The sequence below is a fragment of the Pseudomonas sp. BJP69 genome (genome assembly GCF_007633355.1).
GTDB classification, from domain to species: domain Bacteria; phylum Pseudomonadota; class Gammaproteobacteria; order Pseudomonadales; family Pseudomonadaceae; genus Aquipseudomonas; species Aquipseudomonas juntendi.
This window is the reverse complement of sequence record NZ_CP041933.1, coordinates 4,954,915-5,070,257: the sequence shown is the minus strand read 5'-3', so window position 1 is coordinate 5,070,257 and position 115,343 is coordinate 4,954,915. Positions and strand designations below refer to the sequence as shown.

General features: G+C 64.1%; 94 protein-coding genes and 2 riboswitches (2 of these 96 only partly in view). Of the genes, 60 read left to right on the top strand and 34 right to left on the bottom strand.

Annotation, left to right across the window (positions count from 1 at the left end; genetic code table 11):
• The 3 genes from FPB55_RS23685 to FPB55_RS23675 form a co-directional block, all read left to right on the top strand.
• Positions 1 to 2,179, top strand: partial view of an Hpt domain-containing protein gene (locus FPB55_RS23685; protein WP_144189447.1) — the 3' end only. Its footprint begins 2,771 nt before the window's first position; the window shows 2,179 of its 4,950 coding nt (coding positions 2,772-4,950); its start codon lies beyond the left edge, outside the window; it ends in the stop codon at positions 2,177 to 2,179.
• Positions 2,172 to 2,633 carry a chemotaxis protein CheW gene (locus tag FPB55_RS23680; RefSeq protein WP_009682823.1) on the top strand — a complete coding sequence of 154 codons (462 nt, stop codon included), beginning with the start codon at positions 2,172 to 2,174 and terminating at the stop codon, positions 2,631 to 2,633. Before FPB55_RS23685 ends, FPB55_RS23680 begins: the two co-directional genes overlap by 8 nt.
• Before the next feature lie 116 nt (positions 2,634 to 2,749).
• On the top strand, positions 2,750 to 3,367 hold the full coding sequence (locus FPB55_RS23675; RefSeq protein WP_054904973.1) for a hemolysin III family protein: 618 nt from the start codon (positions 2,750 to 2,752) through the stop codon (positions 3,365 to 3,367).
• On the opposite strand, the gene FPB55_RS23670 is transcribed toward FPB55_RS23675, so the two are convergent.
• Positions 3,368 to 4,087, bottom strand: coding sequence for a 16S rRNA (uracil(1498)-N(3))-methyltransferase (locus FPB55_RS23670; protein ID WP_144189445.1), 720 nt, complete (start codon positions 4,085 to 4,087; stop codon positions 3,368 to 3,370).
• 70 nt (positions 4,088 to 4,157) lie between these two features.
• Positions 4,158 to 5,564, bottom strand: coding sequence for an adenosylmethionine--8-amino-7-oxononanoate transaminase (locus FPB55_RS23665; protein WP_029887358.1), 1,407 nt, complete (start codon positions 5,562 to 5,564; stop codon positions 4,158 to 4,160).
• Positions 5,565 to 5,789: 225 nt separating this feature from the next.
• On the opposite strand from FPB55_RS23665, the gene FPB55_RS23660 reads away from it, so the two are divergent.
• The 3 genes from FPB55_RS23660 to FPB55_RS23650 all read left to right on the top strand — a co-directional run bounded on the left by FPB55_RS23660 (position 5,790) and on the right by FPB55_RS23650 (position 9,078).
• Complete coding sequence (locus FPB55_RS23660) at positions 5,790 to 7,661, top strand: flavin monoamine oxidase family protein (RefSeq protein WP_047149592.1); 1,872 nt, start codon at positions 5,790 to 5,792, stop codon at positions 7,659 to 7,661.
• A 254-nt stretch (positions 7,662 to 7,915) separates the two neighbouring features.
• Positions 7,916 to 8,467, top strand: a complete 552-nt coding sequence (locus FPB55_RS23655) for a cytochrome b (protein ID WP_009682830.1) — start codon at positions 7,916 to 7,918, stop codon at positions 8,465 to 8,467.
• Between the two features lie 32 nt (positions 8,468 to 8,499).
• Positions 8,500 to 9,078 (top strand): YceI family protein, encoded by a 579-nt coding sequence (locus FPB55_RS23650; protein WP_009682831.1) that lies wholly within the window; start codon positions 8,500 to 8,502, stop codon positions 9,076 to 9,078.
• Between the two features lie 237 nt (positions 9,079 to 9,315).
• On the opposite strand, the gene FPB55_RS23645 is transcribed toward FPB55_RS23650, so the two are convergent.
• From FPB55_RS23645 to ahcY, 5 genes are all read right to left on the bottom strand, one after another.
• Positions 9,316 to 11,208 (bottom strand): DEAD/DEAH box helicase, encoded by a 1,893-nt coding sequence (locus FPB55_RS23645; RefSeq protein ID WP_009682832.1) that lies wholly within the window; start codon positions 11,206 to 11,208, stop codon positions 9,316 to 9,318.
• A 219-nt stretch (positions 11,209 to 11,427) separates the two neighbouring features.
• On the bottom strand, positions 11,428 to 12,216 hold the full coding sequence (locus tag FPB55_RS23640; RefSeq protein ID WP_009682833.1) for a transporter substrate-binding domain-containing protein: 789 nt from the start codon (positions 12,214 to 12,216) through the stop codon (positions 11,428 to 11,430).
• Positions 12,217 to 12,272: 56 nt separating this feature from the next.
• Positions 12,273 to 13,349 carry a hypothetical protein gene (locus FPB55_RS23635; protein WP_009682834.1) on the bottom strand — a complete coding sequence of 359 codons (1,077 nt, stop codon included), beginning with the start codon at positions 13,347 to 13,349 and terminating at the stop codon, positions 12,273 to 12,275.
• A 93-nt stretch (positions 13,350 to 13,442) separates the two neighbouring features.
• Entirely contained in the window at positions 13,443 to 14,288 is an 846-nt protein-coding gene (metF, locus tag FPB55_RS23630) for a methylenetetrahydrofolate reductase [NAD(P)H] (RefSeq protein WP_009682835.1), read from the bottom strand.
• Positions 14,289 to 14,488: 200 nt separating this feature from the next.
• Entirely contained in the window at positions 14,489 to 15,898 is a 1,410-nt protein-coding gene (gene ahcY, locus FPB55_RS23625; RefSeq protein WP_029887594.1) for an adenosylhomocysteinase, read from the bottom strand.
• A 20-nt stretch (positions 15,899 to 15,918) separates the two neighbouring features.
• Positions 15,919 to 16,015: riboswitch (S-adenosyl-L-homocysteine riboswitch) on the bottom strand.
• Between the two features lie 178 nt (positions 16,016 to 16,193).
• Between ahcY and FPB55_RS23620 the strand changes: the two genes are divergently transcribed.
• A complete protein-coding gene (locus tag FPB55_RS23620; protein ID WP_009682837.1) occupies positions 16,194 to 16,595 on the top strand; it encodes a hotdog domain-containing protein in 402 nt (133 codons plus the stop codon).
• Between the two features lie 509 nt (positions 16,596 to 17,104).
• Here the strand turns inward: FPB55_RS23620 and FPB55_RS23615 are convergent.
• Entirely contained in the window at positions 17,105 to 18,340 is a 1,236-nt protein-coding gene (locus tag FPB55_RS23615; protein ID WP_029886258.1) for a sodium:proton antiporter, read from the bottom strand.
• Positions 18,341 to 18,539: 199 nt separating this feature from the next.
• On the opposite strand from FPB55_RS23615, the gene FPB55_RS23610 reads away from it, so the two are divergent.
• Together FPB55_RS23610 and FPB55_RS23605 are read left to right on the top strand one after the other, a co-directional pair.
• Complete coding sequence (locus tag FPB55_RS23610; RefSeq protein ID WP_144189444.1) at positions 18,540 to 19,373, top strand: EamA family transporter; 834 nt, start codon at positions 18,540 to 18,542, stop codon at positions 19,371 to 19,373.
• Between the two features lie 28 nt (positions 19,374 to 19,401).
• Positions 19,402 to 19,788 (top strand): MAPEG family protein, encoded by a 387-nt coding sequence (locus tag FPB55_RS23605; protein ID WP_009681388.1) that lies wholly within the window; start codon positions 19,402 to 19,404, stop codon positions 19,786 to 19,788.
• A 57-nt stretch (positions 19,789 to 19,845) separates the two neighbouring features.
• On the opposite strand, the gene FPB55_RS23600 is transcribed toward FPB55_RS23605, so the two are convergent.
• Complete coding sequence (locus FPB55_RS23600) at positions 19,846 to 20,997, bottom strand: MltA domain-containing protein (protein ID WP_047149952.1); 1,152 nt, start codon at positions 20,995 to 20,997, stop codon at positions 19,846 to 19,848.
• Positions 20,998 to 21,116: 119 nt separating this feature from the next.
• On the opposite strand from FPB55_RS23600, the gene FPB55_RS23595 reads away from it, so the two are divergent.
• Positions 21,117 to 21,575, top strand: coding sequence for a cytochrome c (locus FPB55_RS23595; RefSeq protein WP_029886256.1), 459 nt, complete (start codon positions 21,117 to 21,119; stop codon positions 21,573 to 21,575).
• A gap of 62 nt (positions 21,576 to 21,637) precedes the next feature.
• Here FPB55_RS23595 and FPB55_RS23590 read toward each other — a convergent pair whose 3' ends face one another.
• The 4 genes from FPB55_RS23590 to FPB55_RS23575 form a co-directional block, all read right to left on the bottom strand.
• A complete protein-coding gene (locus tag FPB55_RS23590; RefSeq protein ID WP_144189442.1) occupies positions 21,638 to 22,030 on the bottom strand; it encodes a DUF1090 domain-containing protein in 393 nt (130 codons plus the stop codon).
• Between the two features lie 134 nt (positions 22,031 to 22,164).
• Positions 22,165 to 23,853 (bottom strand): NAD-dependent DNA ligase LigB, encoded by a 1,689-nt coding sequence (gene ligB / locus FPB55_RS23585; protein WP_144189440.1) that lies wholly within the window; start codon positions 23,851 to 23,853, stop codon positions 22,165 to 22,167.
• A gap of 144 nt (positions 23,854 to 23,997) precedes the next feature.
• Positions 23,998 to 25,188 (bottom strand): methionine adenosyltransferase, encoded by a 1,191-nt coding sequence (gene metK, locus FPB55_RS23580; protein ID WP_009681381.1) that lies wholly within the window; start codon positions 25,186 to 25,188, stop codon positions 23,998 to 24,000.
• 18 nt (positions 25,189 to 25,206) lie between these two features.
• Positions 25,207 to 26,199: a metalloregulator ArsR/SmtB family transcription factor gene (locus tag FPB55_RS23575; protein ID WP_009681380.1), complete on the bottom strand. Its 993-nt coding sequence runs from the start codon at positions 26,197 to 26,199 to the stop codon at positions 25,207 to 25,209.
• Positions 26,200 to 26,449: 250 nt separating this feature from the next.
• Here FPB55_RS23575 and tkt point away from each other — a divergent pair, with 250 nt between their 5' ends.
• From tkt to FPB55_RS23525, 10 genes are all read left to right on the top strand, one after another.
• Positions 26,450 to 28,447 (top strand): transketolase, encoded by a 1,998-nt coding sequence (tkt, locus tag FPB55_RS23570; RefSeq protein ID WP_029886254.1) that lies wholly within the window; start codon positions 26,450 to 26,452, stop codon positions 28,445 to 28,447.
• 179 nt (positions 28,448 to 28,626) lie between these two features.
• Entirely contained in the window at positions 28,627 to 29,688 is a 1,062-nt protein-coding gene (gene epd, locus FPB55_RS23565; RefSeq protein WP_144189438.1) for an erythrose-4-phosphate dehydrogenase, read from the top strand.
• 12 nt (positions 29,689 to 29,700) lie between these two features.
• Positions 29,701 to 30,864, top strand: a complete 1,164-nt coding sequence (locus tag FPB55_RS23560) for a phosphoglycerate kinase (protein WP_009681377.1) — start codon at positions 29,701 to 29,703, stop codon at positions 30,862 to 30,864.
• Complete coding sequence (locus tag FPB55_RS23555) at positions 30,864 to 31,115, top strand: hypothetical protein (protein WP_047149951.1); 252 nt, start codon at positions 30,864 to 30,866, stop codon at positions 31,113 to 31,115. Before FPB55_RS23560 ends, FPB55_RS23555 begins: the two co-directional genes overlap by 1 nt.
• A gap of 114 nt (positions 31,116 to 31,229) precedes the next feature.
• Positions 31,230 to 31,559: an MliC family protein gene (locus FPB55_RS23550; protein ID WP_009681374.1), complete on the top strand. Its 330-nt coding sequence runs from the start codon at positions 31,230 to 31,232 to the stop codon at positions 31,557 to 31,559.
• 100 nt (positions 31,560 to 31,659) lie between these two features.
• Positions 31,660 to 32,724, top strand: a complete 1,065-nt coding sequence (fba, locus tag FPB55_RS23545; protein ID WP_009681373.1) for a class II fructose-bisphosphate aldolase — start codon at positions 31,660 to 31,662, stop codon at positions 32,722 to 32,724.
• Between the two features lie 248 nt (positions 32,725 to 32,972).
• Positions 32,973 to 35,093: an EAL domain-containing protein gene (locus FPB55_RS23540; protein ID WP_009681372.1), complete on the top strand. Its 2,121-nt coding sequence runs from the start codon at positions 32,973 to 32,975 to the stop codon at positions 35,091 to 35,093.
• 39 nt (positions 35,094 to 35,132) lie between these two features.
• Positions 35,133 to 35,633, top strand: a complete 501-nt coding sequence (locus FPB55_RS23535; RefSeq protein WP_009681371.1) for a M48 family metallopeptidase — start codon at positions 35,133 to 35,135, stop codon at positions 35,631 to 35,633.
• Between the two features lie 12 nt (positions 35,634 to 35,645).
• Positions 35,646 to 35,942 carry a winged helix-turn-helix domain-containing protein gene (locus tag FPB55_RS23530; protein WP_009681370.1) on the top strand — a complete coding sequence of 99 codons (297 nt, stop codon included), beginning with the start codon at positions 35,646 to 35,648 and terminating at the stop codon, positions 35,940 to 35,942.
• A gap of 104 nt (positions 35,943 to 36,046) precedes the next feature.
• Positions 36,047 to 36,784, top strand: a complete 738-nt coding sequence (locus tag FPB55_RS23525) for a transporter substrate-binding domain-containing protein (RefSeq protein ID WP_054904961.1) — start codon at positions 36,047 to 36,049, stop codon at positions 36,782 to 36,784.
• Positions 36,785 to 36,833: 49 nt separating this feature from the next.
• On the opposite strand, the gene yccS is transcribed toward FPB55_RS23525, so the two are convergent.
• From yccS to putA, 8 genes are all read right to left on the bottom strand, one after another.
• Positions 36,834 to 39,017: a YccS family putative transporter gene (yccS, locus tag FPB55_RS23520; RefSeq protein ID WP_029886249.1), complete on the bottom strand. Its 2,184-nt coding sequence runs from the start codon at positions 39,015 to 39,017 to the stop codon at positions 36,834 to 36,836.
• A gap of 211 nt (positions 39,018 to 39,228) precedes the next feature.
• Entirely contained in the window at positions 39,229 to 40,410 is a 1,182-nt protein-coding gene (locus tag FPB55_RS23515; RefSeq protein ID WP_144189436.1) for an NAD(P)/FAD-dependent oxidoreductase, read from the bottom strand.
• Positions 40,411 to 40,625: 215 nt separating this feature from the next.
• Positions 40,626 to 41,963, bottom strand: coding sequence for an ATP-dependent RNA helicase DbpA (dbpA, locus tag FPB55_RS23510; protein WP_232108669.1), 1,338 nt, complete (start codon positions 41,961 to 41,963; stop codon positions 40,626 to 40,628).
• Between the two features lie 112 nt (positions 41,964 to 42,075).
• The gene (gene mdtD, locus FPB55_RS23505; RefSeq protein ID WP_029887785.1) at positions 42,076 to 43,503 is read right to left on the bottom strand and encodes a multidrug transporter subunit MdtD; all 1,428 of its coding nucleotides are present in this window, start codon (positions 43,501 to 43,503) and stop codon (positions 42,076 to 42,078) included.
• Positions 43,504 to 43,612: 109 nt separating this feature from the next.
• On the bottom strand, positions 43,613 to 44,932 hold the full coding sequence (locus FPB55_RS23500) for a TldD/PmbA family protein (protein ID WP_009681362.1): 1,320 nt from the start codon (positions 44,930 to 44,932) through the stop codon (positions 43,613 to 43,615).
• Positions 44,929 to 46,374, bottom strand: coding sequence for a TldD/PmbA family protein (locus FPB55_RS23495; RefSeq protein WP_144189434.1), 1,446 nt, complete (start codon positions 46,372 to 46,374; stop codon positions 44,929 to 44,931). Before FPB55_RS23495 ends, FPB55_RS23500 begins: the two co-directional genes overlap by 4 nt.
• A gap of 31 nt (positions 46,375 to 46,405) precedes the next feature.
• Positions 46,406 to 48,208 carry an acyl-CoA dehydrogenase gene (locus FPB55_RS23490; protein WP_144189432.1) on the bottom strand — a complete coding sequence of 601 codons (1,803 nt, stop codon included), beginning with the start codon at positions 48,206 to 48,208 and terminating at the stop codon, positions 46,406 to 46,408.
• Between the two features lie 1,083 nt (positions 48,209 to 49,291).
• Entirely contained in the window at positions 49,292 to 53,245 is a 3,954-nt protein-coding gene (putA, locus tag FPB55_RS23485; RefSeq protein ID WP_115294906.1) for a trifunctional transcriptional regulator/proline dehydrogenase/L-glutamate gamma-semialdehyde dehydrogenase, read from the bottom strand.
• Between the two features lie 357 nt (positions 53,246 to 53,602).
• Here putA and putP point away from each other — a divergent pair, with 357 nt between their 5' ends.
• From putP to FPB55_RS23445, 8 genes are all read left to right on the top strand, one after another.
• Entirely contained in the window at positions 53,603 to 55,081 is a 1,479-nt protein-coding gene (gene putP, locus FPB55_RS23480) for a sodium/proline symporter PutP (RefSeq protein WP_009681355.1), read from the top strand.
• A gap of 168 nt (positions 55,082 to 55,249) precedes the next feature.
• The gene (gene rlmJ, locus FPB55_RS23475; RefSeq protein WP_054914014.1) at positions 55,250 to 56,086 is read left to right on the top strand and encodes a 23S rRNA (adenine(2030)-N(6))-methyltransferase RlmJ; all 837 of its coding nucleotides are present in this window, start codon (positions 55,250 to 55,252) and stop codon (positions 56,084 to 56,086) included.
• 237 nt (positions 56,087 to 56,323) lie between these two features.
• On the top strand, positions 56,324 to 58,081 hold the full coding sequence (locus tag FPB55_RS23470) for a carbamoyltransferase (RefSeq protein ID WP_144189430.1): 1,758 nt from the start codon (positions 56,324 to 56,326) through the stop codon (positions 58,079 to 58,081).
• The gene (locus tag FPB55_RS23465) at positions 58,065 to 59,195 is read left to right on the top strand and encodes a glycosyltransferase (protein WP_144189428.1); all 1,131 of its coding nucleotides are present in this window, start codon (positions 58,065 to 58,067) and stop codon (positions 59,193 to 59,195) included. Before FPB55_RS23470 ends, FPB55_RS23465 begins: the two co-directional genes overlap by 17 nt.
• Positions 59,195 to 60,091, top strand: a complete 897-nt coding sequence (locus FPB55_RS23460) for an antimicrobial resistance protein Mig-14 (protein ID WP_009681351.1) — start codon at positions 59,195 to 59,197, stop codon at positions 60,089 to 60,091. The genes FPB55_RS23465 and FPB55_RS23460 overlap by 1 nt, the downstream gene beginning before the upstream one ends.
• On the top strand, positions 60,088 to 61,491 hold the full coding sequence (locus FPB55_RS23455) for a PIG-L family deacetylase (protein WP_144189427.1): 1,404 nt from the start codon (positions 60,088 to 60,090) through the stop codon (positions 61,489 to 61,491). Before FPB55_RS23460 ends, FPB55_RS23455 begins: the two co-directional genes overlap by 4 nt.
• 37 nt (positions 61,492 to 61,528) lie before the next feature.
• Positions 61,529 to 62,485: a glycosyltransferase gene (locus FPB55_RS23450; RefSeq protein ID WP_029887216.1), complete on the top strand. Its 957-nt coding sequence runs from the start codon at positions 61,529 to 61,531 to the stop codon at positions 62,483 to 62,485.
• A gap of 65 nt (positions 62,486 to 62,550) precedes the next feature.
• Positions 62,551 to 63,324: a hypothetical protein gene (locus tag FPB55_RS23445; RefSeq protein ID WP_054881222.1), complete on the top strand. Its 774-nt coding sequence runs from the start codon at positions 62,551 to 62,553 to the stop codon at positions 63,322 to 63,324.
• Between the two features lie 85 nt (positions 63,325 to 63,409).
• On the opposite strand, the gene FPB55_RS23440 is transcribed toward FPB55_RS23445, so the two are convergent.
• Positions 63,410 to 64,015, bottom strand: a complete 606-nt coding sequence (locus FPB55_RS23440; RefSeq protein ID WP_144189426.1) for a toluene tolerance protein — start codon at positions 64,013 to 64,015, stop codon at positions 63,410 to 63,412.
• A gap of 214 nt (positions 64,016 to 64,229) precedes the next feature.
• Between FPB55_RS23440 and msbA the strand changes: the two genes are divergently transcribed.
• On the top strand, positions 64,230 to 66,038 hold the full coding sequence (gene msbA / locus FPB55_RS23435) for a lipid A export permease/ATP-binding protein MsbA (RefSeq protein ID WP_009681345.1): 1,809 nt from the start codon (positions 64,230 to 64,232) through the stop codon (positions 66,036 to 66,038).
• Between the two features lie 130 nt (positions 66,039 to 66,168).
• On the top strand, positions 66,169 to 67,590 hold the full coding sequence (gene hldE, locus FPB55_RS23430) for a bifunctional D-glycero-beta-D-manno-heptose-7-phosphate kinase/D-glycero-beta-D-manno-heptose 1-phosphate adenylyltransferase HldE (protein ID WP_009681344.1): 1,422 nt from the start codon (positions 66,169 to 66,171) through the stop codon (positions 67,588 to 67,590).
• Positions 67,591 to 67,755: 165 nt separating this feature from the next.
• Here hldE and FPB55_RS23425 read toward each other — a convergent pair whose 3' ends face one another.
• The 4 genes from FPB55_RS23425 to FPB55_RS23410 form a co-directional block, all read right to left on the bottom strand.
• Positions 67,756 to 68,724, bottom strand: coding sequence for a hypothetical protein (locus tag FPB55_RS23425; RefSeq protein WP_009681343.1), 969 nt, complete (start codon positions 68,722 to 68,724; stop codon positions 67,756 to 67,758).
• A 53-nt stretch (positions 68,725 to 68,777) separates the two neighbouring features.
• Positions 68,778 to 69,590, bottom strand: a complete 813-nt coding sequence (locus FPB55_RS23420) for an aldo/keto reductase (RefSeq protein ID WP_009681342.1) — start codon at positions 69,588 to 69,590, stop codon at positions 68,778 to 68,780.
• Positions 69,587 to 70,762 (bottom strand): FAD-dependent oxidoreductase, encoded by a 1,176-nt coding sequence (locus FPB55_RS23415; protein WP_009681341.1) that lies wholly within the window; start codon positions 70,760 to 70,762, stop codon positions 69,587 to 69,589. Before FPB55_RS23415 ends, FPB55_RS23420 begins: the two co-directional genes overlap by 4 nt.
• A gap of 121 nt (positions 70,763 to 70,883) precedes the next feature.
• On the bottom strand, positions 70,884 to 71,216 hold the full coding sequence (locus FPB55_RS23410) for a multidrug efflux SMR transporter (RefSeq protein ID WP_009681340.1): 333 nt from the start codon (positions 71,214 to 71,216) through the stop codon (positions 70,884 to 70,886).
• Between the two features lie 85 nt (positions 71,217 to 71,301).
• Between FPB55_RS23410 and FPB55_RS23405 the strand changes: the two genes are divergently transcribed.
• Both FPB55_RS23405 and waaA read left to right on the top strand, forming a co-directional pair.
• A complete protein-coding gene (locus FPB55_RS23405; RefSeq protein ID WP_009681339.1) occupies positions 71,302 to 72,192 on the top strand; it encodes a LysR family transcriptional regulator in 891 nt (296 codons plus the stop codon).
• Positions 72,193 to 72,203: 11 nt separating this feature from the next.
• Complete coding sequence (gene waaA / locus FPB55_RS23400) at positions 72,204 to 73,475, top strand: lipid IV(A) 3-deoxy-D-manno-octulosonic acid transferase (RefSeq protein WP_144189424.1); 1,272 nt, start codon at positions 72,204 to 72,206, stop codon at positions 73,473 to 73,475.
• A gap of 158 nt (positions 73,476 to 73,633) precedes the next feature.
• Here the strand turns inward: waaA and FPB55_RS23395 are convergent, their stop codons facing one another.
• Positions 73,634 to 75,070, bottom strand: a complete 1,437-nt coding sequence (locus tag FPB55_RS23395) for a TolC family outer membrane protein (RefSeq protein ID WP_054904851.1) — start codon at positions 75,068 to 75,070, stop codon at positions 73,634 to 73,636.
• A 161-nt stretch (positions 75,071 to 75,231) separates the two neighbouring features.
• Positions 75,232 to 75,338: riboswitch (TPP riboswitch) on the top strand.
• Between the two features lie 156 nt (positions 75,339 to 75,494).
• Here FPB55_RS23395 and thiC point away from each other — a divergent pair.
• Positions 75,495 to 77,375 carry a phosphomethylpyrimidine synthase ThiC gene (gene thiC / locus FPB55_RS23390; protein ID WP_115294896.1) on the top strand — a complete coding sequence of 627 codons (1,881 nt, stop codon included), beginning with the start codon at positions 75,495 to 75,497 and terminating at the stop codon, positions 77,373 to 77,375.
• 137 nt (positions 77,376 to 77,512) lie between these two features.
• The gene (gene cytX, locus FPB55_RS23385; protein ID WP_047150057.1) at positions 77,513 to 78,796 is read left to right on the top strand and encodes a putative hydroxymethylpyrimidine transporter CytX; all 1,284 of its coding nucleotides are present in this window, start codon (positions 77,513 to 77,515) and stop codon (positions 78,794 to 78,796) included.
• Here the strand turns inward: cytX and FPB55_RS23380 are convergent.
• Complete coding sequence (locus FPB55_RS23380) at positions 78,765 to 79,511, bottom strand: RsiV family protein (protein WP_009681333.1); 747 nt, start codon at positions 79,509 to 79,511, stop codon at positions 78,765 to 78,767. The two genes, cytX and FPB55_RS23380, sit on opposite strands and share 32 nt — an antisense overlap.
• Before the next feature lie 186 nt (positions 79,512 to 79,697).
• Here FPB55_RS23380 and FPB55_RS23375 point away from each other — a divergent pair, with 186 nt between their 5' ends.
• From FPB55_RS23375 to FPB55_RS23335, 9 genes are all read left to right on the top strand, one after another.
• A complete protein-coding gene (locus FPB55_RS23375; RefSeq protein ID WP_009681332.1) occupies positions 79,698 to 80,315 on the top strand; it encodes an NUDIX domain-containing protein in 618 nt (205 codons plus the stop codon).
• Positions 80,306 to 80,758, top strand: coding sequence for a DUF1249 domain-containing protein (locus FPB55_RS23370; protein ID WP_009681331.1), 453 nt, complete (start codon positions 80,306 to 80,308; stop codon positions 80,756 to 80,758). Before FPB55_RS23375 ends, FPB55_RS23370 begins: the two co-directional genes overlap by 10 nt.
• Before the next feature lies 1 nt (position 80,759).
• Positions 80,760 to 81,557 carry a 3',5'-cyclic-AMP phosphodiesterase gene (gene cpdA, locus FPB55_RS23365; RefSeq protein WP_009681330.1) on the top strand — a complete coding sequence of 266 codons (798 nt, stop codon included), beginning with the start codon at positions 80,760 to 80,762 and terminating at the stop codon, positions 81,555 to 81,557.
• A 277-nt stretch (positions 81,558 to 81,834) separates the two neighbouring features.
• Positions 81,835 to 82,443, top strand: coding sequence for a YqiA/YcfP family alpha/beta fold hydrolase (locus FPB55_RS23360; RefSeq protein ID WP_009681329.1), 609 nt, complete (start codon positions 81,835 to 81,837; stop codon positions 82,441 to 82,443).
• Between the two features lie 35 nt (positions 82,444 to 82,478).
• Complete coding sequence (gene parE, locus FPB55_RS23355) at positions 82,479 to 84,383, top strand: DNA topoisomerase IV subunit B (protein WP_009681328.1); 1,905 nt, start codon at positions 82,479 to 82,481, stop codon at positions 84,381 to 84,383.
• Complete coding sequence (locus tag FPB55_RS23350) at positions 84,380 to 85,366, top strand: esterase-like activity of phytase family protein (RefSeq protein ID WP_115294892.1); 987 nt, start codon at positions 84,380 to 84,382, stop codon at positions 85,364 to 85,366. The genes parE and FPB55_RS23350 overlap by 4 nt, the downstream gene beginning before the upstream one ends.
• The gene (locus tag FPB55_RS23345) at positions 85,363 to 85,881 is read left to right on the top strand and encodes a TIGR02281 family clan AA aspartic protease (RefSeq protein WP_009681325.1); all 519 of its coding nucleotides are present in this window, start codon (positions 85,363 to 85,365) and stop codon (positions 85,879 to 85,881) included. The genes FPB55_RS23350 and FPB55_RS23345 overlap by 4 nt, the downstream gene beginning before the upstream one ends.
• A 10-nt stretch (positions 85,882 to 85,891) precedes the next feature.
• Positions 85,892 to 88,150: a DNA topoisomerase IV subunit A gene (gene parC / locus FPB55_RS23340; RefSeq protein ID WP_047150055.1), complete on the top strand. Its 2,259-nt coding sequence runs from the start codon at positions 85,892 to 85,894 to the stop codon at positions 88,148 to 88,150.
• Between the two features lie 172 nt (positions 88,151 to 88,322).
• Positions 88,323 to 89,033, top strand: a complete 711-nt coding sequence (locus FPB55_RS23335) for a PqiC family protein (protein WP_009681322.1) — start codon at positions 88,323 to 88,325, stop codon at positions 89,031 to 89,033.
• A gap of 147 nt (positions 89,034 to 89,180) precedes the next feature.
• On the opposite strand, the gene FPB55_RS23330 is transcribed toward FPB55_RS23335, so the two are convergent.
• Positions 89,181 to 90,647 carry an AhpA/YtjB family protein gene (locus tag FPB55_RS23330; protein ID WP_009681321.1) on the bottom strand — a complete coding sequence of 489 codons (1,467 nt, stop codon included), beginning with the start codon at positions 90,645 to 90,647 and terminating at the stop codon, positions 89,181 to 89,183.
• 134 nt (positions 90,648 to 90,781) lie between these two features.
• On the opposite strand from FPB55_RS23330, the gene serB reads away from it, so the two are divergent.
• Positions 90,782 to 91,996, top strand: a complete 1,215-nt coding sequence (serB, locus tag FPB55_RS23325; RefSeq protein ID WP_178097532.1) for a phosphoserine phosphatase SerB — start codon at positions 90,782 to 90,784, stop codon at positions 91,994 to 91,996.
• Positions 91,997 to 92,127: 131 nt separating this feature from the next.
• Here serB and asd read toward each other — a convergent pair whose 3' ends face one another.
• Genes asd through FPB55_RS23310 form a run of 3 tightly spaced genes read right to left on the bottom strand, consistent with a single transcriptional unit; the run spans position 92,128 to position 95,390 of the window.
• On the bottom strand, positions 92,128 to 92,991 hold the full coding sequence (gene asd / locus FPB55_RS23320) for an archaetidylserine decarboxylase (protein ID WP_029887865.1): 864 nt from the start codon (positions 92,989 to 92,991) through the stop codon (positions 92,128 to 92,130).
• A gap of 9 nt (positions 92,992 to 93,000) precedes the next feature.
• The gene (locus FPB55_RS23315) at positions 93,001 to 93,810 is read right to left on the bottom strand and encodes a rhodanese-like domain-containing protein (RefSeq protein WP_009681317.1); all 810 of its coding nucleotides are present in this window, start codon (positions 93,808 to 93,810) and stop codon (positions 93,001 to 93,003) included.
• Between the two features lie 44 nt (positions 93,811 to 93,854).
• Positions 93,855 to 95,390 carry an HDOD domain-containing protein gene (locus FPB55_RS23310; RefSeq protein ID WP_009681316.1) on the bottom strand — a complete coding sequence of 512 codons (1,536 nt, stop codon included), beginning with the start codon at positions 95,388 to 95,390 and terminating at the stop codon, positions 93,855 to 93,857.
• Between the two features lie 130 nt (positions 95,391 to 95,520).
• Here FPB55_RS23310 and motA point away from each other — a divergent pair, with 130 nt between their 5' ends.
• Together motA and motB are read left to right on the top strand one after the other, a co-directional pair.
• A complete protein-coding gene (motA, locus tag FPB55_RS23305) occupies positions 95,521 to 96,372 on the top strand; it encodes a flagellar motor stator protein MotA (protein ID WP_009681315.1) in 852 nt (283 codons plus the stop codon).
• 3 nt (positions 96,373 to 96,375) lie between these two features.
• A complete protein-coding gene (motB, locus tag FPB55_RS23300; protein ID WP_054904839.1) occupies positions 96,376 to 97,398 on the top strand; it encodes a flagellar motor protein MotB in 1,023 nt (340 codons plus the stop codon).
• 76 nt (positions 97,399 to 97,474) lie between these two features.
• On the opposite strand, the gene rsgA is transcribed toward motB, so the two are convergent.
• Entirely contained in the window at positions 97,475 to 98,506 is a 1,032-nt protein-coding gene (gene rsgA, locus FPB55_RS23295) for a small ribosomal subunit biogenesis GTPase RsgA (RefSeq protein WP_009681313.1), read from the bottom strand.
• A gap of 152 nt (positions 98,507 to 98,658) precedes the next feature.
• Here rsgA and orn point away from each other — a divergent pair, with 152 nt between their 5' ends.
• Positions 98,659 to 99,201 (top strand): oligoribonuclease, encoded by a 543-nt coding sequence (gene orn, locus FPB55_RS23290; protein ID WP_009681312.1) that lies wholly within the window; start codon positions 98,659 to 98,661, stop codon positions 99,199 to 99,201.
• 91 nt (positions 99,202 to 99,292) lie between these two features.
• Positions 99,293 to 99,904, top strand: coding sequence for a trimeric intracellular cation channel family protein (locus FPB55_RS23285; protein ID WP_003249516.1), 612 nt, complete (start codon positions 99,293 to 99,295; stop codon positions 99,902 to 99,904).
• A gap of 476 nt (positions 99,905 to 100,380) precedes the next feature.
• On the opposite strand, the gene queG is transcribed toward FPB55_RS23285, so the two are convergent.
• Entirely contained in the window at positions 100,381 to 101,445 is a 1,065-nt protein-coding gene (queG, locus tag FPB55_RS23275; RefSeq protein ID WP_054904838.1) for a tRNA epoxyqueuosine(34) reductase QueG, read from the bottom strand.
• Positions 101,446 to 101,510: 65 nt separating this feature from the next.
• On the opposite strand from queG, the gene FPB55_RS23270 reads away from it, so the two are divergent.
• From FPB55_RS23270 to FPB55_RS23215, 12 genes are all read left to right on the top strand, one after another.
• Entirely contained in the window at positions 101,511 to 102,371 is an 861-nt protein-coding gene (locus FPB55_RS23270; RefSeq protein ID WP_009681310.1) for an NAD(P)H-hydrate dehydratase, read from the top strand.
• The gene (gene tsaE / locus FPB55_RS23265) at positions 102,359 to 102,832 is read left to right on the top strand and encodes a tRNA (adenosine(37)-N6)-threonylcarbamoyltransferase complex ATPase subunit type 1 TsaE (protein WP_009681309.1); all 474 of its coding nucleotides are present in this window, start codon (positions 102,359 to 102,361) and stop codon (positions 102,830 to 102,832) included. Before FPB55_RS23270 ends, tsaE begins: the two co-directional genes overlap by 13 nt.
• 11 nt (positions 102,833 to 102,843) lie before the next feature.
• The gene (locus FPB55_RS23260; RefSeq protein WP_009681308.1) at positions 102,844 to 104,274 is read left to right on the top strand and encodes an N-acetylmuramoyl-L-alanine amidase; all 1,431 of its coding nucleotides are present in this window, start codon (positions 102,844 to 102,846) and stop codon (positions 104,272 to 104,274) included.
• Positions 104,271 to 106,169, top strand: a complete 1,899-nt coding sequence (gene mutL, locus FPB55_RS23255) for a DNA mismatch repair endonuclease MutL (RefSeq protein WP_144189418.1) — start codon at positions 104,271 to 104,273, stop codon at positions 106,167 to 106,169. The genes FPB55_RS23260 and mutL overlap by 4 nt, the downstream gene beginning before the upstream one ends.
• Position 106,170: 1 nt before the next feature.
• The gene (gene miaA / locus FPB55_RS23250; protein ID WP_009681306.1) at positions 106,171 to 107,142 is read left to right on the top strand and encodes a tRNA (adenosine(37)-N6)-dimethylallyltransferase MiaA; all 972 of its coding nucleotides are present in this window, start codon (positions 106,171 to 106,173) and stop codon (positions 107,140 to 107,142) included.
• 94 nt (positions 107,143 to 107,236) lie between these two features.
• Positions 107,237 to 107,497, top strand: coding sequence for an RNA chaperone Hfq (hfq, locus tag FPB55_RS23245; RefSeq protein ID WP_003258160.1), 261 nt, complete (start codon positions 107,237 to 107,239; stop codon positions 107,495 to 107,497).
• A 12-nt stretch (positions 107,498 to 107,509) separates the two neighbouring features.
• Entirely contained in the window at positions 107,510 to 108,811 is a 1,302-nt protein-coding gene (hflX, locus tag FPB55_RS23240; RefSeq protein WP_009681305.1) for a ribosome rescue GTPase HflX, read from the top strand.
• Between the two features lie 96 nt (positions 108,812 to 108,907).
• Positions 108,908 to 110,089 (top strand): FtsH protease activity modulator HflK, encoded by a 1,182-nt coding sequence (gene hflK / locus FPB55_RS23235; RefSeq protein ID WP_009681304.1) that lies wholly within the window; start codon positions 108,908 to 108,910, stop codon positions 110,087 to 110,089.
• A complete protein-coding gene (gene hflC / locus FPB55_RS23230) occupies positions 110,089 to 110,958 on the top strand; it encodes a protease modulator HflC (protein WP_009681303.1) in 870 nt (289 codons plus the stop codon). The genes hflK and hflC overlap by 1 nt, the downstream gene beginning before the upstream one ends.
• Before the next feature lie 301 nt (positions 110,959 to 111,259).
• The gene (locus FPB55_RS23225) at positions 111,260 to 112,447 is read left to right on the top strand and encodes an ATP phosphoribosyltransferase regulatory subunit (RefSeq protein ID WP_009681302.1); all 1,188 of its coding nucleotides are present in this window, start codon (positions 111,260 to 111,262) and stop codon (positions 112,445 to 112,447) included.
• A gap of 56 nt (positions 112,448 to 112,503) precedes the next feature.
• On the top strand, positions 112,504 to 113,796 hold the full coding sequence (locus FPB55_RS23220) for an adenylosuccinate synthase (protein WP_009681301.1): 1,293 nt from the start codon (positions 112,504 to 112,506) through the stop codon (positions 113,794 to 113,796).
• 249 nt (positions 113,797 to 114,045) lie between these two features.
• Positions 114,046 to 115,343, top strand: the 5' portion of a protein-coding gene (locus tag FPB55_RS23215; RefSeq protein WP_144189416.1) for a methyl-accepting chemotaxis protein. 643 nt of this gene lie beyond the right edge of the window; only the first 1,298 of its 1,941 coding nucleotides appear in the window; its start codon is at positions 114,046 to 114,048; its stop codon lies beyond the right edge, outside the window.

The window sequence follows — 115,343 nt, the reverse complement described above, 5'->3', positions numbered from 1 at the left end:
GGTGGACAACCTGATGCGCGACCTGCACACCCTCAAGGGCGTGGCGCGCATGGTCGAAATCACCCCAATCGGCGACCTTGCCCATGAGCTTGAGTTTCTCTACGAACTGCTCGCCGCCGGCCGCCTGCCACCCAGTGCACCGTTGTTCGCCTTGCTGCAGAACTGCCACGATCGCCTGGCCCAAATGCTCGACGCCGTGCGCCTGGGGCAGCCGCTGCACGCGGCCACGGCGCTGATCGACTACATACGCAATTTCAGCAGCGCGGCACTGACCGACAGTGCCGCAGGCCAGGGGCCGCAAGATGCCAGCGCTGCCGAAGTGCCGGCAGCGGCACCCGAGCGCGCCGCCGGCGACATGGTCAAGGTCGATGCCGAACTGCTCGACGACCTGGGCAACCTGGCAGGTGAGCACTCGATCATCCGTGGGCGCATCGAGCAGCAGGTCAACGATGCGCAGTTTGCCCTCAACGAAATGGAAACCACCCTTGAGCGCATGCGCGACCAGTTGTTGCGCCTGGATAGCGAGACCCAGGGGCGGATCTCCAGCCGCCAGCCGTTCGAGGGCGATGCCTACGACGATTTCGACCCCCTGGAGCTGGACCGCCATTCGCAGTTGCAGCAGCTGTCGCGGGCACTGTTCGAGTCTGCCTCGGACCTGCTCGACCTGAAGGAAACCCTGGCCCAGCGCGCCCAGGAGGCGTACAGCCTGCTGCAGCAACAGGCGCGGGTGAACAGCCAGTTGCAGGAGGGCCTGACCGCCACCCTGATGGTGCCTTTCGAACGCCTTGTACCGCGTTTGCAACGGGTGGTGCGCCAGGTGGCCAGCGAGCTGGGCAAGCAAGTGGAGCTGGTGGTCGGCAACGCCGAGGGCGAACTGGACCGCAGCGTGCTCGAACGCATGGTGGCGCCGCTGGAGCACATGCTGCGCAACGCCGTGGACCATGGCCTGGAAAGCCGCGAAATGCGCCTGGCAGCGGGCAAGCCGGAGCTGGGTACCATCCACCTGAACTTGCTGCACGAAGGCGCCGATATCGTCATCGAAATGACCGACGACGGTGCCGGCGTGCCACTGGAGGCCGTACGGCGCAAGGCGATCAAACGCGGCTTGCTGGACCCGCAAGCGCACTTGAGCGACCACGAGATCCTGCAGTTCATCCTGCGCCCCGGCTTTTCCACCGCCGAGAAAATTACCCAGATCTCCGGGCGTGGCCTGGGCATGGACGTGGTGCACGAGGAGGTCAAGCAGCTGGGCGGTTCGATGAGCATCGAGTCGGCCCAGGGCAAAGGCGCGCGGTTCCTGATTCGCCTGCCGTTCACGGTGTCGATCAACCGCGCCTTGATGGTGCACCTGGGCGAGGAACAGTACGCCATCCCGCTCAATACCATCGAGGGCATCGTCCGCGTGCCGCCGGCCGAGCTGGCGGCGTGCTACCAGCTGGACACGCCACGCTATGTGTATGCCGGCCACGAATACGAGTTGCGCTACCTGGGCGAATTGCTGCAAGGCATGCCGCGCCCGAGCTTGCTGGGGCAAAGTGTGCCGCTGCCGGTACTGCTGGTGCATTCCAAGGAGCAGTCGTTCGCGATCCAGGCCGATGCCTTGTCACCCAGCCGCGAGATCGTGGTGAAAAGCCTGGGGCCGCAATTTGCCGCCGTTGCCGGGCTTTCCGGGGCGACGTTGCTGGGCGATGGGCGGGTCGTGCTGATTCTCGACCTGCTGGGCCAGCTGCGTGGCCAGCAGCGCAGGTTGGCGCGCCTGCCCGGGGGCGCCAACCCGCGCCAGTTGCCCGGCCCGGTACCGCGCCGCGCCTTGCTGGTGATGGTGGTGGACGACTCGGTCACGGTGCGCAAGGTCACCAGCCGCCTGCTGGAACGCCACGGCATGAGCGTGCTCACGGCCAAGGACGGTGTCGATGCCATGGCGTTGCTGCAGGAGCACCGCCCCGATGTGCTGCTGCTGGACATCGAGATGCCGCGCATGGACGGCTTCGAAGTCGCTACGCGTATCCGCCGTGATGAGCGGCTCAAAGACCTGCCGATCATCATGATCACCTCGCGTACCGGGCAGAAGCACCGCGACCGGGCCATGGCGATTGGCGTGAACGAATACCTGGGCAAGCCGTACCAGGAGTCGTTGCTGTTGCAAAGTATCGCCCAGTGGAGCCAGACCCATGCTTGAACTGATTGCCGGCCAGCGCAGCAGCCTGACCGGGTTGTTGCTGCCCTTGGGTGACCGGACCCTGGTGCTACCCAACGTGGCGGTGGCCGAGTTGAGCGGCCAACGCAACCTGTTGTGCCAGCGCGGCAACCCGCCCTGGCACCTGGGCTGGATCGACTGGCGCCAGCAGCGCCTGCCGCTGATCGGTTTCGAGGCTGCCTGCGGTGGCGAAACACCGTGCGGGGAGCGGGCGCGGGTGGTGGTGCTCAATGCCTTGGGCGACACCGGCCTGCGCTACCTGGCATTGCTGCTGCAGGACATTCCGCGTTCCTGCAAGCTCGACAGCCAGCTCAACTATGTGGACGTGGCGCTGGGGCGGCTGGAGTTGGCCGCAGTGCAGGTGGGCGAGCAAGTGGCGCGGGTGCCGGACCTGGTTGCGCTGGAAAGGCTGGTGCGTGACGCGCAATTGCAATAGCAGCGCTTGAAGTTTCAAACTTGAGGTTGCGAGCTTGAGGGCGGTGTTCGTTTCACCGTGATCGGCTTGCAGCTTGCCGCTTGAAACTAGCCGCTCCTAGAGAGGTCTGTGTTTGCATGTATTACGGTGAACGCTTCAATGCCTGGACGCACCTGGTCGGTGCCATCCTGGCCACCATCGGTGCCATCTGGCTGATCGTGGTTGCGGGTATGCAAGGTGACCCGTGGAAGATCGTCAGTTTCTCCATCTACGGCAGCACCTTGCTGTTGCTGTACAGCATCTCCACCCTCTACCACAGCACGCGCGGCCGGGCGAAGGTGATCATGCGCAAGCTCGATCACTTGTCGATCTACCTGCTGATTGCCGGCAGCTATACACCGTTTTGCCTGGTCAGCCTGCATGGCCCGTGGGGCTGGAGCCTGTTCGGCGTGGTCTGGGGGCTGGCAGTGATCGGCATGTTGCAGGAAATCAAGCCCCGCTCCGAAGCGCGGATCCTGTCGATCATCATCTACGCGGTGATGGGCTGGATCGTACTGGTGGCGGTCAACCCACTGCTGCAAGCACTGGGCACCGCCGGCTTCGCCTGGCTCGCCGCCGGCGGAGTGTTCTATACCGTGGGCATCATCTTCTTCGCCCTCGACAGCCGCCTGCGCCACGCGCACGGTATCTGGCACCTGTTCGTGATCGCCGGCAGCCTTTTGCACTTTGTGGCGGTGTCGTTCTACGTGCGCTAGTTAAAAGTCGCCCCACAACTGCTGCGCCACCGACAGCGCCACTACCGGTGCGGTTTCGGTGCGCAGCACGCGCGGCCCGAGGCGTGCGGCCTGGAAGCCTGCGCTTTGCGCCTGTTCGACTTCAGCGTCGCCAAGGCCGCCTTCAGGGCCGATCAAGAAGGCCAGGGTGGCGGGCCTGGCATGGCTCGTGAGCGGCTCGGCCACCGGGTGCAGCACCAGCTTCAGCTCAGCCTGGGTGCTGCTCAGCCATTCGGCCAGGGTGGTGGGTGGGTTGATGGCCGGCAAGGTGGAGCGGCCGCATTGTTCGCAGGCGCTGATTGCCACCTGGCGCCAGTGCGCCAGGCGCTTGTCGGCGCGCTCGTCTTTGAGGCGCACTTCGCAGCGCTCGCTGACGATAGGCGTGATGGCGTTGGCGCCCAGTTCGGTGGCTTTCTGGATCGCCCAGTCCATCCGCTCGCCGCGGGACAGGCCTTGGCCAAGGTGGATGTGCAAAGGCGAATCGGCCTGGCCGGCAAACGCCTGGTGGAGGCTGACGCGTACGGTTTTCTTGCCGACTTCAAGCAAATGGCCACGGTATTCCTGGCCGCTGCCATCAAACAGCTGCACGGCGTCGCCGGGGGCCATGCGCAAGACGCGGCCAATATAGTGGGCCTGGGCCTCGGGCAGGTCATGCTCGCCAAGGCTCAGGGGGGCATCGATGAAAAAGCGGGACAGTCTCATGTAGTGCTCGTTGGCAAAGGGAAACGCGCCCTGGGTAGGAGCGGCCTTGTGTCGCGAAAGGGCTGCACGATCAGCCCGGGTCGCGGAAGTCGGGGTGGAAGTTGGCCGGCACCGCCACGCTGATGCGCTCGCGGGTGGCAAGGTCGATGCCTTCGCTGGCGACCTCGGCAAGGAAGTCGATCTGCTCGGGGGTGATCACGTACGGCGGCAGGAAGTACACCACGCTGCCCAACGGGCGCAACAGCGCGCCGCGGCTCAAGGCGTGTTCGAACACCTTCAGGCCCCGCCGCTGTTGCCAGGGGTAGGCGACCTTGCCCGCTTTGTCCTGAACCATCTCGATGGCCAGCGCCATGCCGGTCTGGCGGATTTCGGCCACGTGGGCGTGGTCGGCCAGGTGGGCGGTGGCGCTGGCCATGCGTGCGGCCAGGGCCTTGTTGGCCTCGATCACGTTGTCCTCGGCAAAGATGTCCAGGGTCGCCAGCGCCGCTGCGCACGCCAGCGGGTTGCCGGTGTAGCTGTGCGAGTGCAGGAACGCCCGCAGGGTCGGGTAATCGTCATAGAAGGCCTGGTACACCTTGTCGGTGGTCAGGCAGGCCGCCAGCGGCAGGTAGCCGCCGGTAAGGGCCTTGGACAGGCACAGGAAGTCTGGGCGGATGCCGGCCTGCTCGCAGGCGAACATCGTGCCGGTACGGCCAAAGCCCACCGCGATTTCGTCGTGAATCAGGTGCACGTCGTAGCGGTCGCAGGCCTCGCGCAACAGCTTGAGGTACACCGGGTGGTACATGCGCATGCCGCCGGCGCCCTGGATCAGCGGCTCGACGATCACTGCCGAAATGGTTTCGTGGTGCTCGGCCAGGGTCTGTTCCATGCTGGCGAACATGTTGCGCGAATGCTCTTCCCAGCCCATGCCCTCGGGGCGCAGGTAGCAGTCCGGGCTCGGCACCTTGAGGGTATCGAGCAGCAGCGCCTGGTACGTCTCGGTGAACAGCGGCACATCGCCGACCGACATCGCGGCGATGGTTTCGCCGTGGTAGCTGTTGGTCAGGGTGACGAAGCGTTTCTTGCCTGGCTTGCCGACGTTCTGCCAGTAGTGGAAGCTCATCTTCAACGCGACTTCGATGCACGATGAGCCGTTGTCGGCGTAGAACACCCGGTCAAGCCCGGCCGGGGTCATGGCCACCAGGCGCTCGGACAGCTCGATCACCGGCTGATGGCTGAAGCCGGCCAGGATCACGTGTTCCAGCTGGTCGACCTGGTCCTTGATGCGCTGGTTGATGCGCGGGTTGGCGTGGCCGAACACATTGACCCACCAACTGCTCACCGCGTCCAGGTAACGCTTGCCTTCGAAGTCTTCGAGCCATACGCCTTCACCGCGCCTGATCGGGATCAGCGGCAGCTGCTCATGGTCTTTCATCTGGGTGCAGGGGTGCCACAGGACCTTGAGGTCACGTTGCATCCACTGATCATTGAGGCCCATCGGCACTTCTCCTGGCTTTGCGGCGTGGTTCGACCGCGTAAGCCTAAGCAATGCCGCAGGGTAGGACAACCGCCGGGCGGCAGCAGGTAAAATTGTCAGTTGCCAAGGGCACTTGATATCACTGCGCTGGCAGGGCCGGCACGGCTGACGTATTCTTAACGCATCTCGCTCGGGGCATTTCTGCCCCTCCTCGTTCCTGTAACCTCTGACTCGGAGTTCGCCGACATGGCTGCTGCTTGGGTGCGCCTGTGCGCGTTGGTATTGATTGGTGTGTCCAGCGGCGCTGCGCTGGCGAAGGACAAGACACCCACGGCGATCGTCGTCGGCGGTGGCCTGGCGGGCCTTACGGCAGCCTATGAGCTGCAGAACAAAGGCTGGCAGGTGACCCTGCTGGAGGCCAAGGCCAGCATGGGCGGGCGCTCTGGCCTGGCCACCAGCGAGTGGATCGGCAACGCCAAGGCGCAACCTGTGCTCAATGAGTACCTTGAGCGCTTCAAGCTCACGACCCTGCCGGCGCCAGAGTTCGTGCGCACCCCGGGTTACCTGATCGACGGCGAGTACTTCAGCGCAACCGACCTGGCGACCAAGCAGCCGGCCACCGCCGAGGCACTCAAGCGTTACGAGAAAACCCTCGATGACCTGGCCCGCTCGATCGACGACCCGCTCAATCCGCAGGCCACCAGCACGCTGTTTGCCCTTGACCAGATCAACGTCGCCAGCTGGCTGGACAAGCTGCAACTGCCGGCCACCGCCCGGCAACTGATCAACCAGCAAATCCGCACCCGTTACGACGAACCGTCGCGCCTGTCGCTGCTGTACTTCGCCCAGCAGAACCGTGTTTACCGCAACGTCAGTGACCGTGACCTGCGGGCCGCGCGCCTGCCTGGCGGCAGCCCGGTGCTGGCCCAGGCCTTCGTCAAGCAGTTGAAGACCATCAAGACCAGCTCGCCGGTCACCGCCATCGTTCAGGACAAGGACAGCGTCACCGTCAAGGTCGGCAGTGTCGGTTACCAGGCCGATTACCTGGTCATGGCCGTGCCATTGCGCGCCCTGGCCAAGATCCAGATCACCCCGGGGCTGGACAGCCAGCACCTGGCGGCGCTCAAGGGCACCAACTATGGCTGGCGTGACCAGCTGATGCTCAAGTTCAAGAAGCCGGTCTGGGAAAGCCGCGCGCGCATGTCGGGCGAGGTGTTCAGCAACGCCGGTCTCGGCATGCTGTGGATCGAGCCGGCGCTCAAGGGCGGGGCGAACGTGGTGATCAACCTGTCCGGCGACAACGCCCGCCTGCTGCAGGCTTTCGGCGACAAGCAGATGGTCGACCAGGTGCTGATCCGTCTGCATGCCTTCTACCCGCAGGCGCGCGGTGCGTTCACCGGTTACGAGGTGAAGCGGTATAGCGTCGATGCCGGTACCGGCGGTGCCTACCTGGCCTACGGGCCGGGCCAGATCAGCAAGTTCTGGCGCCTGTGGGAGCGCCCGGTGCAGCGCATCACCTTTGCCGGTGAGCACACCGATGCCTTGTACCCGGGCACCCTGGAAGGCGCCCTGCGCAGCGGCCAACGTGCCGCCAGCCAGGCCCAGGACCTGCTGGCCGGCAAGTCGTTCGACCCGGTCAAGGCCGCGCCGGTCGCGGCAGCCGCCGCCGGTGCCGGGGCAGCTGCCGCGAGTAAGGGCGGGTTCTTCTCCAACCTGTTCGGTGGCTCGTCCGACAAAGCGGGCAAGGCTGAGCAGGCACCTGCCAAGGCTGAGTCCAAGGCAGGCGATGAGGCCAAGCAAGACAAGCCAGGCTTCTTCAAGCGCCTGTTCGGTGGCGCTGACGCGCCAGAGGCCAAGGCCCAGCCGGTAGCCAAGGCTGACGAAGCGGCGCCGGTCGTTGCCCCTGCGCCAGCGCCCCAGGCAGCACCAGCACCAGCACCAGCACCTGCACCGGCGGTGAAGGCCGCGCCGGCCAAGCCTGCTGCGGCCAAGGCCGCCCCTGCCAAGCATGCGCCAGCGCACAAGCCAGCGACCAAGCCTGCCGAGAGCAAAAAGGCCAACGCCAAGTCGGAGCCGGCCAAGAAACCTGTCGCCAACCCGCAGGCCAAGGCGGGTTGATCGGTCGCAGTGCCGGTCTCTAGGTGGGTAGCCCCGCTCCTGCAACGGACACTGTGGTCCTTGGCGGGAGCGGGCGCCCTGGTAGAGGCCGGCCCTGGCCACCCCATTCACAGCCGTTGGCGTTAATGTTTCCTTAATGGGAAGCGTTCAGAATTTCTATCGGATTTATCGATAATCCGAAGCAATTTTTTTCGCTTTTATTCGATACGTTACGCGTTAGTCTGTGCACAGCTTTCACGGGGAAACACGTCAACATGCAACTGCGCAATTCACCTTCCCGCTACGGCGTGGTCAGCATCGTCCTGCACTGGGGCGTGGCACTGGCAGTCTTCGGCCTGTTCGGCCTGGGCCTGTGGATGGTCGGCCTCGACTACTACAGCCCGTGGCGCAAAGCCGGCCCGGACCTGCACAAGAGCATCGGCCTGGTGCTGCTGGCGGTAATGCTGCTGCGTGTACTCTGGCGTTTCATCAGCCCGCCACCGCCGGCACCGGCCAACCATGGCAGCTTCACCCGCCTGGCGGCCAAATTGGGCCATCTGGCGCTGTATCTCGGGTTGTTTGCCGTGATGGGCGCCGGCTACCTGATTTCCACTGCCGACGGCGTTGGCATTCCGGTATTCGGCCTGTTCGAAGTGCCGGCGTTGATCAGTGACCTGCCCGACCAGGCAGACGTGGCAGGGGTAATCCACCTGTGGCTGGCCTGGGGCTTGGTGATTTTTGCCGTGCTGCATGGCCTGGCTGCACTCAAGCACCATTTCATCGACCGTGACGCGACCCTGACCCGCATGCTGGGCCGCAAAGCTTGACCCTCAACCTCAATTGCATAGGAAGGAACAGGATGTTGAAAAAGACTTTTGCCGCTCTGGCGCTGGGTACCGCTCTGCTCTCTGCTGGCCAGGCTATGGCTGCCGAGTACAAGATCGACAAGGAAGGCCAGCACGCGTTCGTTGACTGGAAAATCAGCCACCTGGGCTACAGCTTCATCCACGGTACTTTCAAGGACTTCGACGGCAACTTCACTTGGGACAGCGCCAAGCCTGAAGCCAGCAAGATCAGCGTCGACCTGAAAACCGCCAGCCTGTGGTCGAACCACGCCGAGCGTGACAAGCACATTGCCAGCGCTGACTTCCTGGACGTGAAAAAATACCCGGACGCCAAGTTCGTCTCCACCAGTGTGAAGTCGACTGGCGACAAGACCGCTGACGTGACTGGCGACCTGACCATGCACGGCGTGACCAAGCCGGTCACCTTCAAGGCAACCTTCAACGGTGAAGGCAAAGACCCATGGGGCGGGGAGCGTGCAGGCTTCAACGCGACCACCACGCTGAACCTGAACGACTTCGGCATCAAGGGCCCAGGCCCGGCTTCGCAAACCCTGGACCTGGATATCAGTGTCGAAGGCGTGAAGCAGAAGTAAGTATTGCGTTGCCCCTGAAAAACGCCGCCCATCGGGTAATGGCTGTCAGTTAAGTGTTACTGGGGCTGCTTTGCAGCCCTTCGCGGGCACGCCCGCTCCCACACGTTTTGCGCTGAACTCAAGAAATGCGCGATCCCCTGTGGGAGCGGGCGTGCCCGCGAAGGGGCGCAAAGCGGCCCCAACTTACTTAACTGACTGACATTAGCCCTTCGGGCGGCGATTTTTTGCTACCTGGGCTTAGCCCTTGCGGGTCAGCAGCGCCGGGCGCTCACCGCGGGGGCGGCTTGGCAGGTCATCCAGCTGCTCAGGCGTAGGGTAACGGTCGAGCTTGGATTCCTTGCGGATGATCACCGGCTGTTTTTCCGCCTGGCGCGGGTTGCGCACGGCTGGCTCCTGCCGGGCAGCATCGTCACGGGCCGGGCGACCACGGCCAGCGCCGCCATCACGACGGGCACCGCCTCCGTTGTTGGCGCGCGGCGGGCGTTTTTCGCCGCTGCTACCGCCGCTGCGCTGCTGGCCGCCGCTACGGGCCTGGCCCTGACCACCAGTGTTGCTGCGCTGACCATTGCCCTGGCCCTGACCCTGACCGCCACCCGGGCGACGATTGCGGCCCTGGCTCTTGCCCTGGTAGGGGCTGACGTAGTCAGCGCGGTTACCGAAGTTGTCGATCTCGTCATCCAGGAACTCTTCCGGGTCACGGTCGGCCGGAACCTTCGGCACGCTGGGGCTGCTGCTGGCTTGTTGCTGCTGGCGCGGCTTCTTGTCACGCGGCTTGCGCGGCTGCTGTTGCCTGTCGCCGCTCTTTTCCTTGTCGGCGGGCTTTTCAGCTGTTTGCTGCTTGGCCTTGCCTTTGTCCTTGCCCTTGTCCTTGCGGCCGCCGTTGGCGTCTTTGCCACCTTCGCCGCGGGCCTGCTGGTTACGGCCACCGCGGCCGTTGTTCTGCGGGCGCTCGCGTACTTCGGGCTTTTCGGCTTCTACCTGGCTGGCGTCGAAGCCCATCAGGTCGCCGTCGGGAATGCGCTGGCGAGTGACGCGCTCGATGCTCTTGAGCAGTTTTTCTTCATCCGGGGCGACCATGGAAATGGCCTCGCCCGAACGGCCGGCGCGGCCAGTACGGCCGATGCGGTGCACGTAGTCTTCCTCAACGTTCGGCAGCTCGAAGTTGACCACGTGTGGCAGTTGGTCGATGTCCAGGCCGCGGGCGGCGATGTCGGTAGCGACCAGTACCCGGACACTGTTGGCCTTGAAGTCGGCCAGCGCCTTGGTACGAGCGTTCTGGCTCTTGTTGCCATGGATGGCGGCGGCGGTCAGGCCGTGCTTTTCCAGGTACTCGGCCAGGCGGTTGGCACCGTGCTTGGTCCGGGTGAACACCAGCACCTGTTCCCACGCACCGAGGGTGATCAGGTGCGCCAGCAGGGCACGCTTGTGGCTGGCCGGCAGGCGATACACGCGTTGTTCGATACGCTCCACGGTGGTGTTCGGCGGGGTGACTTCGATGCGCTCCGGGTTGTGCAGGAGCTTGTCGGCGAGGTCGGTGATGTCTTTGGAGAAGGTGGCCGAGAACAGCAGGTTCTGGCGCTTGGCCGGCAAGCGGGCAAGTACCTTCTTCACGTCGTGGATAAAGCCCATGTCGAGCATGCGGTCGGCTTCGTCCAGGACGAGGATTTCAACGTGGGCCAGGTCGACCTTGCCTTGGCCGGCCAGGTCGAGCAGGCGGCCAGGGCAGGCGACCAGTACGTCGACACCCTTGGCGATGGCCTGGATCTGAGGGTTCATGCCTACGCCGCCGAAGATGCAGGCGCTGACCAGGGGCAAGTCGCGGGCATACACCTTGAAGCTGTCATGCACCTGGGCGGCCAGTTCGCGGGTCGGGGTCAGTACCAGCACGCGGGGTTGGCGCGGGCCATGGCGCTGCGACTTGTCGGGGTGGCCGGCCGGGAACAGGCGCTCGAGAATCGGCAGGGCAAAACCGCCGGTCTTACCAGTACCAGTCTGGGCGGCAACCATCAGGTCGCGGCCTTGCAACACGGCGGGAATGGCCCGCTGTTGCACGGGGGTCGGCTGGGTATAGCCCGCAGCTTCGATAGCGCGGACAAGAGCCTCGGAGAGACCGAGGGAAGCAAAGGACATGGGCGATCCTGTTCTCGTTTGGGCTGGGCCCGTATGGGATGTTCTGCCTGGCGCGACGGGCATCGTCGGGATGCGATCGCGTCCGGTCCAGCTGGGCTTTCACTGCACATCCGGGAAACGGAGGGTGGACGCGAAGGTGCGCCAGTGCCGATCGGGATGCCTGTTGCGAGGCCGAGCGTCCGGGCGTGAGCCGGGCGGGAAGGCCCGAGTATAACAGAGCTATCGCGCTGTGCTGCTTTCCTGCTGCTCAACGGCGTTGAGAATGTTTTTGGTGTCGCCTGTGTAGCGGTTGCTGATCGCCGTATAGGCCGCTTCCTGCTTGAAACGCCGCAGTTCTTCGGCAAACGCCTCGGCCAGTGCCTCGCGGCCCGGCTTGCGCACCAGGGCCAGGTACTGGTGCTGGCGCCTGACCACCAGTGGCAGCGCCTCGACCTGCCGTTGCAGGCCCAGCTGCTGCGCCAGGTAATGGCCAGCCTTGCGGTCGGTGATCGCCAGGTCGACACGGCCCAGCATCAGCTTGCCGAAATTGGCTTCGTGGGTGGGCGCGGCTTCGCGCTTGAAGTAGGTGGCCCCGCTGAAGGCTGCGCCATAGGTGTAGCCGGGCGAGGTGCCGACGGTAAGCCCGGCCAGGTCTTCCAGCTGGTTGACCACGTGGCGGCGCACACTGGCCTGGAACAGGATGAACTCGACCTCCGACATGGGCTCTGGCGCGTAGACCAGGTAGGGCTGACGCGACTCGGTCTGGAAAATATCGACAATACCGTCGGCCAGGCCTTGTTCGACCATTGCCAGGCAACGCTTCCACGGCAGGAACTGCCATTCCACCTCGACCCCGAGGCGGGCGAACACCAGGTTGGTCACTTCGTAGTCGATGCCGCGTGGATGGCCGTCCTGCTGGTACACGTAGGGTGCCCAGTCGTCGGAGACCAGGCGCAAGCGTTCGCCCAGGGCCAACGGGCTCAGGCAAACGAGCAGCAGGATCCAGAACAGCCGGGCGATGTTGGGCATGCCGGGAGATTACGCGCTCGGCCGGTGCAAGGCCAGAGGGCAGGGCACCGGGCCATTCAAGCGTGGGAAGACCTGAGCAGGTGATGCTCGATGTCCTTGCGTCGTTCCCCCAGCGACAAGCGCAGCCCGGGGTGGCGCAAGCACTGGCGCAGGCGCTCGGGGTCGGTGGGGCCGTGGCGGGCATTGAGGTTTTCCAGGGCCTTGTCCCACCAGGCCGACGCGCAGGCGCGGTCGAACTCGTTGGCGTAGGGGTAGCAGCCGTACAGCAACTCACGGGCAAACTGACGTTCCTGGGGCGGAAGAGTCAGGCTCAATGCCTTGTAGCCCAGGCGGTGCAAGGCCGGTGGCCGGGGCAACTGGTCGTTGACCAGGGCGACGTCGGCCAGCGCTGCCGGGCTGAGTGGATGTTGCCCATGTTTGGCCAGCCAGGCCTGGATCTTGGCGCGGAACTGCGCCTTGCGGCTCCAGTAATGGTGAATGACGTCGGAGCATGCCGCCAGCTGCAGGTGACCATGGGCCGCGACTGCCAGGCAGAATTCTTCCAGGGTGTAGGCCTCGCGCGCCAGCGGGTAGAGCGTGTCCATCAGGTCGATGGAGCGGTCCAGGGTGCCCGCGTCGGCGGCAGTGAGGCCGATCACCCCGGAGTTGACCAGGGGCATCTGGCAGTCGGCCAGGCCGCGGGACTGCAGAGGGCCCAGCAGGTTTTTATACAGCAGGCACTTCGGGTTCGCCCCATAGTGCGGGCCGATGGTGTTGCACAGCAGCTTGCCTGGCGCGACCCGGTCGAACAGTTGCAGTGGTGACTTGCGGAAAAAGGTATCGGTGTCGATCAGCACGGCCAGCGGGTGCTGGCGCAGTACCTGGCGCAACAGCACATGCTTGCTGCGAAAGTGGTAGCCGTGCGGGGCGTTCCAGGCTTGGCGCGTGGCCTCGTCCAGTACATGAGTGGTGACCGGTAGCCCGGCATAGGGTTGCGGGTTGTCGGTGTAGACCTGGATGTCCATGACGCTGCTGGCGGTGCCGCCGAGCTGGGCAAGGGCGCTGATGATGCTGAAACAGGCTTCCTGATGATAGGTCGCGGGGCCAAAAGCCAGGTAGACGAGCTGTGGGCGAGATGGCTGGGGATGCTGCATGGCAGGCAAGACCTGTGTAACCCAAAAAAGAACAAGGCCTTAGTCTATGACCAAAGCCTTAATCATTTCTTAAGCAGACATTGCCAAAAAGTTTCAGCGCGGCAGCTTGAGGTTGTTCCACAGCGCCAGGCTCGCCTCGGCCTGGTTCAGGGTGTAGAAGTGCAGGCCCGGTGCGCCGCCTTGCAGCAGTTGTTCGCACATGCGGGTGATGACTTCTTCGCCGAAGGCCTGGATGCTTGCGGTGTCATCACCGTAGGCTTCCAGCTGCTTGCGGATCCAGCGCGGAATCTCGGCGCCACAGGCATCCGAGAAGCGTGCCAGTTTGCTGTAGTTGGTGATTGGCATGATGCCCGGCACCACCGGGATATCCACGCCCAGCTTCTGCGCGCGCTCGACAAAGTAGAAGTAGCTGTCGGCGTTGAAGAAGTACTGGGTGATGGCGCTGTCGGCACCGGCCTTGACCTTGTGTACGAAGTTGCCCAGGTCGGCCTCGAAGTTACGCGCCTGTGGGTGCATTTCGGGGTAGGCAGCCACTTCCAGGTGGAAGTGATCGCCGGTTTCCGTGCGGATGAACTCGACCAGGTCGCTGGCGTAGCGCAGTTCGCCGGAGGCCATGCCCATGCCCGACGGCAGGTCGCCGCGCAAGGCCACGATGCGCTTGATGCCGGCGGCCTTGTACTCGGCCAGCAGGGCGCGCAGTTCAGCCTTGGTGTCGCCCACGCACGACAGGTGAGGGGCGGCCGGTACCTGTACTTCGCTTTCCAGCTGCAGCACGGTGTTCAGCGTACGGTCGCGGGTCGAACCACCGGCACCATAGGTGCAGGAGAAGAAGTCCGGATTGCAGGCAGCCAGCTGGCGGGCTACACCCATCAGCTTTTCGTGACCGGCATCGGTCTTGGTCGGGAAGAACTCGAAACTGTAGCGGCGTTCTTGTGACATCAGGCGTTCCTCTGGCAGCAAGCTGCAAGCGGCGAGCTGTAAGTTGCAAGCTTCAAGCTGCAAGTAAAAGCCAGATCGGTGATGGCCGGTCTGGCTTGGTCATCGTTCAAGGTTCAAGAGGCTGGAGCTACAAGCTGCGGTCTGCTTCTGCTTGCAACTTGCAACTTGCAACTTGCTGCTAGCAGCTCCAACCCTGCCGCTTAGTAGCGGTAAGCGTGCGGCTTGAACGGGCCTTCGACGGTCACGCCGATGTAGTCGGCTTGCTGTTTGGTCAGCTGGGTGACCACGCCGCCGAAGCCGCGGACCATTTCCAGGGCCACTTCTTCGTCGAGCTTTTTCGGCAGCACTTCCACGGTCAGGCGCTCGGCCTTCTTCTCGGGCGACAGGTCGGCGAACTTCTGCTCGAACAGGAAGATCTGGGCCAGGACCTGGTTGGCGAACGAACCGTCCATGATGCGGCTTGGGTGGCCGGTGGCGTTGCCCAGGTTTACCAAGCGGCCTTCGGCCAGCAGGATCAGGTAGTCGTCGTTCTGCGGGTCGAAGCTGCCGGCACCGGTGCGGTGGATCTTGTGCACCTGCGGCTTGACTTCTTCCCAGGCCCAGTTCTTGCGCATGAAGGCCGTGTCGATCTCGTTGTCGAAGTGGCCGATGTTGCACACCACGGCACGCTTCTTCAGGGCCTTGAGCATGTTGGCATCGCATACATTGACGTTGCCGGTGGTGGTCACGATCAGGTCGATCTTGCCCAGCAGGGCTTTATCGATGCTGGCTTCGCTGCCGTCGTTGATACCGTCGATGAACGGCGATACCACCTCGAAGCCGTCCATGCAGGCCTGCATGGCGCAGATCGGGTCGACTTCGGTGACCTTGACGATCATGCCTTCCTGGCGCAGCGACTGCGCCGAACCCTTGCCCACGTCGCCGTAGCCGATCACCAGCGCCTGCTTGCCCGACAGCAGGTGGTCGGTACCACGCTTGATGGCGTCGTTCAGGCTGTGACGGCAGCCATACTTGTTGTCGTTCTTGCTCTTGGTGACCGAGTCGTTGACGTTGATTGCCGGGACTTTCAGCTCGCCCTTGGCCAGCATGTCCAGCAGGCGGTGCACGCCAGTGGTGGTTTCTTCGGTCACGCCGTGCACGCGGTCCAGTACCTGCGGGTACTTCTTGTGCAGCAGCTCGGTCAGGTCGCCACCGTCGTCGAGGATCATGTTGGCGTCCCATGGCTGGCCATCCTTGAGGATGGTCTGCTCCAGGCACCACTCGTACTCTTCTTCGGTTTCACCTTTCCAGGCGAACACCGGGATACCGGCAGCGGCGATGGAGGCGGCGGCCTGGTCCTGGGTGGAGAAGATGTTGCAGGACGACCAGCGCACTTCGGCACCCAGGGCTACCAGGGTTTCGATCAGCACGGCGGTCTGGATGGTCATGTGGATGCAGCCCAAAATCTTCGCACCCTTGAGCGGTTGCTCGGCCAGGTACTTGCGACGCAGGCCCATCAGCGCAGGCATTTCCGATTCGGCGATGATGGTTTCGCGACGGCCCCAGGCGGCCAGGGAGATGTCGGCGACTTTGAAATCGGTAAAACCAGCAGGCATGTTTGCAGCGCTCATGAGAGCCTCCATTCGTAGTGTGCGAATGGGCGCCGTTGTGCGTTAAGCGCCCGCGAGAGCGAGCAACGCCCCATCCGAGCCTGACAGGCCTAGCCTGCTGCAGCGCCCCTCGGACAGGTGGCGGGCATGGCACCGCTGTGGGCAACCATGTGAAACGGCGCAGATTATAGCTGTGCCTGCCGGCTTGCCCAAGGTTTTCTGTCGATTAATCGCGACGATAGTCGATGTGCAATGGAGCGATCGCAGTTGCTCTGCCATCATGGGCGCACGTTAGCCAAGCAGGTCAGGAGTACTGATGAACTTTCACACCCGCAAGTGGGTTAAACCCGAAGACCTCAACCCCAATGGCACCCTGTTCGGTGGCAGCCTGTTGCGCTGGATCGACGAAGAGGCGGCGATCTACGCCATCGTGCAGCTGGGCAACCAGCGCGTGGTGACCAAGTACATGTCGGAAATCAATTTCGTCAGTGCCTCGCGCCAGGGCGACATCATCGAGCTGGGCATCACTGCGACGGAGTTCGGCCGCACCTCGATCACCCTCAAATGCGAGGTACGCAACAAGATCACCCGCAAGAGCATCCTGACCGTGGACAAGATGGTCTTCGTCAACCTGGGTGAAGACGGCTTGCCGGCGGCCCATGGGCGAACCGCGATCAAGTATGTGCAGGACCAGTTCCCGGATTCTGCCGTCGAGTGATCGTATGGGGCTGCGCTGCAGCCCATCGCCGGCAAGCCAGCTCCCACAGGGATCGCATCAGGGCTGACAGGTGTTTGTCACAAGATATGCAGCGGCGAGCACTTGGCAACCCTGACGCGATCCCTGTGGAAGATTCTATGGTTCCTGGCAAGGGTAGCCGGAGCATCTTCAGCGCCTGTGAGATCGAGCGCCGCCCGCGCGGCGCAATCGCGAGCTGCGCTCGCTCCTACGTTTGTTACGGGCCAGTAACGCCTGTGACAGGCGCGCGCGGCCGCCTTGTTTGTATGGCGCGATATTGAGGCATGCACCAAGGCGTTCGCGCGCGAATCCCACAGGAATAATTGGCCCGAAACAAACGTAGGAGCGAGCGCAGCTCGCGATTGCGCCGCGCGGGCGGCGCTCGCTCTAACAGGCGCTGCCATACCTTGTGGCAAACACCTGTCAGCCATGACGCGATCCCTGTGGGAGCTGGCTTGCCGGCGATGGGCCGCAGAGCGGCCCCGGCATTCTCAAGGCTGGGCGCTGACCTTGCGCACCACCCGGCCGATGCTCAAGCCCTGCACCAGGATCGACGACAGCACCACGATGTAGGTAATCGACAGCAGCAGGTCGCGCTCATCGCCCAAGGGCAGCGACAGCGCCAGGGCCACCGAGACCCCGCCACGCAAGCCCCCCCAGGTCAGTACCCGCACCGTGCCTTTGGGCACCGGCCGCCAGCGCCGCAACAGCACGATGGCCGGGGCCACGGTCAGCAACCGCGACAGCAGCACCGCCAGCGCCAGCACGCCGCCAGCGGCCAGGTGCATCCAGTTGAACGGCAGCAGCAACAGCTCCAGGCCGATCAGGGCGAACAGCAGCGCATTGAGCATGTCATCGATCAGCTCCCAGAAACCGTCCATGTAGCGGCGGGTCATGTCGTTCATGGCCAGGTTGCGCCCCAGGTTGCCGATGATCAGGCCCGCCACCACCATGGCGATCGGCGCCGACACGTGCAGCTCGTAGCACATCGCCGAGCCGCCGATCACCAGTGCCAGGGTCAGCATGACCTCGACCTGGTACTGCTCCACGCTCTTGATCATGCGGTAAGTGGCGTAGCCGATCAGGCCGCCGAAGAGCACGCCGCCAATGGCCTCGCGGGCGAACAGCACCGCCGTGTCGCTGATGCTTGGGGTTTCGCCCAGCTGGATGATGCCCAGCAACACGGTGAATACCACCACGGCGGTACCGTCGTTGAACAACGACTCGCCGACGATGGTGGTCTTCAAGGGTTTTGGCGCATTGGCCGTACGCAGCGCGCCGAGCACGGCAATCGGGTCGGTCGGTGAAATCAGTGCACCGAACAGCAGGCAGTAGATCAGCGGAACCTGCCAGCCGAACATGGCAAATACCCAATGCGACAGGTAGCCGATGACCACGGTGGCAATCAGCACGCCCACGGTCGCCAGTAGCCCGATTGGCCAGCGGTAGCTGCGCAGGTCGGTGAGGTTGACGTGCAGGGCGCCGGCAAACAGCAGAAATGCCAGCATCCAGTGCATCAGCAGGTCATTGAAGTCGATCTGGTTCATCAGGCCTTCGACGCGCTCTTCCAGGCCAGGGAAGCCGATCAGGCTCAGGCCTTGCAGCATCAGGGAAAACAGCAGCGCCGTGACCATCACGCCGATGGCGGGCGGCAGGCCGATGAAACGGTAGTTCACATAGGTGAGGAGGGTGGTCAGGCAGATAAACGCGGCAACTAATTCAAGCATCCCGAATCCTGTAACAGTGGCTTCCAAGTCGTAACCCGAATGGCTCGAGCAGTTCTTTGATGACCTGGCGAGGGGTTCGGGACACAGCCTTTGACCGAATTCGTTGCGAACGTTCCCACTCTGGGGCCCGCGATTGGCCGCACAATGGCCCGCGAACGCTCTATATTCACAGCCACGAAAGCCATGAGGAAAACAAGACGTGCTGGCAACATCCTTGGTGCTGGTCGCCGCGCTGCTGCACGCGACCTGGAACACCCTGATCAAATTCAGCGGCGAGCGGCTGCTGGTCATTGCCAGCATGGACACCGTGGCCTTGGCCTTCGCCGTGCTGGCGCTGCCGTTCGTGCAACTGCCACCGGCCAGTATCTGGCCGTGGCTGCTGGCTTCGGCGCTGGCCGAGCAGCTGTACCGCTACCTGCTGATCCAGGCCTACCGGGTGGGTGACCTGGGCCTGGTCTACCCTCTGATGTGCGGGTTGTCGCCGCTGGTGGTGCTGGGCTTGACCCTGGCGTTTGCCGGGGAGTCGCTGAGCCAGCAGCAGATCATCGGGATCCTGCTGATTCCGTGCGGCATGGCCTGCCTGCTGTGGCAGGGCGGCGGCGGTGACCGGCTGCCCTGGGCGATGCTACCGGTGGTGGCCCTGATCGGCCTGTGCATCGGGTGCTACACCTGGTTCGACGGGCAGGCCGTGCGCCTGTGGGGCAAGCCGTGGGATTACCTGGTGTGGCTGACCCTGCTCAGTGCCTGGCCATTCCCGCTACTGGCCAGTGTGGCGCGGCGTGCGCCCTTCGTAGCGTTCTGGCGCAGCCAGTGGCGCCTGGGGCTGGCGGTAGGGTTCTGTGTGCTGTTCAGCTATGCGCTGGTGCTGTGGGCCATGCACCTGGGCTCTGTGGCCGAAGCTGCGGCATTGCGGGAATTGAGCGTGGTGCTGGTGGTGTTACTGGGGATGCGCTACCTCAAAGAACCTTTTGGCGGCCCAAGACTCCTAGCTTGCGGGCTGGTGCTGGCCGGCATGCTGGTAATGAAGCTCTGACCTGAAGACTGAACAAGGAGTCCTGCCTATGACCGTCGCTTTGTGGTGCATCCTGATCGCGCTGTTCCTGCCGCCGCTGTGTGCCTTGATCGCCAAGGTCAGCAGTGGCCGCTTTGGCATGCGGGACAACCATGACCCGCGTGCCTTCCTCGATACGCTGTCCGGGCTGCCACGCCGCGCGCATGCTGCGCAGCAGAACAGCTACGAGGCATTCCCGGCGTTCGCCGCAGCCGTGCTGGTGGCAGACATTGTCGGCAATGCCGAGCAGGTGACCCAGGATGTGCTGGGGGTGATGTACATCACCAGCCGGCTGCTCTACATCATTTGCTACCTGGCCGACTGGGCTGCCTTGCGCTCGCTGGTATGGCTGGCCGGGCTGGCGATCATCGTGGCGTTCTTCGTGGTTTCCATCTGAAGGCCTGCGTGGGCCCTGTGGCGCGGCTGAAGCCGCCCCCGCAGGGCCCGCGCAACGTCAAAGAACCTTGGGCACCTCTGGCAGCGGCTGGCCCTTGGGCCAGAGCATCCAGATCTGCCCTTGCTGCTTCATGTTCCCCGCCAACTCGCCGGCCTCGGGCCCGGTACCCCAGAACAGGTCGGCACGCACTTCGCCAGCAATGGCGCCGCCCGTGTCCTGGGCGCCAACCGGGCGCACCACCGGCGAGCCGTCGGGGCGCGTGGTGGACAACCACAACAGGCTACCCAGAGGGATCACCTTGCGGTCGATGGCCACGCTGTAGCCTGCGGTCAGCGGTACGTTCAGCGAACCGCGCGGGCCCTCGTTGCTGTCCGGGCGGGTGCTGAAGAACACGTAGCTTGGGTTGCTGGCAAGCAACTCCGCGACGCGCTGGGGGTTCGCCTGGGCCCAGGCATGGATGGCGCCCATGCTCACCTCGTCCTTTTTCAACTGGCCCTGCTCGACCAGCCAGCGACCGATCGGCCGGTAGGGGTGGCCGTTCTGATCGGCATAGCCCAGGCGCAGCTGGCGGCCATCTTCCAGCTGGATTCGGCCTGAGCCCTGGATCTGCAGGAACTGCAGGTCCATCGGGTCGCTCAGCCAGGCCAGCACGGGGGCTTTCACGCCGTCACGGTTGATCACCTCGGCGGTGTCGTAAGGCTTGAGCACCCGGCCCTCGAGGCGACCACGCAAGCGCTTGCCCTTGAGTTCGGGGTACACGCTGGCCAGGTCGACGACGATCATGTCCTCGGGCACGCCGTAAACCGCCACATGGTTGGTTTTCGATGGGCTCAGGCTGCCGGGGTAGACCGGTTCGTAGTAGCCGGTGATCAGGCCGTTGGCGTTGTTCTCGGCCGAGCGCAGGCCGTAGACCTCCAGGTTCTGCTCCAGGAAGGTGCGCACCTGCGCGGCACTGGCCTGGGCGCTACCCGCCGCTTCGCAGGTCGCGGCCCAGACCGGGTCGCGCTTGAGTTTTTCGCAACCGCTGCGCCAGGCGTAGAACCCGGCCAGCAAGTCTTCGTCACTGACTGCGGGCAGGTCTTTCCAGGTGGCGGGGGCGTAGGTGGCTACCGCATGCGGCTCGGGCTTGGCGCTCTCGCCGCCATTGCAGCCAGCCAGCAGGGCCAGTACCGGGAATGTCCAGGCCAGGTGGCGCAGGGCAGATTTCATGTGTGCATTCCTGTGGTGGGTGAACATGAAGATTCGCCCCTGTTTTTTATGTGGCTATTGGTGTTTGGCTGCGGGGCAGCGATACTGGCCGCCCCTTTTCGCAGGCCGAAGTGAGCGTCATGTTGAAGCGATTGACCGTTGTAGTGCTGGCAGCAGTGGCCCTGGGTGCAGCCTTGAGTGGTTGCGAGCGGGTTGACCCCAACTCGCCGCTGGGCAAGCGCAAGGTCATCTTCAAGGACATGCTCAAGACCAGCGAAGACCTGGGCGGCATGTTGCGTGGCCGGCTGCCGTTCGATGGGGTGAAGTTTGCCGGCGGTGCGCTGCAACTGGACAACCTTTCGCACCAGCCGTGGCAGCACTTCCCGCAGGTACGCGATGGCGGTGACAGCAGTGCCCGTGCCGAAGTGTGGGAGCGCCAGGCGCGCTTCCATGAGCTGGCCCGGCAGCTGGAAGGCGTGACCGGCGAACTGGTCGATGTGACCCGCACGCAGCCGCTGGACCCTGCGCAACTGAAAGCGCCGATGGACAAGGTCGAGGCGGCCTGCAAGGCCTGCCATAGCGAGTTCCGCAATCATTAAGGGCTGTGCTGTTTGCACAAACCTGAGGCTCCCACAAAGACCGCACTTGCAAGTCAGATACCTCAGCGGTCGAGATCGTCTACTGCTTCCTGCAGCTCTTTGCGCGACTCGGCGAGTTTGTCCTTGCGCTTGTTGATCTTCTCGGCGTCGCCCTTTTTCTCGGCTTTCTTCAGGTCTTTTTCGCGCTGCGCCACTTCATGACGGGCGTCGAGCACCTTTTGCTCGCGTTCCTTGCGCAGGCTTGCGTCGGTGCAGTTGTCGACCCCGCGCAGCGCTGCTTCCAGGCCGGCGACCTGGTCGCTGTTGCCGTGGTCACGGGCAATCTTCAGCTGGTTCTCGATGGCGCTGCGCTTGGCGGCGCAGCCAGTCAGGCCGGCATCCGGCTGGGCAGCCTGGGCGGTGCCTGCGGCCGTCGCAATGGTCGCGAGCAGGAAAAGGGTGGAAATACGTTTCATGAAAAGCCTCCTGGACGGGGCGGGGCAGCAAAAAATTAGGGTGAAATCCTGCCTTGGTTTTGTCCTTTTAGAAACCCTTGCCGGGTATTTCCGCTTGAATCTCAGGAATTTCCTACAGGCTAATTGGTAAAAAATCATTGCTTAGGGCGCTCAAAGCCTTCGATACCGTGCTCGCCCAGCTGCGTTGCTATGGCTCGAACCTCGGCGGCTGCAAAAAAATCCACCAGTTGTCGTGCGCGCTTTTCGCCAATGCCGGGTAATGCCTGCCAGGTGTCAGCCGTGCGGGCCGCCAGTGCTTGCCAGTCGCCGGTGATCTGCATGCCATTGGGTAGGGGAGCGCCCAGCCCCCGCAGCCACTGGTCAAACGACCGGGTGCGGGCATCGTTGAAACTGCTGCGCAACTGGGCTGCCGTTCGCTCACTGATTCCTGCAACCTCGCTCAGGCGTGTGGCATCCAGTTGCAGCCAGTCAGTGAGCGAGGTTGCCAGCCCGGCTGCGACCAGCCGGCGCCAGGTGCCCGGCCCGGTGCGCGGCAGGGCCAGGCCGTGCTTGCCGCTCAGCCACGCCAGGCGGGCAATGAACTGTTCTTCACAGCCCACGCTGGCCTGCCAGCAACTGTGGGCGTGATACTGGCCGGCTGCCGGTGCCGCTACCGGCACGCGCTCGACAGCGCGGTGTACCACCTGCTCCAGGCGCGGAATGGTCAGCCCGGCCAGGCTCACCGCCACCTGGTCCCCAGGGCGAATGTCCAGGCTGTGCCAGCGCGCCAGCGAACCCATGCTCACTTGCGTGACCCGTCGGTTGTCGAGGGTTACCGGCAGCAGGTGCAGCACGGGCGTGACCCGCCCGGTACGACCGACCCGAAAGCGCACGTCGCGAACTTCGGCCAATGCTTGCATGTACGGGTACTTCCAGGCGGCGAGCCAGTACGGTGCCTTGGCCTGCCACCGTTCAGCGGGTGGCCGGCTACCCTGGCGCAGCACCACACCATCGCTGGCGAAGGGCAGGGCAGCGTGGTACCAGTGTTCACGCCATTGGGCCGCCTCATCCAGCGTATTGATGGCAACGCTGTAGCGCTGGCTGTCGGCAAAGCCCAGCTGTGCCAGCTGCGCGAGGCGTTCTGCCTGCTGCTCGGGGCCTTGCGGCCAGTCCCAGACGAACAGGCCCACCGCCTCGCCTTGTTCGCTGCTCAGGCGCTTGCGGGCGAGTAACCCGGCCACGGTATCGCGCGCCTTGGCGCCGCCCGCCTGGGCCTGAACATGCGCGTTCAAGCGCAGGTACAGCTCACCCTGCAACTGCAGGTCCATGGCCTGCGGCAGCTGGCGGGTGATGCTACCCAGTTGGGGGATGTGGCGGCTCCAGTCGTGCCCTTGGGCGCCGTTGCCCCGGCTGATCAGCTGCACCAGGCGGCCCTCTCGGTAAATGAGCGACACCGCCACGCCATCGACCTTGGGCTGGACCCAGACATCGGCCTTGCCGGCCAGCCAGCGCTGCACGGCGTGGCGGTCGTGCAGCTTGTCGATGCCCGTGTGGGGAATGGGGTGGGGTACCGGGCCGCCCGCGTTGGCCAGGGGCGCAGGGCCACCGGCCAGGCCGAAGCACTGCTGCAACTGCGCGAGGCGTTGGCGGCTCTGGTCATAAAGCTCATCAGGTACCAAGGCAATGCCTTGGCGATGGTAGTGGTCGTCCCAGCTGCCAAGGGTTTTTCGCAGTTGGGCAACCTCGCTGGCGACTTGCTGGGGGTTCCAGCCGGGGCATGAGCTGGCGTGCGCCAGTGGCGCGGCGAGCACCCCCAGCAGGGTGATGAACAGCATGAGCGGCATGGCCTGCATCCTTGCATGGCGGGTTGGCCCCTCAGCGTAGGCAAGCTGGCAGGCATTGCCGGTAAGCGATTGTGAGTCGATATGTCATGAAAAAGCCCCTGCCGATCGCTCGGCAGGGGCTTTCGTCCAGCGCTGCAGGAAAACTTACAGGCCAGCAGCGTCACGCAGCGACTGGGCGCGGTCGGTACGCTCCCAGGTGAAGGTGGTGAAGGTGTCGTCGCCGACAGTCTTCTGCTGCGGGGTACGGCCGAAGTGGCCGTAGGCAGCGGTTTCCTGGTACATCGGGTGCAGCAGGTCGAGCATGGTGGTGATCGCGTACGGGCGCAGGTCGAAGCACTCGCGCACCAGCTGGATGATCTTCTCGTCGGAGACCTTGCCGGTACCAAAGGTGTTGATCGAGATGGAGGTCGGCTGGGCCACGCCAATGGCGTACGACACCTGAATCTCGCAACGCTCGGCCAGGCCGGCGGCGACGATGTTCTTGGCCACGTAGCGGCCGGCGTAGGCGGCGGAGCGGTCGACCTTGGACGGGTCCTTGCCGGAGAACGCACCACCACCGTGACGCGCCATGCCGCCGTAGGAGTCGACGATGATCTTGCGGCCGGTCAGGCCGCAGTCGCCCACCGGGCCACCGATGATGAAGTTGCCGGTCGGGTTGATGTGGTACTGGGTACCTTTGTGCAGCAGTTCGGCAGGCAGGGTGTGCTTGACGATCAGCTCCATCACCGCTTCTTGCAGGTCTTTCTGCGAAACCTCAGGGTTGTGCTGGGTCGACAGTACCACCGCGTCGATGCCTACGACCTTGCCGTTTTCATAGCGGCAGGTGACCTGCGACTTGGCATCCGGGCGCAGCCATGGCAGCAGGCCGGACTTGCGTGCTTCGGCCTGGCGCTCGACCAGGCGGTGCGAGAAGCAGATAGGCGCCGGCATCAGCACTTCGGTTTCGTTGCTGGCATAACCGAACATCAGGCCCTGGTCGCCGGCGCCCTGGTCTTCCGGCTTGGAGCGGTCGACGCCCTGGGCGATGTCTACCGACTGCTTGCCGATGATGTTCATCACGGCGCAGGTGGCGCCGTCGAAGCCGACGTCGGAGCTGTTGTAGCCGATATCGATGATGACTTTGCGCACCAGGTCTTCCAGGTCGACCCAGGCCGAGGTGGTGACCTCGCCGGCGATGATGGCGACACCGGTCTTGACCAGTGTTTCACACGCTACGCGGGCGTATTTGTCCTGGGCGATGATGGCATCGAGGACTGCGTCCGAAATCTGGTCGGCGATCTTGTCCGGATGCCCTTCGGACACGGACTCGGAGGTGAAAAGGGAGTATTCGCTCATCTCGAAGGTTCCTGAAATTTACCGATGGTGTATGTCGCCAGCCGTGCGCTGGAAGTGCCGGACCTGGATCTGGAAACCGTTGCGCAAGCCCACGTACAGGCTGTCCGCATGGGCCAGCCCGGCCGCGTTGGCCCAGCGGGCCAGGTCGTCCTGTTCAAAGCCAAGCCACAGGTCGCCGCAGGCTTCGCGGGCCCACCCCTGGTCATGGCTGCACAACTCGGTGACCAGCAGGCTGCCGCCTGCCTTCACCCGTTTGGCCAGCTGGCGCAAGGCCAGGGCCGGGTCGCTGAAATGGTGCAGTACCATGTTCAGCACAACGCAGTCGGCGGCCACATCCGTGGCACCCAGTGCATCGGCCAACTGCAGGGTCACATTGTCGAGCCCCTCGCGCTGGCACACCTGGCGCGCCAGTTCGAGCATGGTCGCGCTGTTGTCCAGTGCAGTGACGTGGGCAAAGCGCCGGGCCAGGTCGGGTAGAAAACCACCGTCGCCGGGGCCGACTTCCAGGGCACTGGCCGCCGGGTCGAAATGCAGCTTGTCGAGCAGCGCCAGCAGGCTCTCGCGGTACTGCGGCAGGCCGGCGATCAGGTCTTGCTGGGCGCGGAACTTTTCTTCCACGCGCAGGAAGAAGTCCTGGCTGGTGACCGCGCGGCGTTGCTGGACCTGCGCGATGCGCGCCTGCACATCGGCCGGCAGGGCCAGGGCATCCACCTCTTCCAGCAGCGCCGCGTGCAGCCGGCCACCCAGGCGCAGGCTGTCGGGCAGGGCGCGGCGGTAGAAGATGGCATTGCCTTCACGGCGGGTAGCGACCAGCTCTGCCTGGGCCAGCACCTTGAGGTGGTGGCTCATGCCCGACTGCCCGATGCCGAAGATCTGGGCCAGCTCCAGTACACCGAACGAGTCGTTGGCCAGGGCTCGCAGCACGTTCAGGCGCAAGGCGTCGCCACTGGCCTTGCACAGGGCGGCCAATGTTTCGCATTGCTCGGGGATCGATTGCACACGGAGGTTCATGGGCGGGCAGTCTAGTCAGGCATTGGTGCCCTAGCAAGGCCAATATCAAAAAGTTTTGATATTGGCGATGAGTTGCAGCCTTCAAACTGCACGCTACAGGCTCCAGAGCAGTCCGGCTCGTCCCCTGCTTCTTTCTTGAAGCTTAAAGCTGGCCGCTTGGCGCTTAAATGTTTGCCCCAAGCCCCCCAGTGGGCGAAAATGGTCGTCTTTTTCGTGACACCACCTCTACAAGCCCCCCAGGAGACCAGCGATGCCCAGCCGTCGTGAACGTGCCAACGCCATTCGCGCCCTCAGCATGGATGCCGTGCAAAAGGCTAATAGCGGCCACCCAGGTGCCCCCATGGGCATGGCGGATATCGCCGAAGTACTGTGGCGTGACTACCTGAAACACAACCCGAGCAACCCGCACTTCGCCGACCGCGACCGCTTCGTGCTGTCCAACGGCCACGGCTCGATGCTGATCTACTCGCTGCTGCACCTGACCGGCTACGACCTGTCGATCGACGACCTCAAGGCCTTCCGTCAGCTGCACAGCCGCACCCCGGGCCACCCGGAATACGGCTACACCCCGGGCGTGGAGACCACCACCGGCCCGCTCGGCCAGGGTATCGCCAACGCCGTGGGCTTCGCCCTGGCAGAAAAAGTGCTGGCTGCCCAGTTCAACCGTGACGGCCACACCATCGTCGACCACAACACTTATGTGTTCCTGGGCGACGGCTGCATGATGGAAGGCATCTCCCACGAAGTCGCCTCGCTGGCCGGCACCCTGGGCCTGAACAAGCTGGTCGCCTTCTACGACGACAACGGCATCTCCATCGACGGCGAAGTGCACGGCTGGTTCACCGACAACACCCCGGCGCGCTTCGAAGCCTACAACTGGCAGGTGATCCGCAACGTCGACGGCCATGACGCCGACGAGATCAAGACCGCCATCGAAACCGCCCGCAAGAGCGATCGCCCGACCCTGATCTGCTGCAAGACCACCATCGGTTTCGGTTCGCCGAACAAGCAGGGCAAGGAAGACTGCCACGGCGCACCGCTGGGCAACGACGAAATCGCCCTGACCCGCCAGGCCTTGAACTGGAATTACGGCCCGTTCGAAATCCCGGCCGACATCTATGCCGAGTGGGATGCCAAGGCTGCCGGTGCCCAGGTCGAAGCCGAGTGGAACCAGCGCTTCGACGCCTACGCCAAGGCTTACCCGGAGCTGGCTGCCGAGTTCAAGCGCCGTACCCGCGGCGAACTGCCGGCCGACTTCAGTGCCAAGGCCCAGGCCTACATCGAAGAAGTGGCTGCCAAGGGTGAAACCATCGCCAGCCGCAAGGCCAGCCAGAACGCCCTGAACGCCTTCGGCCCGCTGCTGCCCGAGTTCCTCGGCGGTTCGGCCGACCTGGCCGGCTCCAACCTGACCCTGTGGAAGGGCTGCAAGGGCGTCGAGGCCAATGACGCCAGCGGCAACTACGTGTTCTATGGCGTACGCGAGTTCGGCATGACCGCCATCATGAACGGTGTTGCCCTGCACGGCGGCCTGGTGCCTTACGGCGCGACCTTCCTGATGTTCATGGAATACGCCCGCAACGCCGTGCGCATGTCGGCGCTGATGAAGCAGCGCGTGATCCATGTGTATACCCACGACTCCATCGGCCTGGGCGAAGACGGCCCTACCCACCAGCCGATCGAGCAGCTGACCAGCCTGCGCAGCACGCCGAACCTGGACACCTGGCGCCCGGCTGACGCCGTTGAATCCGCTGTGTCCTGGAAAAACGCCCTGGAGCGCAAGGACGGCCCTTCGGCGCTGATCTTCTCGCGCCAGAACCTGCAGCACCAGGCGCGCAGCGCGCAGCAGATCGCCGACATCAGCCGTGGTGGCTATGTGCTCAAGGACTGTGCAGGCGAGCCTGAGCTGATCCTGATCGCTACCGGTTCGGAAGTGGGCCTGGCGGTTCAGGCCTTCGACAAGCTGACCGAGCAGGGCCGCAAGGTGCGCGTGGTTTCCATGCCGTGCACCAGCGTGTTCGATGCCCAGGATGCTGCCTACAAGCAGTCCGTGCTGCCGCTGGAAGTGGGCGCGCGCATCGCCATCGAAGCCGCCCACGCCGACTTCTGGTACAAGTACGTCGGCCTGGAAGGCCGCGTGATCGGCATGACCACCTACGGTGAGTCGGCGCCGGCTTCGGCCCTGTTCGAGGAGTTCGGCTTCACCCTGGAGAACATCCTCGGTACTGCCGAAGAGCTGCTGGAAGACTGATGTAACCCGGGAGGGCAGTGACGCCCTTCAGGTCGTGCAAGGGGAGGGCTTTGCCCTCCATCGCGACGCAAGGCCGCTCCCACAGGGTACTGCGCATGCCGCACCCTGTGGGAGCGGCCTTGCGTCGCGATGGGCCGCCACGCGGCCCCAACCGCCATCATGCGTTAGCGAGCCAACGAATGCCCCACCTGCGTCCCTACAAAGTTGCACTCAACGGTTATGGCCGTATCGGCCGCTGTGTCCTGCGCGCGCTGTTCGAGCGGGGGGCGAAGGCCGGTTTCGAGATCGTTGCGCTGAATGACCTGGCCGACCAGGCCAGCTTGGAGTACCTGACTCGCTTCGACTCCACCCATGGCCGCTTCCCTGGCCAGGTGAAGGTCGACGGCGACTGTCTGCATATCAATGGCGACTGCGTGAAAGTCATGCGCAGCGCCACCCCCGAAGGCATCGATTGGGCTGCCCTGGGTATCGACCTGGTGCTGGAGTGCTCCGGTGCCTACAACACCCGCGCCGACGGCCAGCGCTTCCTCGATGCCGGTGCCCCGCGCGTGCTGTTCTCCCAGCCCATGGCCAGCGAGGCCGATGTCGATGCCACCGTGGTCTATGGCATCAACCAGGCTTGCCTGACCGGCCAGGAGCGGCTGGTTTCCAATGCCTCCTGCACCACCAACTGCGGCGTGCCCCTGTTGCGTGTGCTGGACCAGGCGTTCGGCATCGAGTACGTGCAGATCACCACCATCCACTCGGCGATGAACGACCAGCCGGTGATCGACGCCTATCACCACGAAGACTTGCGCCGCACCCGTTCGGCCTTCCAGTCGGTGATACCGGTGTCCACTGGTCTGGCGCGCGGTATCGAGCGCCTGCTTCCGGAACTTGCCGGGCGAATCCAGGCCAAAGCGGTACGCGTGCCGACCGTCAACGTGTCTTGCCTGGACATCACCCTGCAGACCGCCCGCGACACCAGTGCCGCCGAGGTCAACCGGGTGCTGCGCGAGGCCGCGCTGGACGGCCCGCTGAAAGGCTTGCTGGCCTACACCGAGCTGCCGCATGCCAGCTGTGATTTCAACCATGACCCGCATTCGGCGATCGTCGATGCCAGCCAGACGCGTGTTGCCGGGCCCCGCCTGGTCAACCTGCTGGCCTGGTTCGATAACGAATGGGGGTTCGCCAACCGTATGCTCGACGTTGCCGAACACTATCTGCACGTCGTTCACCCAACCCGCAATAAACAGCCCTGAAGGACTGCATTCATGACCGTGTTGAAGATGACCGACCTCGACCTGCAAGGTAAGCGCGTACTGATCCGCGAAGACCTCAACGTGCCTGTGAAGGACGGTGTGGTAACCAGCGACGCGCGCATCCTGGCAGCGCTGCCGACCATCAAGCTGGCCCTGGAGAAGGGCGCGGCGGTAATGGTCTGCTCGCACCTGGGCCGCCCGACCGAAGGCGAGTTCTCTGCCGAAAACAGCCTCAAGCCGGTTGCCGAGTACCTGAGCAAGGCCCTGGGCCGCGAGGTGCCGCTGGTTGCCGACTACCTGGGCGGCGTCGCGGTGCAGGCCGGTGAGCTGGTGCTGTTCGAGAACGTGCGCTTCAACAAGGGCGAGAAGAAGAACGCCGACGAGCTGGCCCAGCAGTACGCTGCGCTGTGCGACGTGTTTGTCATGGACGCGTTCGGCACCGCGCACCGCGCCGAGGGCTCGACCCACGGTGTGGCCAAGTTCGCCAAGGTTGCAGCTGCAGGCCCCCTGCTGGCTGCCGAGCTGGATGCCCTGGGCAAAGCCCTGAAGGCGCCGGCCAAGCCGATGGCGGCCATCGTCGCCGGCTCCAAGGTTTCCACCAAGCTGGACGTGCTGAACAGCCTGAGCGCGGTCTGCGACCAGCTGATCGTCGGTGGTGGCATTGCCAATACCTTCCTGGCCGCTGCCGGCCACCCTGTCGGCAAGTCGCTGTACGAGCCGGACCTGGTCGACACGGCCAAGGCCATCGCTGCCAAGGTCAATGTGCCGCTGCCGGTTGACGTGGTGGTCGCCAAGGCGTTCGCCGAAGATGCCGAAGCCACCGTCAAGGCCATCGCCGATGTTGCTGCCGACGACATGATCCTAGACATCGGCCCGCAAACCGCAGCCCAGTTCGCCGAGTTGCTGAAGTCGTCGAAGACCATCCTGTGGAACGGCCCGGTCGGCGTGTTCGAGTTCGACCAGTTCGGCAAGGGTACCCAGGTGCTGGCCAAGGCCATCGCCGACAGCGACGCGTTCTCCATCGCCGGTGGCGGTGACACCCTGGCGGCCATCGACAAATATGGCGTTAGCAAGGAAATCTCCTACATTTCTACCGGTGGCGGCGCGTTCCTCGAGTTCGTCGAGGGCAAGGTCCTGCCAGCCGTGGCAATCCTGGAAGAGCGGGCCAAGGCCTGATGACTTCGGCGCCTGGCAAAGGGAGTGGCCTGATGGTCAAGCAATTGCCTGTGATGCTGCTGGCGGGTCTGCTGAGCGCGTGCTCCGGCAGCCCGGCTTCGCCTGACGACCCGGCGCAGCCGCCCAAGGGCGGCTGCTACCAGTCCGAGTGGCAGGCCGAGACCGTGCCGGTGATCAGCAAGCGTGTGGGCCCGGAAGGCCTGGAAAAGTACGACGAAGACCACCAGCGCAAGGCGCCGGGTTGCCCTTGATCGGGTAACTGGCAACCTGAAGGCTGATTTGTGGTCTTGGAAAGGGGCCGCTGTGCGCCCTTCGCGGGCAAGCCCGCGAAGGGCTGCAAAGCAGCCCCAAATCGAGGAAACTGAATGAAAGCGCTTTTGGCCGTGACGGTCCTGGCGACACTGGCAGGCTGCTCACTGCTGCAGCCGGCGCAACCCGCCCCGGCAGACAACTGGACCCGCTGGGTCTGCGATACCCAGGCCGAGGTGCTGTGGCGCTTCGCCGATGCCCAGCGTGACCAGGTCGACGTGCGCCTGGGCGGTGGTGACCAGGTTTACCGGCTCAAGGCCGAACCAGGTGCTTCGGGCGCGCTGTACAGCGATGGCATGCTGGCCTTCCACACCAAGGGCGAAGAAGGCCTGGTGTACTGGGTGGCAACCAACGATCTGATTGGGCGGGGCTGCAAGGCACCGTGACTGGCCGGGCCGCAATGGCGGCCCACACTACTTGAACAGCAACCGCCCCTGCGGCAGGCTTGCACGAAACATACGACGCTTGTCGGGAGAGAGATACACAATGGCACTCATTAGCATGCGCCAGATGCTGGACCACGCCGCCGAGTTCGGTTACGGCGTACCAGCTTTCAACGTCAACAACCTCGAGCAGATGCGCGCCATCATGGAAGCGGCCGACAAGACCGACTCCCCGGTGATCGTGCAGGCCTCGGCCGGTGCCCGCAAATACGCCGGCGCCCCGTTCCTGCGCCACCTGATCCTGGCTGCCATCGAAGAATTCCCGCACATTCCGGTGTGCATGCACCAGGACCATGGCACCAGCCCTGATGTCTGCCAGCGCTCGATCCAGCTGGGCTTCAGCTCGGTCATGATGGACGGCTCGCTGGGCGAAGACGGCAAGACCCCGACCGACTACGAATACAACGTGCGTGTCACCCAGCAGACCGTGGCCATGGCGCACGCCTGTGGCGTTTCGGTAGAAGGCGAGCTGGGCTGCCTGGGTTCGCTGGAAACCGGCATGGCCGGTGAAGAAGACGGTATCGGTGCCGAAGGTGTTCTGGACCACAGCCAGATGCTGACCGACCCGGAAGAAGCCGCTGATTTCGTCAAGAAGACCCAGGTCGATGCATTGGCCATCGCCATTGGTACCAGCCACGGTGCCTACAAGTTCACCAAGCCGCCAACCGGTGACATCCTGGCCATCGAGCGTATCAAGGAAATCCACAAGCGCATCCCCAATACCCACTTGGTGATGCACGGCTCCTCGTCGGTACCGCAGGAGTGGCTGGCGATCATCAACCAGTACGGTGGCGAGATCAAGGAAACCTACGGCGTACCGGTTGAAGAAATCGTCGAAGGCATCAAGTACGGCGTGCGCAAGGTCAACATCGACACCGACCTGCGCCTGGCTTCCACCGGTGCCATGCGCCGCCACATGGCCATGCACCCGAGCGAGTTCGACCCTCGCAAGTTCTTCGCTGAAACCGTGAAGGCCATGCGTGATGTGTGCATCGCCCGTTACGAAGCGTTTGGCACTGCAGGCAATGCCTCGAAGATCAAGCCGATCTCCCTGGAAGGCATGTTCCAGCGCTATGCCAAAGGCGAGCTGGCGGCCAAGGTCAACTGATCGAACCGTTGAGCGTTATAGAAAGACCCGCAGAAATGCGGGTTTTTTTTGCTTGGCATTCAGGCCTTGGGAGCGATTTGGCGGCCCCCGGCATCAGGCTCACAGTCATGTTGCAAAGCTACCGTTAGTCGACTAATTTCTTCGTCCATGGCTTATTGCCATGCCTTGCATTGCGTCTTTCGTAGCCACGGCTAGAGTTAAGCTCGGAGCCAATAGCAAGTCGTAGTTGGACATACAAGAGAAGCAGCATGGATGGCGCTTACCCTCAGCCACTGGATGGCAGTTCGGTTCTTCTGGTGGTAGACGATTACCCCGAAAACCTCATCAGCATGCGGGCTTTGCTGGCCCGGCAAGATTGGCAGGTGTTAACAGCCGGTTCGGGGATGGAAGCCCTCAGCACCTTGCTGGAGCATGATGTCGACCTGGTCCTGCTGGACGTGCAAATGCCGGAGATGGACGGCTTTGAAGTTGCCCGGCTGATGCGCGGCAGCCAACGTACGCGGCTGACACCGATCATTTTCCTGACCGCGAACGAACAGTCCGAAGCGGCCGTGCTCAAAGGCTACGCCAGCGGCGCCGTGGACTACATGTTCAAACCGTTCGACCCCAAGGTTCTCAAGCCCAAAGTCCAGGCCTTGCTCGACCAGCAGCGCAACCGGCGCATGCTGCAGCGCCTGACCCGGGAGCTGGAAGCCGCCAGGGCGTTCAATGGGTCGATTCTGGAGAACGCCGCCGAAGGCATTCTGGTGGTGGACGCACAGGGCGTGATCAGCTTTGCCAACCCGGCCATTTCCCGCTTGCTGGCGGCCCCCGTGCAGCACATTCAGGGCGCCCAACTGCTCGACCTGGTGCAGCTTCCCGCTGCCTGCCCATGGCTTGAATCGGAGTTCTACCGTGCTTACCTGGGGCAAGAAATCTACCGCGTGCACGACGCGCAACTGCGCACGCTGGCCGGCGAGCTTGTTCCGGTGGCATTGTCGTGCGCGCCGTTGCCAGCCGACCAGCAGGCCATGGTGGTGACCGTGCTGGACATGTCGGCAGTGCGCAACCTGCACCAGCAACTGGAGTACCAGGCCGTTACCGACCCGCTGACCGGCCTGCTGAACCGCCGCGGTTTCTACCAGGCGGCCGAGGGCGCTCTGTTGCGCAACGAGCGCTCGGACAAGGCCCAGGCGCTGATGTACATGGACCTGGACGGCTTCAAGCGCATCAACGACACCCTTGGCCATGACGCCGGTGACCGCGTGCTGCGCTGGGTCGCCGAGCAACTCAAGGACTGCCTGGGCAGCGAGGCCTTGCTGGCGCGCATGGGCGGCGATGAATTCACCGCGCTGTTCGACAGCCTGCCTTACCCGGAGCAGGCTGGGCGTTATGCCGAGCGGCTGCTGGAGCGGGTGTCCATCCGCCATGAAGTGGACGGCCTGGATGTGTGCCTTGGGGTGAGCATTGGTATTGCCACCTATCCGGAATGCGGTGCCAATGTCGAAGGCCTGCTGCGCGCAGCCGATGCGGCGATGTATGCCGCCAAGCAGGCCGGGCGCCAGCAGTACCGCTTTTACGACCAGGAACTCAACGGGCGGGCGCGTTCGCGACTGATGCTCGAAGACAGCGTGCGCACCGCCATCGAGCAACAGGACTTCACCCTGGTGTACCAGCCGCAAGTCAGCTTCATCGATGGCCGCCTGCGGGGTTTCGAGGCCTTGTTGCGCTGGCAGCACCCGAGCGTCGGCGATGTGCCGCCAGGCCTGTTCATTCCTCTGCTCGAGGAAGCCCGGCTGATCAACCGGCTGGCCAGCTGGATCTACCGCCAGGGCGCGGCCCAACGCCATGCCTGGTACCAGCACTTTCCCGCAGACCTGGTGCTGGGCATCAGCCTGAGCCGTGCGCAGTTTGTCATGCCCGGGCTGGTCGAAGAACTGCAGCGGGTGATCCATTTTTACCAGTTGGACCCGGCGCAACTGGAGGTCGAGGTTGCAGAGACCTCGCTGATGTACAACATCGATGCGGCGGTGAAACAGATCCATCGCCTGCGCGAGCTGGGCGTACGGGTGGCGCTGGATGACTTTGGCGCCGGCGACTGTTCACTGCGCATGCTGCGGGACCTGCCGATCGATACCCTGAAGCTGGATCGCCACCTGGTGGCACGCTTGCCTGATACGGCAGTGGATACCGCCTTGGTGCGCAGTGTCATCAGCTTGTGCGCCGACTACGGCATCACGGTCATTGCCGAGGGCGTGGAAACCCCGGCCCAGGCAGCCTGGCTCAACGCCAATGGTTGCGAGTATGTGCAGGGGTTCCTGGTGGCCCACCCCATGACCGCCTCGGACGCTACCCGCTTCCCGGTGATTTTCTCCTGGCCAGCGCCATGATTGGCTAGAATCGGCATTCGTTACGCCGAATGCACTGCCATGACCGTATTACGTTACCTGCAAGCCTACCCGCCGCACCTGCAAGAGCAGGTGCGCAAGATGATCGACAGCGACCGCCTGGGCGAGTACCTGCAGCGCCGCTACCCCGGGCGCCATGATGTGCAAAGCGACAAGGCGCTGTACGGCTATGCCCAGGAGCTGCGCCAGCAGTACCTGCGCAGTGCGCCGGGCCTGGACAAGGTGTTGTTCGATAGCCGGCTCGACCTGACCCACCGCGCGCTCGGCCTGAACACCGCGGTGTCGCGGGTGCAGGGCGGCAAGCTCAAGGCCAAAAAGGAAATCCGTATTGCCTCGCTGTTCAAGGAGGCCGCACCGCAGTTCTTGCGCATGATCGTGGTGCATGAGCTGGCGCACTTGCGCGAGCGCGACCACAACAAGGCCTTCTACCAGCTCTGCCAGCACATGGAACCCGATTATCACCAACTGGAATTCGACCTGCGCGTCTACCTGACCTACCGGGAACTGCCGGGCAACCTCTGAGGAACATGCAGCATGGACGTGAGCAAGACCAAAAGCAGCTTCTACCGGCGCCTGTACGTAGCCTGGCTGATCGACAGCCGCACCGCGACCAGCGTGCCGGCCCTGGTGGAAGCCACCGGTATGCCGCGGCGCACCGCCCAGGACACCATCGCCGCGCTGGCCGACCTAGACATCGTTTGCGAGTTCGAGCAACAGGAAGGCGCGCGCAACCACGCCGGGCATTACCGTATTCGTGACTGGGGCGCGGTCGACAAACAGTGGATCAGCCAGCATCTGCGGCAGGTCCGCGACGTGCTGGGTTACCCTTGAGGCCAAAAATAGAGGCAAAATGACACTATTGGCCGCTGCCCCCGGCAGTGCGTTTGTGTAACCTCACCCGCAGTGTGTGCCCTCCATGGCAAAAGGACATAAGCATGCGGCCACTGCTTTGTGCGCTGGGAGTACTGGCAATCTTGCTGGCAACACCTGCCCTGGGCCAGGGCAAGCTGCGCCTGGTGGCGGATAAATGGCCCCCGTTCACCGATGTAGACCTGCCAGGCGGTGGCTTGGCGACCAGCATCGTCACCACGGCGCTGGCCCGTGCCGGCTACGCCAGCAGCTATGAGGAGGCGCCCTGGGCGCGGGCGCTGCAGGGCGTTGCGCAAGGGCGCTACGACGTGTTGATCGATGCCTGGTACAACGAGGCGCGCGCCAGCATCGGGCAGTTCTCCACGCCATACCTGACCAACCGTATCCGCTTGCTGCAGCGAAAAGGCCAGGCGATACGCTACCGGCAACAGTCGGACCTTTACCCCTACACCATCGCTGTCGTGCGTGATTACGCCTATTCCCCTGGGTTCGACGGCGATCCGCGCCTGCACAAGGTGGCGGTGCGCACCTTTTCCTCGGCACTGCGCATGGTCGCAGCAGGGCGAGTAGACCTGGCGGTGGAAGACGAGTACGTTGCCCGCTACAACCTGCAGCGTGAACCGCAGCAGGTGCGTGACGAGGTGGTGCTGGTTGAGCCGCCGCTGGGGGAGAACACCCTGCATATCCTGGTCAGCCTGAAGCACCCGGAGCGTGCGCGGATTGTCGAGCGGTTCGAGCAGGCGATCGCAGCGATGAGGGCCGATGGCAGCTATGCCCGGCTGCTGCGCCAGCATGGCTTTTGAGCTTGGGTGGCGTTACCGGCCTCTTCGTGGGTAAAGGCCGGGTCAGGCCTCAGCCCGGGTTGCCTTCCTTGATCAGGTGCGCGGCCAAGGTCCGCAATGGCCCCAACTGCCGGCAGATCAGCGCCAGTTGTGTCTGCACCAGCCGTTGATGTTCATCCAGCTCATCCGGCATCTGCTCCAGGGCGTTGGCCAGCGCTTCTTCGGCATCGCTGTGAATGGCCACGGGCAGCCGCGCTGCCAGGCCGTTGGCGATTTCGTCCAGGCTGCTGGCCAGGCTTTGCCCGGCACCTTCGATCAACTGTTCCTGGGCCTGGGCCGGCAATGCCGTATCGCGGTGCGCGCCCAGCCCCGAGAGGTAGCTGAGCAGGGTGTGCGACAGCACCAGGAACCGGAAGCCGACATCGGCCTCCTTACGGAAATGCCCCGGCTCCATCAGCATGTTGGCCAGGGTGGTGGACAGCGCCGCGTCGGCGTTGTGGGCATTGCGCCGGGCCAGGCGGTAGGCCAGGTCGTCGCGCTTGCCGTGGGCATACTGCTGCATGATCTGGCGCAAGTACACGCTGGCACAGGCCAGGGTATTGGCCAGCGCCTTGTTCAGGCGCCGCCCCTGCCAGTCAGGCAGGAACAGGAACACCGCAAGGATGGCAATCAGGCTGCCCACCAGGGTATCGAACAGGCGCGGCAGGAACAGGCCGTAGCCGTCGCCGATCTGGTTGAAGCAGAACAGTACCATCAGCGTGATCGCGGCCGTGGCCAGGGTGTAGCGGGTCGTGCGGTTGACGAAGAACACCACCCCCGCAACTACGGCGAACAGCGACTGGATGAGCGGGTTGGGGAACAGGTCGAACAAGGCCCAGCCGACGGTCAGGCCAATGGCCGTGCCGAAAATGCGCTGCACCAGCTTGCGCCGGGTCGCACCGTAGTTGGGCTGGCAGACGAACAGGGTGGTGAGGATGATCCAGTAGCCCTGGGTGGGGTGGATCAGGTGCACCATGCCGTAGCCGATCGACAGCGCCAAGGGCAGGCGCAAGGCATGCCGGAACAGCAGCGACGTGGGTGTCAGCTGGGTACGTAGGCGCGTCCACACGTCTTTGAGCGAGCGTGGCGAGCGGTCGAGCAGGCTGCTGTCACTGGCGTCGGCCAGGCTGTCGGGGTTGCTCGCGGCACTGAGCAGGCGGTCGAGCGTGGCCAGGTTGGCGGCCAGGGCCCGCAGCGAGCGCAACAGGCCGCGCCAGGCCGGGTTGTTTTGCAGGCGCAGGTGCTCCAGCGCAGCGTTGAGGTCTTCGAGGGCCTCGGGATAACCGCTGGCCAGCACGAAAGGCTGGCGCAGGCGGATCGAACGGGCCAGCTCCTGGCAGGACGAGCCCTGTTTGCGCAGCAGGCGCTGGCAGCGGAACATCACGTCACTGTGGAAGAACGTTTCGGTCAGGGCGTTGTAGGGGTAATGCGAGGCACTGACCCGCTCGTGGATGTCCTGGGCCAGGAAATACAGCTTCAGGTAGCGGCTGACCTTGGAGTTTGGCTGGCTGTTGCCGACCCGGTGCAGGATGATTTCCTTGGCCGCGTTCAGGGCTGCCACCACCTTGCCATTCTGCTGGGCCAGGGCCAGGCGTGTGGCCTCGACGTCGAGGGTGCGCACCGGCTCGAACAGGCTGGCCTTGAGTTTCAGGTAGCTGCCCAGCTCGAAGAACAGCTTGGCCAGGCTCTGCTGGACCGGCTGGTTGGAGAACAGCGCCTGCCACAATACCGATAACAGCCCGTACCAGGCCGCGCCCGCCACCAGCAGCATGGGCTCGTGCCAGAAATCCGTGACCTGGCCGCCGCGCTGGTCTACGCCGATCATGGTGTACACCGCGGTGATCAGGGTTGCCGAGGCAATGGCCCCGTAGCGCTCGCCCAGTGCGCCGAGCATGGTCAGGCTAAACGCTGCCAGGGCCAGGGCGATGGCGAAGAACCAGGGGTAGGGGAACAGCAGTTCGACCGCCAGCGCAGCAATGGCGAAACACACCAGGGTGACGGCCAGGGCGCTGAGGCGGCCCTGCCAGCTGTCGTCGGTTTCGGCCAGGGCGCTGGCGATGATGCCGAGGAACAGCGGGATCAGCAGGGCCATCTCGTTCTGGTACCAGCACAGGGCCAGGCTGCCGGTGAGGGCGATGGTGACCCGGATGCTATAGCTGAACTTGTCTTGGCCCCACAGGCGACGCAGTGACTGACGGAACGAGCTCGATGACATGTTGGCCTGCTAGGCAGTGATCAGAGGAATACCTTTCAGAACCGGTTACTGGGGCCGCTTTGCGGCCCTTCGCGGGCGCGCCCGCTCCCACAGGTACTGCACAAAACCCCGTGGGAGCGGGCATGCCCGCGAAGGGGCGCGAAGCGGCCCAGATTCCGGCGCTGGGCACGGGCCAGCAAGAAGCGTTCCGTGCTGCTGAATGGATTCTACTCTACACGAACTGCGCTGCGGCGTTGGCCGATGCCCAGGCCCACTGGAAATTGAAACCACCCAGGTGGCCGGTGACATCCAGCACTTCGCCAATAAAGTACAGCCCGGGGCTTTTCAGCGACTCCATGGTCTTGGACGACACTTCGCGGGTATCCACGCCGCCCAGGGTCACTTCGGCGGTGCGGTAGCCCTCGGTGCCCGCAGGCACCACCTGCCAGTTGGCCAGCTTCTCGGCAATCTGCGCCAGTTCTGCGGGGGTGTACTGCTTCATGGGACGGGACTCGAACCACTGCTCGGCCAGCAGGTTGGCCAGCTTGCGGGTGAACACTTCGCCCAGCACGGTCTTCAGTTCGGCATTGGCGCGCTCGGTTTGCATCTGCTGCAGCCAGGTGAGTGCATCGCGGTCGGGCAACAGGTTGATCTCGACAGTGTCACCGGCTTCCCAGAACGACGAGATCTGCAGGATTGCCGGGCCACTCAGGCCACGGTGGGTGAACAGCAGGTTTTCGCGGAAGCTGGTGCCGTTGCAGGTGGCCGTGCAATCAAGCGAAGTGCCGGACAGCTCGCTGCACAATGCCTTGAGTTGTGGCTCGGTGATGGTGAACGGCACCAGCCCGGCGCGGGTCGGCAGCAGGGTGTGGCCAAACTGGCGCGCGACCTGGTAGCCGAACCCGGTGGCGCCCAGGGTCGGGATCGACAGGCCACCGGTGGCGATCACCAGTGACTGGCAGGCGAACTGCCCGCCGCTGGTCTGCAGCAGGTAGCCGCTTTCGGTTTTTTCGATCTGTTCGATGCTGGTGTGCATGCGGATTTCGGCACCGGCCTCGTCGCATTCGGCCAGCAGCATGTCGAGGATGTCGCTGGCCTTGTTGTCGCAGAACAACTGGCCGAGCTTCTTCTCGTGGTACGCCACGCCATGCTTGCACACCAGCTCGATGAAGTCCCATTGCGTGTAGCGGGCCAGCGCCGATTTGCAGAAATGGGCGTTGTGCGAGAGGAAGTTGGCCGGTTCGGTGTACATATTGGTGAAGTTGCAGCGCCCGCCGCCAGACATGAGGATCTTCTTGCCTGGCTTGTTGGCGTGGTCGAGCAACAGTACCCGGCGGCCGCGGCGGGCGCTGAGCTGGGCGCACATCAGGCCGGCGGCGCCGGCGCCGAGGATGATCACGTCGGTGGAGTGCACGGTGTTACCTCATGGATAGCCGGGGCCGCTGTGCGGCCCATCGCAGGCAAGCCAGCTCCCACAGGTACTGCACAAGCCTGAAGGCCTGTGGTGACCCTGTGGGAGCTGGCATGCCTGCGATGGGCTGCAAAGCAGCCCCAAAAAATGTCAGACGATGCGGTGATCCTGTGGGAGCTGGCTTGCCTGCGATGGGCTGCAAGGCAGCCCCAAAAATGTCAGACGATGCGGACTTTCAGGGACCGGCCCTTGATCTTGCCGCTGTTCAAGCGCTGCATGGCCTGCTTGGCGAGCGCCCGCTCCACCGCCACAAACGCCTGGAAGTCGAAGATCGCGATCTTGCCCACCTGTTTGCCCGGGATCCCGGCATCACCGGTCAACGCCCCGAGAATGTCGCCAGGGCGCAGCTTGTCCTTGCGCCCGGCGGCGATGCACAGGGTGCTCATCACCGGCAGCAGCGGCTCGCCGCCCTTGTTCTTCAGGCTGTCGAGCTGGTCCCAGCGCAGCGGGCTCTTCTGCAGTTGCTCGATGGCCTGGGCGCGGTGGCCTTCTGCCGGGGCAACCAGGCTCACCGCCAGGCCCTTCTCGCCAGCGCGGCCAGTACGGCCCACGCGGTGCACGTGGATTTCCGCATCGCGCGCCAGCTCGACGTTGATGACCATGTCCAGGCCATCGATGTCCAGGCCGCGCGCGGCCACGTCGGTGGCCACCAGCACCGAGCTGCTGCGGTTGGCGAACATGGTCAGAACCTGGTCGCGGTCGCGCTGCTCCAGGTCGCCGTGCAGCGCCTGGGCGACGATACCCTTGGCGGTCAGGTGCGCAACCACGTCTTCGCACTGCTGCTTGGTGAAGCAGAACGCCACGCATGACTGCGGGCGATAGTGGCCCAGCACGCGGGTCACGGCTTCCAGGCGCTGCTCTGGGTCGATCTCGATGAAGCGCTGCTCGATCTGGTTGTCGGTGTGCAGGCTCTCGACTTTCACTTGCTGCGGGTTACGCATGAAGTCGGCGGCCAGTTGCTTGATGCCGGCCGGGTAGGTGGCCGAGAACAGCAGGGTCTGGCGGCGCGATGGGGTTTTGCCGATGATGCTGGCAATGGCATCGAAAAAGCCCATGTCGAGCATCCGGTCGGCTTCGTCGAGCACCAGGGTGTTCAGGCCATCGAGTACCAGTGTGCCTTTGTCCAGGTGCTGCTGGATGCGCCCAGGCGTACCGACGATGATGTGCGCACCGTGCTCCAGCGAGGCGATCTGCGGGCCCAGCGAGACACCACCGCACAGGGTCAGGATCTTGATGTTGTCCTCGGCGCGGGCCAGGCGGCGCAGTTCCTTGGCGACCTGGTCGGCCAGTTCGCGGGTCGGGCACAGCACCAGGGCCTGGCAGCCGAAGTAACGCGGGTTGATCGGGTTCAGCAGGCCGATGCCGAAGGCGGCGGTCTTGCCGCTGCCGGTCTTGGCCTGGGCAATCAGGTCCTGGCCCTTGAGGATGACCGGCAGGCTCTGGGCCTGGATCGGTGTCATCGCGGCATAGCCAAGGGCGTCCAGGTTGGCCAGCATGGCAGTGGACAGCGGCAAGGTGGCAAAGGCGGTGGATTCGGTGGTCACGAGGCGGGCCTGCGGTGCGAAGCTAAAAATGCCGCATAGTCTACCAGCCTCGTGGCCATTCGCCCTAAGACTCCATGTGGTGTTCCGGACGACGGGCACGCCTTCCGTCCGTCGGTGCCAGCTGCAGGAAGATCGCCGCCGCCAGCATGGCCATCACGCCGATGGTGACAAAGGTCAGCTGGAAGGCGCCCAATGTGGTGTCCACACCTTCGGCACTGCCGGCGGCGGTGAAGCCGCCAAGCAGGGCGCCGGCGCAGGCCACGCCCAGGCTCAGCGCCAGCTGCGCGACCACCGACAGCAGGCTGTTGCCGCTGCTGGCGCTGGCATCGTCGAGGTCGATCAGGGTTACCGTGTTCATTGCCGTGAACTGCATCGAGTTGACCGCGCCCAGCAGCCCCAGCTGGATCAGCAGCACGGCATAGGACGTCTGCTCGTCAACCAGCCCAAGGCTGGCCAGCAGCAGGCCCAGCAGCAAGGTATTGCTGGTCAGGATGATGCGGTAGCCGAAGCGTTCGATCAGCGGCCTGGCAAGGGATTTGGCCACCATTGCCGCCGCCGCCAGCGGGATCATGCTCATGCCGGCCTGGGCCGGCGAATAGCCCAGTGCGACTTGCAGCAGCAATGGCACCAGGAATGGCAGGGCGCCGCTGCCCAGGCGCGCGAACAGGTTGCCCAGGATACCAATGGCGAAGGTGCGCACGCGGAACAGGCTGGGCGAGAACAGCGGCTCGGGGTCGCGCCCGGCGCGCAGCCAGTAGGCGGCCAGGCACGCCATGCCGGCAAACAGCAGCAGCATCACCCGCAGGTGCGGCAGGTGCAGCTCGCCGAGCCCCTCCATGGCAATGGTGATCAGCACCATCGCGGCGCCGAACAGCAGGAAGCCAGGGGTATCGAAGCGGGTGCGTTCAGCGCCGCGCAGGTCGGGGATGAACTTCCAGACGGCGTAGCAGCCCAGCAGGCCGACAGGCAGGTTGAGCAGGAAAATCCAGTGCCAGCTGAGGATCTCCACCAGCCATCCGCCCACCGTCGGACCCAGCAGTGGCCCGAGCAGGCCGGGGATGGTAATGAAGCTCATGATGCGTACCAGCTCGCTGCGCGGGTAGGCGCGCAACACCACCAGCCGCCCGACCGGCAGCATCAGGGCGCCGCCCAGGCCCTGCACCACACGGGCGAAAATCAGGAAGCCGAGGCTGTTGGCGGCGGCGCATAGCAGCGAACCAAAGCTGAACAGCAGGATGGCGCTGAAGAAGATGCGCTTGGTGCCGAAGCGGTCGGCGATCCAGCCCGAGGCGGGTATCAGCAGGGCCACCGTGAGCATGTAGGCAATGATTACGCCCTGCATCCGCAGCGGGTCTTCGGCCAGCGAGCGGGCCATGGCCGGCAGCGCGGTGTTGAGGATGGTGCCGTCCAGGGACTGCATGAAGAAGGCGATGGCGACCACCCAGGGGATCCAGCGGGCGGTGGCGGGGTCTAGCGGGGTGCGTTCGGGCATGACTTCCTCGTTTGTCAGTGCCGGCCTCTTCGCGGCTAAAGCCGCTTCTACAAGGGTTACGCGTTCGTTGTAGAAGCGGCTTTAGCCGCGAAAGGGCCGGCAACTCCAATCACAATGTCAGGGTCAGGCCTTTGACCAGCGCACCCGGCAAATGACTCGACCCGGTGCTGCGCTGTCCATAGGTGCTGGTCGACAGGATCATCTCGCGCTCCTGGGTCAGGTCCTCCAGTTGGCTACCGAGCAAACTGTACAGGCTGTCATCGAAGCGCATGGTGCTCACCGGCCCCTGGATCTGCCCGTTCTCTACCCAGAAGGTGGCGAACCGGGTCAGCCCGGTCATGCGCGCTGCTGGCAAGTCCGAGTAGTTGAGGTACCACAGGTTGCTGATGTACAGCCCAGTGCCCAGCCGCTGCAAGACCTCGTCCATGGGCAGGCCACCCGGTGCCAGGCTGAGTGCGCAGGGCGACTCGTAACTGTCGGCGCCGTTGGCCAGCAGCTTGAATTCGGCGGCGCTGCGCGCGCTGATTAGCCGTTGCGCCGCCCGGCCTTGCTGGATCAGCGGCACATCCAGGCGCGGTGAGCCTTCGTCGGAAAACGCCGGGCTCAGCGAGCCGCTGACCTGCTCGGTGAAACTCACCAGCGGGCTCAGCCGTGCATCGCCGTTGTACAGGCGCTGCAAGGCGCTATTGCCGGTGGCCAGCGCTTGGGCGGAAAAACCGCCCCAGCACAGCATGCCGGCGATTTCGTCCATCGCCGCCGGGGCCAGGTAGGCACGGTAGCTGCCGGGTTCGAGGGTGACCGCCGGGCGCCCGAGGAAGCCCAACTGCTCCCGCGCCTGGCGCAGGCGCGCGGTGAAGTCGTCGGGGTTCCACACCTGGCCGGCGTAGTTGGCCTTCACCGCCTGGCCATTTTCGTGGAACAGGCTCCAGTCGAAGTTGAAGCTGTTGGCCTGGTGCCAGCCGAAGGCACCGAACGAGCTGGCGAAGCCCCGGCAGACCGGGCCCGCGGCATAAATGCCGACCAGGTCCAGGTCACCCGCTTCGCGGTCGAGCAACACCAGCACATCGCTGAGTTCAGGTAGTGGCTGCTGTTGCTGGCTGTGGCTGTGCCAGGCGCTTTCGTCCAGGCGCAGGTAAGGGTCGACGGCCAGCAGTGGCAGGGTCTGGCGCAGTTGCGCCAGGGCATCCGCCAAGCGTTGGCGGTCTAGTTGCGCATCGCCACTCAAGGTCACCTGCTGTTCGGCCTGGCGACCGTCGCGGATCAGCCGCAGCTGCGCGCTGGCCTGGCTGACATGCCCGGCCTGGCGCACCTTGGCGTGGTTGAAGCGCACGAACTGGGACTGCTCGGCGCTGTAGCCAAGGGTAAACTGCTCGCCACTTTCCAGGGCGGCGCGCACCTCCCCGGCCAGGGTTTCAAAAGCGTGTTTCATAAGGCGTCGCCTCCGAATACGTCGATCTGGCGGAACACGCAGGCCGGCGAGGCGTGGCCCACGCGCACCACCTGGTTGGGTTCGCCCTTGCCGCAGTTGGGCGTGCCCAGTACCTGGAAGGTGCTGCGGTCGCCGACCGCTGCCAGGTTGCGCCAGAACTGTGCGGAGATGCCCCGGTAGTTGGGGTTCTTGACGATGCCCTTGAGCTCGCCGTTCTCGATCAGTTGGCCCCATTCGCAGCCGAACTGGAACTTGTTGCGCGCGTCGTCGATGGACCAGGACCGGTTGGTCCGCATCAGGATGCCGTGCTCGATGCCCGCGATCAGTTGTTCGAGGGAGTGCTCGCCCGGCTCGATGTTGAGGTTGGCCATGCGGTCGATCGGCGCACGGTTCCAGCCACAGGCGCGGCTGTTGGCCACACCGTCCAGGCCGGAGCGGAACTGCGACAAAGCGCCACCCAGTGGACGCAGCAGCAGGCCGTCGCGGATCAGGAACTGCTTGCTGGCCGGAGTGCCGTCATCATCGAAGCTGTAGCTGGCCAGTTCTTCGCCGATGGTCGGGTCGAAGGTCACGTTCAGCAGGCTGGAACCGTACTGCAGGCAGCCGAAGTCACTGGCTTTGACGAAGCTGGTGCCCGCGTAGTTACGCTCGTCACCGAGGATGCGGTCCATCTCCAGCGGGTGGCCGATCGATTCGTGAATCTGCAGCATCATCTGGTCGGGCATCAACAGCAGGTCGCGCGGGCCACTGGGCGTATTAGGGGCCAGCAGCAACTGCAGGGCCTCGTCGGCGACCCGACTGGCGGCACCCACCAGGCCACAACGCTCAACGATCTCGTAACCGCCTTGCTGGCCGAAATTGTCGCGGCCCAGGCTGCGGCTCTGGCTGTCCTGGCCGTTGCTGGCAGTTACCCCCAGCCCCGGGAACAGAAAGCGCTGGGCATGGCGCAGCTCGGCGCCGGCTGAGTTCAGGTAGGTCTGCTCGACCAGGCTCAGGCCCAGACTGGCCTGCCAGTCCACCAGGCGGCTGTCCTTGGGTACGCTGGCTGATTCCGCGGCGAGCAAGCCAAGGCAGTCGGCCAGGCTGGGCACGGGCTGGTCGAAGTTGGGCGAGATGTGGTCGTGGCGGGCGCTGGGCACGGGTTGCCCGCGCAGATCCAGCAGACTATGCCGGGCGATCTGCCGGGCCAGGGCTTCGGCCTGCTCCAGGGCGCGCTGCAGGCCGGCCTGCGACAGATCGGCGGTGGCCGCATAGGCCTCCACGCCATTGACCCGTACGGTGAGCATCGCGCCCTCGTCCTGGCTGAACGAGGGTGGCTCGGCCACATTGCGGCGAACCGAAAGCGCCTGGTGCGACTGTTTCACATGGCGCAGGGAAAACAACTCGGCCGTGCTGCGCAGCGCGGCAAAGCGCTGGCGCAGCAGGGCGCTGGAATCGAACATGTGCAAGCCTCCGTGTACACGGTGGCTCCCCCTAGAACCACTCGTCCTGCATCGCGAGGCAAGTGTTGTCGCGCGCCTCGAGCAATGCCAGCTCATTATGGCAGCCTGGTACTTCCCAGGTCAGGAAATAACGGGCGGCCTGCAGCTTGCCGAGGTAAAAGTCGCGCTCGCCAGCGTCGGCCTTGAGCAGCCCAAGTTCGGCGTGGACTGCCTGTTCCAGCCACCGCCAGCCGATTACACAGTGGCCGAAGGCCTTCAGGTACAGGGCCGAGTTGGCCAGGGCCCCGGCGACTTTACCCTGGGCCAGGTCACCGAGCAGGGTCAGGGTGACCCCTTGCAGGCGATTGACCAGCTGCTCCAGTGGCTGGCGCAGCGGGTCGAGGTTGGGGTGGTGGCTGGCGCGCTCGCCGGTGGCGGCGATTCGGCGAAGCAGTTGCTTGAGGCCGGCGCCATTGTTCTGCGCCAGCTTGCGGCCGAGCAGGTCGAGCGACTGGATGCCCTCGGTGCCTTCGTGGATCGGGTTCAGGCGATTGTCGCGGTAGTACTGCTCCACCGGGTATTCGCGGGTATAGCCGTGGCCGCCGAGAATCTGGATCGCCAGTTCGTTGGCCTTGAGGCAGAACGCCGAGGGCCAGGACTTGACGATCGGGGTCAGCAGATCGAGCAGTTCCTGCGCCTCGTTGCGGGCGCTCTCATCACTGCCGGTCTGCGTGTCGTCGAACAGGCGCGCGGCGTACAGGCCAAGGTCGAAGGCGCCTTCGACGTAGGCTTTCTGCGCCAGCAGCATGCGTTTCACATCGGTGTGCTGAATGATCGGCACCGCGCTGCTGTGCGGGTCCTTGTTGTCCGGCAGGCGGCCCTGCGGGCGCTGGCGGGCGTATTCCAGCGAATACAGGTAGCCGGCATAACCCAGCATCACCGCACCCATGCCGACGCCAATACGCGCTTCGTTCATCATCTGGAACATGCAGGCCAGGCCTTGATGCGGCTGGCCGACCAGATAGCCGACGCACTGGCCGTTGTCACCGAAGTTGAGCGCCGTGGAGGTGGTGCCGCGCCAGCCCATCTTGTGGAACAGCCCGGCCAGCAGCACATCGTTGCGCGGACCGCAGCTGCCGTCGGGGTTAACGTGGTACTTGGGCACGATGAACAGCGAGATGCCCTTCACCCCAGGCGGGGCGTCCGGCAGCTTGGCCAGTACCATGTGCACGATGTTTTCCGACAGCGCGTGGTCGCCGCCGGAGATGAAGATCTTGCTGCCCTTGAGCCGATAGCTGCCGTCGCCGGCAGGTTCAGCGCGGGTGCGGATATCGGCCAGCGACGAGCCGGCGTGGGGTTCGGTCAGGGCCATGGTGCCGAAGAAGCGCCCGTCGATCATCGGCTGCAGGAACAGGCGCTTCTGCTCCTGCGTGCCGAAGCTTTCGATCAGGTTGGCCGCGCCCATGGTCAGGAACGGGTAGGCTGTGGTGCCGGCGTTGGCGGCCTGGAAGTGCGCGAAGCACGCTTGCGAGACCAGGCTGGGCAGTTGCATACCACCTGCGTCGTAGTCGCGGTTGGCGTTGAGGAAACCGGCCTCCAGGAACGCGTCGACGGCGGGTTTCACCTCGGGGATCAGCTCGGCGCGGCCGTCGACGTAGCGCGGCTCGTTTTCATCGGCTTTGCGGTTGTGCGGGGCGAAGAACTTCTCGGCGATGGTGCGCGCGGTGGTCAGCGCGGCGTCGAAGGTTTCGCGGCTGTGTTCGGCGAAGCGTGGGCGCTGGGTGAGGGCTTCGGCGTCGAGGACTTCGTAGAGTTCGAAGGCGAGGTTGCGGGGGCTGAGCAGGGTCTCGGGCATGGGGGCGGTCCTTGAGCGGGCTTGAGGCGAGTCTAGGATCGGCCGAATAAGACTGGCTACCATGATCGATTCAGATGATGTTCAGTCACAGATCCTCGTATTTGGAGCGTCGGATGTTGATTGACGGGGGAAGGGGCTGGGTAGAGTGAGCGTCAACGGAACCAGATTCTCGCAGCAAGCATTCCAGCACCTACGAGATCAAAAGGCATGCAGCTATCAGTCTTGGTACCTACGTGCGTCGCAGAAATTTCCTACGTCCAAAGTGATCTCTGGACTGGTGTGGCATTAGCCGCAAACTTCGTAACCTCCCGAGGGGATGAGGGACGTTTTTTTGCGAGCGACGGGAAAGACCACGCCAATACCCGTAGGGTTTTAAGTCAGCGGTGGGTACCGTTGAGCGAAAATGAGCGAAGTTTCGCCAGGCTGTAGGTATCTGGTGGCTTTGGCGTAACTCTGAGTCGCGCATCTTGGAAAGATAGTGTGGCACCTGCTCGGTCACGGATGCCCGCTTTGTTCGCCGCAGCAGCTTCGGCGCCTGTAAGACCGAGCGCCGCCCGCGCGGCGCATCGCGAGCTGGCGCTCGCTCCTACGTTTGTTTCGGGCCAATCATTCCTGTGGGATTTGTGCGCGAACGCTTTGGCGCATGGCTTGATATTGTGTCGTATGAACAAGGCGGTCGCGCACGCCTGTCACAGGCCTCACTGGCCCGAAACAAACGTAGGAGCGAGCGCCAGCTCGCGATGCGCCGCGCGGGCGGCGCTCGGTCTCACAGGCGCTGAAAATGTTCCTACGTTTGTTTCGGGCCAATCATTCCTGTGGGATTTGCGCGCGAACGCTTTGGCGCATGGCTTGATATTGTGTCGTATGAACAAGGCGGTCGCGCACGCCTGTCACAGGCCTCACTGGCCCGAAACAAACGTAGGAGCGAGCGCCAGCTCGCGATGCGCCGCGCGGGCGGCGCTCGATCTCACAGGCGCTGAAAATGTTGTGTCGGTCACCTGTCAGCCCGCCCCCAATCTCAAGGCGGACACCCATAAAAAAAGGAGAGCCAAAGCTCTCCCTTTCCCTCAACAACCCTCAGCCTCAGCCAATCGTCATCAAGCTGGCGTTACCACCGGCCGCCGCAGTATTCACACTAACCGCGCGCTCAATCACCAGCCGCTCCAGCGCAATCTGATGATCCCCGCTGGACAACCCGTGCACACCCACGATCGCCCCGCCACGCTTGGCCACCTGCTGGCAAACGCCACGCAGCTGGTCCGAGTCGCCATGGTGGATCACGGCGTCGAACGCCACTTCATCCTTGTTCCAGTCCGCCACCAGCTTCACCTTGGCCTGCAACTCACGCGGCAGGCGCGCGCGCAAGGCCTTGCCCGGTTCGCTGTCAGCCCACACCGCCGAGCTGCCAACAGCCAGCACCGCGGCGAGCTGCGCCAGCAGGTCGGTTTCATTATCCGCCAGGCACAGCACATGCTCGCGCGGCAGGATGGTGTAGCTGTTGCGCTCACCGGTCGGGCCTGGCAGCAGGCGGGCGATGCCGCTCTGCGACTGGCCAGCGAACTGGTCGCACAGCGCGGCCAGGTCGGCCAGCTGATTGCTCTCGGCCCAGGCCTTCAAACCGTGCAGCGGCTTCACCAGTTGCTCATGCAGGGTACGGTCCGGCTTGCCTTCGCCATCCTGTTGCTGGAAGTGGCGGCCAATCGCGTCGGCCGGGCGGGTCGACAGCAGGCGATACAGGTACAGCGGGCCGCCGGCTTTCGGGCCGGTACCAGACAGGCCTTCACCACCGAAGGGCTGCACGCCTACCACGGCGCCAACGATGTTGCGGTTGACGTACATGTTGCCGGCGTTGGCGGTTTCCACCACCTTGGCGATGGTCTCGTCGATGCGTGTGTGCACGCCGAGGGTCAGGCCATAGCCGGAGTTGTTGATCTGCTCGATCAACTGGTCGAGGTTGCGGCGGTTGTAGCGCACCACGTGCAGCACTGGGCCGAAGATTTCACGCTTCAGCTCGTCGAAGCTGTCCAGCTCGATCAGGGTTGGCATGACGAAGGTGCCGCGCTTGATCTCGGCAGCATCGGCGATCGCGACCTGGTAGACCGAGCGGCCTTTTTCACGCATGCCCTGGATGTGCTTCTCGATACCGGCCTTGGCTTCGGCGTCGATCACCGGGCCAATGTCCACTGCCAGGCGGTCCGGGCAGCCCAGGCGGCTTTCAGCCATGGCCCCCTTGAGCATTTCGATCACGCGGTCGGCGGAGTCTTCCTGCAGGCACAGCACACGCAGGGCCGAGCAACGCTGGCCGGCACTGTCGAAAGCCGACGATACCACGTCGATCACCACTTGCTCGGTGAGCGCAGAAGAGTCGACGATCATGGCGTTCTGGCCACCGGTTTCGGCGATCAGCGGGATCGGCCGCCCCTGGTTGTCCAGGCGGCCGGCGACGTTGCGCTGCAGCAGGCGCGCGACTTCGGTGGAACCAGTGAACATCACGCCTTTGACCCGCTCGTCACCAACCAGGCCGGCACCCACGGTTTCACCGCGCCCTGGCAGCAACTGCAGTACACCTTCCGGAATGCCGGCTTCCAGTAACAGGCGCACGGCCTGCGCGGCGATCAGTGGGGTCTGTTCGGCAGGCTTGGCCAGTACCGGGTTGCCGGCAGCCAGGGCTGCGGCCACCTGGCCGGTGAAAATCGCCAGCGGGAAGTTCCATGGGCTGATGCAGACCACCGGCCCCAGCGGGCGGTGCGCGTCATTGCTGAAGTCGTTGCGGGCCTGCACCGCGTAGTAGCGCAGGAAGTCCACCGCCTCGCGCACTTCGGCGATGGCGTTGGCAAAGGTCTTGCCGGCTTCGCGAATCAGCAGCCCCATCAACGGCTGGATTTCTGCCTCCATCAGGTCGGCGGTACGCTCCAGAATCGCGGCGCGCTCTGCCGGCGGGGTGGCCTGCCAGATCGGCGCCGCGTTGATGGCGCACTGGATGGCATTGTCCACGTCGGCGACCGTGGCTTCCTGCACATGGCCTACCACATCGCGGTGGTCTGCCGGGTTCAGCACCGCTACCGCAGCCGCTTCACTGGCGGGGCAGGCCAGCAGCGGGGCGGCTTTCCAGTCATTGTGAGCGGTGGCCAGCATGGCGCAGGACAGCGAAGCCAGGCGGTGCTCGTTGGCCATGTCGATACCGGCCGAGTTGGCCCGTTCGCTGCCATACAGGTCACGCGGCAATGGGATGCGCGGGTGCGGCAGGCCGATGCTGCCCTCCTGGGTGCCCATGCGTTCGATGCTGGCGACCGGGTCGGCGACCAGTTCCTGGATCGAGATCGAGTGGTCGGCAATGCGGTTGACGAACGAGGTGTTGGCGCCGTTTTCCAGCAGGCGACGCACCAGGTAGGCCAGCAACGTTTCGTGGGTGCCCACCGGAGCATAGACGCGGCATGGGCGGTTCAGCTTGCCATCGGCCAGCTTGCCGACCACCTGCTCGTACAGGGGCTCGCCCATGCCGTGCAGGCACTGGAACTCGTACTGGCCCGGGTAATAGTTCTGCCCGGCAATATGGTAGATGGCCGACAGGGTGTGGGCGTTGTGGGTGGCGAATTGCGGGTAGATGGCCTCGGGTACGGCCAGCAGCTTGCGTGCGCAGGCCACGTAGGACACGTCGGTGTACACCTTGCGCGTGTATACCGGGTAGCCCTCCAGCCCCTCGACCTGGGCGCGCTTGATCTCGCTGTCCCAGTAGGCACCTTTGACCAGGCGGATCATCAGGCGGTGGCGGCTGCGCTTGGCCAGGTCGATAACGTAGTCGATCACGTACGGGCAGCGCTTCTGGTAGGCCTGGATGACGAAGCCGATGCCGTTCCAGCCAGCCAGCGCCGGCTCGAAGCACAGGCGCTCGAGCAGGTCCAGCGACAGCTCCAGGCGGTCGGCCTCCTCGGCGTCGATGTTCAGGCCGATGTCGTATTGCTTGGCCAGCAAGGTCAGCGACAGCAGGCGCGGGTACAGCTCTTCCATCACCCGCTCGTACTGGGCCCGGCTGTAGCGCGGGTGCAGCGCCGACAGCTTGATCGAGATGCCTGGGCCTTCATAGATGCCGCGGCCATGCGAAGCCTTGCCGATCGAGTGGATGGCCTGCTCGTAGGACGCCAGGTATTTCTGCGCGTCGTGCTCGGTGAGGGCGGCCTCGCCGAGCATGTCGTAGGAATAACGGAAGCCCTTGGCCTCGAAACGGCTGGCATTGGCCAGGGCTTCGGCAATGGTTTCGCCCGTGACGAACTGCTCGCCCATCAGGCGCATGGCCATGTCGACACCCTTGCGGATCATCGGCTCGCCGCTCTTGCCGATGATGCGGGTGAGCGAGGAGGTGAGGCCGGCTTCGTTGTGCGTGCTGACCAGCTTGCCGGTCAGCAGCAGGCCCCAGGTGGCGGCGTTGACGAACAGCGACGGGCTGTTGCCCAGGTGCGGCTGCCAGTTGCCGTTGCTGATCTTGTCGCGGATCAGTGCGTCACGGGTGCCCTTGTCGGGGATGCGCAGCAGGGCTTCGGCCAGGCACATCAGGGCCACGCCTTCCTGCGAAGACAGCGAGAACTCCTGCAGCAGGCCCTGAACGATGCCCGCCCGGCCGCCGGCGCTTTTCTGGTTGCGCAGTTTCTCGGCAATGCCGGCGGCCAGCTTGTTGGTCGCCTCGGCCAGCGGTGCGCTGAGGCGCGCCTGTTCCAGCAACATCGGTACCACTTCCTGCTCGGGGCGGCGGTATGCGGCGGTAATGGCCGAGCGCAGTACCGACTGGGGCAGGATGCTCTCGGCGAATTCCAGGAAGCACTGGTGACCATGGTCAGGCTGGACCTCGCCGGCGTCATCGGCCAGGCTGCCGGCATGGCCGTTGAGGTCGTTCAGGGTCGCGCCACCCTCGAGCTTCTCCAGGTAATTGAAGATCGCCTGCTTGATCAACCAGTGCGGCGTGCGGTCTATCGACTGCGCTGCTGCCTTGAGTCGCTCACGGGTAGGGTCATCGAGTTTGACCCCAAGGGTGGTCGTCGCCATTTCTTATCCTCGTTATTGCCACGGCTGTGGCCTAAGCTGGCGCCAAGATTAGCTGTAGGACAATTCGGGTGCAACCAGGTGCAACCCGAATTTTTCGAGGAAAAGGTGCAACTCGTCCGACAGTGATTTCCGTACAGGGCGAGGGGTCGTTTTTGGCGCGGTTAAATCGCGAAAACGACCTCTTCGCTCCAAAAAGGGGCAAAAAATCGGCTTCGTCGGAAAATGCGCGGGCAGGTGCAACTTGCAAATGAAAAATGGTTGCACCCAGTTTGCGTTGTTGCATAGCATTCGCCGCCTGGGTGCAACCGCAAACGCTGCGGTTGTGCATGAGATAAAAACAAACGCCAGGGCACACACATGGGCAACCCACTAACGATCACCTTCGTGATCTACATCGCGGCAATGGTGCTGATCGGCTTCGCCGCCTATCGCTCCACCAACAACCTTTCCGACTACATTCTGGGCGGGCGCAGCCTGGGCAGCGTGGTAACCGCACTGTCTGCCGGTGCTTCCGACATGAGTGGCTGGCTGCTGATGGGCCTGCCGGGCGCCATCTACTTCGCTGGCCTGTCCGAGGCCTGGATCGCCATCGGCCTGACCGTGGGTGCCTACCTGAACTGGCTGTTCGTGGCCGGTCGCCTGCGCGTGCAAACCGAGCACAACGGTGACGCGTTGACCCTGCCGGACTATTTCTCCAGCCGTTTCGACGACAATAGCGGCTTGCTGCGCATCATTTCCGCCATCGTCATCCTGGTGTTCTTCACCATCTACTGCGCTTCCGGCATCGTTGCCGGTGCCCGTCTGTTCGAAAGCACCTTCGGCATGCCCTACGAAACCGCCTTGTGGGCTGGCGCTGCCGCTACCATCGCCTACACCTTCGTGGGTGGCTTCCTGGCGGTGAGCTGGACCGACACGGTGCAGGCGTCGCTGATGATCTTCGCGTTGATCCTCACGCCGGTGATCGTGCTGATCTCCACAGGTGGCTTCGACACTACCTTCGCGGCCATCGAGGCGGTCAACCCGGCCAACTTCGACATGTTCAAAGGCGCAACCTTCATCGGTATCATCTCGCTGATGGGTTGGGGCCTGGGCTATTTCGGCCAACCACACATCCTGGCGCGCTTCATGGCGGCCGACTCTGTGAAGTCGATTGCCAACGCCCGCCGCATCTCCATGGCCTGGATGATCCTGTGCCTGGCCGGTACCTGCGCCGTGGGCTTCTTCGGCATCGCCTATTTCTCGGCCAACCCTGATCTGGCTGGCCCGGTTACCGAAAACCACGAGCGCGTGTTCATCGAGCTGGCGAAGATTCTGTTCAACCCCTGGATTGCCGGCGTATTGCTGTCGGCCATTCTGGCGGCGGTGATGAGCACCCTGAGCTGCCAGTTGCTGGTCTGCTCCAGTGCCCTGACCGAAGACTTCTACAAAGCCTTCCTGCGCAAGCATGCGTCGCAGCGTGAGCTGGTGTGGGTCGGCCGCCTGATGGTGCTGGCGGTGGCCCTGATCGCCATCGCCATGGCGGCCAACCCGGAAAACCGTGTGCTGGGCCTGGTGGCCTATGCCTGGGCGGGCTTCGGTGCAGCCTTCGGCCCGGTGGTGCTGATTTCGGTCCTGTGGAAAGGCATGACCCGTAACGGCGCGCTGGCCGGTATCGTGGTCGGTGCACTGACCGTGATCCTGTGGAAGCAGATCGATGTCTGGGGCCTGTACGAAATCATCCCGGGCTTCCTGCTGGCGAGCATTGCCATCTTCGTGGTGAGCAAGCTGGGCAGCCCTTCGCAGGCGATGGTGCAGCGCTTCGAGACGGCTGATGCGGCGTACCACGCTGACAAGTAATACCCGCTGAGCCGGCGGCGCCTGCTTCCACAGGGTTTGCACGGAACCTGAAACCAGTGCGATCCGTGTGGGAGCGGGCATGCCCGCGAAGAAGCCGCCGCCGATCGACGGCCAGGCCTGACGCCGCCTGCAAGGCAAGGTAAACTTGCCGCCTTCGCAGGAGTTGCCATGAACTATCGTCACGCCTTCCACGCCGGCAACCACGCCGACGTCCTCAAACACATCGTGCTGACCCGCCTCATCGCCCTGATGTCGCGCAAGGAGCAGCCGTTCGCCTACATCGATACCCACGCAGGGCTTGGCCTGTACGACCTGCAGGGCGACCAGGCAAGCCGCACCGGCGAGTATCAGCAAGGTGTGGCCCGCCTGTGGAACCGCGATGACCTGCCGGCCATGGCCGCTGACTACCTGCGCGTCATCAAGCGTTTGAACGCCGACGGCGAGCTGCGCTACTACCCTGGTTCGCCTGAGCTGGCCCGGCGTTTGATGCGCCAGCAGGACCGTGCCCTGCTCAATGAGAAGCACCCGGAAGACGGGCCGTTGCTCAAGGAGAACATGAAGAAAGACCCGCGCGTTACCGTGCACCTGGGCGAAGGCTGGCACGTGCCGCGGGCCTTGCTGCCTGTGCAGGAAAAGCGCGCGATCATGCTGATCGACCCGCCGTTCGAGCAGGCCGATGAGCTCAAGCGCTGCACCACGGCCATGAAAGAGGCCATTGGGCGCATGCGCCAGACGGTTGCAGCCATCTGGTACCCGATCAAGGACCAGCGTTCGTTGACACGCTATTACCAGGACCTGACCAGCACCGGCGCACCCAAGCTGCTGCGGGTGGAGCTGTATGTGCACCATCAGGACAGTCCCCAGGGGCTCAATGGTTCTGGCCTGGCCATCGCCAACCCGCCATGGGGGCTGGAAGACGAGCTCAAGGAGTTGCTGCCGTGGCTGGCCAAGGAGCTGGCGCAGACTGCCGGCAGCTACCGCATGGACTGGCTGATCGCCGAGTAGGCTGCACCTCGATCCCTTGTAGGAGCGGCCTTGTGTCGCGATAGGGCCGCAAAGCGGCCCCGGCAATTTCTGCCGCGAAGCTGAGAAACTGGGGCCGCTTCGCGCCCCTTTCGCGACACAAGGCCGCTCCTACAACGACCGCGCAGTTCGTGATCTTTGCGTTATAATCCCGCCTTTTAGTCGCCACCCGCCCAAGCGGCCGCTGGCGCATCTCTACCGAATGAAGAGGCTGATCCCTTGGCATTGACGATTCTTGGCCTGTCCGGCGCCCTTAGCCATGACCCTTCCGCGGCCCTGTACATTGATGGCAAGCTGATTGCCGCCGCCGAAGAAGAGCGCTTCGTGCGTGACAAGCATGCGAAGAACCGCATGCCCTACGAGTCGGCGAAGTTCTGCCTGGAGCAGGCAGGCATCAAGCCATCCGACGTCGACGTGGTTGCCATCCCGTTCGCGCCCATCAGCCTGTTCGGCAAGGCGCGCTGGCACTACGCCAAGCGCTACTGGTACGCCCCGGATCGCGCCCTCGATGCAATCCTGATGGGCAACCGCCGCTACAAGCGCTACCGCAAGAAGATCGTCTGGTGCCTGGAGCAACTGGGCTTCGACCCGAAAAAGATCAAGATCGAGCCGGTCGAGCACCACCTGGCCCATGCTTCCAGCGCCTATCACTGCTCGGGCTTCAAGGAAAAAACGGCCATCCTCGGCATCGACGGTAAAGGCGAGTACGCCACCACCTTCTTTGGCTACGGCGAAAACGGCAAGATCCACAAGATCAAGGAATTCTTCGACCCGGACTCGCTGGGTGGCCTGTACGGTGCCATTACCGAGTTCCTTGGTTTCGAGATGCTCGATGGCGAGTTCAAGGTCATGGGCATGGCGCCGTATGGCGATGCCAGCAAATACGACTTCTCGCGCCTGGCCAGCTTCGAGAACGGTGAACTGGTGATCAACACCGAATACGCCAACGTCATCGGCCTGCGCCGCCATAAAGAAAAGGGCAAGGGCTTCTACTTCTCGCCCAAGCTGATCGAGTGGCTGGGGCCCAAGCGCGAAGGCGATATCGCCGACGAGCCGTACATCCATTACGCGGCCAGCATGCAGGCGTTGTTCGAGAAGATCGCCCTGCAGATGATCGACCACTACCTGGGCGACACCCTGCGCGAAACCGGCAAGCTGGCGTTTGCCGGCGGCTGCGCGCTGAACGTCAAGCTCAACCAGAAGATCATCGCCCGCCCGGATGTCAAAGAGCTGTTCGTGCAGCCGGCTTCCGGCGACGCCGGTACTGCGGTTGGCGCTGCGGCCTACGTGTCCCACGCCCGTGGCGTACCGGTCGAGAAGATGGAGCACGTCTACCTCGGCCCGTCCTATTCCAACGAGGACGTGATCGCTGCCTGCGCTCGGCACCCGAATGCACCGACGTGGCGCAAGCTCGACGACATGCCGCAGCGTATCGCCAAGATCATGGTCGATGGCAACCCGGTGGCCTGGTTCCAGGGCCGCATGGAGTTTGGCCCGCGCGCCTTGGGCGGGCGTTCGATCATCGGTTGCCCGAGCGTGCCGGGCGTCGCCAACCGTATCAACGAGCAGATCAAGTTCCGCGAGCGCTGGAGACCTTTCTGCCCGTCGATGCTCGACACTGTCGCCCCGCAGATGATCAAGGTCGATCACCCGGCGCCGTTCATGACCTTCACCTTCGAAGTGGCTGAAGAGTGGAAAACCCGTGTGCCGGAGGTGGTTCACGAGGACGGTACCTCGCGTGCCCAGGTGCTCAAGCGCGAGTACAACCCGCGCTACTACGACATGATGAAGGCGCTCGAAGACCTGACCGGCAACGGCGTGTCGCTGAACACCTCGCTGAACCGCCGTGGCGAGCCGATGATCTGCTCGCCGACCGACGCCCTGAACATGTTCTTCGGCTCGGACCTGCAATACCTGATCATGGAAGACATCCTGGTTGTGAAGGACGGCGCTGCCGCCTATGACCAGCCGCTCTGAACCGCGCATCCTGCAGTTCTGCCATGGCTATGACGGGCCGTTTCTGGACTGTGCCCGTCAGTACGCCAGCCTGTTCCAGGGGCGTGGCTACCGGGTGACCACGGTGTTCCTCACGGGTGCCGCCGACCCGCAAGTGGCGGCGGGTTGCGCCTCGGACGAGGTGCTGTTCCTGGGCTTCAGCTCCAAGGCCGTGCGTGGTCTCAAGCTGGGCGCGATCCGCGCCCTGCGGCGGATTGCGGCCGAGCGCAATTTTGCGTTCTGCATCGCCCACCGCTTCAAGCCGATCTATGTGGCGTTGCTGGCTACTGGCCTGCCGGTGATCGGCGTGCACCATGCCTTTGGTGACTACCAGCGCAAGGGGCGGCGCATTTTCGCCAACCTGTTCGGCAAACGCCTGAGCCTGCTCGGGGTGTCGGATGCCGTACGCGACGACATGCGCCGTTGCTTGCCGCAGTGGCCGGCCGAACGCATCCAGACGCTGTACAATCGTATCGACATCGAGGCCCTGCAGGCGGCCCAGGTGCCGCGCGCCGAGGCGCGGCAGGCGCTGGGCCTGGATGCGCAGGCATGGATCGTCGGCAATGTCGGCCGGCTGCACCCGGACAAGGACCAGGCCACGCTGTTGCGCGGTTTTGCCCAGGCACTGCCCGGGCTGCCGGCCGGCGCCCGGCTGGCGATCCTTGGCAAGGGGCGTCTGGAAGGCAAGCTCAAGGCCCTGGCTGGCGAACTGGGTATTGCCGGGCAGGTCGACTTCCTTGGCCAGGTGCCGGACGCGCGCCGTTACTTCCGGGCTTTCGACGTGTTCGCCCTGAGCTCCGACCATGAGCCGTTCGGCATGGTCCTGCTCGAGGCCATGGTAGCCGGGGTGCCCGTGTTGGCCACCGCCTGTGGCGGTGCCCGCGAGGTGGTCGAGGGCGTTGGCGTGCTGTTCCCGCTGGGCGACCCCGGGCAGTTGGCCCAGGGCCTGGAACATATGGCCGTGCTCGACGGGCAGCAGCATCAGGCCTGTGCCGAACACATGCTGCAACGCCTGCGTGAGCGCTTTTCCGACCAGGCCGTGCGCGAGGCTTTCTGGCAACTGCCGCAGGTGCGTGCGCTGGTGGGGCAGGGGTGATGCTCAATCGTATTCAGGCTTGGCGCGAACGCGGCTGGCAAGTGATCGACGCCCACGCCTATGCCCAGGCGTGGGCCCGCTTTGGCGGCAGCGTCGCGACTCACCCGCTGGTGGTCGAGCAACTGGCTGACCTGGCGCAGATACCCGTGCGCTACCTTGGCTGGCACCAGAATGGCGAGCTGAAAGCCGCCATTGCGACCTGGGGGCGCCACCTGGCCCTGTCCAAGGACGTGCTCAAACGCGCCGGCAAGAAAGCCCTGTTCGACCTCGGCAACGCCGAAATCATCCTGCCGGCCGCACCCGATGCCGGCGCACCGCTGCGTCACAGCGTGCGCTACCTGTCCGAACTGAACCAGGGCCGCTTCAGCGGGCTCAAGGTGCAGAAGGAACAGCTGGCCATGGCCCGCGCGCACGAAGACCTGTCGAAGAAGTTCCGCTACAACCAGCGCCGCGAGCTGCGCCTGCTGGAAGAGGCGGGCGGGGTGGTGCGCCCGATCAGCGCGTTCAGCGCACAGGAAATCGCCAGCATGTACTGCGACCTGTTCCAGCGCCGCTGGGGCTTCCCGGCCACCGGTGCAGAGCGCATGGCCGATGTACTGGAGCGTCTGCGTGAGCTGCTGATCGGCTCGGTACTGCTGCTGGACGGCAAGCCGATTGCGATCCAGCTGGTGTACCGCGTCGAGGCACCGCAGTGGGTCAGCGTGGAGTACATCAACGGCGGTGTCGACCCCGAAACCAAGGCCTTCAGCCCAGGTAGCGTGTTGAGCTTCCTCAACACCCAGGCGGCCTGGGACGACGCCCGAGCGCGCAACAAGCCGCTGCGGTTCTCGTTCGGTCGTGCCGACCGCGAGTACAAGGAGCGTTGGTGCAACCCCGTGCCGGTGTACCAGGCATGAGTCGCAAGCAGCAGTTGCTCAAGCGCCACCGGCGCAACAAACGCCTGGCGCTGCTGGCAGGGCTGGCCGGGCTGGTCGCCTTGGGCCTGGCCACCTGGTGGTGGCTGCCGCTTTTGCTGTTGCCGCTGCTGTGGGCTGCGCATGAGGCGTGGTTTGCCGACCATCTGTTCTACACCCCGGGCGAAGATTACGCCTACGACTTCGGGGAGCACACCCGGCCCGTGGCCGCGCGCTTGCAGGCCGGTCTGCTCAAGGCCGACTGCGTGCTGCAGGGCGGGGAAACCCTGGTGCTCGAACTGCACATAAAAAGCAGTTGGCTGGGGCGTTTTCTCGATCCGCGGGTCGAACTGCTGGCGGGCGAGCAGGCCGACCAGCAAACCTTCGAGCGCGGTGTCGCCGGCTTGCGTTATCTCAACCTCACCGGCCTGGCCGCGCCCCTGCAGGCCGGCACACTGCGCTTGCGTGGCCGGCATTGCCGGCTGCTGGGCCAGCCGCGCTTGTGGATAACCCCGGCGGTCGAACTGCAACGGCGGCGGGTAATGGTGATTGCACCCCATGCCGATGACGCCGAGTTGGCTGCCTACGGGCTGTACAGCCAAGCGCAGGAAGCCTGGGTGGTCACGCTGACCGCCGGTGAAATCGAGGCCGAGCATTATCGGCAGATGGGCCTGGGCAAGGCTGAAGCCGCTCGCCTGAAAGGTCGCCTGCGCGCCTGGGACAGCATTACCGTGCCGCGCTGGGCCGGGGTGGCGGAGTCTCGTTGTGTGCAGTTGGGCTACTTCTGCCTGCAATTGCCTGCCATGCAGGCGGCGCCCGATCGGCCTGCGGCGTCTCGTGAAGCCGACATGGCCGATATCCGCCCGTTCCGCCAGTTCAACCCGTTCCCGCTGCCCGCCGACCAGGACGGTGCCCCTACCTGGCACAACCTGTTGGCCGACTTGCGGGCTGTGCTCGAGTTGGCCAGGCCCGAAGTGCTGGTGCTGCCGCACCCCCAGCTGGACCCGCACCCCGATCACGTCTGCGCCCAGGCCGCGGTGCTCGAAGCCTTGCAGGGGCTGGCCTGGAAGCCACAGACCCTGCTGTGCTACGCCAACCACCTGCATGACAACGATCGCTGGCCAATGGGCGATAGCGGTGACGGCGTGGCGTTGCCGCCGCAGTTGAGCGCGGATCAGGCCTGGGCCCCCTGCAGCCTGGTACTGGACCTGGCCAGCCAGCGTGACAAGGCAATGGCGCTGGGCATGATGCACGACCTGCAACCGCCAGCCCCCTTCAAGCGTCGCCTGCGCCGCTTGCTGCAGCGGTGGCTGGCCGGTCGCCGCCCGTCGCCTTACGGGGAGAACGAGTTCTTCCGCAAGGCGGTGCGCCGGCATGAGCTGTTCTGGCGGCGTGAGCTGTAAAACTGACCGCGTTGGCGCAGAGCGCCCAAGGAACATGATGAAAGTCCTATTTCTGGTACAGAAGGAACAGCGCGCGATCCTGGATCGCCTGTACGACGGCGTCGCGGCCAACTGCGAATGCGACCTGCGCTGGTTGACCAGCGAAGACCAACGCAACCTGCGCCGCTACTTCAAGCGCCACGTGCAGGTCGAGCGCTATGACCGCATTGTTTTCTTTCTGCGCTTCAAGCAGGAAATCCGCCAGGTCGCGTTCATTCGTACCGTGCCGAACCTGGTCATACTCGAGCACGACGCCTACCAGAACTACATCCCGTGCAAGTACACCGGCAAGTTCAGCGCCCACTACCGGCAACTGCCCTGGGCGCGTGTGATCAGCTCTGGCTACATGGTCAGCGAGCGCCTGCGCCAGGAAGGCTTCGATGCGGTATTCGTGCCCAAGGGTTATGACGAGCAGTTGCTGGCTGACCAAGGGCGCGAGCGCGATATCGAACTGGCCTTCGTCGGCAGTGTCAACAGCGTGGCCTACAGCGGCCGCAAGGCGCTGCTGGACGAGTTGGGGCAGGTCGAGGACCTGCTGGTAACCCGCACCAAGTCGGGCGAAGACTATTGCAACACGCTCAACCGAATCCGGTTTTTCGTCAGCGCCGATGTCGGCATGGGCGAATACATGATCAAGAACTTCGAGGCCATGGCCTGCGGCTGTGTACTGCTGGCCTATGACCAGGGCGAGCAGGAAAACCGTGCGTTGGGTCTACAGGACATGCACAACGTGGTGTTGTATGACACCATCCCGACCCTTCAGGCCAAGCTGCGACGCTTGCGTGCCGAGCCTGAGCTGGCGCGGCAGATTGCCGAAAATGGCCGCCATCTGGCGGTTTCCCGTTTCAGCTTCGGCGCTGTAGGCCGTAGCATCGTCGAGCACATGCGCCCAGCGCTCAGGCCCCGCCCGCCATTGTCTGCATGGCAGCGGCTGCGCCTGAAGCTGGGCTTCTAACATAAGAGCTTTGGCGCCCAGGAACGGGCGTTGAAAGCCGACAGTCGCAACGCGGGGGGAGTCCGGTGCGCTTTTCAAATGAGAGTGATGTCACGCTTGTCGTGACCAGTTGTGGGCGGTTCGACCTGCTCAAAGACACCCTTGAGAGTTTCGATCGCTACAACACGGCGCCCATACGCGAGGTATTCATCACCGAAGATTCAGGTGACGATGCCGTGCATGACGCTGTGCCAGAGCACTGGAAACCGCACTGCAAGGTGTTCGTCAACCGCCCCAAGCTAGGCCAGCTGGCGTCTATCGACCTGGCCTACAGCCACGTCAAGACGCCCTACATCTTCCATTGCGAGGACGATTGGCACTTCTATCGCCAAGGCTTCGTCGAGGACTCGCACGCCATTCTGGCTGCCAGCCCCGACCTGCTGCAGGTGTGGCTGCGCAGCCACGCCCACGACCTGGCCGTGCACAGCCCGTACATTCACCTCGGGGATCGGCAGGTGATCGCCGGCGTGCCGTGCTACCCCCTGTTGTCGGACAAGGCCGAATGGCAGGCGTTTTCGTTGAACCCCGGCCTGCGGCGGTTGAGCGATTACCAGCGCTGTGCGCCATTTGCCGCCTATGCTGGAGAAAAGGCGCTGTCCCGGCGTTATGCCGAGCTCAACCTGACAGCGGTCACGCTTGAAGGTGATGCGGTATTGCACACTGGGTTCGGTAATCACGTGACCGTACCCATTGAAGTGGAGCGCAAGGCCAAGCGCCGTCAGCGTGACCGGATGAAGCTGGCATTGACGCTGGTGGCCGGGGCCTTGATCGGCGCAGGTATTACCGTTTTTGTACAGTAACAACGCAGTCATGCCCGCGATTGCCCGCAGCAAGCCCCCCCCGACAACGTCAATTGATGCTGGCCGAGCGATGTCTCGGCTGACCTCAACGCGCGAGCAGGGCGCCCTCGAATGCAGCGAGGGGGAAGCGCTCGCCGAGGTTTTCCCGCTCTATGTAACGCACCATGTGCTGCACATTGCGCCGGATCATGCGCGCTGACAGCGGCGGCCGCAGGAAGCGCATGTCGGCTACGTCGATCAGGCCCAGGCGCTGGTCAGGGGTTACCACCACGTTGCCCAGGTGCAGCGAGCGGAAATACACACCGCTGCGGTGCAGCTGGCGGATCAGTTCGATCAGGCGCGGCAGGTAGATATCCCAGCTGAAACTTTCATCCCGAGACATTTGCAGCAAGGTGCGCCCCGGCAGAGGGCGATACAGCACCGCGGTGCGGCCTGGCATGTCGAGCTTGTGTTGGCTGATCACCTCGAGGGTGGGAATGCCCAGTTGTGCCAGGCGCGCAGCGTTGTCGACGAAGCGCTGCGAGTACGGGCGCAGCAGTGCAGATGAAATCAGACGTTTTCTACGAAAAACCTTGAGGAAATTACCATCTGCGAGCAGGTAGACTTTGGCGCCATGGCTGTCTGCCTCAAGCACCTGGGCGCCGTGTGTCAGCTGGTCGAAGTCGACCTGGTTGAGCCGCGAGCATTGCATGAATAGGGCCTTGTCGTCTGGCGAGCAAAATGACCGGCAATAATGCCGAAAATAATGCGGTAGCACCATGCATGGTGTCTTCGATTCATCGGGTAGGAACGGGTTCGCCCACACAGCCCTGTAGCTCGGGCTTGCGATGATGCTGCCATGGGGGCGTGCCGAAAATGACGCCTGTGGTAAAATTTCCGGTTCAACCTGAACAGCGAGCTTGATAATGGCCGAAACACCGCGACCGGCGGAGCACACATCCAGCCTGAAGATCTACTTCCGGCTGCTGGGCTATGTGAAACCCTACGTCGGCATTTTCCTGCTGAGCATCATCGGTTTCGTGATCTTCGCCTCGACCCAGCCGATGCTGGCCGGCATCCTCAAATATTTCGTCGATGGGTTGAGCAACCCCGAAGCGGTGTTGTTCCCCAACGTGCCGTACCTGCGCGACCTGCAATTGCTTCAGGCCGTGCCGCTGCTGATCATCCTGATCGCCGCCTGGCAAGGCCTGGGCTCGTTCCTTGGTAACTACTTCCTGGCCAAGGTCTCCCTGTGCCTGGTGCACGACTTGCGGGTGGAGTTGTTCAACAAACTGCTGGTGTTGCCTAACCGCTACTTCGACAACCACAACTCCGGGCACCTGATTTCACGCATCACCTTCAACGTGACCATGGTCACCGGTGCTGCCACCGATGCCATCAAGGTAGTGATCCGCGAAGGCCTGACCGTGGTGTTCCTGTTCGCCTACCTGCTGTGGATGAACTGGCACCTGACCCTGGTGATGGTCGCCATCCTGCCGGTCATCGCGGTAATGGTCAGCGTGGCCAGCAAGAAATTCCGCAAGCAGAGCAAGAAGATCCAGGTAGCCATGGGCGACGTCACCCACGTTGCCTCTGAAACCATCCAGGGCTATCGCGTGGTCCGCAGCTTCGGTGGCGAGGCCTATGAGGAACAGCGTTTCGGCAAGGCCAGCCTGAGCAACACCGACAAGCAGCTGCGCATGACCAAGACCGGTTCGCTGTACACGCCGGTGTTGCAGCTGGTGATCTACACCGCCATGGCCGCGTTGATGTTCCTGGTGCTGTTCCTGCGGGGCGAGTCCACCGCCGGCGACCTGGTCGCCTACATCACCGCTGCCGGCCTGTTGCCCAAGCCGATTCGCCAGTTGTCGGAAGTCAGCTCGACCATCCAGAAGGGCCTTGCAGGTGCCGAAAGCATCTTCGAGCAACTGGACGAAGCCCCTGAGTTGGACACCGGCACGGTCGAGAAGGAGCGCGTGGAAGGGCACCTGGAAGTGCGCAACCTCAGCTTTACCTACCCCGGTACCGACCGCGAGGTGCTGAGCGACATCAGCTTCACTGCCGAGCCCGGGCAAATGATCGCCCTGGTTGGCCGCTCGGGCAGTGGCAAGTCGACGCTGGCTGCGCTGATCCCGCGCTTCTATCACCACAGCAAAGGGCAGATTCTGCTCGATGGCGTGGAGATCGAGAACTACCGCCTGCGCAACCTGCGCCGCCATGTGTCGCAAGTGACCCAGCATGTCACCCTGTTCAACGACACCGTGGCCAACAACATCGCCTACGGCGACCTGGCCGGCGCCCCGCGCGCAGACATCGAAGCCGCTGCGGCCGATGCCTACGCCAAGGAGTTCGTCGACCGTCTGCCGAAGGGCTTCGATACCGAAGTCGGTGAAAACGGCGTGCTGCTATCCGGCGGTCAGCGCCAGCGCCTGGCAATTGCCCGTGCACTGCTGAAAAACGCCCCACTGCTGATTCTCGACGAGGCCACCTCTGCCCTGGACACCGAGTCCGAGCGGCATATCCAGGCGGCGCTGGACCACGTGATGCAGGGGCGGACCACGCTGGTCATCGCCCATCGCCTGTCCACCATCGAGAAGGCCGACCAGATCCTGGTCATGGATCAGGGCCGGTTGGTAGAGCGCGGTACCCATGCCGAGTTGCTTGCGGCAAATGGCCATTATGCCCGCCTGCATGCCATGGGCCTGGATGAGCCGGCCAAGGCCGACATCACCTGAACCCTCCTTGATCGGGGCCGTCATGGCCCCGATTGTCACGGGAATTTTCCATGGGCTATCTGGCCGTAAAGCCATTGACGACCCTGTGCTAATATCCTGCCCCTGTTCATTATTTCCATATGGGTTGCCCATGAAGTTGTCCATGCCGCGTTTCGATCAAGCCCCGGTACTGGTGGTCGGCGATGTCATGCTCGACCGCTACTGGCATGGCGGTACTTCGCGTATTTCGCCCGAGGCGCCAGTGCCGGTGGTCAAGGTCGATCAGATCGAGGATCGCCCCGGCGGTGCGGCCAACGTTGCCTTGAACATTGCCGCGCTGGGCGCACCCGCGTCGCTGATCGGCGTCACCGGCCAGGACGAGGCCGCCGACAGCCTGGCCAATAGCCTGCAGGCTGCCGGGGTGCGCTCGGTGTTCCAGCGCATTGCCCACCAGCCGACCATCGTCAAGCTCCGGGTCATGAGCCGACACCAGCAACTGCTGCGTATCGATTTCGAAGAGCCCTTCGCCACCGACCCGCTGTCGCTGGCCAGCGAGGTCGACAACCTGCTCGAGGGGGTCAAGGTGCTGGTCTTGTCCGACTACGGCAAGGGTGCGCTGAAAAACCACCAGGCCCTGATCCAGGCGGCCCGGGGCAAGGGCATTCCGGTGCTGGCCGACCCCAAGGGCAAGGATTTTTCCATCTACCGTGGCGCCAGCCTGATCACCCCCAACCTCAGCGAGTTCGAGACCATCGTGGGTCGATGCGTCGATGAGGGCGACCTGGTCGCCAAGGGGTTGCAGCTGCTTCAGGACCTGGACCTGGGCGCCTTGCTGGTCACCCGTGGCGAGCACGGCATGACCCTGCTGCGCGTTGGCCAGCCAGCGCTGCATTTGCCGGCGCGGGCGCGCGAAGTGTTCGACGTTACCGGGGCTGGCGATACCGTTATCTCCACCCTGGCCGCCGCGATTGCCGCCGGTGAGGACTTGCCCCACGCAGTGGCCCTGGCCAACCTGGCGGCAGGTATCGTGGTCGGCAAGTTGGGTACCGCCGCCATCAGCGCCCCTGAACTGCGCCGTGCGATCCAGCGTGAGGAAGGCTCCGAGCGCGGTGTGCTGGGCCTGGAACAGCTGCTGCTGGCCATCGATGACGCGCGGGCGCACAAGGAGAAAATCGTTTTCACCAACGGTTGCTTCGATATCCTGCATGCCGGGCACGTAACCTACCTGGAGCAGGCGCGGGCCCAAGGCGATCGCCTGATCGTGGCCGTCAACGACGATGCTTCCGTCAGCCGCCTGAAAGGGCCGGGCCGGCCGATCAACAGCGTCGACCGGCGCATGGCCGTGCTGGCCGGGCTGGGTGCGGTGGACTGGGTGATCAGCTTCTCCGAGGGCACCCCGGAGAACCTGCTGAGCCAGGTCAAGCCGGATGTGCTGGTCAAGGGGGGTGACTACGGCATCGACCAGGTGGTCGGCGCCGACATCGTCAAGGCCTACGGCGGCACCGTGAAGGTGCTGGGGCTGGTCGAGAACAGCTCGACCACGGCTATTGTCGAGAAGATCCGCAAGCACTGATCGAGCGCCACTCTTTCACTGGCCTGTGTAGGAGCGGCCTTGTGTCGCGATGGGCTGCGCAGCAGCCCCAGGATTCCGCCGCAAATGCACAAATAGCTGGGGCTGCTGCGCAGCCCTTTCGCAACACAAGTCCGCTCCTACAGGGGGCACTCTGGCTTCAGAATCTTATTTGTGAAGTGAGGTGCGCGCCCGCTGCAGCAACGCCCGCGCCTTGTCGCCAAAGCGTTGCAGGCGTGAGGCCCGCGCCGGCTTGCTTTCCACCAGGCCTTGCTGCTTGACCCAATCCCTCCAGCGCACCCGCTCGTCCGCCACTACCCAACCGTCCTGTTTGGCAAAGCTTTCGGCCAGGTACAGCCCGCGCGTACTTGCAGGCACCAATTCGTCCTTCTTCAACGTGTATAGCTCTGCCAGCGGTTGGCCGTCCTGCAACGGCATCAGGTACAGGTCAGGGCGCTTGCGGTTGAGCCTCGCCACCAGTTGGTCGCCTTCCAAACGCTCGTCAACGTGGAACAAGCTGAGTTTTTTGGCGTCCCGCGGCACCTGCAAACGCATGTCATAGATCAGCTGCAACGACGCCGTGGGCAAGTGCACATAGGCCCGCGGCCGCTCCAGCAGGGGCAGCTGGCCACAGTGTACGGGCCGGGCGGCACCGGATTGCGGGGCCAGCACGAAGTGCGGGGTTTCGCGGTAGTGCAGGGCGGCAGCGTAGGGGACGGGTAGCCAGGTGTCGTTGAAGCGCCCGCCCAGCCAGCCTTCCGGGGTTTCCAGCAGGCATTCTTCGGCTACTTCCTGCACGGCAGTATGCAGGGGCAGGTTCAGCTCCTGCGCCGGCACGTAGCCGGAAATCAGTTTCAGTACCACATCGCCCCGGTCTTGCCGGCGCTGGCGCACCAGCACCCAGTAATCGCGGTTCTGCCAATGCAGCGTCAGGCGCACCGATACGCCCAGGTTTGCCAGTTCGGCCACGAAGCGCTGCGGGTCGGGCAGTTCGATGGCTTTGCGCCGCTGTTGGGTCTGGGCGAAATTCAGCGGCATGCCGATGCTCTGGTAAATCAGCCCTTCGGCGCTCGCCTCGACGTGCAATGGCAGTGTCTTGAAGTTGCTCGGGTTCTTGCGGATCAGCGTTCGCGCCACGAGGCTCCTCCTTGCGTCGGGTCAGTTTCCAGGCCCAGGGGGCCGTGGGTAACTCAGTGCTGGCCCAGAATACGGGCAACGGTGGCCACGTTATGGGCCAGGTGCAACGGGTTGATGGTGCCGACGATAGCACTGCTGACGCCCGGGTGGGCGAACAGCAGTTCGAAACTGGCCTTCACAGGGTCGACACCCGGCGCCAGGCAAAGGTGCCCGCTGGCCAGCGCCTTTTTCACCAGGATGGCCTTGCCGTGCTCGGCAGCGTAGTCCAGCACCGGCCGTTCTGCCTGCTCGCTGAGGTTGTAGGTGACCATGGCGCAATCGCCTTGCTCCAGGGCCTTCAGACCGCCGGCGACGGTTTTGCCGGACAGGCCGTAGCCAAGGATCTTGCCCTCTTGTTTGAGCGCGGCCAGCGTCTGGTACACCTCTTGCTGCTCAAGAATGGCCAGGTCGTTGCCGTCGGAATGCACCAGCACCAGGTCGATGCGGTCGGTTTCCAGGCGGCGCAGGCTGCGCTCCACCGAGCGGCGAGTGTGGGCGGCGGTGAAGTCGAAATGTGACTGGCCACCGTCGAATTCTTCCCCGACCTTGCTCACGATCACCCACGCGTCGCGCTGGCCGCGCAGCAGCGGGCCCAGGCGTTCCTCGCTGCGGCCATAGGCGGGGGCGGTATCGATGAGGTTGATGCCCAGTTCACGGGCCTGGGCCAGCAGCATGCGGGCTTCGTCGTCGCTGGGGATGGTGAACCCATTGGGGTATTTCACGCCCTGATCGCGGCCCAGCTTGACCGTACCCAGGCCGAGTGGCGAAACCTGAAAGCCGGTGCTGCCCAGCGGGCGGTGCAAACCGTGCAGGGTGGGCAGGCTCATGGCAGCAGGCGCTCCCAGGCCGGCACACCCAGCACCGGCCGAGGCAGGTCGCCTAGCTCGGCATGCGCCTGTGGGCGGATCCCGTCGCGTTGCAGATGGCTGATGACGCGGTCGCTGAAGTCCGGTGCCAGCGCCAGTTTGGTTGGCCAGCCCACCAGCAGGCGGTGTTGCTCGGCGAGGAAGGCGTTGTCCGGGCGTACCAGGCCGGACTGTGCCGGTTCTGCGCGGTCGACCCGCAGTGTGGCCCAGTGCAGTTGGCTTTGGTCGACCCAGGGCAGCAGGCTGGCGATTTCCTTCTGGGCGGCGGCTATTTGTGCCGCAGGCTCGCGGGCGACGCCATCGGCTTCGGCCAGGTCGCCACCCAGGTACCAGACCCACTGGCCATCGGCCGCGGGGTGGGTGGTGATGGTGACCCTGGGCTTTGGCCCGCTGCCCAGGCAGTGTGCGTACAGCGGTTTGAGGTTGGCGCCTTTGGCCAGCACCATGTGCAACGGGCGGGTTTGCATGGCCGGCTGCTGCAGCCCCACGGCATGCAGCAGGTCGGCGGTGCCGGCGCCGGCGCTGAGTACGATGCGTTGCGCACGGATGTCACGGCCGTCCACGCGCAGGCCGACCAGTTCTTCACCTTCGCGCAGCGGTTCGATGTGCTCACCAGCCAGCAGGCTGTCACCTGCCAGTTCGGCCAGGTTGGCCAGCAGGCTGGGCACGTCGATGACCAGTTCAGCCAGGCGGTAGACCTTGCCTTTGAACGCGCGGTCTTGCAGGGCGGGTGGCAGTTGCTCGCCCTTTACCTGGTCGACCCGGCCGCGCACGGCCTTGCTGGCAAAGAAGCTGGTGAGGTTGCCGGCCAGGGTGCCTGGCGACCACAGGTAGTGGGCATCGGACAGCAGGCGGGTGCCGGCAAGATCCAGCTCGCCGCTGCCGCTCAAGGCTTCGCGCCAGCGGCGCGGCATGTCGGCAATGGCTTCCGACGCGCCGGTCAGGGCACCGTGCAGGGCGTACTTGGTGCCGCCATGGATAATGCCCTGGGACTTGATAGTCTGCTCACCGCCAAGGCTGGCGCGCTCCACCAGCACTGTCGAATACCCCATGCGGCGCAGGCGTGCGTTGAGCCAGAGGCCTGCGACCCCGGCGCCGACGATCAGCACGTCAGTGGAAATGGCAGATGGCATGGCGGTACCTCGAAGACTGGGACAGCTGGCAAGTATACAGGGTATCCCCCAGCGGGCCCTACCGCCGGCAAACCCGGCCAGTGCTACCCCGTGGGCGCTGGCTTGCCTCGCGGGGTACAGCTCAATGCCCGGTGGTCTTGGAGAACAGCTGAATCACCACCACCCCGCCGACAATCATCGCCATCCCCAGCATCGCCGGCACATCCAGTTTCTGCCCGTAGATCACCAGCGCCGCCACGCTGATCAGCACAATGCCCAGCCCCGACCAGATGGCATAGGCAATACCCACCGGAATGCTGCGCACCACCAGGGTGAGCATCCAGAACGCAATGCCGTAGCCCACCACCATCAGCAGCAGCGGCAACGGCGTGCTCAAGCCTTTTACCGCTTTCATCGAAGCGGTGGCGATGACTTCGGCGCAGATGGCAATGGCGAGATAGGTGTAGGCATTCATGGTGGGATCCTCCGGTTCTGGCGGGCATTCTAGGCTCAACCTGGATGCGGTAAAGTCATTACCTATCAATTCTGGAGATAGGCCAATGGCCGAGCAGTGGAACCTCGAACAACTGCGAACCTTTGTGCGCGTTGCAGAATTGCGCTCGTTCTCTGCCGTGGCCCGTGAACAGCGCAAGGCCCAGTCGGCGATCAGCAGCGCGGTCGCCTTGCTGGAAACCGACCTGGGCGTCACCCTGTTCGAGCGCAGCAGTGGCCGGCAGCCGAAACTGACGCAAAACGGCAGCGCGCTGCTGGAAGATGCCCGTGAACTGCTGCGCCAGTGCGAACGCCTGGATGGCCGTGCACTGGCGTTGATGCGCGGGCAGGAGGCCTTGCTGCGCGTGGCGCAGGACGAAGCCATGCCCTACCAGCCGGTGATTGACAGCCTCGATGAATTGGCCAGCCGCTTTCCGCTGCTGGAGGTGCAACTGGCCAGCGGGGCCCAGGGTGATGTGGCGCGCAAACTGGTCGAGCGGCGCGCCGACCTGGGGCTGTTCTTTCACCACGAGAGCATTCCGGCAACCCTGGAGCGGCGCGCCCTGGGCAGCGTGGAAATGGTCACGGTCTGTGCGGTCGACCACCCGCTGGCGGGTCGTGGCCGGGTCACTCGCCAACAGCTGGCCCGCCATCGTCAATTGCTGATCACCCCGCAGCAAAGCGGTTACCCCGGTGGCGAGGCCATCAGCCCGCAGGTGTGGCGTGCCGACAGCTTCTACGTTCTGGCGGAGCTGTTGATGCGCGGCCTGGGCTGGGCCTGGTTGCCACGGCATGTCGTGCAGTACCCCACATACCAGACGCACATGGTGGAGCTAGACAGTGAGTGGCGCCCACCGGCGTTGGTGGCGGAACTGGCCTGGCGCCGTGATGAACCCCTGGGCCCTGCTGCGCAATGGTTGGCCGAGCGCTTTGCAGTGCACTTGCGCGCGATCGGGTAAACTCCGCTGCCATGAACAGAACCCTCTATACCTTGCTCTTTCACCTGGGCCTGCCGCTGGTCGCGCTGCGCCTGTACCTTCGCGCACGCAAGGCGCCGGCCTATGGCCAGCGTATCGGCGAGCGGTTTGCCTTCAGGCTGCCGGCCATGCGCCAGGGCGGTATCTGGGTGCACGCGGTGTCGGTCGGCGAAAGCATTGCCGCGGCGCCGATGGTGCGCGCCTTGCTCAAGGCCTACCCGCAACTGCCCATCACGATCACCTGCATGACCCCTACCGGTTCCGAGCGCATTCGCGCCATGTTCGCCGACGAACCGCGCGTGCAGCATTGCTACCTACCCTACGATCTGCCGTGGGCGGCCGGGCGCTTTCTCGACCATGTGCAGCCCAAACTGGGCATCATCATGGAGACCGAGTTGTGGCCCAATCACATCCACCAGTGTGCCGAGCGCGGTATTCCAGTGGTGCTGGCCAATGCGCGTTTGTCCGAGCGCTCGGCCCGTGGTTATGCGCGTTTTGCCAAGCTGACCCGGCCTATGCTGGCAGAGATGAGCCTGATTGCCGTGCAAACGCAAACCGAGGCGCAGCGCTTCCTTGATCTGGGCGCGCGTCCTGAGTGCGTGCAGGTCACCGGTTCGATCAAGTTCGACCTGAAGATCGATGAGCAACTGCGACCCCGTGCCAAGGCATTGCGTGCCCAGTGGGGGGTGCAGCAGCGCCCGGTGTGGATTGCTGCCAGCACCCATGAGGGGGAGGATGCGCTGGTGCTGCAGGCGCATCAGCAGTTGTTGCAGGTGCATGGCGATGCCTTGCTGATCCTGGTGCCGCGCCACCCTGAGCGGTTCAATGCGGTGCATGCGCTTTGCAGCGAACGGTTCAACACCGTTCGCCGCTCCACTGATGCGCCCGTCGACGCACAAACCCGGGTATTGCTGGGCGACACCATGGGCGAATTACTGTTTCTGTATGCGCTGGCCGATATCGCCTTCGTGGGCGGCAGCCTGGTGCCGACCGGCGGGCACAACCCGCTGGAACCGGCAGCACTGGCCTTGCCGGTGATCATGGGGCCGCACGTGTTCAACTTCCTCGAAATCAGCGCAATGCTGGTAGAGGCAGGGGCGTTGCAGCAGGTGGACGATGCCGACGGGCTGGCCGAGGCCGTGCGGCGGTTGGTCGAGTTACCGCAGGATGCCCAGCGCATGGGCGCGGCGGGCAGGGCGGTGATGCAGGCCAACCAAGGTGCATTGCAGCGCTTGCTCGATGGGCTGGCTGCGCTAATGCGCTGATATTCGCAGCGGTGCGATCCCTGTAGGAGCGGCCTTGTGTCGCGAAAGGGCCGCACAGCGGCCCCGACAATCTTGCGGTCGTGCGAAAATCCCGGGGCGCTGCGCCCCCCCTTTCGCGACACAAGGCCGCTCCTACACTGCCCGCGTGCTCCCTGAGTTCAAGGGCGGCGCTCGAAGTTCTTGGCTGCAGCAGCCGCCAGATCCGGTGGCAAGAAGTCCTTGTCCGGGTTGTAGTCGGCCTTCAGGTACCGCCCCAGGTCCTGTAGATCCTGCGGGCTCAGGGTGCCTGCGGCCTGCTTGAGGCTCAGGTTGTCGAGAATATAGTCGTAGCGGCTGTTGTTGTAGTCGCGCACCGAGGTGTACAGCTGGCGCTGGGCATCGAGCACGTCGACGATGTTGCGGGTGCCGACCTGGTAGCCGATTTCAGTCGCTTCCAGCGCACTCTGGTTGGAGATGATCGACTGCTTGCGTGCCTGGACCTGTTCCACGTCGGTGTTCACCGCGCGGTGCAGGTTGCGGGTGTTCTCCACCACCTGGCGGCGCAGGCTCTCGCGCTGCTGTTCGCTCTGGCTCAGGCGCTGGTAAGCCTCGCGTACCTGCGAGCTGGTCAGGCCGCCGCTGTAGATCGGGATGTTCAGTTGCAGGCCGATACTGGTCTGCTCGACGTCGCCGCTGTAGCGAACGTTCTGTTGGGGAGCAGGGTTGGTAAAGCCGAGGCTGTCGTTGTCACCCTTCTGGTATTTGGCCACTGCATCCAGGGTGGGTGCATGGCCGGCCTTGCGCTGGCGCAGGGTTTCTTCGGCGGCAGACACCGCATAGTTGGTGGCCAGCAGGTTGAGGTTCTGGCGCCCGGCCGTTTCCACCCAGGCCTTGGCATCGTTCGGCGTAGGTACCTGCACTGGCAGGCTATGCACCACACCCTGGATCGAGCTGTACTCTCGGTTGGTCAGCGTTACCAACGCTTCGAAGGCATCCTGTACCTGGCGATCGGCGATGATCCGGTTGGCCCGGGCAGTGTCGTAGCCGGCCTGCGACTGCAGCACGTCGGTCTTGTCCGACAGGCCGACATCGAAGCGTTCGTTGGACTGGTCGAGCTGGCGCTTGAACGCGGCTTCCTCCGCCTTGGTCGCGGCCAGGTTGTCCTGGGCGCGCAGCACGGCAAAGTAGCTTTGGGCCGTTTGCAGGATGAGGTTCTGCTCAGTGGCCGACAGCTCCAGGGCGGCTTGTTCGTTGACCGCCTCGGCGGCCTGCAACTGGAACCAGCGGTCGGCGCGGAAAATGGGCTGCGCCAGGGTTGCACTCCAGGCGTTGCCGCTGCGGTTGGAGGTAATCGACGGCTCGTCCAGCTTGGTGCGGGTATTCATCATCTCGGCCCCGGCCGACAGGTTCGGCAGCAAGCCGGCGCGGGCCTGCGGTACCACCTCACGGCGTGCGCCGTAGTCGGCGCGTGCTGCTGCCAGGTCGGCGTTGTTGTCGACCGCTTCCTGGTACACGCTGACCAGGTCGGTCTTGACCGTCTGGGGCGCGTCCGCTGCCCAGGCCACTCCGTTGGACGCACAAGACACGGCTATTGCCAGTGAGAGTTTGCGCAGCATAAAGGCAATCCTTGTACGAAATTGAATTACTGAACCGTTGAGTATTTGGCGATGCGCCAGTTTAGTGCCATGTGCCCCCCGGCAACAATCGCCGGGCGCGCCTTTCATCATCTGCGCAGAAACCCGCTTGGCTTTGCCGACCACAGCAGTCTAGACTGCGCAGGTTCTTGTCGGGGTGCCTTGAAGCAAAGGCTGAGATCGCAGAGGTGCGGATCCCGTTGAACCTGATCAGGTTAGCGCCTGCGTAGGGAACAAGATTGCTCGCCTTCCCGGGGAGCCTCTTGTGCCAGGTCCGGGATTGTCACAGCTGCATGCAGCTTCAAGGCACCCCCATATCCGGCACTGCATCCACTAATGGATGCGTCCGCGCCATTCAGGTTCACCCCGACATTCCACTGCTAGGAAGCCGTCTGGAGAGCCTGTGATGACCCAACAAGAAAAAACGATCAACCTCAGCGAATCGGCGCAAGTCGATCAGCAGTCCGTGCAACCGTTCCCGCGTTCGCGCAAGGTCTATGTGCAGGGCTCGCGCCCGGATATCCGCGTACCCATGCGGGAAATCAGCCTGGCCGATACGCCGACCGATTTCGGTGGCGAGTCCAATGCCCCGGTACTGGTCTACGACACCTCCGGCGCCTACACCGATCCCAGTGTGATCATCGACGTGCGCAAAGGCCTGGCCGACGTGCGGTCGGCCTGGATCGACGCGCGTGGCGACACCGAGCGCCTGGCCGGGCTGAGCTCCGACTTCGGCCAGCAGCGCCTGAACGACGCCGAGCTGGCCAAGCTGCGTTTTGCCCACGTGCGCAACCCGCGCCGGGCCAAGGCCGGCGCCAATGTTTCGCAAATGCACTATGCCCGCCAGGGCATCGTTACCGCCGAGATGGAATATGTGGCCATCCGCGAGAACATGAAGCTGCAGGAGGCGCGCGCCGCCGGCCTGCTCGACGCGCAACATGCCGGGCATAGCTTCGGTGCCAATATTCCGAAAGAGATCACCCCCGAATTCGTGCGCCAGGAAATTGCCCGTGGCCGTGCGATCATCCCGGCCAACATCAACCACCCGGAGCTGGAGCCGATGATCATCGGCCGTAATTTCCTGGTGAAGATCAACGGCAATATCGGTAACAGCGCCCTGGGCTCGTCCATCGAGGAAGAGGTGGCCAAGCTGACCTGGGGCATCCGCTGGGGGTCGGACACGGTCATGGACCTGTCCACCGGCAAGCACATCCATGAGACCCGCGAGTGGATCATCCGCAACTCGCCGGTGCCGATTGGTACCGTGCCGATCTACCAGGCCCTGGAAAAGGTCAACGGGGTGGCCGAGGACCTGACCTGGGAGCTGTTCCGCGACACCCTGATCGAGCAGGCCGAGCAGGGTGTGGACTACTTCACCATCCATGCCGGGGTGTTGCTGCGCTACGTGCCGCTGACCGCCAAGCGGGTCACGGGCATCGTCAGCCGTGGCGGCTCGATCATGGCCAAGTGGTGCCTGGCCCATCACAAGGAAAACTTCCTCTACACCCACTTCGACGAAATCTGCGAAATCATGAAGGCCTACGACGTCAGCTTCTCGCTGGGCGATGGCCTGCGCCCCGGCTCGATCGCCGACGCCAACGACGCTGCGCAGTTCGGTGAGCTGGAAACCCTTGGCGAGCTGACCAAGATTGCCTGGAAGCATGACGTGCAGTGCATGATCGAAGGCCCTGGCCACGTGCCGATGCAGTTGATCAAGGAGAACATGGACAAGCAGCTGGAATGCTGCGACGAGGCGCCGTTCTACACCCTCGGCCCACTGACCACCGATATCGCCCCGGGTTACGACCACATCACCTCGGGCATTGGTGCGGCAATGATCGGCTGGTTCGGCTGCGCCATGCTCTGCTACGTAACGCCCAAGGAGCACCTGGGCCTGCCGAACAAGGATGACGTCAAGACCGGCATCATCACCTACAAGATCGCCGCGCATGCTGCCGACCTTGCCAAAGGCCACCCCGGCGCACAAATCCGCGACAACGCCCTGTCCAAGGCGCGCTTCGAGTTCCGCTGGGAAGACCAGTTCAACCTCGGCCTCGACCCTGACACTGCCCGCGCCTACCACGACGAGACGCTGCCCAAGGAGTCGGCCAAGGTCGCGCACTTCTGCTCGATGTGCGGGCCGAAGTTCTGCTCGATGAAGATCACCCAGGAAGTGCGGGAGTACGCCGCCAAGATCGAAACCGTGGACGTCACGGTCGAGCAAGGCATGCGTGAGCAGGCCGAGCGGTTCCGCCAGGAAGGCAGCCAGCTGTACCACAAGGTCTAAGAACGCAGGGGCCGGCTCCCGCAGGAACCGCACCAGGCTCAAGGCCAGGGCGTTTTTTGTGGGAGCGGCCTTGCGTCGCGATACGAGGACGAAGTCCTCGCCAGGAACACCAACAACATTGCCGGCGAGCGCCAACCATGACATCACCCAGCCCGTTCTCCCCCGACCACCCGGTCCCCACCCACCAGCGCATCTTCGGCGCGCGTGACCTGTTCTCCCTCTGGTTTTCCCTGGGCATCGGCCTGATGGTGCTGCAAGTCGGCGCCATGCTCGCGCCGGGCCTGGGCCTTGCTGGCGCCGTACTGGCCATTGCCCTGGGCACCGGCGTGGGCGTGCTGTTGCTGGGCGCCGCCGGGGTCATCGGCAGTGACACCGGGCTGTCGGCCATGGGCACCCTGAAGCTCAGCCTGGGCAGCCATGGCACGCGCTTGCCGGCGGTGCTCAATTTGCTGCAACTGGTGGGCTGGGGGGCGTTCGAGATCATCGTCATGCGCGATGCCGCTAGCCTGCTGGGCGCACGTGCGTTCGGTGAGCACAGCGCCTGGAACAGCCCGATGCTGTGGACCCTGTGCTTTGGTGCCCTGGCGACCTTGCTGGCGGTGAGCGGGCCACTGGCGTTCGTGCGCAAGGTGTTGCGCGCCTGGGGTATCTGGTTGCTGCTGGGGGCCTGCGTCTGGCTGACCTGGAACTTGTTTGCCAAGGCCGACCTGGCTGAGTTGTGGGGGCGCGCCGGGGATGGCTCGATGTCGCTGGCAGTAGGCTTCGACATCGTCATTGCCATGCCGCTGTCGTGGCTGCCGCTGATCGCCGACTATTCACGTTTCGCCCGCAATGGCAGGCACGTGTTCGGCGGTACCGTGCTGGGCTACTTCATCGGCAATACCTGGCTGATGAGCCTGGGCGTGGCCTACACCCTGGCCTTCGCCGCCAGTGGCGAGGTCAATGCGTTGTTGCTGGCCTTGGCTGGCGCCGGCATGGGGGTTCCGTTGCTGCTGATTCTGCTCGACGAGTCGGAAAAGGCATTCGCCGACATCCACTCGGCGGCGGTCTCCACCGGGGTGCTGCTGCCGTTGAAGGTGGAGCACCTGGCACTGGCCATCGGCGTGCTGTGCACCCTGATCGCCTTGCTGGCGCCATTGGCTCAGTACGAGAACTTCCTGTTGCTGATCGGTTCGGTGTTTGCGCCGCTGTTCGGCGTAGTGCTGGTGGACCACTATGTCGTGCGTCGCCGTGGCCTGCCGGTACAGGTCAAGGGTTTGCACTGGCAGGCGCTACTGGCCTGGTTCGTGGGGGTGGCGGCCTACCACCTGATTGCCGCCAATGCACCCGAGCTGGGCGCCACCCTGCCAGCATTGCTGCTGGCAGGTGTGCTGCACGGGCTGCTGAGCCTCAGCCGCGGCCGGGGAACAGTTCCGGCTTGAGCACGCCATTGAGGCGCGGGTAGGGGATCTTCAGTTCCACGTGGCCCATGGAATAGGGCGCGATGGCATAGACCTCGTACTTGACCACCAGTGCGCCGTACGTCAGGGCGATGTGCGGCGACTTCTTGAACGGCCAGGTCTTGACGAACTCGGCGTCCTTGTCCATGCCCACGCTCATCAGCCAGGCGCGGTGCGACTCTTCGACGGTTTTCCAGAACGTCTCTTCCTGGCCAGGCAGCAGCATGTCCTGCAGGGTCAGCACCTTGTCCAGCTTGCGGGAGTAGTTGATGAAACCACGCCCAGGCATGCCGTGTGCGCCACCGCTGTCCAGGTAGCTGGACAGTTCGATGATCACCAGGCCGTCATGCTGCTCGCGTACCTTGGCTTGCAGGTAGCTGCTGTTACGTTTGTCGGCACTGGCCAGGTATTGCTGTTCATAGGCCTGCAGGGTGGCCGGCGCGGTGCCATGCTGATTGTCTTCGGTCAGTTGCAGCAAGCGCTTTTCGACGATGCCGTCAAGCTTGGGCAGGGCCGGGAAGTGCACCATGTCGATGTTCACCAGCGGGCAATCGCTTTCGCTGCAACCGGGTTTTACATGCTCCCAGGCGTCGCGTTTGACCTCTAGCGGGGTCCGGTAGTTGGGCGTGAACAGGCTCTGGCAGGCGCCCAGAGCGAGTGCCAGCACGGCCACGGAAGTCAGTTTGACAATGGTCATGATGATCCTTGCAAAAACAGGGAAAAGTCGGCCTTTGACCGTCTGCGCGGCCTTCGGTTCGCCACTAAGCTAACAGAGTGCGCACGTGCTGTCCCGACTGTGCGAATGGTTGCTGGAAAGGGGTGAAACGCGCTGGCGTGCGGAGTAGGATGGCGCGATGCTGTGATTGAGGTAGCGAGGATTTCCATGTCAGACACGTTGAACTCAGTGCCCAGGGCGGTCGAGATCGTCAAGCGGGAAAACTGCTTCCAGGGCTTCTACAAGCTCGACAAGGTGCACTTGCGCCACGAGCTGTTTGCGGGCGGCATGGGGCGCGAGATCAGCCGTGAACTGTTCGTGCGTCACGATGCGGTGTGTGTACTACCCTACGACCCGCTGCGCGATGAAGTGGTGCTGATCGAACAGTTCCGCGTCGGTGCAATGGGCAAGGCCGAAAACCCCTGGCTGATCGAAATGGTCGCCGGGCTGATCGACAAGGACGAGCAACCCGAGGAAGTCGCCCACCGCGAAGCCGAAGAAGAAGCGGGCCTGACTTTCAGTGCCCTGTGGCCGATGACCCGCTACTTCCCGTCGCCAGGCGGCAGCGATGAATACGTGCACTTGTTCCTTGGCCACTGCAGCAGCGAAGGGGCAGGGGGGCTGCATGGCCTGGAGGCCGAGGGTGAAGACATTCGCGTGCGGGTGTGGTCGTTCGAAGATGCCTTGCAGGCCGTGCGCGATGGGCGCATCTGCAACGCGGCGACCATCATCGGCTTGCAATGGCTGGCGCTGAACCGTGACGAAGTACGAGGTATGTGGAAGTGAACCTGCTGCGCGAGCGCTATCGAGTCGACCTGGCCGGGCTGCAGGCTGCCTGTGAGGCCAACTATGCCCGGCTGATGCGCTTGCTGCCGGACATGCGTACCACCCAGAGCTCGCGCCGCATCGGTATGACCCAGGGCGACCAGATGCTTGGCGTGCTGGTGCTCGACGTGGTGCTGGCCTGCCCGTACACCACCACCCTGCATATACGTCAGGAGCACAGCTTGCCGTGGCTGCCGGTGCCGCACCTGGAGGTGCAGGTGTATCACGATGCGCGCATGGCCGAAGTGATCAGCGCCGAACATGCCCGGCGCCTGCGCAGCATCTACCCCTACCCGAACGAGGCCATGCACCAGCCAGACGAAAAGGCCCAGCTCAACCTGTTCCTCGGTGAATGGCTGAGTCACTGCCTGGCCTGTGGCCACGAACTGGCAAGCGTTCGCTGACATGCATGCAGACCACCCGCGCCCAGTACATGTGGTGCAACTGACCGACGCCCATCTTTTCGCCGACCCGGCCGGCAGCATGCTGGGCCTCAAGACCCGTGAAAGTTTGGGCCATGTGGTAGCCCAGGTGCGGCGCGAGCAACCGCTTGTCGACTTGCTGTTGTGCACGGGCGACTTGTCCCAGGATGCCAGCGTTGCTTCTTATGAAGCTTTTCGTGAGCTGACTGCGCCGTTTGGCGTACCAAGCCGTTGGCTGCCGGGCAACCATGATGAGGCCCGGATCATGGCCGAAGTGGCGCCGGAGTTGGTACAGGCGGTAACCGATATCGGCGCCTGGCGTATTGTGATGCTCAACACGGCGGTGCACGGCGCCACACATGGCTTGCTGGGGGATGACCAGCTGGCAGTGCTGGAGGCCGCGCTGAAAGGGGCGGGCGGGCGCCATTGCCTGGTGTGTTTCCACCATCAACCGGTAGACATCGGCTGCGCCTGGATCGCCCCGATCGGCTTGCGCAATGCCCAGGCGCTGTTTGACATCATTGAAGGTTACCCACAGGTGCGGGCATTGCTGTGGGGGCACGTTCATCAGGAGTGGGATGAAGTGCGCAATGGTCGGCGCCTGCTGGCTACGCCTTCGACCTGCATTCAGTTCGCGGCCCGCAGCGAGGACTTCAAGGTGAGCGAAGAGCAGCCTGGGTACCGCTGGCTGCGCCTGCATGCCGACGGGCGGCTGGAGACCGGGGTGGAGCGGGCGTGGGACTTTGAAGTGAAGCTCGACTTCGATAGCCCAGGTTATTGAGCGGGTTGCGCGTTCAACTGTAGGAGCGGCCTTGTGTCGCGAAAGGGCCGCAAAGCGGCCCCGGCAATGTCTGCGGCGAAGCTGAAATTCTGGGGGGCGCTTCGCACCCCTTTTCGCGACACAAGGCCGCTCCTACAGCGCTGCCCTGTTGCAGCGGGCTATGGTGAAGAAATTGTTGCGAAACCCGTGACGCTGCGTCAAAACCCGGCGAACGCGCTACACTGCGCGTCCCTGCGCCCGCATCATCAGGCGCGAAGCCACAGATTCCGGGGGCAGCATGTCGGGTTCCATCCTCTATATCCATGGCTTCAACAGCTCGCCGCTTTCCACCAAGGCGCGCCAGCTCGAAGCGGTCATGCAGCAGCTCGGCCTGGCCGACCAACTGCGGGTGCCCGCCTTGCACCATCACCCACGCCAGGCCATCGCCCAGCTTGAGGCGGCCATCGCCGAACTGGGCGCGCCATTACTGGTGGGCAGTTCGCTCGGCGGCTACTATGCCACCTGTCTGGCGGAGCGCCATGGCCTCAAGGCCTTGCTGGTCAACCCGGCGGTTACCCCGCACAAGCACTTTGACGGCTACCTGGGTACCCAGCGCAACCACTACACCGATGAAACCTGGGAGCTGACCCTGGACCACGTGCAGGCCCTGGCCGAGCTGGAAGTGCCAGCGCCGGTCGATGCCAGCCGCTATCAGGTGTGGCTGCAAACCGCCGACGAAACCCTGGATTACCGCCATGCCGAACGTTATTACCGTGCTTGTGCCCTGCGCATCCAGGCCGGTGGTGACCACAGTTTCCAGGGCTTTGCCGAGCGCCTGCCGGCCCTGCTGGCGTTTGCCGGTATTGCGCGTGGGCAGTATGCAGCGCTCGATTTTTCTGTATTTTGACTTTTTTGCACTCACCAGACTGACGACGAGACCCTATGGCCAATCCCAGCGCTAGCGCCTATAACGCAGACGCCATCGAAGTCCTCTCGGGCCTTGACCCGGTCCGCAAGCGGCCGGGCATGTACACCGACACCAGCCGCCCCAACCACCTGGCCCAGGAAGTGATCGACAACAGTGTCGACGAAGCCCTGGCCGGTCACGCCCGCTCCGTGCAGGTCATTCTGCATGCCGACCACTCGCTGGAAGTCAGCGACGACGGCCGTGGCATGCCGGTGGACATTCACCCCGAAGAGGGCGTGTCCGGGGTCGAGCTGATCCTGACCAAGCTGCACGCCGGCGGCAAGTTCTCCAACAAGAACTACCAGTTCTCCGGTGGCTTGCACGGCGTTGGCATCTCGGTGGTCAACGCCCTGTCGACCCAGGTGCGCGTGCGTGTCAAACGCGACGGCAACGAGTACCAGATGACCTTCGCCGACGGCTTCAAGGCCAGCGAGCTGGAAGTTGTGGGTTCGGTCGGCAAGCGCAACACCGGCACCAGCGTGTATTTCAGCCCCGACCCCAAGTATTTCGATTCGCCGAAATTCTCCATCAGCCGTCTCAAGCACGTGCTCAAGGCCAAGGCCGTGCTGTGCCCAGGCCTGCTGGTCAGCTTCGAGGACAAGGCCAGCGGCGAAAAGGTCGAATGGCACTACGAGGATGGCCTGCGTTCCTACCTGGTCGATTCGGTCAACGAGTTCCAGCGCCTGCCCGATGAGCCGTTCTGCGGTAGCCTGGCCGGTAACAAGGAAGCGGTGGACTGGGCCTTGCTATGGCTGCCCGAAGGCGGCGACAGCATCCAGGAAAGCTACGTCAACCTGATCCCTACCGCCCAGGGCGGTACCCACGTCAATGGCCTGCGCCAGGGCCTGCTGGATGCCATGCGCGAGTTCTGCGAATTCCGCAACCTGCTGCCGCGCGGGGTCAAGCTGGCACCGGAAGACGTTTGGGAGCGCATTACTTTCGTCCTCTCGATGAAGATGCAGGACCCGCAGTTCTCCGGGCAGACCAAAGAGCGGCTGTCTTCACGCGAGGCGGCGGCATTCGTCTCTGGCGTGGTCAAGGATGCCTTCAGCCTGTGGCTCAACGCCCACCCTGAACTGGGCATGCAACTGGCGGAGCTGGCCATCAGCAATGCCGGCCGCCGCCTCAAGGCCAGCAAGAAGGTCGAGCGCAAGCGCATCACCCAGGGCCCGGCATTGCCCGGCAAGCTGGCCGACTGCGCCGGCCAGGACCCGATGCGTGCCGAGCTGTTCCTGGTCGAGGGTGACTCGGCCGGTGGCTCGGCCAAGCAGGCCCGGGACAAGGAATTCCAGGCCATCCTGCCGCTGCGCGGCAAGATCCTCAACACCTGGGAAGTGGACGGCGGCGAAGTCCTGGCCAGCCAGGAAGTGCACAACATTGCCGTGGCCATCGGCGTCGACCCCGGTGCCACCGACCTGGCGCAACTGCGCTATGGCAAAATCTGCATCCTCGCCGACGCCGACTCCGACGGCCTGCACATTGCCACGCTGTTGTGCGCGCTGTTCGTGCAGCACTTCCGTGCACTGGTCGAGGCCGGGCACGTGTATGTGGCCATGCCGCCGCTGTACCGCATCGACCTGGGCAAGGAAATCTACTATGCCCTCGACGAAGCCGAGCGTGATGGCATTCTCGACCGCCTGGTGGCCGAGAAGAAGCGCGGCAAACCCCAAGTCACCCGCTTCAAGGGTTTGGGCGAAATGAACCCGCCACAACTGCGTGAAACCACCATGGACCCGAATACCCGGCGCCTGGTGCAACTGACCCTGGATGACGTGCAGGCGACTTGCGAGCTGATGGACAAGCTGCTGGCCAAGAAGCGCGCCGGTGACCGCAAGAACTGGCTGGAAACCAAAGGTAACCTCGCCGAGGTCATGGTTTGATTCGTCTGCTTCTGGCGGCCTGGCTGGCGCTGGTTGCGCTGCCGGGCCTGGCGGGCGACTGGCCAGAGCTGAAGATGACTGCCGAGCACCCGATAGACGGTATGCGCGGTGGCAACCTGTCTGGCCTGGCGTTCTGCCGGGGGGCGTTGTGGGGTGTGTCCGACCGCGACGATGACCGCATCTACCGCTTCGACCAGCAGAGCGCTACCTGGCGCGCGCAGGCGCTTGTCTTCACTGCGCCGCCGGTGCCGGAAAGCGGCCTGCCGTGGGGCCTGAAGTCACGCAACTGGGCGGCGTCGTACATTCGCGGCGGGGCGCTGGACTTTGAAGGCATCACCTGCGACCAGGCAAACAACCTGTACCTGGTCAGCGAGGCACACGCTGCGGTGCTGCAACTGCCGCCCGAAGGTGAGCCCGACTGGCTCAAGATCGACCCGGCCATGGTCCGTCAGGCGCGGGCCAGTGGCATGCTGCTGAACTTCAATGCGCTGTTCGAAGGGCTGGCAATCAACCCGGCGGGTGACCGCCTGTGGCTGGCGGCCGAGCGCGAGCGGCGTGGCCTGGTGGCCATCGAACGGCAGCAGTCGGTATGGACCTGCGGGCGCGGTTGCGTGCTGCTGAGCGAGGCTGGGGTCGAGATGCAGCCGCCGCAAATGCCAGAGGCCCGGGCCCTGTCGCGCGACTTTTCCGACCTCGCCTGGTTCGAGGGCAAGCTGTTCACCCTTGAGCGCAACGCCTACCGGATATGCCGGCGGGACGCCAACAGCGGCGAGGTCGAGCGCTGCTGGTCGTTCGCCGCCGAGGCGCTGGAGCCCATGCGCCGCTACGATCAGCCGTTCGGCCTGGCCGAGGCGCTGGTGATCGACAGCAAAGGCGCCTGGGTCGGGTTGGACAACAACAACGCTGACCGTGCCGACGGCGAGCGGCGCCCGATCGTATGGCGCTTCGAGGCGCCTCAGGGCGGCTGGGGCGCCAAACCGTGAGCCAGGCACCGGGCAAGCGCGCAGGGCGGGTGCTGATGGTGCTTGCCTGGGCGGCTGCGCTGTTTCTGGCCACGCGCTTTTTCGGCCAGTGGGAAGACAGCCAACGTAACCCCAACCGCCAGGTGCAGTCGGAGCACGGCCAAGGTTTCATCGAGGTGCGCCTGCTGAGTAATGGCCAGGGGCATTTCGTGGTGGATGGCGCGATCAATGGCCAGGTGGTGCACTTCATGCTGGACACCGGGGCCACCGACGTCGCGATCCCCGAAGGGCTGGCCCGCGACCTGAACCTGGCGCGTGGCAGCCCGGTGCTGCTGAGTACCGCCAATGGCCGCACCGAGGGCTACCGCACGCGGCTGGCCAGCCTGCAACTGGGCGACATCCACCTGCAGAACGTACGCGCCATTGTCGTGCCGGGCCTGGATGGCCCCACCGTGCTACTGGGCATGAGTGCCCTGCAACAACTTGAATTTACCCAGCGCGGTGGCACCATGCTGCTGCGCCAGAACCTGAAATGACGAGGCCCGCATGAGCGACTCACTGGAACTCAGCCTGGACGGCGTAGAACGCCGCTCACTGGCTGACTTCACCGAACAGGCCTACCTCAACTACTCCATGTACGTGATCATGGACCGCGCCCTGCCGCATATCGGCGATGGCCTCAAGCCAGTGCAGCGGCGCATTGTCTACGCCATGAGCGAGTTGGGGCTCGATGCCGATGCCAAGCACAAGAAGTCGGCGCGTACCGTCGGTGACGTGCTCGGCAAGTTCCACCCCCATGGCGACTCGGCCTGCTATGAAGCCATGGTGCTGATGGCGCAGCCGTTCAGCTACCGCTACACACTGGTCGATGGCCAGGGCAACTGGGGTGCGCCGGACGATCCGAAGTCGTTCGCGGCCATGCGCTACACCGAAGCGCGGTTGTCCCGCTATGCCGAAGTGCTGCTCAGCGAAGTCGGCCAGGGCACCGTCGACTGGGTGCCCAACTTCGACGGCACCTTGCAGGAGCCCGCCGTGTTGCCGGCACGCCTGCCCAACATTCTGCTCAACGGCACCACCGGTATCGCCGTGGGCATGGCCACCGATGTGCCGCCGCACAACCTGCGTGAAGTGGCCAGCGCCTGCGTGCGCCTGCTCGACGAGCCCAAGGCCACCATCGAGCAGTTGTGCGAGCATATTCAAGGGCCGGACTACCCGACCGAGGCCGAAATCGTCACGCCGCGGGCCGAAATCCTCAAGATGTACGAAAGTGGCCGTGGCTCGATCCGCATGCGCGCCGTGTACCGCGTCGAGGACGGCGACATCGTTGTAACCGCGTTGCCCCACCAGGTCTCGGGGGCCAAGGTGCTGGAGCAGATTGCGGCGCAGATGCAGGCCAAGAAGCTGCCGATGGTGGCCGACCTGCGCGACGAGTCGGATCACGAGAACCCTTGCCGCATCGTCATCATCCCGCGGTCCAACCGTGTGGATGCCGACGAACTGATGCAGCACCTGTTCGCCACCACCGACCTGGAAAGCAGCTACCGGGTCAACATCAACATCATCGGCCTCGACGGCCGGCCGCAGCTGAAGAACCTGCGCACGATCCTGGTGGAATGGCTGGAGTTTCGTACCCATACCGTTCGTCGCCGGCTGCAGCACCGCCTGGACAAGGTCGAGAAGCGCTTGCACCTGCTGGACGGTTTGCTCACGGCGTTCCTCAACCTGGATGAAGTGATCCACATCATCCGCACCGAGGACCACCCCAAGCAGGCGCTGATCGCACGCTTCGGCCTGACCGAAATCCAGGCCGACTACATCCTCGAGACCCGCCTGCGGCAGTTGGCGCGTTTGGAAGAGATGAAAATCCGCGGCGAGCAGGACGAACTGCTGAAAGAGCAAGCCAAGTTGCAGGCGCTGCTGGGCAGCGAAGCCAAACTGCGCAAGCTGGTGCGCAGCGAGCTGATCAAGGATGCCGAAACCTATGGCGACGACCGCCGCTCGCCTATTGTCGAGCGCGCCGAAGCCAAGGCGCTGTCGGAAAACGAGCTGATGCCGACCGAGCCGGTCACCGTGGTGCTGTCGGAAAAAGGCTGGATACGCTGTGCCAAGGGCCACGACATCGACGCGACCGGCTTGTCGTACAAGGCAGGCGACGGCTTCAAGGCCGCTGCTGCTGGCCGCTCCAACCAGTTTGCCGTGCTGATCGACTCGACCGGGCGCAGCTACTCGCTGGCCGCCCACAGCCTGCCTTCGGCGCGTGGCCAGGGTGAGCCGCTGACGGGGCGCCTGACGCCTCCGCCTGGGGCCACCTTCGATTGCGTGCTGCTGCCAGAGGACGATGCGCTGTACGTGGTCGCTTCCGACGCCGGCTACGGCTTCGTGGTCAAGGGTGAAGACCTGCAGGCCAAGAACAAGGCCGGCAAGGGTTTGCTCAGCCTGCCCAACGGCGCCAAGGTCATGACGCCGCGGCCGGTGGCCAACCGTGAGCAGGACTGGCTGGCGGCGGTGACCACCGAAGGCCGCCTGCTGGTGTTCAAGGTCAGCGACTTGCCACAGCTGGGTAAAGGCAAGGGCAACAAGATCATTGGTGTACCCGGCGACCGGGTCGCCAGCCGCGAAGAGTTCGTCACCGACCTGGCCGTGATCGCCGACGGGGCGACCCTTGTATTGCAGGCCGGCAAGCGTACCCTGTCTCTGAAGCCCGACGACCTGGAACACTACAAGGGCGAGCGTGGCCGGCGTGGCAGCAAGCTACCGCGTGGGTTCCAGCGCGTCGATAGCTTGCAGGTGGAAGTGCCGGCGTAACCGGTGGAAATGTCTGGAACGGCAATTACAGCGCCGTTCCGGGCAGAAACACTGGAGTCGGACGGTTATTTCGCGGATGATATGGCCCTTGCGGCGCCGGCGTGGTCGTGTGCCCGTTTGAATTTATATGTATCACTGCGGTGTGCCTGTAGGCAGCCGCCTGGATGGGATGATGAAATTTCTGCGCCTTCCACTTGCGCTGTTGATGACTGGCCTGCTGGGGCTGGGCGGGTGCACCATGCACCAGCCTGTCGCCTTGTACCAGCTCGACAGTGGTGATCCTGGCCAGCCGTCGCAGAGTGCGGGCATGGCCGTTGTACTCGGGCCGGTATCGGTGGCCGATTACCTGCAGCGCGAGACGTTCCTGCAGCGCCAGGCCGATGGCAGCCTGAGCGCGGCGACCGACGGTCGTTGGGCGGGTAGCCTGTCGTCGGACATCGACCAGTTGCTGGTGCGCCAGCTGGCCTGGCGCCTGGACAGCCAGCGTGTGGTACTGGCCCCGGCAACGGCCGGTTTCACGCCGGATGTACAGGTGCTGCTGTCGATTACCCGCCTGGACTCGGGCAAGGACCAACCGGCCATCCTCGACGCCCAGTGGCGCCTGCTGGACCGCCGTGGCCGTGTACGTGACAACCGTATCGTGCACCTCGAACAGCCACATGAGGGCAGCGAGTCGTCGCAGGTACAGGCCCAGGGCCAATTGCTGCAGAAGCTGGCCGAGCAGCTGAGCACGGCGGTGAAGCCGCTGGCCAACCAGCCGGCAATCGCTGAAGAAACGCCGAAAAAGCCGGCTGCACCGGTGCAGGTGAAGAAGGCGCCGGAAAAGTCCAGAATCCCGATGGCCTCGCCGATCCGCACCGATATGGAAGTCTATCGGTTCTGACCTAACCGCCAGGTGCAAAAAAGCCCGCGATGCTGCGGGCTTTTTCATGTCTGCGTCAAACCATTGCGAGGCTGGGCCCGGGCCCTGTAGGCGCGGCCTGGCGTTGCGAAGGGGCTGCGCGGCAGCCCCGGTGCCCAGCGCAGCCTGTCAGGCCCGACGCTCGTGCATGCGCGCCAGTTGCCGTTCCAGCATCGAAGGGTACGGTTCCAGCAGGCGCTCCACGCAGCAGGCGCCCTCAGGGCTGGCAATCGGGCGAATGCGTGCGCGCTGGCGAATCAGTGCGTCATCGCTGATCTGCCGCTCCACCAGCAACAGGTTGCGGCTGTGCTGCGACAGCGCCAGGGCATCCTGGGCTTTTTCGGCGATCAACACGTCTACCAGCTCCAGCCCGTGCAGATCGTTGCCCAATACCAGGCCCAGCTGCAATTGCAAGGTGATGCCGCTGTCGGCCACTTCGATCTGCAGGGCATGGCCCAGGGCGCGCAACAGCTCGCCGCAGCAGATTGCATTGGTCAGGTAGTCCTCACCACATACGCGGCTGTGGAACAGCACCAGGGTGCTGCCATCGTTGAGTGTGTGCGTTTCGCCGTCGTACAGCGATGCCGCATGCTCCAGGCAGTCACGGTAACGCTCGGTCAGTTCGGTCAGGCGGGTACGCGGCAGACGGCGCAGTTGCTCCTGGGAGCCCAGCTGCACCGCGAGGATGGCGCTGAAGTGCGGTTCGTCGGACTCGTCTACCACTGCGGTTCTTGGTGCAGTGTCGTCGTCGAGCAGGCCGGCGAACGCTTCGTCATCTTCCTCGTCTGGCACTGCGGCGACCTTGGCGCGCGGCGCGGCCTTGGGTGCCGGGCTGGCGTGATGCGGGTCGTCGAACGGTTCATCGTCGTCTTCCTCAGGCTCTGGCTCCGGCTCTGGTGGCGGCGGTGGCGCCAGGCGCGCATGCAGCTGGCGGGCGATGTCGCCGATTTCATCCTGGCGGTCGGTGGCTGGGGTGTAGTACTGCGGGTCGCGCAGCCATACCCGCAACTGCAGCAATGGCAGGGTGATGTAGCGGCCCTGGCGCAAGCTGAGGGCCAAGGCCAGCGCCAGCAGGATGGCCGCCAGAATGCCCATGCTTTGCAGGCTGATCAGCATGGGTTGCTGGAATTGGCTCATGTCCAGGCTGATGCGCAGCTGCCCGGCAGCCACGTCCTGGAAGCTGATCTTGGTCTGGTACACGCCTTCGGCCTCGCCCAGCAGGCTATTGCGCGGGCGTTGCCCGGCTTCGGCGAGGATGCGGTTGTCCACGCTGTAGATGGCCGCGTGGGCCACCAGCGGGTTTTTCACCAGGTTGCCCAGCAGCACGTTGAGGCTGAGGATATCGTTGGCTACCAGCAGTTCGGTCGCCGAAGTGGCCGTTTGCGTGGTCAGGCTCTGGCCGAGGGCGTCGGCCTGCTCGTGCATGGCCTGCTTGAACTGCAGGCCCATCACACAGGCGTAGATCACCAGTGCCAGCGCCACCAGGAAGATGTTGGTGCAGGCGATGCGCAGTGCCAGCGGCACGCGACGTTGACTCAGGGCACGATAGATCATCAGGAAGAAGTTGTCTGGTTTGACGGGCGTGGGCCGGTTCACAGAGCTCGGCTCTTAATGGCAAGAAAGTGGGGGGAGTATAGCGAGCCGGGTTTTGTCGGCAAAGTATCGTTGGCGCCCGATGGTCATGGAAAGTCGGTAGAATGCGCATTTTTCATCGAAGTCGGAGCCAGGTTGTGCGCGAAATCGTCCTGATCAACATCACCGGTGAGGACCGTCCCGGTCTCACTGCGGCAATCACCGGCGTCCTGCTGCAGGGCGGTGTGAGTATCCTCGACATCGGCCTGGCGGTCATGCACGGCACCCTGTCGTTCGGCATCCTGGTCGATATCCCTGACAACGAAGTGGCAACTGCCCTGCTGCAGGGTGTGCAAGCCAAGGCCCACGAGCTGAACCTGCAGGCCCGTTATACGCCGATTTCCGAGGCGGACTACCAGCACTGGGCCGACGGCCATGGTGAGGCGCGCCATGTGGTGACCCTGCTCAGCCGCAAGATCACCCCCGAGCAACTGCAGCGGGTCAGTGCGGTGATCAGCCAGTACGGCCTGACGATCGAACGCATCGAGCGGCTGTCGGCCCGGGTGGCGCTGGACGCCGACACCGACAAGGGCAAGGCGGCGGTCGAGATATCCGTGCGTGGGGTGCTGAGCGATGCCCAGGCCCTGCGTGCCGATTTCTTCGCCCTGGCGCAGGCGCTGAGCGTCGACATTGCCTTCCAGAAAGATGACCTGTTCCGCCGCAACCGCCGCCTGGCGGTATTCGACATGGATTCGACGCTGATCGAGGCCGAAGTCATCGACGAGCTGGCCAAGGCGGCTGGCGTAGGTGAGCAGGTGGCGGCGATCACCGAACGCGCCATGCGTGGCGAGCTGGACTTCCGCGCCAGTTTCAAGGAGCGCATGGCGCTGCTCAAGGGCCTGGATGTGGGCGTGCTGGACGAGATCGGCGCCTCGCTGCGCCTGACCGAAGGCGCGGAAAACCTGTTCGCCGAGCTCAAGCGCCTGGGTTACAAGACTGCCATCCTGTCCGGTGGGTTTACCTACTTTGCCCGCCAGGTGCAGGCGCGCCTGGGTATCGACTATGTGTTCGCCAACGAGCTGGAAGTGGTGGATGGCAAGGTGACTGGTGTGGCGGTCGAGCCGATCGTCGATGCCCAGCGCAAGGCCGAACTGCTGCAGAAACTGGCCAGCGATGAGGGCTTGCAACTGGAACAGACCATTGCCGTGGGCGATGGCGCCAACGACCTGCCAATGCTGGCACTCGCCGGCCTGGGCGTGGCATTCCGCGCCAAGCCGCTGGTGCGCCAGTCGGCCAAGCAGGCGATTTCTACTCTGGGCCTGGATGGCGTGTTGTACCTGTTGGGCTTGCGCGACCGCGACGCGCGCGGCTGATCCGGAAATTTGGGGCTGCTTTGCAGCCCTTCGCGGGCATGCCCGCTCCCACAGGTTTGAACGCGACCTCACTCTGAGGGAGCGGGCATGCCCGCGAAGGGCCGCAAAGCGGCCCAGGTTTTATCAGGCCATCAAGCCTGCACAGGCGCCGCCAGCTGCTGCCCCATGCGCACGGCAGAGCCGGCACCGAGGCTTTCGGCCCACTTCACCTGCTGCGGCCCGAACAACACGATGGCCGTCGAACCCAGCTTGAAGCGCCCCAACTCGGCACCTTTCTCCAGGTGGATCGGCGCACGGCTGGCGTCGTCGTATCGGAAGGTCTTCAGCTCACGCTTGGGCGGCGTTACCAGGCCGGCCCACACGGTCTCGATCGAAGCAACGATCATCGCACCCACCAGCACCACGGCCATCGGCCCGCGTTCGGTGTCGAACAGGCAGACCACCCGCTCGTTGCGGGCGAACAGCTCGGGCACGTTTTCAGCAGTGGTCTGGTTGACCGAGAACAGGCGGCCCGGCACGTAGACCATCTCGCGCAGGGTGCCGGCCAGCGGCATGTGCACGCGGTGGTAGTCCTTGGGCGACAAATAGATGGTGGCAAACTCACCGCCCATGAACGGGGCGGCCAGCGCCGGGTCACCGCCCAGCAGCTCCTGCGCGCTGAAACCGTGGCCTTTGGCCTGGAAGATGCGGCCATGCTCGATCGGGCCAAGCTGGCTCACGGCGCCGTCGGCGGGGCACAGGATGGCGCCCGGGGTTTCATCCAGCGGGCGGGCGCCCGGCTTCAGGGCGCGGGTGAAGAATGCGTTGAAGTGCTCGTAGGCGCTCAGGTCTTCGACCAGCGCCTGGCTCATGTCGACCTGGTAGCGCTTGGCGAACCAGGCGGTGAAGGCGTTCTTGAACCAGCGCACGCGGCACTCGGCGACGCAGCCGGCCAGCCGCGACAGCAGGTGGTGCGGCAGCAGGTACTGGCTGATGATGAACAGACGGGATTTCATGCAGGTTCCTTAAACTTCTACAGGCGTGTCCGGGTGGTTGCCCCATTCGCTCCACGAGCCGGCATAAGCCTTGACGCGTGGGTAGCCGAGGGCCTTGGCCACCAAATAGGTGAAACCGGAACGGCGGTGGGACTGGCAATGGGTAACCACCTCCTTGTCGGGGGTGATGCCCAGGCTTTGCAAAACTTCGGCGATATCCTTGCGGATGCGCAGGTGGTCGTTGAGGTCCATGCCGGCGGTCCACTCGAAGTTGACCGCACCAGGGATGTGGCCGCCCTTGGCCGACAACACTTTTTCGCCGTTGAATTCCTGTGGGGCGCGGGCGTCCCAGATCACCAGGTCATCGGCGCCCAGGCGGCTTTGCAGGTACTCGCGGGTGGCTGTAGGTGCAGTGTCGAGGTGCAGGTGCACCGGGGCGGTACTGGGTGCAGGCACTTCGGTGGACAGCTTGTCGGCTGGCCAGGCCTGGATACCGCCATTGAGGTAGTGGTAGCGCGTATGGCCGATCACGTCGAGCAGCCAGATGAAGCGCCCCGCCCAACCACCGCCTTCATCGTCATACACCACGTAGACGGCATCATCGCGGTGGCCGAGTTCGCTGAACAGTTTTTCCAGTTCGCCCAGGGGCGGCAGCAGACCAGGGGCGGGTGGCTGGCCGAGCTGGGTACGCTTGCCCTCGACAAAGCGGGCGCCGGGGATATGCCCGCTGACATAGCGGTTGGCGCTGCTCAGGTCGACCAGGATCAACTGCGGTGAATCCAGGCGCGGCAGCAGGTCTGCAGCTTCGATCACCAAGGGCAGGCCGGAAAAGTCGGTCATCCACGGTCTCCAGAGTGGAAAGAGGAGCGATTGTAGCGCAAGGCTCAGGCTTTGCGGTTGGCGAACAGCGACAGTGCCCGCTCGATGCATTGCACGGTTTTGCCGAAGGCTTGCACGCTGATGTCGGCCATGGGCCTGCAAGCCTGGTCGGCCACCAGCAGCATGAGCACCTGATCGTTCACTGCCAGCGAGCGCAGCAGCACATGCTCACTGCGGAACAGGGCGCGCAGCGGGGCGGGCAGCAGCGCGGCGAACTGGCTGTTGTTCTGCGGGGTGATGCGCAGCTGTCCGGCCTGGCTCATCAGCTTTTGCAGCAGTTTGTTCTGCGCCACCTGCAGGGCGAGGCCCGCGGCCTCCTTGGGCAAGCCGGCGGTCTGCTGCACGCGCAGGGTGTCGGTGCTCTTGTCCAGGCTCAGCAGCATGATGCGTTGCATGCCGCAGGCCAGCAGGGCCTCTTGTGCCTGGGTGGCCAGGTGCACGGTATTGGTGAACGGGCTGGGTTGCGCCAGCAGGTGCTGGCACAGTGTGCGCCAGCGCGCCAGCTCTTCACTGCTGGGCGGTGGCGCCGCCAGCATGTCTGGGTGCGGGCGGCGCTGGTGCCACGGCCATATCAGCGCCTCGGCTGGATGGAACAGTGCATGCCGGGCATGGCGACGGGCGCTGGCGGCTGCCTGCTGGTGAACTTGCTGCTGCACGTCTTCCAGCGAAGTCTGCAGGTACAGGGCGGTCAGCAGCTGCCAGCGTAACAGGTGCGGGTTGTCCCAGCCGACCTGCGCCGCCAGGGCCAGGTTGTTGGCCAGCAATACGGTATTGGCCGGCTGGTTGAACCAGCGCCGCAGGCCGGGCTCTGCGTCCAGGCGGTGTTGCTGGCTGAGCAGGTCTTCGTCGCGGGCGATGCTCAGCACCTGGGCCAGTTGCTCGCGCTCTTCCAGCAGCAGGCGGTAACCCTGGGTCACCCACTGCGGCAGGCGCCAGTATTCGGCCGTGGTCTGGCACAGCGCCATTATGCGCACGCCAAACAGTTCTTCCTCGACATGGGCGGCCTCTTCACCCTTGTGGATCACCCGCAGCTCCCAGGTGTCGAGCAGCTTCGGGTAGGCCAGTGCCAGCGGCCAGAGGGGCGACAGGAACAGCAGGCTACCCCAGTGGATTTCCTGCCACAGCCGGGCCAGGCGGCTGGCGAACAGGCCGCTGGCCTGCTGCGCTGCGTGCTGGCTGATCATCTGGAACTGGCACAGAACCGGCGGGATTTCTTCAACAGGCACTGCCGGCAGGCGCTTGAGCAACAGCTCGCTGCGCTCCAGGCCGAGCCGGTTGAGGGCCACTTCAAGGCTTTCGGCCGGTTCGGCCATGCTGGCGTTGGTGGCGTGGTTGGCTTCACGCATCACCGACAACACCAGCGCCGGGCTATCTTGCATCAGTTCGGCGATGTCGCGCAGCGAGCGGCGGCTATCGTGGATGGCCGCCATGACCCGGTCGTAGCTGTGCTTCGGCACCGGGATGCGAACACTCTCGAGCAGCTTGACCCAGGCCTCTAGCGTTCGCGGAGCCTGAGCGGGCACCTTGGTTTCAATTGGCATTTTGACATCAGTCCGAACTGGCTTTTCGCATTGTGTGGCTATAGTCTGGCGCAGTTCTGCCGATAAGTAGAAGAAGAGTTTTACAGCTCTCGTCTCTTCCCCTGACCACGACAGCAAGTGCTTTGAACCTATGGCTAAAATTATCGGCATCATCGTCGTATTCGCGAGCGTGCTCGGCGGCTACGTGCTTTCCCACGGCAAGATCGCGGCGCTGATCCAGCCGTTCGAAGTACTGATTATCGGCGGTGCGGCCTTTGGTGCATTCCTGCAGGCCAACCCTGGCTACATGACCATGCACGTCATCAAGAAGTCGATGAAGATGTTCGGCTCGCGCTTCAGCCATGCGTTCTACCTTGAAGTGCTGGGGCTGGTGTACGAAATCCTCAACAAGAGCCGTCGCGAAGGCATGATGGCCATCGAGGCCGACATCGAAGACGCCGCCGCCAGCCCGATTTTCGCCAAGTACCCCACGGTACTGGCCGATGAGCGCATGACCGCGTTCGTCTGCGACTACCTGCGCATCATGTCTACCGGCAACATGGCCCCGCACGAGCTCGAGGGCCTGTTCGACATGGAGCTGCTGAGCATGAAGGAAGAGCTTGAGCACCCGTCCCATGCGGTGACCGGCATCGCCGATGGCATGCCCGGCTTCGGTATCGTAGCGGCGGTGCTGGGTATCGTGGTGACCATGGCCTCGCTGGGCGATGGGGACCAGGCGGCCATCGGCATGCACGTGGGTGCGGCGCTGGTCGGTACGTTCTTCGGTATTCTCGCGGCCTACGGCTTCTTCGGCCCGCTGGCCAAGTGCCTGGAGCACGACGCCAAGGAAGAGCTGAACCTGTACGAGTCGATCAAGGCATCGCTGGTGGCCTCGGCTTCGGGCATGCCGCCGTCGCTGGCGGTCGAGTTCGGGCGCAAGGTGCTGTACCCCAAGCACCGCCCAAGCTTCGCCGAGCTGGAACAAGCGGTTCGCGGTCGCTGATTCATGGAGAACAATCAGCCCATCATCGTCAAGCGCGTCAAGCGCTTTGGCGGCGGCCACCACGGTGGCGCCTGGAAAATCGCCTTTGCCGACTTCGCCACGGCGATGATGGCGTTCTTCCTGGTGCTGTGGCTGTTGTCCACGGCCACGCCTGAACAGAAGATCGCCATTGCCGGTTACTTCCAGGACCCGATCGGGTTCTCCGAAAGTGGTACGCCCTACGTCATCGACCTGGGTGGTTCCCCCGAAATGGCGCCGGACAAAACCATCAACCCGGAAGTGAAAACCGAGCCCACGCAGCCGTCGCCTACCCAGCTGGACAAGGACCAGGTGGAGACCATGGCCGAGCAGGTCGAGCGCGAGCGCCTTGAATTGCTGTTGCAGGAGCTGCAGAACAAGGTCGAGGAGAACCCGCAACTGCAGAAGTTCAAGGACCAGATCCTGTTCGAGATCACCCAGGATGGCCTGCGTATCCAGATCATGGACGCCGAGAACCGTCCGATGTTCGATATCGGCAGTGCGCGCCTGCAGCCATATTTCGAAGACATTCTGTTGGCCATGGCCGATACCATCAAGGCAGTGCCCAACAAGATCAGCATCAGCGGCCACACCGACGCCAAACCGTATGCCGGCACTGGCGAGTTCGGCAACTGGGAGCTGTCGGCCAACCGCGCCAATGCCGCACGCCGGGCATTGGTGGCAGGTGGGTACCCGGACGGCCAGGTGGCTCGGGTGGTGGGGTATGCATCGTCATCGCTGTTCGACCGCAAGAACCCGTTCAACCCGGTAAACCGCCGCATCGACATCATCGTGCTGACCAAGAAGGCCCAGCGCAACATCGAGGGTGAGCAGGGCGAACAGGGTGCACCGCAAGCGCCGGCAGCCCCGCCTGCGGTTCCGCCGGCCAGTGGCGCGGCGCCCGGTGCCGGGGCCGATCAGGCGCCGATGCAACCACGTGAACTGCGCCAGAAGCTGAACATCTTCGAGGATGGCACGCTGAAGATGGACGAGAGCAAGGAGCAGTAGGCCCCGCGGAACCTTGCACGGCGTTTTGCAGGGCCGTGCAGGTGGGCCTCAGCGCGGAGGAAGGCTTACAGCCCGGTCAGTAGCTGTCTTCCGTCAGGCTGGCGATGATCGAGCGGTAGCTGTTCATGCGTTGCTGCGAGATCCGGCCATCGTCCAGCGCCTTGAGCAACGCGCAGCCTGGCTCGCGGTCATGTTTGCAATCGCGGAAGCGGCAGGTGCCGAACAGGTCGCGGAACTCGATGAAGCCATCCTCCACATCGCTGCGGCTGACGTGGCCAAGGCCGAATTCGCGGATGCCCGGCGAGTCGATAAGGTCGCCGCCATTGGGGAAATGGTACAGCCGCGCGGTGGTGGTGGTGTGGGTGCCCTGGCCCGACCATTCCGACAGGTCGCCGACGCGGGTGCCGGCCTCTGGCAGCAGGCTGTTGACCAGCGAAGACTTGCCCACACCCGACTGGCCGACGAACACGCTGATGTGCCCGTCAAGTTGCTGCTGCAGGCGTTGCATGCCATCACCGTGGTGGGCAGATACCTCCAGCAGCGGGTAGCCCAGCTCGCGGTAAACCTCCAGCAGCGCCTGCAGGCCGGGGCCGTTCTCGGCGTTGATCAGGTCGGCCTTGTTCAGCAGCAGCAGCGGGCGCAGGCCTGCATGCTCGGCAGCGACCAAGTAACGGTCGATCAGGTTCGGGTGCGGTTCCGGGGCCGGGGCAAACACGATCACGATGAGGTCGACGTTGGCTGCGACCGGTTTCAACTGGCCATGGTTGTTTGGCCGGCACAGTTCGGTGCTGCGTGGCATCTGCGCCACGATCACGCCTATGCCCTGGTTGCCTGCACGCCATACCACGCGGTCGCCAGTGACCAGTGCTGGCAGGTTGGCGCGCAAGTGGCAGCGGAACACCTGGCCTGCAACGTCGCCATCCTGGGCCTCCACCTCGACCTGCACGCCAAAGTGGGCAATCACCAGGCCAAGTTGTTCCGGCCCCAGGTCGCCACCTTCCAGTTCCTGCAGCACATGCTGCTCGCGTTTGGCCGCGCGAGCAGCACGCTCGCCCTGGATTTTTTCGATGCGCCAGTTCTGGCGGCGATTGAGCTGGCGTTTGGCCATGAACATTCCGTGAGAAGGGCCCGGGTCAGGGCATTGAAAACGGCAGGCAGTTTAGCACGCCAGGCGTTGCACCATTGCCCTTACCTTGTGGCGGTGAATGGGCGTGGCTGGGCCACTAGGCTAATATGACGGGCTATATGAGGAGCTTCTGCATGCAAAACCCACAGAACCTGATCTGGATCGACCTGGAAATGACCGGCCTCGATCCGGACAGCGACGTCATCATCGAAATGGCCACGATTGTCACCGACAGCGAGCTGAACACCCTGGCCGAAGGCCCGGTGATCGCCATCCACCACAGCGATGAAGTACTGGCCCGCATGGACGAGTGGAACACCCGCACCCATGGCGCGTCTGGCCTGACCCAGCGTGTGCGCGACAGCAAGGTCGGCATGGCCGAGGCCGAGGCCCAGACCATTGCTTTCCTCGAACAGTGGGTGCCCAAAGGCAAATCGCCGATCTGCGGCAACAGCATCTGCCAGGACCGTCGCTTCCTCTACCGGCACATGCGCAACCTGGAAAACTACTTCCACTACCGCAACCTGGATGTCTCGACGCTGAAAGAACTGGCAGCCCGCTGGGCGCCGGACGTGCGTGACAGCTTCAAGAAGGGCAATACGCACCTGGCGCTGGACGACATTCGCGAATCGATTGCCGAGTTGCGCCACTACCGCGAGCATTTCATCAAGGTGTGAACCGTTACGGCGCAGATATTCTGGCTGCGCCCCCTTTTGGTGCCTTGGGCAACTGGTTAGACTGCGCGCCTTTCCCGCACGGACCCGCACCATGTTGCTGATGCTCTACCTCATTGCCATCACTGCCGAAGCCATGACCGGTGCGTTGTCTGCCGGGCGTCGCGGCATGGACTGGTTCGGCGTGGTGCTGATCGCCTGTGTTACCGCCCTGGGTGGCGGGTCGGTGCGCGATGTGTTGCTCGGGCACTATCCGCTGACCTGGGTGAAACACCCTGAGTACCTGGTATTGACCAGCTTTGCTGCTCTTTTGACCATTTTCATCGCGCCAATGATGCGCCGCCTGCGCTCGCTGTTCCTGGTGCTAGACGCACTGGGGCTGGTGGCGTTTACCCTGATTGGCTGCATGACGGCGCTGGAAATGGGGCAGGGCATGCTGGTGGCTTCGATCAGCGGGGTGATCACGGGGGTGTTCGGTGGGATCTTGCGCGATATCTTCTGCAACGACATCCCGCTGGTGTTCCGCCGCGAGCTGTACGCCAGCGTGTCGTTCGCCGCGGCGTGGTTCTACCTGGGCTGCGTGTATTTCAAGGTGCCGGCGGAGCAGGCGATGCTGCTGACCCTCTTTGGTGGGTTCCTGGTGCGCTTGCTGGCGATTCGTTTCCATTGGGAAATGCCCAAGTTCCACTACAACGACCAGCAGTAAACCTGCCCCAAGCCCGGCGCGGTCCCTGTAGGAGCGGGCATGCCCGCGAACACCGGCGCAGCCGGTGCCACCCACCGCGTTGCCTGCTTCGCGGGCGCGCCCGCTCCCACCAGCAGTAAACCTGCCCCAGGCCCGGCGCGGTCCCTGTAGGAGCGGGCATGCCCGCGAACACCGGCGCAGCCGGTGCCACCCACCGCGTTGCCTGCTTCGCGGGCGCGCTCCCACCAGCAGTAAACCTGCCCCAGGCCCGGCGCAGTCCCTGTAGGAGCGGGCATGCCCGCGAACACCGGCGCAGCCGGTGCCACCCACCGCGTTGCCTGCTTCGCGGGCGCGCCCGCTCCCACCAGCAGTAAACCTGCCCCAAGTCCGGCGCGGTCCCTGTAGGAGCGGGCATGCCCGCGAACACCGGCGAAGCCGGTGCATCCACCGAGTTGCCTGCTTCGCGGGCGCGCCCGCTCCCACAGTGGGCCGTGTAGCTATTGAATGCCGTGCCGGGCCAGCGCCCACTCGACATGCTCGCGCACCAGCTCCGAGGCATCCTCGCGCCGCGCCTTCAGCGCCTCGATCACCGGTATCGTCGGCGGCGCATTGCCCAAGCCCACCGCCAGGTTGCGCAAGAACCGCTCATAGCCTGCCCGGCGTAGCGGCCCGCCCTCGGTCTTGCGCAGGAAAGTACGCTCATCCCACAGGAACATCTGGGCCAGCTCGGCATTCTCCAACCCATGCCGCGGCTGGAAATCCTGCTCCTGGCTGTGCTTGGCGAAGCGGTTCCACGGGCAGACGATCTGGCAGTCGTCGCAACCGAATACACGGTTACCCATCATCGAGCGCAGTTCGACAGGAATAGGCCCTCTCAGCTCGATGGTCAGGTACGAGATGCAACGCCGCGCGTCCAGCACATAGGGCCCGACGAACGCCTGGGTCGGGCAGATGTCCAGGCACGCCTGGCAACGCCCGCAGTGTTCACTGGTGGTGGCTTCGTCCACCGGCAACGGCAGGTCAACGAACAGTTCGGCCAGGAAGAAATAACTGCCGGCCTTGCGGTTGAGCAGCAGGGTGTTCTTGCCGATCCAGCCCAGCCCGGCCTGCTCGGCCAGGGCCTTCTCCAGCACTGGGGCACTGTCGACGAAGGCGCGGTAGCCGAACGGGCCGATGGCTTGCTGGATACGGTCTGCCAGGAATTGCACGCGCTTGCGCACCAGCTTGTGGTAGTCACGGCCCAGGGCGTAGCGTGACACGTAGGCTTTTTCCGGTTGCGCCAGGCGTTGCGCCATCTGCGTATCGCCGGGCAGGTAGTCCATGCGCAGCGAGACCACGCGTACCGTGCCGGGAATCAGTTGGTCGGGGTGCGCCCGTTTGCTGCCATGGGCACCCAGGTACTCCATTTCGCCCTGGTAACCGGCGTCTAGCCAGCGCTGCAGGTGCTGTTCGTGTTCGCCAAGGTCGACCCCGGCGATGCCGACGTGGGCAAAACCGAGTTCCTGGCCCCATATCTTGATCGATTGGGCCAGTTGGGCGAGGTCAGGTGTAGAGGCAGGCATGGATGGGCAAGGCAATACGGGCTCAGGTGCGTATAATTCTGCCAGACATTGGAGCCTTTGACCCCATGCCGCAGACCAAACACCCTGGCAACACTCTACAACTGCTCAGCAGCGTGACTGTCGCACACCTGCCGGCACGGCACCCGCATGCGCACAAAGGCGACTTCGGCCATGTGCTGGTAGTGGGCGGCGACCTGGGCACCGGTGGCGCTGTGCTGCTCAGCGCCGAAGCCGCCTTGCGCTGCGGCGCCGGCCTGGTCAGCGTGGCGACCCGGCCCGAACATCTACCCGCGAGCCTGGCCCGCCTGCCTGAGGTGATGTGCCTGGGGGTACAGTCGGCCAACCAGTTGGTCGGCGTGCTGGAGCGCGCCACGGTACTGGTGGTGGGCCCTGGCCTTGGGCAGGCTGCCTGGGGCCGGAGCCTGTTGTCGGCAGTGGCGAACGCCGAGCGCCCGCAGGTATGGGACGCCGACGCCCTGAATTTGCTGGCAGGCACCCCATTGGCCCTGCCCAGCGGTAGCATTCTCACCCCTCACCCCGGGGAAGCGGCGCGGCTTCTGGGCATTTCCACCGAAGCGGTGCAGGCCGACCGGCCGGGCGCTGCGCGCAAGCTGGCGCGGCGCTACAACAGTGTGTGCCTGCTCAAAGGGGCAGGTACCCTGGTGGCGCACCCGTCCGGCCAGTTGATGCTGTGCGAGCGCGGGCACCCGGCCATGGCCGGCGCGGGCTTGGGCGATGTGCTGACCGGGGTGCTGGCGGCGTTGCTGGCCCAGGGGCTGGACGCCTGGAGTGCCGGCTGCCTGGGTACCTGGCTTCACGCCTGTGCCGGTGAGCGTCTGGGGGTTGAAGGCAGGGGCCTGGCGGCCAGCGATCTGGCGCCGGTCATTCGAGCGTTGTTGGAGGAGCATTCTGCGTGTGTGGCTTAAATCTGTTTCTGGCCGATGAAGCGGCTACAGTCGACTTTGGTGCAAAAATGGCCGAAGTGACCGGTGGTCGCGGTGTCATTTTCCTGGAAGGCGACCTGGGGGCGGGTAAAACCACGCTCTCGCGTGGCCTGATCCGTGGCCTGGGCCATACTGGTGCAGTGAAAAGCCCGACGTTCACCGTGGTCGAACCCTACGAGATCGGCGCTGTCCGAGCTTTTCACTTCGACCTGTATCGGCTGGTCGATCCGGAGGAGCTGGAGTTCATGGGGATTCGTGACTATTTCGAGGGCGACCCGTTGTGCCTGTTCGAGTGGCCACAAAAGGGTGCGGGCGTTTTGCCAAAGCCCGACCTGACCATTACCATAAGCCCCCAAGCGGGCGGACGCTCGCTGAACCTGTCGCCGCAGGGGGCTCGCGGCGAGGCCTGGTGCGTGGCACTGGCCAAACACTATAAACAGTAAGTGGGGTAGGTATGCGCATACGCGCACTGGTCGCCATCGTTGGGCTGCTGCTGACAACGGTGACCGTTGACGCTCTGGCCGTCACTCAAGTCAAGAGCGTGCGCCTGTGGCGCGCGCCAGACAACACGCGGCTGGTCTTCGACCTGTCTGGCCCCGTGCAGCACAGCGTCTTCACCTTGAGCGCACCGGATCGCCTGGTTATCGACATCAATGGCGCGACCTTGGCGGCGCCATTGAAAGTGGCGACTTCCAACACGCCGATCAGCAGCGTGCGTTCGGCCCAGCGCACGCCGACCGACCTGCGTGTGGTCGTTGACCTGAAGAAGTCGGTCACCCCCAAGAGCTTTACCCTGGCGCCCAATGCCCAGTACGGCAACCGCCTGGTGGTCGACCTGTACGATCAGGAAGCCGATGCCATCGCGGCCACGGCGCCAACCCCACCACCGACCCCAGTGCAAACGCCTGCCACCACGCCAGCGGTCCCGGTCACGCCGACCCAGCCAGCCATCAAGCTGCCGCCGGTACCTAGCGGCAAGCGCGACATCGTCATTGCCATCGACGCCGGTCATGGCGGCGAGGACCCGGGTGCTTCCGGCTCGCGCGGCCAGCATGAAAAAGACATCGTGCTGCAGATCGCCCAGGAGCTGCAGCGCCAGATCAACACGGAAAAGGGCTTCCGCGCCGAACTGACCCGCACCGGTGACTACTTCATTCCGCTGCGCAAACGCACCGAAATCGCCCGCAAGAAGGGCGCCGACCTGTTCGTTTCGATCCACGCCGACGCCGCGCCGTCCAAGGCTGCGTTCGGCGCATCGGTGTTTGCCCTGTCCGACCGTGGCGCTACCTCCGAAACCGCACGCTGGCTGGCAGACACGGAAAACCGTTCCGACCTGATCGGGGGCGCCGGCAACGTCAGCCTCGACGACAAGGACCGCATGCTCGCGGGTGTGCTGCTCGACCTGTCGATGACGGCCACGCTCAGCTCCAGCCTGAATGTCGGGCAGAAAGTGCTGGGCAACATGGGCCGCATCACCTCGCTGCACAAGCAGCGTGTGGAACAGGCTGGCTTCATGGTGCTGAAGTCGCCCGACATTCCGTCGATCCTAGTCGAGACCGGGTTTATCTCCAACGCCAGTGAGGCGGCCAAGCTGGCCAGTCGCAGCCATCAGCAAGCGCTTGCGCGGTCGATTCATACCGGGGTGCGCCAGTTCTTCCAGCAGAACCCGCCGCCTGGCACCTATATCGCCTGGCTGCGTGACACCGGCAAGATTGCCGCCGGCCCACGTGAGCACACGGTGCGCCCAGGCGAAACCCTGGCAATGCTGGCGGTGCGCTACCAGGTCAGTGTGGCCAGCTTGCGCAACACCAACAGCCTGAAGTCCGATGAGCTGAAGGTCGGCCAGCGTCTGGATATCCCTGCCACCACATTGGCTTCGCAATGAGTGGTGGTTCGCGCATCCAGCTGCTCAGCCCGCGGCTGGCCAACCAGATCGCCGCTGGCGAGGTGGTCGAGCGGCCGGCCTCGGTAGCCAAGGAACTGCTGGAGAACAGCCTGGACTCCGGAGCCCGGCGCATCGATGTGGAAGTGGAGCAGGGCGGCGTCAAGCTGCTGAAGGTGCGGGATGATGGCAGCGGTATTTCTGCCGACGACCTGCCGCTGGCGCTGGCCCGTCATGCCACCAGCAAAATCCGTGAGCTGGAAGACCTTGAAGGCGTATTGAGCCTGGGGTTCCGTGGCGAAGCCCTGGCCTCGATCAGCTCGGTGGCGCGCCTGACCCTGACCTCGCGTACTGCCAGTGCCACAGAAGCCTGGCAGGTTGAAACCGAAGGCCGCGACATGCTCCCGCGGGTGCAGCCGGCGGCCCACCCGGTGGGTACTTCGGTCGAAGTGCGTGACCTGTTCTTCAATACCCCGGCGCGGCGCAAGTTCCTCAAGGCCGAGAAAACCGAGTTCGATCACCTGCAGGAGGTCATCCGGCGCCTGGCGTTGGCGCGTTTCGACGTCGGCTTCCACTTGCGCCACAATGGCAAGAGCATCCTCAGCCTGCACGAGGCCCATGATGAAGTGGCGCGTGCGCGGCGGGTGGGTGCCATCTGCGGCCCGGGCTTCATGGAGCAGGCGCTGCCGATCGACGTCGAGCGCAACGGCCTGCGCCTGTGGGGCTGGGTTGGGCTGCCGACCTTCTCGCGCAGCCAGGCCGACCTGCAGTACTTCTTCGTCAACGGCCGTGCGGTGCGCGACAAGCTGGTGGCCCACGCCGTACGCCAGGCCTACCGTGACGTGCTGTTCAACGGCCGGCACCCGACCTTTGTGCTGTTCCTTGAGCTGGAACCCAGCGGCGTCGATGTCAACGTGCACCCGACCAAGCATGAAGTGCGCTTCCGCGAAGGGCGTTCGGTGCACGACTTCCTGTACGGCACCCTGCACCGGGCCCTGGCCGATGTGCGCCCGGAAGACCAACTGGCCGCCCCGGCTGCGGTGCCTGAAGCGATGCGCGCCACTGGCCAGCAGGCCGGTGAGTTCGGCCCGCAGGGGGAAATGCGCCTGGCTTCGCCTGTGCTCGAGCAGCCACGTGCGCCGCAACACACCGCCAGCAACGGCGGTAGTGGTGCCGGTTACCAGTACCAGTACACCCCGCGGCCCTCGCCACCGCTGCCGGCGGCCGAGGCGCAGGCGGTGTACCGCGAGTTTTACAAGCCGCTGGACAATGGCGCCGCCCCGGCAGCCACCCTGCCGGAAAGCCAGGGCGACATTCCGCCGCTGGGTTACGCGCTGGCGCAGCTGAAGGGTATCTACATCCTGGCCGAGAACGCTGTCGGCCTGGTGCTGGTCGATATGCACGCCGCCCACGAGCGCATCATGTACGAGCGCCTGAAGGTAGCCATGGCCAGCGAGGGCCTCAGCGGCCAGCCGCTGCTGGTGCCGGAAACCCTGGCCCTGAGCCAGCGCGAAGCCGACTGCGCCGAAGAGCACGCGCAGTGGTTCCAGCGCCTGGGCTTCGAACTGCAGCGGCTGGGCCCGGAAACCCTGGCCATCCGCCAGATCCCGGCCTTGCTCAAGCAGGCCGAGGCCAACCGCCTGATGCAGGATGTGCTGGCCGACCTGATGGAATACGGCACCAGCGACCGTATTCAGGCCCACCTCAACGAGCTGCTCGGCACCATGGCCTGCCACGGCGCGGTACGCGCCAACCGGCGCCTGGCCATTCCCGAGATGAACGCCCTGCTGCGCGATATGGAAAACACCGAGCGCAGCGGCCAGTGCAACCACGGCCGTCCCACCTGGACCCAGATGGGCCTGGACGACCTGGACAAACTTTTCCTGCGCGGTCGATGAAATGAGCGGCAAGCCCCCAGCGATATTCCTCATGGGTCCGACGGCCGCCGGCAAGACCGACCTGGCCATCGAACTGACCAAAGTGCTGCCGTGCGAGCTGATCAGCGTTGATTCGGCGCTGATCTACCGCGGCATGGACATCGGCTCGGCCAAACCGTCGAAAGCAGTCCTTGCCGCCCACCCGCATCGCTTGATCGACATCCGCGACCCGGCCGAAAGCTACTCGGCCGCGCAGTTTCGCACCGACGCACTGCAGGCCATGGCCGAGATCAGCGGGCGCGGCAAAATCCCGCTGCTGGTCGGCGGTACCATGCTGTATTACAAAGCGTTGGTCGACGGCCTTGCCGACATGCCAGCGGCCGATGCGGGCGTGCGTGCCGAGCTTGAAGCCCAGGCGGCGGCCTTGGGGCTGGGCGAGTTGCACCGCCAACTGGCCGAGGTCGACCCGGTGTCGGCGGCGCGCATTCACCCCAACGACCCGCAGCGGTTGATCCGCGCCCTGGAGGTCTACCGGGTGAGCGGTGAGAGCATGACGGCTCACCGGCAACGTCAATTCGCTGAAAGTCGCGGCGCAGACGCAGGCGCTGGCGGGCATTTGCCCTATACTGTCGCCAGCTTGGCGATTGCTCCTACAGATCGTCACATTTTGCATCAGCGAATTGCGTTACGATTTTCGCAGATGCTGGAACAGGGCTTTATCGACGAGGTCCGATCACTGCGAGCCAGAAGTGACTTGCACGCCGGGTTACCGTCTATACGGGCAGTGGGGTATCGGCAAGTCTGGGATTACCTGGACGGCAAGCTGTCAGAGAGTGAAATGCGTGAACGCGGTATCATCGCGACCCGGCAGCTGGCCAAACGGCAGTTCACCTGGTTGCGTGGCTGGCCTGACGTACACTGGCTAGACAGCCTGGCCTGCGACAATCTGTCCCGCACCTTGAAATACCTGGGGCCCATCTCCATATTGAGCTGAGTCCCTGCTGATTGCCGTCTATTCTTGCGAAGGGGCGGCCTAATTTATCGATTTCATTGATTTTCTATTATTTATCCTTACAGGAGTGCGGCATATGTCAAAAGGGCATTCGCTACAAGACCCTTACCTGAACACTTTGAGAAAAGAGAAGGTCCCGGTTTCCATTTACCTGGTCAACGGCATCAAACTGCAGGGTTCGATCGAGTCGTTCGACCAGTTCGTGGTACTGCTGAAGAACACCGTGAGCCAGATGGTCTACAAGCACGCCATTTCGACCGTGGTGCCAGCCCGTCCGGTTCGCCTGCCAAGCCCGTCCGATTCCGAGCACGGTGACAGCGAGCCAGGCAACGCCTGATAGGAGCCTGCATTGTTCTTTGAGCGCCACGGTGGTGGTGAGCGGGCGTTGCTCGTTCACTTGGAAGGTCAGAACCCTGAGGCGCGCGAAGACCCGCAGGAGTTTCAGGAACTGGCATTGTCGGCCGGTGCCGACATCATTTCGCTGGTCACGGTGACAAGGCATCAGCCTTCCGCCAAATACCTGATTGGCAGTGGCAAGGTCGAAGAGCTGCACGACCTGGTCCATGCCGAACAGGTAGACCTGGTGATTTTCAATCACACCCTCACGCCCAGCCAGGAGCGCAACCTTGAACGTGTGTTCGAGTGTCGTGTGCTCGACCGCACCGGGCTGATCCTCGATATCTTCGCCCAACGGGCGCGTACCCATGAAGGCAAGCTGCAGGTCGAACTGGCCCAGCTGGAGCACATGAGCACGCGGTTGGTGCGTGGCTGGACTCACCTGGAGCGGCAAAAAGGGGGTATCGGCCTGCGCGGCCCGGGTGAAACCCAGCTGGAAACCGACCGGCGCCTGTTGCGCGTGCGCATCCGCCAGATCAAGTCGCGCTTGGAAAAGGTCCGTAGCCAGCGCGAGCAGGCACGGCGCGGGCGCAAGCGTGCAGACATCCCTTCGGTGTCGCTGGTGGGTTACACCAACGCTGGCAAGTCCACGCTGTTCAACGCCCTGACCGAATCCGAGGTGTACGCCGCGGACCAGCTGTTCGCTACCCTCGACCCGACCTTGCGCCGGCTCGAGCTCAACGACCTTGGCCCGATCGTGCTGGCCGACACCGTGGGCTTCATTCGCCATTTGCCGCACAAGCTGGTCGAGGCATTTCGCGCTACGCTCGAAGAGTCGAGCAACTCCGACCTGTTGCTGCATGTGATCGATGCCCATGAGCCCGAGCGCATGGAACAGATCGAGCAAGTGCTGGCGGTTTTGGGCGAGATTGGCGCCGAAGGCTTGCCGATCCTCGAGGTGTATAACAAACTCGACCTGCTCGAAGATGTCGAGCCGCAGATCCAGCGCAATGCCGATGGCAAGCCGGAACGGGTCTGGGTATCGGCACGCGATGGGCGTGGCCTGGAGCTGGTCGGCCAGGCGATTGCCGAGTTGCTGGGGGAAGATCTGTTTGTCGGTACCCTTTGCCTGGAGCAGCGTTTTGCCCGCTTGCGCGCGCAATTCTTTGCCTTGGGTGCGGTGCAGAGTGAAGAGCATGATGAAGAAGGGCGCAGCCTGCTGAGCGTGCGACTGCCCATGGTCGAACTGAATCGCCTGGTCAGCCGCGAAGGCATGGAGCCGCAAGTGTTTGTCGAGCAACACACTTTGCAATAAATGCCCGTCGAGGTCGCCGGGCAGCAGTGACAGGCATTCTGTAGCATTGGACGGCGCGCCGTGGGCGCGTCTTTGCTTTATCAGATGGAGAGCGCTATGGCTTGGAACGAGCCGGGTGGCAACTCGAACAATCAGGATCCCTGGGGCGGCCGCCGTGGTGGCGGTGGCGGCGGTGGTGACAAGAAAGGTCCGCCGGATCTGGACGAGGCCTTCCGCAAACTGCAGGACAGCCTCAATGGCATGTTCGGCGGCAAGAAGAAACGTGGCGGCGGTGACCGCAACATCGGCAAGGGCGGTGGCTTCGGTCTGCTGGGCATCGGCCTGGCGGTGCTGGCTGCCATCTGGCTGTACAACGCCGTGTATGTGGTCGACGAGCAGGAGCAGGCCGTGGTGCTGCGCTTCGGCAAGTACTATGAAACGGTCGGTCCCGGCCTGAACATCTACTTCCCGCCAATTGATCGCAAGTACATGGAGAACGTCACGCGTGAGCGTGCCTACACCAAGCAGGGCCAGATGCTGACCGAAGACGAGAACATCGTCGAGGTGCCGCTGACCGTGCAGTACAAGATCAGCAACCTGCAGGACTTCGTGCTCAACGTCGACCAGCCTGAGGTGAGCTTGCAGCACGCCACCGACAGTGCCTTGCGCCACGTGGTGGGTTCCACCTCGATGGACCAGGTACTGACTGAAGGCCGTGAGCAGATGGCCGTGGATATCCGCGAGCGCCTGCAGCGCTTCCTCGACAACTACCGCACGGGTATCACCGTTACCCAGGTCAACGTACAGAGCGCGGCAGCCCCGCGTGAAGTGCAGGAAGCCTTCGATGACGTGATCCGTGCCCGTGAAGACGAGCAGCGCGCCCGCAACCAGGCCGAGTCCTATGCCAATGGCGTGGTGCCGGAAGCCCGTGGTCAGGCGCAGCGCATCATCGAAGACGCCAACGGCTACCGCGACGAAGTCATCGCCCGCGCCAAGGGTGAGGCCGATCGCTTCAGCAAGTTGCTCGGCGAGTACCGCAAGGCACCTGACGTGACCCGCCAGCGTCTGTACCTGGAGACCATGCAAGAGGTCTACAGCAATTCGAGCAAGGTCATGGTGGCAACCAAGGATGGGCAGAACAACCTGCTCTACCTGCCGCTGGACAAAATGGTCGAAGGCAGCCGCAACGCGTCCGCGCCAACCACCAGCGTATCGCCATCGGCCAACGATGCGGCCGCGCGTGCGGCGCAGGACATGCAACAGCAACAGCAGCCGCTGCGCACTAGGGAGAGCCGCTGATGAGCAACAGATCGCTGATCGCCCTGATCGCCGCCGTGGTCCTGGCCATCGTGGCCTGGAACAGCTTCTACATCGTGTCCCAGACCGAGCGTGCAGTGCTGCTGCGCTTCGGTAAGGTGGTCCAGGCTGATGTTCAGCCAGGCCTGCACGTGAAGATCCCGTACGTGAACCAGGTACGCAAGTTCGACGCCCGCCTCATGACCCTCGACGCCCCGACCCAGCGGTTCCTGACCCTGGAGAAGAAAGCGGTGATGGTCGACGCCTACGCCAAGTGGCGCGTCAAGGACGCCGAGCGCTTCTATACCGCCACGTCGGGCATGAAGCAGATCGCCGACGAGCGGCTTTCGCGTCGCCTGGAAAGCGGCCTGCGTGACCAGTTCGGTAAACGTACCCTGCACGAGGTGGTTTCCGGTGAACGCGACGCGCTGATGGCTGACATCACCGCATCGCTGAACCGCATGGCCAACAAGGAGCTGGGCATCGAGGTGATCGATGTGCGCGTCAAGGCCATCGACCTGCCGAAGGAAGTCAACCGCAGCGTGTTCGACCGCATGAGTACCGAGCGTGAGCGTGAAGCCCGCGAGCACCGCGCCAAGGGTAACGAGCTGGCCGAAGGTATTCGTGCCGACGCCGACCGCCAGCGCCGTGTGCTGCTGGCCGAAGCGTACCGCGAAGCGGAAGAAACCCGCGGTGACGGCGACGCCCAGGCGGCCGCCATCTATGCCAAGGCCTACACCCAGGACGCGGACTTCTATGCGTTCTACCGTAGCCTGCAGGCGTACCGCGAAAGCTTCTCGAGCAAGAGCGACGTGCTGGTCCTGGATCCGAAGAACGAGTTCTTCCGCTTCCTGGACAAGAGCAAGCCGTAATGCTCAGGCCCTGATTTTCATGCGGCAGCGCTCCGCCTGGCAGCTAAAACACCAGGCGGGGTGCATCCTGAATGAAAAGGGGTGTATCATGAGGCAGCCGGGAAATTTCCCGGCTTTTTTGCGTCTGCAAGGTTGATTGGCACAGCGCCGGTTGACGGTTTGCTCAGCTCGCAAGGCAATTCGAGGGTATCGGGTACGGTGGCTGCGCTGGGATCAGTGCTGCCCGCTGCTGTGCGCGATACCGGCTTTACTGACGGCTCGCCTGCTGGCAAGCCGCCCGGACCAGAGGGGAAATGGCGTAATGGCAACGGTAGACCGCTGGCTGCTGCCAGATGGCATCGAGGAAGTACTGCCACCTGAGGCCGCGCGTATCGAGATCGCGCGCCGCCAGGTGTTGGACCTGTTCCAGGGTTGGGGCTACGAACTGGTCGTCACCCCGCATATCGAGTACCTGGAGTCGCTGCTGACCGGCGCCGGCCAGGACCTGGACCAGCGCACCTTCAAGGTGGTGGACCCGCAGTCCGGCCGCCTGATGGGCTTCCGCGCCGACTTCACCCCGCAGGTGGCCCGTATCGACGCGCACACCTTGCGCCGTGAAGGCCCAAGCCGGTTGTGCTATGCCGGTAGCGTGCTGCACGCCCAACCGCGCGCACTGTCCACCTCGCGCAGCCCGATCCAGCTGGGTGCCGAGTTGTATGGCGATGCCAGCCCTACCAGCGACGTCGAAGTCATCAGCCTGATGCTTGCCACGCTGCAACTGGCTGACGTGCCGGACGTACACATGGACCTTGGCCACGTCGGCATCTACCGCGGCCTGGCCCGGGCGGCCGGCCTGTCCGGAGCAGTGGAGCAGCAGTTGTTCGACGCGCTGCAACGCAAGTCGGTCGATGAGGTGCAAGCCTTGACTGCCGACCTGCCCAAGGACCTGGGCAACATGTTGCGTGCGCTGGTCGAGCTGTGCGGCGGCCGTGAAGTGCTGAACGAAGCGCGCGTGCGCCTGGGGCGCGCCCCGGCCAGCGTGCTGGCCGCGCTGGACGACCTGCTGGCGATCGCGGACCGGCTGGCGTCGCGCTACCCGGAACTGCCGCTGTACTTCGACCTCGGTGAGCTGCGCGGTTACCACTACCACACCGGTGTGGTGTTCGCCGTGTTCGTGCCGGGCGAGGGGCAGTCCATTGCCCAGGGCGGGCGCTATGACGACATCGGCGCCGATTTTGGCCGGGCACGCCCAGCCACAGGTTTCTCCACGGATTTGAAGACCCTGGTCACACTGGGGCGAGCGGAGGTCGTATTGCCAACTGGCGGCATCTGGATGCCCGACAGTGGCGACGCGGCCCTCTGGCAGCAAGTCTGCCAGTTGCGCAGCGAGGGCCAGCGTGTGGTTCAGGCTCTGCCTGGCCAGCCGTTGAGTGCTGCTCTCGAGGCGGATTGTGATCGGCAATTGATTCAGCAAGACGGGCGCTGGCAGGTTCTGCCGCTGGCCCAGTGAGTTTCTGCGTCGGCAACAGGCCGGCAACCAAGTTTGCGTGAATGAGGACCAATGTAATGGGTAAGAATGTCGTCGTCCTGGGCACCCAGTGGGGTGATGAGGGCAAAGGCAAGATCGTCGATCTGCTGACCGAACATGCTGCCGCCGTAGTGCGCTACCAGGGTGGCCACAATGCGGGCCACACCCTGGTGATCAACGGTGAAAAAACCGTTCTGCACCTGATTCCGTCCGGCATCCTGCGTGAAGGCGTACAGTGCCTGATCGGCAACGGCGTGGTCGTTGCCCCGGATGCGCTGATGCGTGAAATCACCAAGCTGGAAGAGAAGGGCGTACCGGTGCGCGAGCGCCTGCGCATCTCCCCGGCAGCGCCGCTGATCCTGTCGTACCACGTGGCCCTGGACCAGGCCCGTGAAAAAGCCCGTGGCGAAGCCAAGATCGGCACCACTGGCCGCGGCATCGGCCCAGCCTATGAAGACAAGGTCGCCCGCCGCGGCCTGCGCGTGGGTGACCTGTTCCACCGCGAGCGTTTCGCTGCCAAGCTCGGTGAGCTGCTGGATTACCACAACTTCCAGCTGGTGAACTACTACAAAGAGCCGGCCATCGACTTCCAGCAGACCCTGGACGAGTGCATGGCCTACGCTGAACAGCTCAAGCCGATGATGCTCGACGTCACCGCCGAGCTGCACAACCTGCGCCGCGCCGGCAAGGACATCATGTTCGAGGGCGCCCAGGGTTCGCTGCTGGACATCGACCACGGTACCTACCCGTACGTCACCAGCTCCAATACCACGGCTGGTGGTATCTCCACCGGTTCCGGCGTGGGCCCGATGTACCTGGACTACATCCTGGGCATCACCAAGGCCTACACCACGCGCGTGGGTTCCGGTCCGTTCCCGACCGAGCTGTTCGACGAAACCGGCGCAACCCTGGCCAAGCGTGGCCACGAATTCGGCTCCACCACCGGCCGTGCTCGCCGTTGCGGCTGGTTCGACGCCGTGATCCTGCGTCGCGCCATCGACGTCAACAGCATCTCGGGCATCTGCCTGACCAAGCTGGACGTGCTCGACGGCCTGGAAACCATCAACATCTGCGTTGGCTACAAGAACGAGAACGGTGCCGTCATCGACGCACCTTCCGATGCCGACAGCTACATCGGCCTGGAGCCGGTGTACGAAGCGATGCCAGGCTGGAGCGAGTCGACCCTGGGCGTCAAAACCCTGGAAGAGCTGCCGCAGGCTGCACGTAACTACATCAAGCGCATCGAAGAGTTGGTCGGCGCCCCGATCGACATCATTTCGACCGGCCCTGACCGCAACGAGACCATCGTCCTGCGTCATCCGTTCGCCTGATCTGCCCTCCAGGCTGATCTGACGCCGTGGCCCTGAAAGGGGCTGCGGCGTTTTTGTTTGCGGCGTATGCCTGCCTTGAGCGCTGTGGGCTTTCTGTGGAAGCTGGCTTGCCGGCGATAGGACCAACCCAGGCAACCCCGTTGCTCAACCTTGGCGCATATCCCTGCTCCCCCCGGCACAACCCTTGCTGTAAGAAACATCTGACGATGCCATCAAAATAGTGGCGCCAGAAAACACGAGGGTTACAACGTGTCTGCCATCCTCTCACTGTTACGAAGCCGCCTTCTGCGGCCTGTGTTTGTTGCCCTTGGTATCGCGCTTTTGGTGCAGGTACTGGTTGCCGTTGCCCTCACCCGCAGCACGGTGACTGCCCTTGAGGCCGACCTTGGCGAGCGCCTGGGTAATGACAGCCGCCAACTCGCCAGCGAGCTGGAGCAAGCCGGGCAGGATGTACGTTCGGGCCTCGACGGCCTGTCCAGTAGCACTCGCCAGCGCCTCAGCGCGGGGTTGGCGACGCGCCTGCAAAGCGAGCAGCAGCAACTGCGCAGCACCCTGGAGAAGAACCTCAAGGATTCGGCCAGCGACATGGCCGAGTTACTGGCCTCGGTCGCCCCGCGGGCGATCTGGGATAACGACGTGCCGGTACTCTCCGACTTCGCCCGCCGCGCCCAGCGCAATCCCAATGTGCTGTTCGTGATCTACGACGACGCCCAGGGGCAGCACCTGACCCGCTACCTGAACCGGCAAAACCCGATCAACCAGGCGTTGATGGAGAAAGGCCAAGGCGAGCGCGCGCTGGACAAGGTGATCGACGCCGCCCGGCGCGACCCGGCGGTGTACTTCGTGGAAGCGCCGATCAACCCCAATGGTGCGGAAATCGGCAAAGTGGTCATGGGGGTTTCCACCGCAGGCATCGACCAGGAACTCAAGGCCCTTGACCAGCGCTTTTCGGCGCTGATTGCCAGTGGTGAGCAGTTGGTTGGCGACAGCCTGAACGGTGCTGCCGCCGACAGCGGCAACACCCTGCGCGAACGTCTGGAGAAAGCACAGGGCAGTGCAGCGGCAATGCAGGCCAATACCGCGCAGACCGTACGCGATGCCGCTGCCGAGCTGCGTTGGCGCATCGGTCTGGGCTTGGCGGTGGTGGGGCTAGGTGTATTGCTGGTCGTGGTCGTGGCCGTGGTGCTGGGGCGCCGGGTGCTGAGCAAGTTGCGCCTGTTGATAACTGCCCTGAATGACCTTGCGGCCGGCGAGGGCGACCTGACCAAGCGCGTGTCGCTCGACAGCCGCGATGAAATTGGCGACATGGCCTCGGCGGTGAACCGTTTTGTCGACAAGCTGCAGCCAATCGTGCGGGAGGCGGGCGAAGTGGCGCAGCGTACCGGCGTAGAAATAGGCGCGATGGCCCAGCGCAATGCCGGCGCCGATGCTGCTGCCGCGCTGCAGCGTGATGAAGTGGCAGCCAGCCTGCGCGACCTGTCGAGCATGGCTGACGAAGCCCAGGCCGAAAGCCATGCGATGCAGGCGGCTCTGCAGCAGGTGGTGGA

What these genes read in the sequence shown, in the direction of transcription:
- hfq (WP_003258160.1), top strand. Translation starts at nt 107,237, where the DNA reads ATGTCAAAAGGGCATTCGCTACAAGACCCTTACCTGAACACTTTGAGA.
- FPB55_RS23675 (WP_054904973.1), top strand. Translation starts at nt 2,750, where the DNA reads ATGTATTACGGTGAACGCTTCAATGCCTGGACGCACCTGGTCGGTGCC.
- FPB55_RS23405 (WP_009681339.1), top strand. Translation starts at nt 71,302, where the DNA reads ATGGCCGAGCAGTGGAACCTCGAACAACTGCGAACCTTTGTGCGCGTT.
- FPB55_RS23270 (WP_009681310.1), top strand. Translation starts at nt 101,511, where the DNA reads ATGCCGCAGACCAAACACCCTGGCAACACTCTACAACTGCTCAGCAGC.
- FPB55_RS23440 (WP_144189426.1), bottom strand. Translation starts at nt 64,015, where the DNA reads ATGCAATGCTCGCGGCTCAACCAGGTCGACTTCGACCAGCTGACACAC.
- FPB55_RS23395 (WP_054904851.1), bottom strand. Translation starts at nt 75,070, where the DNA reads ATGCTGCGCAAACTCTCACTGGCAATAGCCGTGTCTTGTGCGTCCAAC.
- FPB55_RS23460 (WP_009681351.1), top strand. Translation starts at nt 59,195, where the DNA reads ATGCTCAATCGTATTCAGGCTTGGCGCGAACGCGGCTGGCAAGTGATC.
- FPB55_RS23375 (WP_009681332.1), top strand. Translation starts at nt 79,698, where the DNA reads ATGTCAGACACGTTGAACTCAGTGCCCAGGGCGGTCGAGATCGTCAAG.
- putA (WP_115294906.1), bottom strand. Translation starts at nt 53,245, where the DNA reads ATGGCGACGACCACCCTTGGGGTCAAACTCGATGACCCTACCCGTGAG.
- queG (WP_054904838.1), bottom strand. Translation starts at nt 101,445, where the DNA reads ATGCCTGCCTCTACACCTGACCTCGCCCAACTGGCCCAATCGATCAAG.
- mutL (WP_144189418.1), top strand. Translation starts at nt 104,271, where the DNA reads ATGAGTGGTGGTTCGCGCATCCAGCTGCTCAGCCCGCGGCTGGCCAAC.
- FPB55_RS23540 (WP_009681372.1), top strand. Translation starts at nt 32,973, where the DNA reads ATGGATGGCGCTTACCCTCAGCCACTGGATGGCAGTTCGGTTCTTCTG.
- waaA (WP_144189424.1), top strand. Translation starts at nt 72,204, where the DNA reads ATGAACAGAACCCTCTATACCTTGCTCTTTCACCTGGGCCTGCCGCTG.
- mdtD (WP_029887785.1), bottom strand. Translation starts at nt 43,503, where the DNA reads ATGCCCGAACGCACCCCGCTAGACCCCGCCACCGCCCGCTGGATCCCC.
- FPB55_RS23680 (WP_009682823.1), top strand. Translation starts at nt 2,172, where the DNA reads ATGCTTGAACTGATTGCCGGCCAGCGCAGCAGCCTGACCGGGTTGTTG.
- motB (WP_054904839.1), top strand. Translation starts at nt 96,376, where the DNA reads ATGGAGAACAATCAGCCCATCATCGTCAAGCGCGTCAAGCGCTTTGGC.
- FPB55_RS23650 (WP_009682831.1), top strand. Translation starts at nt 8,500, where the DNA reads ATGTTGAAAAAGACTTTTGCCGCTCTGGCGCTGGGTACCGCTCTGCTC.
- fba (WP_009681373.1), top strand. Translation starts at nt 31,660, where the DNA reads ATGGCACTCATTAGCATGCGCCAGATGCTGGACCACGCCGCCGAGTTC.
- hflK (WP_009681304.1), top strand. Translation starts at nt 108,908, where the DNA reads ATGGCTTGGAACGAGCCGGGTGGCAACTCGAACAATCAGGATCCCTGG.
- asd (WP_029887865.1), bottom strand. Translation starts at nt 92,991, where the DNA reads ATGAAATCCCGTCTGTTCATCATCAGCCAGTACCTGCTGCCGCACCAC.
- FPB55_RS23605 (WP_009681388.1), top strand. Translation starts at nt 19,402, where the DNA reads ATGACCGTCGCTTTGTGGTGCATCCTGATCGCGCTGTTCCTGCCGCCG.
- ahcY (WP_029887594.1), bottom strand. Translation starts at nt 15,898, where the DNA reads ATGAGCGCTGCAAACATGCCTGCTGGTTTTACCGATTTCAAAGTCGCC.
- thiC (WP_115294896.1), top strand. Translation starts at nt 75,495, where the DNA reads ATGACCCAACAAGAAAAAACGATCAACCTCAGCGAATCGGCGCAAGTC.
- parC (WP_047150055.1), top strand. Translation starts at nt 85,892, where the DNA reads ATGAGCGACTCACTGGAACTCAGCCTGGACGGCGTAGAACGCCGCTCA.
- FPB55_RS23335 (WP_009681322.1), top strand. Translation starts at nt 88,323, where the DNA reads ATGAAATTTCTGCGCCTTCCACTTGCGCTGTTGATGACTGGCCTGCTG.
- FPB55_RS23595 (WP_029886256.1), top strand. Translation starts at nt 21,117, where the DNA reads ATGTTGAAGCGATTGACCGTTGTAGTGCTGGCAGCAGTGGCCCTGGGT.
- FPB55_RS23615 (WP_029886258.1), bottom strand. Translation starts at nt 18,340, where the DNA reads ATGCTTGAATTAGTTGCCGCGTTTATCTGCCTGACCACCCTCCTCACC.
- FPB55_RS23640 (WP_009682833.1), bottom strand. Translation starts at nt 12,216, where the DNA reads ATGCCCAACATCGCCCGGCTGTTCTGGATCCTGCTGCTCGTTTGCCTG.
- rsgA (WP_009681313.1), bottom strand. Translation starts at nt 98,506, where the DNA reads ATGGCCAAACGCCAGCTCAATCGCCGCCAGAACTGGCGCATCGAAAAA.
- FPB55_RS23575 (WP_009681380.1), bottom strand. Translation starts at nt 26,199, where the DNA reads ATGAACCTCCGTGTGCAATCGATCCCCGAGCAATGCGAAACATTGGCC.
- FPB55_RS23415 (WP_009681341.1), bottom strand. Translation starts at nt 70,762, where the DNA reads ATGCCATCTGCCATTTCCACTGACGTGCTGATCGTCGGCGCCGGGGTC.
- FPB55_RS23600 (WP_047149952.1), bottom strand. Translation starts at nt 20,997, where the DNA reads ATGAAATCTGCCCTGCGCCACCTGGCCTGGACATTCCCGGTACTGGCC.
- FPB55_RS23450 (WP_029887216.1), top strand. Translation starts at nt 61,529, where the DNA reads ATGAAAGTCCTATTTCTGGTACAGAAGGAACAGCGCGCGATCCTGGAT.
- FPB55_RS23455 (WP_144189427.1), top strand. Translation starts at nt 60,088, where the DNA reads ATGAGTCGCAAGCAGCAGTTGCTCAAGCGCCACCGGCGCAACAAACGC.
- cpdA (WP_009681330.1), top strand. Translation starts at nt 80,760, where the DNA reads ATGCATGCAGACCACCCGCGCCCAGTACATGTGGTGCAACTGACCGAC.
- FPB55_RS23310 (WP_009681316.1), bottom strand. Translation starts at nt 95,390, where the DNA reads ATGCCAATTGAAACCAAGGTGCCCGCTCAGGCTCCGCGAACGCTAGAG.
- FPB55_RS23530 (WP_009681370.1), top strand. Translation starts at nt 35,646, where the DNA reads ATGGACGTGAGCAAGACCAAAAGCAGCTTCTACCGGCGCCTGTACGTA.
- ligB (WP_144189440.1), bottom strand. Translation starts at nt 23,853, where the DNA reads ATGCCGCTCATGCTGTTCATCACCCTGCTGGGGGTGCTCGCCGCGCCA.
- FPB55_RS23380 (WP_009681333.1), bottom strand. Translation starts at nt 79,511, where the DNA reads ATGACCATTGTCAAACTGACTTCCGTGGCCGTGCTGGCACTCGCTCTG.
- motA (WP_009681315.1), top strand. Translation starts at nt 95,521, where the DNA reads ATGGCTAAAATTATCGGCATCATCGTCGTATTCGCGAGCGTGCTCGGC.
- metF (WP_009682835.1), bottom strand. Translation starts at nt 14,288, where the DNA reads ATGTCACAAGAACGCCGCTACAGTTTCGAGTTCTTCCCGACCAAGACC.
- FPB55_RS23535 (WP_009681371.1), top strand. Translation starts at nt 35,133, where the DNA reads ATGACCGTATTACGTTACCTGCAAGCCTACCCGCCGCACCTGCAAGAG.
- FPB55_RS23410 (WP_009681340.1), bottom strand. Translation starts at nt 71,216, where the DNA reads ATGAATGCCTACACCTATCTCGCCATTGCCATCTGCGCCGAAGTCATC.
- FPB55_RS23560 (WP_009681377.1), top strand. Translation starts at nt 29,701, where the DNA reads ATGACCGTGTTGAAGATGACCGACCTCGACCTGCAAGGTAAGCGCGTA.
- miaA (WP_009681306.1), top strand. Translation starts at nt 106,171, where the DNA reads ATGAGCGGCAAGCCCCCAGCGATATTCCTCATGGGTCCGACGGCCGCC.
- putP (WP_009681355.1), top strand. Translation starts at nt 53,603, where the DNA reads ATGGGCAACCCACTAACGATCACCTTCGTGATCTACATCGCGGCAATG.
- FPB55_RS23500 (WP_009681362.1), bottom strand. Translation starts at nt 44,932, where the DNA reads ATGAAACACGCTTTTGAAACCCTGGCCGGGGAGGTGCGCGCCGCCCTG.
- orn (WP_009681312.1), top strand. Translation starts at nt 98,659, where the DNA reads ATGCAAAACCCACAGAACCTGATCTGGATCGACCTGGAAATGACCGGC.
- FPB55_RS23465 (WP_144189428.1), top strand. Translation starts at nt 58,065, where the DNA reads ATGACCAGCCGCTCTGAACCGCGCATCCTGCAGTTCTGCCATGGCTAT.
- dbpA (WP_232108669.1), bottom strand. Translation starts at nt 41,963, where the DNA reads ATGCTGGCCAACCTGGACGCCCTTGGCTATGCCGCGATGACACCGATC.
- FPB55_RS23660 (WP_047149592.1), top strand. Translation starts at nt 5,790, where the DNA reads ATGGCTGCTGCTTGGGTGCGCCTGTGCGCGTTGGTATTGATTGGTGTG.
- FPB55_RS23360 (WP_009681329.1), top strand. Translation starts at nt 81,835, where the DNA reads ATGTCGGGTTCCATCCTCTATATCCATGGCTTCAACAGCTCGCCGCTT.
- cytX (WP_047150057.1), top strand. Translation starts at nt 77,513, where the DNA reads ATGACATCACCCAGCCCGTTCTCCCCCGACCACCCGGTCCCCACCCAC.
- FPB55_RS23670 (WP_144189445.1), bottom strand. Translation starts at nt 4,087, where the DNA reads ATGAGACTGTCCCGCTTTTTCATCGATGCCCCCCTGAGCCTTGGCGAG.
- FPB55_RS23665 (WP_029887358.1), bottom strand. Translation starts at nt 5,564, where the DNA reads ATGGGCCTCAATGATCAGTGGATGCAACGTGACCTCAAGGTCCTGTGG.
- FPB55_RS23220 (WP_009681301.1), top strand. Translation starts at nt 112,504, where the DNA reads ATGGGTAAGAATGTCGTCGTCCTGGGCACCCAGTGGGGTGATGAGGGC.
- metK (WP_009681381.1), bottom strand. Translation starts at nt 25,188, where the DNA reads ATGAGCGAATACTCCCTTTTCACCTCCGAGTCCGTGTCCGAAGGGCAT.
- msbA (WP_009681345.1), top strand. Translation starts at nt 64,230, where the DNA reads ATGGCCGAAACACCGCGACCGGCGGAGCACACATCCAGCCTGAAGATC.
- tkt (WP_029886254.1), top strand. Translation starts at nt 26,450, where the DNA reads ATGCCCAGCCGTCGTGAACGTGCCAACGCCATTCGCGCCCTCAGCATG.
- FPB55_RS23525 (WP_054904961.1), top strand. Translation starts at nt 36,047, where the DNA reads ATGCGGCCACTGCTTTGTGCGCTGGGAGTACTGGCAATCTTGCTGGCA.
- yccS (WP_029886249.1), bottom strand. Translation starts at nt 39,017, where the DNA reads ATGTCATCGAGCTCGTTCCGTCAGTCACTGCGTCGCCTGTGGGGCCAA.
- FPB55_RS23315 (WP_009681317.1), bottom strand. Translation starts at nt 93,810, where the DNA reads ATGACCGACTTTTCCGGCCTGCCCTTGGTGATCGAAGCTGCAGACCTG.
- FPB55_RS23225 (WP_009681302.1), top strand. Translation starts at nt 111,260, where the DNA reads ATGGCAACGGTAGACCGCTGGCTGCTGCCAGATGGCATCGAGGAAGTA.
- hflC (WP_009681303.1), top strand. Translation starts at nt 110,089, where the DNA reads ATGAGCAACAGATCGCTGATCGCCCTGATCGCCGCCGTGGTCCTGGCC.
- FPB55_RS23555 (WP_047149951.1), top strand. Translation starts at nt 30,864, where the DNA reads ATGACTTCGGCGCCTGGCAAAGGGAGTGGCCTGATGGTCAAGCAATTG.
- FPB55_RS23260 (WP_009681308.1), top strand. Translation starts at nt 102,844, where the DNA reads ATGCGCATACGCGCACTGGTCGCCATCGTTGGGCTGCTGCTGACAACG.
- FPB55_RS23285 (WP_003249516.1), top strand. Translation starts at nt 99,293, where the DNA reads ATGTTGCTGATGCTCTACCTCATTGCCATCACTGCCGAAGCCATGACC.
- FPB55_RS23495 (WP_144189434.1), bottom strand. Translation starts at nt 46,374, where the DNA reads ATGTTCGATTCCAGCGCCCTGCTGCGCCAGCGCTTTGCCGCGCTGCGC.
- FPB55_RS23420 (WP_009681342.1), bottom strand. Translation starts at nt 69,590, where the DNA reads ATGAGCCTGCCCACCCTGCACGGTTTGCACCGCCCGCTGGGCAGCACC.
- FPB55_RS23620 (WP_009682837.1), top strand. Translation starts at nt 16,194, where the DNA reads ATGAACTTTCACACCCGCAAGTGGGTTAAACCCGAAGACCTCAACCCC.
- FPB55_RS23645 (WP_009682832.1), bottom strand. Translation starts at nt 11,208, where the DNA reads ATGTCCTTTGCTTCCCTCGGTCTCTCCGAGGCTCTTGTCCGCGCTATC.
- FPB55_RS23550 (WP_009681374.1), top strand. Translation starts at nt 31,230, where the DNA reads ATGAAAGCGCTTTTGGCCGTGACGGTCCTGGCGACACTGGCAGGCTGC.
- hldE (WP_009681344.1), top strand. Translation starts at nt 66,169, where the DNA reads ATGAAGTTGTCCATGCCGCGTTTCGATCAAGCCCCGGTACTGGTGGTC.
- FPB55_RS23655 (WP_009682830.1), top strand. Translation starts at nt 7,916, where the DNA reads ATGCAACTGCGCAATTCACCTTCCCGCTACGGCGTGGTCAGCATCGTC.
- epd (WP_144189438.1), top strand. Translation starts at nt 28,627, where the DNA reads ATGCCCCACCTGCGTCCCTACAAAGTTGCACTCAACGGTTATGGCCGT.
- FPB55_RS23490 (WP_144189432.1), bottom strand. Translation starts at nt 48,208, where the DNA reads ATGCCCGAGACCCTGCTCAGCCCCCGCAACCTCGCCTTCGAACTCTAC.
- rlmJ (WP_054914014.1), top strand. Translation starts at nt 55,250, where the DNA reads ATGAACTATCGTCACGCCTTCCACGCCGGCAACCACGCCGACGTCCTC.
- parE (WP_009681328.1), top strand. Translation starts at nt 82,479, where the DNA reads ATGGCCAATCCCAGCGCTAGCGCCTATAACGCAGACGCCATCGAAGTC.
- FPB55_RS23635 (WP_009682834.1), bottom strand. Translation starts at nt 13,349, where the DNA reads ATGCAGCATCCCCAGCCATCTCGCCCACAGCTCGTCTACCTGGCTTTT.
- FPB55_RS23590 (WP_144189442.1), bottom strand. Translation starts at nt 22,030, where the DNA reads ATGAAACGTATTTCCACCCTTTTCCTGCTCGCGACCATTGCGACGGCC.